Genomic DNA, 115,343 nt, shown 5'->3' with positions numbered 1-115,343 from the left:
GATGCCCGGGTACCGGTCCAGGAACCGGCGGAACTCCTCCTCGGGCGAGCAGTCCGGTACCGGGTGCATCCGCGGGTCGAACTGCACGCCGACGCTGCACAGGTCGTTGGTGGACCGGGGGTGGTTGTCGAACGGGATCACCCACATCCAACCACCCTCGAAGATGTGGTGCAGCGTCCCCTCGTGCCACCGGGTGGGGTTGCCGTACGTGCCGCGCGGCGCGAAGTCGTCGTACGGCCGCACGCCCACCATGTGCGTGAACAGCGACCGCGAGTGGTGTTCCAGCCGGGTCGGCTCCTCCCGCAGGTCGAACTGTTCGGCCAGCGCCGAGCGGAACCCGCTGGCGTCCACCAGGTAGCGGGCCCGCACCGGCGCGCCGGGACCGACATCGAGCGTCACCCCGTCCTCGTCGACCTGCACACCCGCGATGCGCGTCTGCTGCCGGATCACCGCGCCGTACTTCGCCGCGACGGTGAGCATGAAGTTGTCGATGTCCTGGCGGAAGAAGTGGTTCTCGGTGTTCAGGATCTTCGGGATCTGGAACATGTTGGACTCTTCGGGCCGCTGCTTCTCGCCCGGACGCTGGTAGACGAAGCCGAAGTTCCGCTTCACCCCGCCGGTGGTGTTGATGTGCGCGTAGACCGACTCGAAGGTGCTCAGGTACTTGATCTCCGGCACGCCGTACCGCTCGCTGATCAACCGCATCGCCATCGACGTGTACGGGATCGTCGACTCGCCGACGGCGAAGCGCGGGTGCGTGCCGGCGTCGATCACCAGCGTGTGGGCGCCGTTGGCGGCCAGGCACGCCGCCAGGGTGGAGCCCGCCAGCCCGGAGCCGATCACCACCACGTCGAACATCCCGTTGTGCGCGGCCGCACCTTCCATCTTGGACTCCCTATCCATCGGATTCACTTCGGCGTCGGGACGCGGAGCCGCTTGCCGACCACGGGCCAGCGCGCGATGAGGTGCTTGAGTTCCTCGCCGACGGCGAACTCGCCGGGCGAGAAGCGCTTCTTCATGAAGAGCGTCAGACCCTCGTAGGTGAGGTCGCCGACGGCCTTGGGCGCCTTCTTGCGGGCCCAGCGCAGGGTCTTGCCGATCTCGAAGAAGTTGGCGTCGGTCCACTGGTTGTCCGGGTCGGCCAGTCCCCACGCGGGCGGCACGAAGTCCGCCTCGCGCAGCAGCCGCAGCAGCTCGGCGGCCGTCTCCCCGGACTCCGCCCGCCCCTCCTGCACGGCCCGGGTCATGTCGTTGACCTGCTGCAACAGACCCATGACCGCGCCGTACGGCGAGTCCTGCGGGATGACCCGCCCGCGCCACCACGGCCGCTCCAGCGGGGCCAGCACGGCCGGGTCGCGGGTGTCCAGGAAGCGGGCGTACGCCCGGTTCACCTCGAAGGTGGCGATGAACTGCCCGAGCGACCAGATGCGGAACCAGGCGTCCCAGAGTCGCCAGTCACCGAACGACGTGTACGCGTTGGCGACCAGGTCGTCGTTGAAGTCCAGCAGACCCTGCTCGAACTCCTGCATGTACTCGAACCGCTCGACCGAGAAGTCATTGTCCTCGATCGCGGAGAGCAGGCGGTGCACCAGCGCGTGCATCGTCTCCAGCGAGTTCGACAGCCCTCGGGAGAAGAGCGGGTCCAGGAAGCCGGCGGCGTGCGAGGTGAGGCACCAGCGGTAGCCGACCGTCTGCCGCGACGAGTACTGCAGCCGGCCGGTGCGGGTCCAGTCCCGCACCGACCGGGCCTGGGCGAACTGCGGCTCGATGTCCGGGTACTGCGCGATGAAGCGGCGGAACTCCTCCTCGGGCGAGCAGTCCGGCACCGGGTGGATCCGCGGGTCGAGTTGCAGGCCGACGCTGCACAGGTCGTTGGTGCCCCGCAGGTGGTTGTCGAACGGGATCACCCACATCCAGCCGCCCCGGAACAGGTGGTGCAGCGTGCCGTCGTGCCACGGGCTCGGGTGCCCGTAGCGGGACTTGGGAGCCAGCTCGTCGTACGGCCGGATGCCGACCATGTGGGTGAACAGGGACCGCGACTGGTGGCGGAACCGGGTCGGCTCCTCGCGCAGGCCGAACTGCTCGGCCAGCACCGACCGGAAGCCGCTGGCGTCGACCACGAACTTGGCCCGGAAGTGGCCGCCCGTGTGGTTGAGCGTGGCACCGTCGTCGTCGATCTCCACACCGGTGATCCGCACCTGCTGGCGGACCGTGGTGCCGTACTTGGCGGCGACCGTCAGCATCCAGTTGTCGATGTCCTGGCGGTAGAAGTGGCTCTCGGTGTGGGTGACCTTGGGGATCGGGAACATGTGGGTCTCGCGCGGGTCCTGGCGCTCCCCCGGCCGGTGGTAGACGAACCCGAAGTTGCGCTTGACCCCCGAGGTCGTGTTGATCTTGGATTGGACGCCCTCGAAGGTGGACAGCCACTTGATCTCGGGGACCCCGTACCGCTCGCTGACCAGCCGCATCATCATCGACGTCGCCGGGATGGTCGACTCGCCGATGGCGAACCGCGGATGGGTCGTGCCGTCGACGATCAGCACCTTCGCACCGTTGCGGGCCAGGCAGGCGGCCAGCATCGTGCCGGACAGGCCGGACCCGATGATCGCGACGTCGTACTCCGGCGCGCTGCGCGGATGATCAGTCATGTCGTTCAAGCTCCTTCATCGGCAGCTGTGGGAGCGGGCAGGTAACCGGTCCGCACCATCCAGCGCAGGTAGGTGTCGAGTAGGTCGTCATCCAACGGCGGGCACCGGAGGTCGGTGCCCCGCAGTTGTTCCTCGGTGTTGTCGACGGCGTAGTGGACGGCCTCCTCACCGCCGACCACGAACTCCTGGACCACCGGCATGACCGGGTGCAGCTCGTTCGTGCCGACGGCATAGGTCGCCTTGAGCGCCTGCCACCACTCCTCGACGGGTACGACCTCGACCGCGAAGCCGTGCCGACGCAGCGCGCGCACCACGTCCGCGAAGAGTGCCTTGTACGGGCTCACCAGGTGGTACGTGCCACCCAGGGCCGGGCCGTACCGGGAGATGTGCACCAGCGCGTTCGCCACGTAGTCGACGGGCGTCATCTCCACCTTGATGTCGATGTCCGGCGCCAACCCGAGCTGCACGCAGCCCTTCATCACCCGGGTGGTGAAGTGGGTGGTCAGGCTCGCGCCGGTGCGGGAGTCGCCCAGCACCCGGCCCGGCCGGTAGATGTCGGCCGGCACGCCGCGCGCGCGAGCCAGCTCGACCAGCCGCTCCGACGCCCACTTGGTCTGCACGTAGCCGGTCACCAGCCGACCGGCCGTGCTGATGTCGTCGTCCTCGCCGACCACGTCCCGGCCGGGCGCCGGCAGGCCCCAGATGCCGTACGTCGAGACGTGGTGGACCGCGGTCGGCCGACCCCGCGCGGCCAACCGCAGCACCTCCTCGGTGCCCGTGACGTTGTCCGGCCGCAGTTGCCGGTAGTTGTAGCCGAAGTGCACCCGGGCGCCGCAGTGGTAGATGCCGTCCAGCAGGTCGGCGAGTTCGTCGTACCGGTCGGCGGTCAGGCCCAGCCCGGGTCGGGCCAGGTCGCCGGGGAGCACCGTGATCCGGTCGACGGCGTTGGCCGGCAGCGGAAGATAACGCTCCATGTTGTCCAGCAGCCGCCGCAGGCCGGTCTCCTCGTCGGCGCACCGCACCAGGCACCACACCCGGGCGCTGGTCGACTCGAGCAGGGTGTGCAGCAGGTACCCACCGACGAAGCCGGTCGCGCCGGTCAGCAGGACGTGTCGGGGGTCGCGGACCCGGGCCGGCGGGTCGCCGACCACCTCGATGTCCGGCGCGAGGGTCACGTCGCCCGCGATCCACGCCGGGTCACCGGCCTGGTCAACCGCCGGGTCGTCACCGCCCTGGTCGCCGCCGGGCGGGGCGGCGTCGGCGGCGGACGCGTCGACGGACCGGTCGGCCAGCAGCCCGGCGAACAGGTCGGCCCACTGTGCCGGGGTGGCGAGGGTGAGCAGGTCACCGGCGCGCACGGTGAGGCCGAGATCGCGTCGGCAGCGTCGGACGGCGTCCATCACCATGAGCGAGTCCATGCCGCTGGCCAGCACGTCGCTCTCCTCGTCGAGGGCACCCGACGTGGCGCCCAGGACGTCCGTGGCCAACTCGACCGCGTACGCGCCGAGCGTCGCCCGCACCCGACGCGGGTCGGGCTCGGCGCGCAGCCCGGCCACCAGCGGCGCCTCCGCGACGTCCTCGGTGGTCGGTTCGTCGGCGGTGATGCCGCGCAGCATCGGCCGTTCCGCGTGGACCTGCATGACCGGCTTGAACACCGACCAGTCCACCGCGCACACCACCCGCTGCGCGGCGTCGCCGGCCGCGAGCGCCATGAGCAACCGGATGCTCTGCTCGGCCGGCAGCGGCCGCAGTCCGGTGGCCTTCAGGAACGCCAGCACCTCGTCGCCGAAGAGCGCGGAGGGCAGGTCCCACGGGCCCCACGCGACGGACAGGGCCGGCAGGCCGGCGGCGTCCCGGTGCCCGGCCAGCGCGTCGAGGAACGCGTTACCGGCCGCGTAGCTGGCCAGGTGCTGTGAGCCCCAGGTCGCGGCGATCGACGAGAAGCCGATGAGGAAGTCCAGCTCCACGTCCCGGGTGAGCTGGTGCAGCAGCCAGCCGCCGATCACCTTGGGCCGCCACACCCGCCGGTACGCCGCGTCGGTGGCCGTGCGGGCGAACTCGGGCTCGGACACGCCGGCCGCGTGCACGACGCCGCGCAGCGGCCGGGGGTCCCGTCCCAACGCGTCGAAGACGGCGGTCATCGCCGCCTCGTCGACCACGTCGGCGGCGACCACGTCGACGGTGGTCCCCAACCGTTCCAGCCGTCGCACGGCGGAGATCCGACGCGCCTCCTCCCCGGTCGCGTCGGCCCAACCGTCCCGCTCCGGCAGCGGGGTGCGGGCCACCAGCACCAGGCGGCCGGCGCCGGCGCGGGCCAGCCATTCCGCGACGGTCAGGCCGATCCCGCCGAACGCCCCGGTGATCAGGTACGTTGCCTCGCCGTGGACCGGCGGCCGGCGGCGCAGCGCCTCGGTCGGCAGTGGAGCGGGCGTCAGGCGCAGCGCGTACCGGCGGTCGGCGCGTACGGCCTGCTGGTCGTCGTAGCCGTCCTCTCCGTCGGCGCGACCGACGCCGGACGGGTTGTCGGGGATCAGCCCGCCCGTGGTCAGCGCGGCCAGCAGCAGCCGGTCCTCGCCGGGTCGGCGCTCCGGGTCCAGGTCGATCGCGCCGCCCCACCGGTCCGGGTGCTCCAGCGCCAGCACCCGGCCCAGGCCCCACAGGGTGCCGGCGACCGGGGCGACCGCGTCCGGGGCGGCGGTGGACTCCGTCGGCACCCGCAGGGCGGCGCGGGTGACGAGGGTGAGCCGGGCGTCGGCGCACTCCGGGTCGTCGAGCATCGCGGCCAGGAGGGCAAGGGTCGTCAGGTCCGCGCGCCCGGCGTACTCCTCCAGGTTGGCGGCGGCACAGTCCTTCGACGCGGGCGCGTCGAGCCCGGTCAGCACCACCGCGACGGCGGGCCGGCCCGGGCCGGCGGACCAGGTGCTGACCAGTTCCCGAACCGCGTCCGGGTCGGGCCGGCACTCCGCTCCCCGGCCCACCACCGGCGGCGCCGCCACCTTCACCGCGGCGTCGTGCTCGCGCAGCAGCGCGGCCAGCCCGGTCACCAGCGCGGCATCCGGACCCGTCGGGTCGGCCACCAGCAGGTAGCTCCGTCCGGCCAGGTCGGCCGGCGGCTGCGGGGACGGCCCGGACAGGGGCACCCAGGTCTGCTCGTAGAGCAGGTCGGCCGGGTCGTCCCAGTGCGCCGGCGCGGGCACCGACGCGACGGTCACGTCCCGCGCGTAGCCGATCGGGACACCGTCGACGTCGAGCAGGTCGACGGCGCCGGTCAACGCGTCGTCGACCGCGCGCACGGACCCGGCTCGGACCCGCACCGCCCGCACGCCGGCCGGCGCCGGGGCACCACCCGACGTCACGGACACACCGCCGAGCGCACCGCAACCGGCCACCGTCGGTTCGGCCACCGGTTCGGCCCCGCCCGCCACGGTCACCGCGACCCGTGCCGCGTCGAGCACCTCGTGCCAGCCCGCGCCGTCCGGCACCGGAATCTCCGGTGCGGTCCCGGCGTCGGCGTCCTCGTCGGGGTACGGGCGGTCGGCCGGCCACCGGCGACGCAGCACCCCACTGGCGTGCCGGATCCACGGTGCGGCCAGCGCCTCGCGGGCCGCCGTGACCCCGAGCAGTTCCCAGGCGGCCGAGCCGTCGTCCCGCGCGGTGACGGTGAGCCGCAGGTGACCCCGGTCGCCGGTGGGCACCGACGCGTGCAGGCTCAACTCCTCGGCGCACCGCCACCCGCCGCCCAGGCTGTCCGTGGCGGCCCGGATCGCCACGTCCAGCATCGCGCCGAGATCCGGCGACTCGCCGGGCAGCGCCTGGGACGTCACCTCGTACGCCGGCACCGGTCCGGGCAGGCGGCGGCCGATGCCCGGGATGTCGCCGCCCACGACGGCAGCCCCGGCCTCCTCGGCGGCGGCCGGTGCGGACACCGGCGCGGCCACCGGCCCGACCTCGCGGAACCAGTAGTGCGCGCCGCGCCACGGCGTCGTCGGCAGCGGCACCGCGCGCACGTCCTCGCCCTGGTGGAAGGCCCGCCAGTCCGGACGGGAACCCCGCAGGCTCACGGCGCCGACCGCGTCGAGCACCGCACGCAGGTCCTCGCCACCCCGTCGCAGCGTGGGCACGAACGCGCAGTCCGGCTCGCCGGCCAGGGAACGGGCGGCCAGGGCGGTCAGCACCGGCGCGGGCCCCAGCTCCACGAACGTGCGTACACCCGCGTCGTGCAGCGCGCGCACCCCGTCGCGGAAGCGGACCGCGCCGGCCGCGTGCCGCAGCCAGTAGTCCGGGCCGATGTCGTCGGGGCCGACCAGCCGACCGGTGACGTTGGAGGCCAGCGGAATGCGCGGCGGGCGGAACGACAGCCCGGCCAGCACCGTCCGGAACGGCTCCAGCACGGGTTGGATCAGCGGCGAGTGGAACGCGTGCGACACGGCCAGCCGCCGGGTGCGGACACCGTCGGTCGCCAGCCGTTCCAGGACGGTGGCCAGGTGCGCGGCGTTACCGGAGAGCGTGACGTCCTCGGGCCCGTTGACCGCGGCAACGGCGACCGTTCCCGCGTACCCGTCGATCGCCGCGACGGCGACGTCCTCCGTGCAGCCCGCGGCGGCCATCGCGCCGCCCGCCGGCAGCTCGGCCATCAGCCGCGCCCGCGCGGCCACCAGGGTGGCGGCGGCGGGCAGGTCCAGCACCCCGGCGACGACGGCGGCGACCAGCTCACCGACGCTGTGGCCGGCCACCGCGGCCGGTCGCAGGCCCCAGGAGAGCCACATCTGGGCGAGGGCGTACTCGACCGCGAACAGCGCCGGCTGCGTGTACCGGGTGTCGTCGAGCGGCGTCGGGCCGTCGGCCCAGAGCACGTCCGCCAACGGGCGGGGCAGCTCGCGGTCGAAGAGCGCCGCCACCTCCTCGAACGCCGCGCGGAAGGCGGTGTTGCCGAGCAGCCCGCGGGCCATGCCCGGGTACTGGGCGCCCTGGCCGGTGAAGAGCCAGGCGACCTTGCGATCGCGGCGGCGGGGCAGCGCGGCCACCGTCAGCCCGCGTGGGTGGCGGCCCTGGGCGTACGCCGACAGGACGTCCGCCAGTTCGTCGGTGTCGGCGGCGGTGACGGCGAGGCCGTGTGCCTGGACCGCGCGACCGACGTGCGTGGTGTAGCAGGCGTCGGCGAGGGACACGGTGTGCGGGCCGCGCAGCCACCGCGCGTGCCGGTCGGCCGTCTCGCGCAGCGCCTCCTCGGTACGCGCGGAGGCCAGGAACAGCCCGTACGGCGGCTGCGAACCGGCGCGGACGGTACCCGCCGGGGGCGCCGCCAGCACGACGTGCGCGTTCGTCCCGCTCGCGCCGAAGCTGCTCACCCCGCCGGTGCGCGGGTGACCCCGATCCGGCCACGGCGTGCACGCCACGGGCACCCGGACGTGCAGACCGGACCAGTCCAGGTTCGGGTTCGGCTCGTTCAGGTGCAGGTGCGGTGGGATCTCGCCGTGCGACATCGCCAGCACGACCTTGAACAGGCCGGCGATGCCGGCGGCCGGTTCCAGGTGCCCGATGTTCGTCTTGACCGAGCCCACCAGCAGCGGGTCGTCGGGGCGGCGGTGCCGGCCGATGACCGCCTCCAGCGAGCGCAGCTCGATGGGGTCGCCCAGCGAGGTGCCCGTGCCGTGCGCCTCGACGTAGTCCACGCCGTCCGGCCCGACGCCGGCCTGGGCCAGAGCCGCGCCGACCACGTCCTGCTGGGCGAGGGGGTTCGGCACGGTGAGGCCGCTGGAGCGACCGTCGTGGTTGACCGCCGAGCCGCGGACCACGGCGACGATCGGATCGTTGTCGGCCAGCGCCGCGGACAGCCGCTTGAGCACCACGACACCGGCGCCCTCCCCACGGGCGTACCCGTCGGCCGACGCGTCGAAGGTCTTGCACCGCCCGTCGGCGGACAGCCCGCGGAACTTGCTCATCATCACGAAGCCGTACGGCGACAGCAGCAGGTTCACCCCGCCCGCCAACGCCAGGTCGCACTCCCGCAGCCGCAGCGCCTGGCACGCCTCGTGCAGGGCGACCAGCGACGACGAGCAGGAGGTGTCCACGACCTTGCTCGGCCCCCGCAGTCCGAGCAGGTACGAGATGCGACCGGCCAGGAAGCTGGGCTCGCCGGTGAGCTGGTAGAAGTCGACGTCGTCGATGTCGCCGACGGCCTGCCGGGAGCGTACGTAGTCGGTCGTGCTCAGCCCGAAGTAGACGCCGGTGCGCGAGCCGTCGAGCCGGTCGGGCGCGTAGCCGGCGCGCTCCAACCCCTCCCAGCAGATCTCCAACGCGATGCGGTGCTGCGGGTCCATGCCCAGCGCCTCGCGCGGGGAGATCCCGAACGCCTCCGGCTCGAACCGGTCGACCTGGTCGAGGAAGGCGCCCCGGATGGTGTACGCCTTGCCCGGCGCCTCCGGGTCCGGGTCGTGGTACGCCCGGGCGTCGGCGCGGTCCGCCGGGAACTCCGAGGTCGTGTCCACCCCGTTGCGCAGCAGGGTCCAGAACTCCTCCGGCGAGTGCGCGCCGCCGGGGAAGCGGCAGGCCATCCCGACGATGGCGATCGGTTCGTCCAGCCAGCCGGCACGGCTGTCGGCGAGGCGGCGGCGCAGGTCCTCGATGGTGCGCAGCGCGTCGGCCATGAGCCGGCGGCTGTCCGGGGTACGCGAGGCGGTCGTCGACATCTCAGCCTCCTTCCGCGAGCGCGGCCGACAGCCGCGCGATCAGCTCGTCCTCAGACATCGCCGCCAGGTCGTCGCCGGCTCCGTCGAGCACGTCGGTCGCCGGGGCCGGTGCGGTGGTCGCCGGGCTGGTCGCCGCGCCCGACGGGGCCGGCGCGACGGGCGGGTCGAGCAGCGTCAGCAGGTGGTCGGTGAGCGCCGCCGCGTTGGGAAACTCGAACGTGAGCGTCGCCGGCAGGTCCACTCCCAGCGCGCGTTCGAGCCAGCCGCGCAGGCTCAGGGACATCACCGAATCCATGCCGAGGTCGAAGAAACCCTGGTGGGGCAGCACGTCCACCCCGGACGCCTCGCCCAGCACCTCGGCCACCGCGTCGAGCACCGCCTCCAGCAGGCGCTCGGCCCGCTGCTCGGTCGGCAGCGCCAACACGACGGCGGCCAGCGGCGCGACCGCCGGCCCCGCCTCCCCCGGTCGGCCGTCGCCCGGCACCGACTCGACGCCCACCTCGGCCAGGAACGCGCGGTCGGCCCGCTCCCGGCACACCCGCACGTACCGGGGCGCGTCCACGTCCGCCACCGTGACCCGGGTCAGGCCCGCCCGCAGCGCCACCTCGAACGCCTCGCCGACCTCCGCACCGGCCAGTGGACGCAGGCCGCTGTCGACCATCACCATCCGGTCCCGGCGGGACAGCTCGGCCGGATCGTCGACGGGCATGAACCGGACCACCTGCACGGGCAGACCGGCCCGCTCCCGGGCCGTGCTCACCGCGTCGACCGCGCCCTCGGCGGCGGCCCGCGCGGCCATCCCGGCGGCCCCCCAGACCGCGGCGGCCGCGCCGGTGACGCAGAACAGCGGCGGCGCGAGGCCACGGGTCGCCAGGTCCAGCCGGTGTACGACCTCAGCCCAGCCCATGGCCGACGACACCGCTGCCTCGTCGAGGGTGTCGAGCGGGGCGGCCGGCGCGGGCATCCCGACGATCAGCACGCCGCCGAGCGGGGCGCCCAACGCGGCCGGCGTCAGGTCGGCCGCGAGATCCGCCACCGTGCGGTCGGTCGCCGTGCGGCCTGTCGCCATGCGGTCGGTCGCCGTATGGCCTGTCGCCGTATGGCCTGTCGCCGATCGTCCGGTCGCCCGGCGGCCTGCCGAGGTGAGGTCGATGCGTCGCACCTGCACGCCGGCGGCGGCCAGCTCGGCGAGCCGGTCGTCCCCGGAGGATGCGGTATCCGACGACGTAGGGTCCGACGGCGTAGCGCCCGAGGACGGTGAGCCGAGCTGCGCGGCGTCCAGGGGTGTGGCGTCCAGCGGTGTGCTCTGGCCGACGATCAGCCGGCGCAGGCCACGGCGGACGAGCACGTCGACGAACGGCCGGCTGGCCGGGTGCAGCGCGTCGGTCACCAGGTACCAGGCGTCCGGGTCACAGTCGATCTCGGGCAACGCGGTCGGCAGCGGGTCCGCCGCCGACAGCCGGGCGGCGTACCAGACTCCGTCGCGCAGGCACAGTTCGTCCTCGGCCGGCCCGGTTCCGGATGCGCGCGTCGCCGTGAGCGCTCCGGCCAGGGCGGCGGCGTCGCCGGCGGTCCAACCAGTGTCCCCCTGGGCCGACCCGTCGCTCGCGTGGCCCGGCCCGCCTGCCTGGTTCGGCCCGTCGCTCGCGTGGCCCGGCCCGTCGCCCGTGTGGCGCGGGGTGGTGCCGAGCAGGTGCGGGTCGACGTCGACCAGACCGCCCCATCCGGGTGCCGCCTCCATGGCGAGCACCCGCCCGGCGGCCCACACCGCCGCCTGGGCCGGGTCGACCTCGCCCGCACCGGTCGGCTGGTACGCCCCGGCGGTGACGACGCGCAACCGCCCGGGCGGCACGTCGAGACCGGCGCGCAGCTGACGGGCCGCCCGCAGCACACGTGCCACCAGGACGTCGCCCGACACGCTGCCGGGTGCTGCCGCCGCGACCAGCACGATCCCGTGGTCCGATGGGACATCGGCCCACGGCGGCAGGTCGCTCCCGCGCGGGCCGTCGGTCGGCGTACCGCCGCGGTCGTCGTCGCGGTCGGAGCCGGCGGTCGGCGGCCGGCAGGTCACCTCGACGCCCGCGAGCCGCAGCCCGTCGAGTACCCGCTGACCCGCCTCGGCGGACGCGTCGGAGAGCGGGACGACGAGCCACCGCCCGGCCGCCTCCGGGGCGGGCGGCACGACCCGACGCCAGCGGACGCTGAACGTGCGCGCCGCACAGCGGTCCCGCACGTCGTCGGGCAGGGCGACACCGACGGGTCCACCGGCCGTCGCCTCGGGTCGGACACTCGCGCCGTCCTCGGTCGCGGAGGCACCGCGCATGGCACCGTCGGTCGAGGAGGCCACGTTCCCGGCGGCGGCGCCAGCCGAGGAAGCCACGTTCGCGGCGGCGCCATAGGACGAAGCCACGTTCGCGGCGGCTCCGGTCGGGGCGGTGCCGCGCGGGTCAGCGGGGCCGGCCGGACCGGCCGGTGCCGCGCCTGCGGAGGCCGACCGCTCGGCGACGGACGTCGACCCGGCCGCCGGATCCGGTGTGTCCGGCCAGTGCCGGCGGCGCTGCCACGGGTAGCGGGGCAGCACCGCCCGGTACGGACGACGGCCGAACAGCCGCTCCCAGTCGATGTCGACGCCGACCACATGGAGCTGGGCGATGACGTCCAGGAATCCTTCGGGCCGGCTCAGATCCGCCCCGACCGCCAGCAGGTTCGGCTCCCGTCCGGTGGCGACGGCCGCCGCGTCCGGCCCGGCGTCGACAGCGAGCAGCACCCGCTCCCCCGCCGCCGCGAGCGGCGCGGCCAGCGCGTCCCAGCCGGACGCCGCCGACCGCACGGGCACCGGATGTGGACCGGACACCGGCCCGCCCACCGAGGCCAGCCACAGCACGGGTGCCGTCGACGGTTCGGCGGGCGTCGCCGTGGTGACCGTCGTGCCGGCGAGCGCCGCACGGATCGCCTGCGCCGGGTCGAGCACACCCGCCGCGCACGCCGCCGCCAGCTCGCCGACGCCCCTTCCGACGACCGCGTCCGGACGTAGCCCGTGGGCCTCCCAGACGGCGGTGAGCCCGAGCTGGACCGCCAGTACGGCGGCGGGCCCGCCCCGCTCCGCGTCGCCGGCGGCCAGCGCCGTCCGCACCGCGCCGCCGTCGTCGAGCGCGTCCACCGTGTCCCGGAAGGCGGGCTCGTCGCGATCGAGGGCCCGCCAGTCGACCGGCACGCCGTCCCCGTACAGCAGGACCAGGCGCTCGGCCCCGGCGGACGCCGCGCCCTGGTGCACGCCGCCGCCACCGCCGGACAGCCCCGCGGCGAGGTCGACGATCCCGCGACCGACCACCGCCAACCGGTGCTCCAGGTGGGTACGGCGGGCCGCCGCCGCGTGGCAGATGTCGCCGATCTCCGCGCCGGCCCGCGTGGACAGTGCGTGGGCGAAGCTCTGCCGGGCGGCGGCCAGAGCGGCGTCCCCGGCGGCCGACAGGACCAGGAGGTGAGCCCGGCCGGACCTGATCGCGCCGGCCCGGGAGGACGGTGCGACGTCCGACGTCAGATGCCCGTTCTGCGCCGCCGGGGCGGCTGGCCCGCTGAGCACCACGTGGGCGTTGGTCCCGGTGAACCCGAACGCGCTCACCCCGGCGACCGGGGGTCGCCCACCGGTGGCCGGCCATGCCGTCGTCGACGTGGTGACCCGGAGCGGCAGCCGCGCCCAGTCCACCTGCGGTGTGGGGTGGGTGACGTGCAGGTGCGCGGGAAGCTCGCCGTGGCGCAGCGCCAGCGCGGTCTTGATCAGCCCGGCGATGCCGGCGGCCGCCTCCAGGTGGCCGAGGTTGGTCTTGACGGACCCGACCAGCAGCGGCCGGTCCGGCTGCCGCCCGTCGCCGAGTGCCCGGGCGATGGCTCGCAGCTCCACGGCGTCACCGAGCACCGTGCCGGTGCCGTGTGCCTCCAGGTAGTCCACGTCCGACGCGGCGACGCCACCGGCGGCGAGCGCCGTACGGATCAGCTCCTCCTGTGCCTCGCCGCCGGGCACGGTCAGGCCGCCGCTCGCGCCGTTGTGGTTGACCGCGCTGCCCCGGATCACCGCGTACACCCGGTCGCCGTCCCGCTCGGCCTGCGCGAGCGTCTTGAGCACCACCACGCCGGCGCCCTCGCCGCGCCCGTAGCCGTCGGCGCTGGCGTCGAAGGTCTTGCACCGACCGTCGGGCGACAGCGCGCCCGCCGCCGACATGGCCAGGTGCACGGTGGGTCGGACCATCACGTTCACCCCACCGGCGAGCGCGACGTCGGCCTCCCCCGCGCGCAGGCTCTGCACGGCCAAATGCACCGCGACGAGCGAGGACGAGCAGGCCGTGTCGATCGCCAGGCTGGGGCCGCGAACGTCCAGGAAGTACGACAGTCGACCGGCCGTTCCGCTGAAGGAGTTGCCGGTGCCGTAGTAGAGATCGACGTCCCGGGCGCGCCGGGTGAGCAGTTGCTGGTAGTCGGTGGTGTTCATGCCGACGAAGACGCCGACGCGGGCGGATCGCCGGTGCTCCAGCGTGACGCCGGCATCCTCGAGCGCCTCCCAGGCCACCTCCAGGAAAAGGCGCTGCTGCGGGTCCATGGCCCGGGCCTCACGGGCCGAGATCCGGAAGAACGCGTTGTCGAACAGGTCGACCCGGTCCAGGAAGCCGCCACGGCGGGTGACCACCGTGCCGGGTGCGCCGGGCCCCACGCCGAGCAGCGCCTCGGCGTCCCACCGGTCCGCCGGCACGTCGCCGGTGGCGTCGACTCCGTCGGACAGCAGCCGCCAGAACTGCTCGGGGCCGTCGGCGCGCGGCAGCCGGCAACCGATGCCCACGATGGCGATCGGCTCGGCCGGCCCGGGTGCCACCGACGCGACGGACCCGGTCGCCCCCGACGCGAGCGGCGGTGACTCGACCGGACGCGGCGGCTCGACCGGACGCGCCGGCGCGATCGCCGGTTCCGGCTCGGCGGCGGGTGGCCACCCGGCGGGGATGGCCTCGGCGACGAGGTGGTCGGTGAGGGCGTCGATGGTGGGGTGTTCGATGCCGACGGCAGCGCCGAGGACGGTACCCAGCTCGCGTTCGAGCCGACTGACGAGCGCGACCAGGGCGAGCGAGTCCATCCCCAGCTCGAAGAAGCCGCGCCCGCGCGCCAGACGGCGGCCGGGCTCGTACCCGAGAGCCTCGGCGGCGGCGTCGTTGACCAGGGCGGCGATCCGGTCCCGCTCCACCGGAGTGCGGGCGCGGGTGCCGGATCCGTTGGTGGCGTCACGGCCACCGATGCCGCCCCCGCCACCGCCGACACCCACGCCCGCGGCATCCGGCTCGCTGGCGGTCGGGCCGTTGTCCGCCGTGACAGTCGTGCCGTTGGCCGCCGTACCTCCGGCGCTGCCGGTGCCGGCGCCGTTGGCGGCCGCGCCGCTGCCGCGTCCCGCGCCGACCGCCTCGCCACCCCCGCCGCCGTCGCCGTTGGACGCGGCGATCGTCGGCACACCGGCCCCGGTGAGGGTCTGCACGACGGTGCCGTCCGGCGCGATGAGGCGTACCTCGGCGCGTAGCTCGCCCAGCGCCAACCCGGCGTCGACAGCCGGCGCGGTGCCGGCGGAGCCCATCCGCACCGCCTCCGGCGACGGCGCGGCATCGGGCTCGGGGGTCGGCAGCCAGTACCGCTCGCCGGTCAGCCGGACCGGCGGCAGTGGCAGGTACCGCCGAGCGTCGCCGTGCACCGCCGCCCAGTCCACCGCGACACCGGCGGTGTACGCCTCGGCGAGAGCCCGGGTCAGGGTCTCCACCGGCGGCTGGCCACGCACCAGGCTGCCGATCGCCGTGCCACGACGGGAGCGGGCCACGAGTGCGGCCGACAGCGGCCCGGTCAGCACCGGGTGCGGGCCCAGCTCCAGGAAGACGGCCGGCCGCCGGGACAGCAGCCGGTCGACCGCCGGCCAGAAGAGCACCGGCTCGCGCACGTTACGGCCCCAGTAGGCCGGCCCGAACTCCGCGACGCCGGCGGGGTCGACGCTGGACAGCATCGGCACGCGCGGCTCGGCCGGCGTCAGCCCGTCGAGCCGGCGCGCCAACTCGTCGCCGTACGCCGCGACCGCCGGACTGTGGAACGCGTAGTCGCCGGCCAGCGGCACGCACCGCACCCCGGCGGCGCTCAGGTCGGCCAGCAGCCGGTCCACGGCCGCCGCCGGGCCGGCGACCACGACCGAGCGCGGCCCGTTGACCGCGGCGATCGCGACCTCGGCGTACCGCTCGACGGCGGCGGTCACCTCGTCGGCGGAGAGCGCGAGGGCGGCCATCCGACCGCTGCCGGACGCCGGCTGGAGCAGTTCTCCGCGCAGCACGATGACCCGCAGCGCGTCTTCCAGCGGCAGCGCGCCGGCCGCGCAGGCTGCGGCAACCTCGCCCATGCTGTGGCCGACGACCGTGTCCGGCGGGACACCCCATCGAGCCCAGAGCCGGGAGAGCCCGATCTGGATCGCGAAGATCGCCGGTTGGGCGAACCGGGTGTCGGACAACCGGCTGCCGGTACGGCGACCCAACTCCTCCAGCAGCGACCACCCGGCGATCCGCCGCGTCAACGCATCGCACTCGTCGAGGGTGGCGCGCATGGTCGGGTCGGCGCGGTAGAGGTCGAGGCCCATGCCCGGGTACTGCGAGCCCTGGCCGGAGAAGACCTGCACCACGTACGCCGGACCGTCGTGCAGCAGCTCGCCGCTGACCGTACGGGCGGACCGCTCGCCGTGCTGATGACCGGTCAACGCGGCGCGCAGGTCGGCGGCGTTCGCGCCGGTCACCGCGAGCCGGTGCGTGTGGTGACTGCGCCGGGCGGCGGCGCTGAACAGCAGGTCACCGAACTGGTCGGGCTCCGCCGTCGCGGGGTCGTCGAGCAGGTGCGCGTGCCGCGTGACCTGGTCCGCCAGGGCCGGCTCGGAGGGGCCGGACAGCACCAGCACCGGCCAGGCGACGGGTGCCGACGGCAGCGCGGCGCGCTGCTCACCGGGGGCGGCGAGCACGACGTGGACGTTGCTGCCGGACAGACCGAACGCGCTGACGCCGGTGAGGCGGTGGGGATCGGGGCGCAGCGCCGTACGGGTGGTAGGGACCACCAGGCCGGAGCCGGACCAGCCGAACCGCGGCGTCGGCTGGGCCAGCTTGATCTGCGGCGGCACCACCCCGGCGCGCGCGACCAGCAGGGCCTTGAGCAGGCCGAGGATGCCGGCGGCGGAGTCGAGGTGGCCGAAGTTGGCCTTGTGCGAGCCGACGAGCAGTGGGCGCTCCGGGGCACGCTCGGGCCCGAAGACGGCGGCCAGCGCGCTGAGCTCGATCGGGTCGCCCAGCGGGGTGCCGGTGCTGTGCGCCTCGACGTACTCGATGTCCGCGGCCGACACGTCGGCGTCGCGGAGCGCGTCGCGCAGCAGCTGCTCCTGGGCGACTGCGTTGGGCGCGGTCAGGCCGGCGCTGCGGCCGTCGTGGTTCGTCGCGCTTCCCTTGATCACGCCCCAGATCCGGTCGCCGTCGGCGACGGCGTCCGCGTACCTCTTGAGGACGACCACGGCGCCGCCCTCGCCGCGCACCACGCCGTCGGCGTCCGCGTCGAACGGACGGCAGAGCCCCTGCGGTGACAGCGCCTGGATGCGTCGCATGTAGAGGGTCAGCTCCGGGCCGACCATCAGGTTGACCCCGCCGGCCAGCGCGGTGTCGCAGTCCCCCGCCGCCAGCGCACGCGCGGCGAGGTGTACCGCCAGCAGCGACGACGCGCAGGCGGCGGTCAGCGTCATGCACGGCCCGTTCAGGCCGAAGGTGTACGCCACCCGACCCGAGCCGAAACTGAACTCCTTGCCGCTGGCGTAGTGCGACCCGACGTGGTCGACACCGAGGGTGCGGGCGTGCAGCACGGCGTAGTCCATCGCCAGGATGCCGAAGTAGACCCCGGTGTTGCTCCCGGCCCAGGCCGGCAGCGGCACGCCGCTGTGCTCCATGGCACGCCAGGCGAGGGTCAGCAGGAGGCGCTGTTGCGGGTCCATCTCGCGCGCCTCGTGCGGTGAGACGCCGAAGAACTCGGCGTCGAACAGGTCGATGTCGGGCAGGAACCCGCCCACCCCGACCGTCTCGAGCGAGGCGGCGCCGGGCCGCCCGGGCGGAACGCGGCCGGTGACGTCACGACCCTCGTCCAGGACGCGCCACAGCGAGTCGAGGTCGTCCACACCGCCGGGGAACCGGCAACCGACGCCTACCACCGCGATGTCGGTGGCACCTGCCCTGGAGGGCGAGCGACGGTCGCGGCGCATCCCCACGGCACCCCCCACGTGCATCCGTCCGGTGAACTGCAGCAGCCATTCCCCGCCTGATGATTTCCCTGTACGTTGAAGTACATCGGACGAGAAGCGAGATGTCAATGCTGATAGATCACGTCCTGGTTGCCGAAGAAGCCCGGGAGAACGGCCGTTCAGGCCCACCCTCGGTGACGGTATTCGGCTTTCCGGCCGCCGGTGGCTCGGCGTCGCATTTCACCAGGTGGAGGCGGTGGCTTCCGGCCGGGGTGGCCGTGCAGCCGGTGGAGCTGCCCGGGCACGGCGCACGCCGGCAGGAGCCGGCGATCGACGACTGGCCCCGGCTGGTGGCCGCCGGGTGCGACGCGGTGCGCGACCGCCTGTCGGGTCCGTACGCCCTGGCCGGGCACAGCTTCGGCGCGCTGCTGGCGTACGAGGTGGCGGCGACGCTGGCGCGCACCGGCCCGGCCCCCGAGCTGGTGATCGCCGCCGGCCGCAACGGACCCACCACCGGCCTCGCCCACCGTCCCCTGCACGCGTTGGACGACGACCGGCTGATCGAGTCGCTGGGGCGTCTCGGCGGTACCCCGGCCGAAGTCCTCGCCGAACCGGCGTTGATGCGGCTCGCCCTGCCGGTGCTGCGGACCGACCTGCGGCTGGCGGAGACCTACGCCCGCCCACCCCGGGCGGCGTTGGGGTGTCCGATCCTCGCCGTGGTGGGCCGCCACGATCGGATGGCCGACGCGGCGGGCGCGCTGGCCTGGCAGCAGGAGACGGTCGAGCGCTTCGACCTGACCGTCGTCGACGGCGGGCACTTCATCCTCGACCATCCGCAGGTCATCGACGCGGTGACGGCGCGAATGACCGAGCTGCTTCGGCGGGTGGGTCGACCCGGGGCCGGTACCACCAACGGTTGACCCGCCCGGCCACCACCACCGCCAGCACCGCGAGAGCCGTCCCGGCCAGCAGGTCGACGGCGTAGTGCTTGCGCAGGTACAGCGTGGACAGCAGCAACCCCAGGCCGATCGGCAGGTACCACCAGAACAGCCGACGGGCGTCGCGCCACAGGTAGACCATCAGCACCACCGTCATGGCGGTGTGCAGGCTGGGAAAGAGATCCCGTGCCGGGCCCTGGACGGCGGTGATGGCGTCCAGCGCGCCGCCGATCGATCCCTCGTGGCCGGGCAGCGGGTCGGCGTAGACGTCGGTCTGGTAGATGTGCGGACCCACCCCCGGCACCAGCACGTAGCCGGAGTAGCCGACGACCGCGGTGATCGAGATCGCGAGCGCGAAGTCGTGGTACTCGCGCACATGGCCCCGCAGGTACGAGAAGATGGCGTACGCCCCCTGGGACAGGCCGTAGCTCAGGTAGCAGATCGCCATGAACAACGTCAGCGCGGGTGAGCCGAGGGTGTCGTTGAGCCAACGGCTGACGTCGCCGCCGAAGACGGCCCGGTCGAACTCGATCAACGCGGGATCGACGAGTGGGAAGTCGAGTTCGGGGGTGATGGTCCGCAGGCTCGAATAGATCACCAGGCAGGACAGGAACGGCACCGCCGTCCTGGCCACCCCGCCGACGATCCTGGCCACCCGCGCCGGGCCGCCGGTCGGCGCCGCGTCGAGCCCCGGGGCGCCCGACGCCGCGGTACGCCTGCGCCGCGCCAGCGCGAACCCGGCGACCAACGCGCCGACCAGCACGGCCGACACGGCGATCAGCGCCCAGGAGAGCGCGCCGGTGACCAGGGCGAGCCCGGCGACGAGCGTGAGGGCCACCGCGAAGAGGCACTCCTCCGGCCACAGCAGCGGGGCACGCCGGCTGTCGCCCCGGTCCCGTGTGACTGCCACGGGCCGGGGCGTGCCGACCGTCATTCCGTCTCGCCCGACGAGGGTGCGGACCGCCAGAGGACCGGGCAGAACTGCGGGTCGCTGTAGTCGGGCAGACCCGCCTCGTTCCGCCGTACCAGGGAATCGTGGTTGTAGACGACGAGGTCGCCGTCCGAGCGGTGGAACCGCCGGTACCGGTTGTCACCGTCCTGCAGGTGCAGCGAGATGGCCCGCCGGGGGCGCGGACTGCGGTTGGCGCCACTGCCGTGGTACGTGCGGCAGTGGTGGAAGCTCATGTGCCCCTTGGGGATGTGCATGGGGATCTTGTTGACCTGAGCGCCGTTGTACTCGGCATTGCTGACGAGCAGTTCCTCCAGCTCGGAACGGTCCCGCTCGGCGAAGTGCCGGGTGGTCTTGTCGTCGCCGCCGACCTCCTTCCAGGTGTGGCTGCCGTCGACCATGGTGATCGTGCCCATCTCCTCGGTGCACTCGTGCATCGGGATGAAGGCGGTCAGCATCCGCTCGGAGGTGCAGCTCTGCCAGTAGTGCCGGTCGAAGTGCCACGGCACGATGTTGGTCGGCTCGCCGGGGCTCGGTGGCTTGAGGATCAGGGTGCTCTGGAACACCCGGATCTCGGCCGCCTCCGCGAGCCGCGCCGCGACCGCGCCGATGATCGGCTTACGCAGGATGGCGGCGATCTCGTCGCTCTCGTAGTGCACGTAGTCGTTGTGCCGCTGCACCTCGCCGTGTTCCGGCTCCCAGTAGGCCAGCTTCGCCGGCCGCCGGGGCAACCGCCGGTCGCGGTGCCCCGCGTAGAACCGCTCGCTGGCCTCGACGAGCGTGTCCACCTCGTCGTCGGTGAGCAGCTTCTTGCTGAGGTACCAGCCCCGCTCGGCGTACGACCGGACGTCCTCGTCGGTGGGCAGCGCGGCCCGTTCCTCGTCGGTCAGCGTGAATTCCGTCGTTGTCATCGCGCCCCTCTCATCGTTGATCCGTTGTGGTGACCGCCGCCGGGTCCGCCTCCCGCACCCGCGCCGTGCTGGGCGGGCCGAACATCAGGCTGACGTTGTGCCCGCCGAACGCGAAGGAGTTGGACAGGACCGCGCGGGGCCGGACCGGGCGGGCCTGACCCCGCACGTGGTCGAGGTCGCAGGCCGGGTCCGGATCGTCCAGGTTGTGGGTCGGCGGCAGCATCCCGTAGGTGACCGCCAGGGCGGTCGCCGCCGCCTCGACGGCCCCGGCGCTGCCCAGCAGGTGCCCGGTCACGCCCTTGGTGGAGCTGACCGCCGGGGCGTGCCCACCGAACGCGGTGTGGACGGCACGGCTCTCGGCCACGTCGCCCCGCTTGGTGCTCGTACCGTGGGCGTTGATGTAGTCGACGTCGGTGGGCGCGACGCCGGCGTCGGCGACCGCCCGGCGCATGCTCTGCGCGGCGCCGGCGCCGTCCGCCCGCGGCGACGTGGGGTGGAAGGCGTCGGTGGTGGCGCCCCACCCGATGATGTCGGCGTAGCCGGCGGCCCCCCGGGCGTCCGCGTGCTCGGCCCGCTCGACGACCATGATCCCGGCGCCCTCGCCGAGCACGAACCCGTTGCGTCGCCGGTCGAACGGGCGGCTCGCCTGCGTCGGGTCGGACCAGCCGGTGGCGAGCGCCCGCGCGTTGGCGAAGCCGGCGGTGCCGGTCGGCCCGAGCGGCGACTCGGCCCCGCCGCACACGACCACGTCCGCGTCACCGGCCCGGATGAGCCGCAGCGCCTCCGCCACCGCGTGGGCGCTGGCCGCGCAGGCGGTCGCGATGCACGAGCTGTAGCCCTGGATGCCGTACCTGATGGCGATGCGGGCGGCCGCCATGTTGGGCAGAAAACCCGGATAGAGGTACGCGCTCACGGCGGTGCGGCCCCGCGCCTCACGGGCCTTGGCCTGCGCCTCGTACGTGGTGAGGCCACCCGCGCCGCTGGAGACGACCACGGCGACCCGCAGCGGGTCGACGTCACGGCCGACCTCCAGGCCGGCGTCGCGCATCGCGTCGTCGGCGGCGGCCAGCCCCATGACCAGGAACCGGTCGGCAGCCAGCACCTCGTTGGCCGGCAACACGGTGGTGGGGTCGATGTCCGGGGCGATCCCGACCACCTCCGTGGCGGCGGCCGCGCCGTGCCCCTCGGGCGGGCGCACCAGCCCGGAGCGCCCGGTGCAGATCGCCGCGAAGAAGTCCGACACGCCCCGCCCGACGGGCGTCACCAGCCCCATGCCGGTGATGGTGGCCGAGGGTCGGGTCGATCCGGTCATGTCAACCGCCTTGTCCGCCGCCGGTCGGCGGCCTGGTCGTCTCGTGGTCGGGCATGAGCAACAGGGCCGTCGCGCCGGAGGGCTGGGCCGGGTCGGTGTCGTGCTCGACGACGATCACCAGCGCCTCCGCCGCGTCCCCGTCGGCGAACAGGCCCTCGGCCACCGCCCGGCCCTCACCGACGGGGTCGCCGGCCGGGCTGAGACACACGACCGGTCCGGTCAGGGCCCACTCGGTGGCGACGTGGCCGAGGACCGAGTTCGGTACGGACTGGAAGAAGTACATCGGCGACACCCGCCGGCCGTCGTCCACCTCCCCGGCGATGGCCGCCGCGGTGGCCTGGTCGGCGTACGCGCTGACCAGCACGACGGCGGTCGGCCCGGCCGGCCCCGTACCGGTGCGCCGACGCAGACAGCGACCGGCGACGGCCACCACGAGCGGGGGGAACGGCGAGGCGACGAACCCGCGGACCGCGGGCGGCCGGCCGGCGTCACCCGGTTCGGGCCAGGCCGCGCGGGCCAGCTCACGGACCGCGCCGCCGGCGGTGTCGAGGTCTGTCACGCCGCCCCCAGCACCAGCGCGGTGTTCGCTCCGCCGAAGGCGAAATTGCAGCTCAGGGCCCACCGACCCCGCATCGGGCCGGGCTCGCGCACCACCGGTACCGGGCACTGCGGGTCCGCCTCGACGAAGCCGGCGTTCACCGGCAGCCGACCGGCGTCGAGGGCCAGCGCGGTGACCGCGAACTCCAGCAGGCCGGACGCCTCCAGGGCGTGCCCGTGCACGGACTTGGTCGAGCTCACCGGCACCGATCCCGCCGCCGCGCCGAGGCCGGCGCGCAACGCGCTGCTCTCGGCCGCGTCGGCGCGGGTGGTGCCGGTGCCGTTGGCGTTGACGTACGCCAACTCCTCCGGCGGCACACCGGCCCGGGCCAGCCCGGCCCGGATGGCCGACGCCATCCCGGCGCCACCCGGATCGGGCTGGCAGACGTGGTAGGCGTCGCCGGCCCGGGCCCAGCCGGCCAGCCGGGACCGCACCCGAGCGCCCCGCCCCTGGGCGCCGGCCGCCGACTCCAGCACCACGGCGACGACCGCGTCGCCCAGCAGCATGCCGCGCCGGCCGTTGCTGAACGGGCGTACGGCACCGTCGTCGGCCAGCGCTCGGCCGGCGTCGAAGAGGGCCTGGTGGTCGGCGTCGACCAGGAAGCCCCCGGCGACCACGGCACGGTCGCACCGACCCCGGGCGATCATCGAGGCCGCCTCGGCCAGCGCGGTGCTGCCCGCCACGCAGGCCGACGTGTAGACCCGCGCGACACCCGAGAGCCCGGTTCGCCGGGCCACGGTGGCGGCCAGCTCGGCCGGTCCGTTGCCCGACCCTCCGGCGCGGACCACGCTGGTGCCCGTGCCGGTGGCGAAGAAGAGCGGACACTCGGCGCGGAGGCCCGCCAACCCGGCGTCGTCGCAGGCGTCCGCGACGACGGCGACCACCTCGGCGGTCAGGTCACCGGTGCCGGCGAGGGTCGCCGCCGCGCGTACCCGGCTGCGGCCCGGGTCGAAGCGACGGACCTCGCCGAACGCGGGCTTCCCGGCGAGCACCGCCGTCAGCAGCGGCGCGGGGCCACGGCCGTGGGCCGTCAGGAGACCCAGTCCGGTGACCACGACAGTCGAGTGGGTCACTCCGACTCCGCAGCCGTCAGGGTGAGGCGACCGAGGATCTCCGCCGCACCGGTCACCGTGGACATGGCCGCCAGTTCGTCGTCGTCGAGGTCGAGGTCGAGGCCGTAACGCCGCTCTATCTCGTAGACCAGCCGGGCGAGCTCCAGCGAGTCGATGCGCTCGCGCGAGGCGTCGACCGTCCGGTAGCCCACATCGGCGAGGATCGACAGGATCTCGTCGCGGCGATCGCTGTCGCCCACCGTCACTCCGCCGCGGCGGCCGGTGCGACGGGGGCGCTCCGCGCCGGCTCCGCCCGCCCGGCCACCTCGGCGGCGAACCGGTCGAGCGTGTAGTCGGCCAGCTTCTCCAACTCCTCGTCGGTGAACTTGACGCCGAAGGTGTCCTCGACCCGGACGGCGAGTTCGGCGACGGCCAGCGACTCCAGGTCGAGGCCGGCGGGGCCGAGCACCGTGTTGCCGGTGACGTCGTCGACGTCGTAGTTCATCTGGGCCAGCGCATCGACGATGGACTGGCGAACCTCATCTGACATTGCTTGACTCCTCCCATGGAATGGGTCGTGGTGCGGATTGCGACGATCACCGGCGACCCCAGGGGCCGGGCGTCGGAGCATCTGGTCAGCACCGCTGCTGACCTGCTCGGCGTGCCGGCCGCCGAGGTTGGCGTGGCACGGGACCAGACCGGCCGGCCGAGGCTCACCGGCGCGGCGCGCGGGTTGCACGCGAGCATCAGCCACGGACGCGCCGTGGTGGCGGTGGCCGTCTCCGCGGTGACACCGGTCGGCGTGGACGTCGAGCGCGAACGCGCCCTGCCCGGCGCGGCGCTGGCCCGGCGCTGGATGGCGCCGGCCGACGCCGACTGGCTGACCGAGCAGCCGGAGTCGCTGCACACCAGCGCGTTCCTCTGGCTGTGGACCCAGAAGGAGGCCATCGGCAAGGCGCGCGGCACGGGCCTGCGCGGCGGCGGCCTCCGGCAACCGCTGCTGCTGCCGACCGTCTGGCCGGACCCGCCCGGGTCGCTGCCGATGCGCCCGGTGCCCGGCAGCCGGACCGAGGTGGCCTGCGGCGCCCTCCCCGGCGGCCTGGTGCTGGCCGTCGCCGGGCAGGACCGACCGCGCCAGGGCGCCACCGACGGCATCCGGCTGCTCGTCGACCCACCGCCGACGACCGCGCCGTGACGGTCGGTCGGTGGCCGCGCCACACCCGTCCCGTCTCGGGGCGTCATCACGGCGTCGGCTCGGCCGACGCGCTGCGCAACACCGCCACGTCGCGGACCAGCTTGCCGCTGGACGTACGCGGCAGCCGTTCCAGGATCTGCCAGCGCAGCGGCCGCTTGTACGCGGCCAGGACGTCCTCCAACGCGGCGTCCAACTCCGCCCCGGTCAACGGCTTGTCGACGGCCGTGTACGCCTCGATGGCCCCGCCGTCGAACGTCACCACCGCCTCGGTGACGCCGGGCAGGTCGAGGATGGCCTGTTCGACCTCGGTGAGGTCGACCTTGAGGCCCCCGATGGACACCTGCGAGTCGAGGCGACCGCGGATGGTGACCAGCCCGGTGACCGGGTCGATGGTGGCCGCGTCCCGGGTGCGCAGCCAGCCGTCGGACCAACGGCTCTCGTCGACGAGCCCCACGTACGGGGTGACGGGCCGGCGGACCTGGAGCTCACCGTCGACGACCCGCACCTCGATCCCGGGCGCCGGGCGCACCCCGGGCCGGTGCACGCCGAACAGGTCGGTGGCGATGACGCCGACCTCGGTCATCCCGTACATGTTGCCCAGCACGGTGTCGTAGCACTCCGCGAAGCGCTCCGGAACGCCGGGCCGGACCAGCTCGCCCGCCGTGGTCATCCGCACGAACTGCGGCAACGGCCCGGCGGGGCGGCCGGCCATCAGCATCTCGAGGTGCACGGGCACGCCGATCACCGTGGTCGGCGTGGCCTCTCCGGCGATGACGCCCAACACGCCGCCCACCGTCATCCGCTCCGGCAGGGTGAGCGTGACCCGGGCATGCAGGGCGTAGAGCAGGCCGCCGACCAGACCCAGCACGTGCGCCATCGACGCGAGCAGCACGAGCCGCTCGCCGGGCCGGGGCACCCCGTCGGTGAGCGTGTACCGCTCGATCTCGGCGACGAGGTCGTCGACGGTGCGGCCGATGACTTTCGACGGGCCGGTGGACCCGGAGCTGAGCTGGATGAGCGCGTGCGGTGTCGACGCCGGACGCCCGGCCGGACGCGCGACGACCGTCTCGTCGACGATGACGAAGCCGCGCAGCGGCGGGAGCGCGGTGTCCACGGGTTGGACGAGGAACTGCGCGCCGACGCGTTCGAGCGCCCGCTCGACCTCGCCGCGCGACAGCCGGTGGTCGAGCAGCGTCACCTGGGCGCCGATCCGCCAGGCGGCGAGCAGGTTGGCCACGTACGCCAGCGACGAGGGCAGTCGGAGCGCGATCGCTCCGCCCGGGCGCAGCCCGGCGTCGGTGAGCCGGGCCTGCCGGGAGGCCACCTCGGCGCGCAGCTGCGCCCGGGTGATCGGCGCACCGAGGACGAGGCAGGTCTCGTTGCCCGGGCCCGCCAGCAGGACGTCGTCGACCCAGCCGGTGCCGTGCGCGGGCAGATCGTGCCGCACCGCCGCCAGCGACGAATCTATAGTGGACACAGGGCCTCCACGCTGCTCGAACGGCGGGCCGGCTCGACTCGACGGGTATGTACGTGCCGAACGGAGGAGTTTCCTCATCTGATGACATCCTGGTTCGATGAATTATATCGGCGCGGTCCCCACCGTCAAGCGCCCGTCGGACGGTGGCCGCGTAGGTGACGCCCGAGGTGTCGCCACCCCGGGCCACGGCCGTGCTCGTCACGCTCGCCCTGGCGGCGTTCGCGTTCGTCACGACCGAACTGCTGCCGGTCGGCCTGTTGACACACATCGCGTCGGATCTTGACCGGTCCCACTCGCGGGTGGGCATGCTGGTCAGCGGGTACGCCGTCGTCGTCGTGCTGGCGTCCGTGCCGCTGGCCCGGCTGACCCGGCGGATCCCCCGTCGTCACCTGCTCGGCGTCACGATGCTCCTGTTCGCCGCCGCGAACGGCACCGCCGCGCTCGCGCAGTCGTACGCCGTGCTGGCCGGGGCCCGTCTCGGGACCGCTGTCGCGCAGGCGTTGTTCTGGTCCATCGCCACGGCGACCGTGATCGGGCCCTTCCCCGTCGCGGTACGGGGCCGGGTGGTGGCGCTGTTCGCGACCGGGGCGACGCTCGCGCCGGTGCTCGGCGTACCCCTGGGCACCTGGCTCGGCCAGCAGGCCGGCTGGCGTACCGCGTTCGCGGTGCTGGCGGGGGTCGGCCTGGTGATCGCCGGCGCGGTGGTCGCCCTCCTGCCCAGCTATCCCCCGGCGGCCGGCGGCGGCGCGCGAGGCACCGCGCCCGACGGACGGCGCTTCGCCGTGTTGCTGGTCGCCACCGCGCTCAGCATCGGCGGTTTCCTGACCGTGCAGACCTACATCGCGCCGTTCCTGCTCGACGTCAGCGGCTTCGCCGACGCGGCCCTCACGCCGCTGCTGTTCACCGCCGGCGTCGCGGGGGTGCTCGGCACCCTGCTCGCGGCCCGGACCCTGGACACCCGGCCGATCGCCTCGCTGTTGACGGCGCTGGGCGTCGGTACGGCCGCACTGTTCGGCCTGTACGCACTCGGTGTGTTCCCGCTCGGCGCGGTCGCCTCGCTCGCCGGGCTCGGCCTCGCCTACGCGGCGTTCGCCTCCGCCGTGCAGAACCGGATGCTGCACCTGGCGCCCGGCAGCACCGACATCGCGTCGGCCGCCGTCAGCACCGCCTTCAACGTCGGCATCGCCGGCGGCTCGCTGCTCGGCGGCGCTCTGCTGCCCGCGTCGGGGGCACGCGCGCTCGCACTTGTCGGTGGACTGCTGACGCTGGCCGCTCTCGTGCTGCTCAGCCGGGACGCGAGCCGGGGGCGCGTGGGCTGAGGGCCGGCGCGGTCCGACCGACTCCAGACGTTGTCAACTGGCGGTCGTCAGCATGTCCGCGGAAAGGCAATTCCGCCCCGAGGACAAGGCTCCATGACCACAGAACACGACACCCGGCTCCAACCGGCTGACCAGGGCATCCACGACGCGCCGGCACGGTCGGGTCCCCGACCGGGGCTGACCCTCCTCGCGCTGGCGCTGGGCACCTTCGCCATCGGCACCGGCGAGTTCGGCAGCAACGGCATCCTGCAACTCTTCGCCGCCGACCTGGGCGCCTCCATCCCGGTCGCGACGTACGCGATCAGCGCCTACGCCTTCGGCGTCATGATCGGCTCACCGGCGATCACCCTGCTCGCGGCGCGCGCGAACCGCCGTACCCTCCTGCTGGGTCTGATCGCGTTGTTCCTGGTCGGCAACGTCCTGTCGGGCCTGGCCCCGAACATCGCGACCCTCGTCGTCTTCCGTTTCATCACGGGAAGCGTGCAGGGGGCCTTCTTCGGCGCGGGGGCGGTCGTCGCCGCGTACGTCTACGGTCCCGGCAGGGGCGGCCGGGCCTTCGCCACCGTGATGGGCGGCCTGACGGTGGCCACCATCGTCGGGTCGCCGCTCGGCACCCTCGTCGGCCAGCAGGTCGGCTGGCGGGCGACCTACTGGACCGTGGTCGGCCTGGGTCTGCTGGCCGGCGCGGCGCTGCTGGCCTGGCTGCCACGCACCGACGACCTGCACGGCAGTTCGGTGGCGCACGAACTCGCCGCCCTCCGACGACGGGAGGTCTGGCTCATGGTCGCGGTCGCGGCGCTCGGCATCTCCAGCATCTTCGCCGTCTACACCTTCGTCGGGCCGTTCGTCACCGACGCGGCGCGCGAGAGTACGGCGCTCATCCCGGTCGCCCTGGCCGTCTTCGGCCTCGGCATGGCGGTCGGCAACTACTTCGGTGGTCGGGCCGCCGACCATGACGGCGGTCGACCGCTGATCTTCGGCTTCGGCTACGTGCTGGTGCTGCTCGTGGCCATCGGATTCCTCGGCCGGGAGATCCTGATCCTCCTGCCGGCGCTGTTCGGCGTCGGCGCGACCATGATGTTCGCCATCCCCGCGATCCAGGTACGGCTGACCCAGTTCGCACCCGACGCGCCGACCCTGATGGGCGCGCTGAACCTGGCCGCGCTGAACCTCGCCAACTCGCTCGGCGCGATCGGCGGCGCCGTCGCCCTCGGCATCGGCTGGGGAACCCTCTCCACGGTCTGGGCGGGGTTCGTCCTCACCAGCGCCGGCCTGCTCCTCTACCTCACCACGGTGGGTCGACCCGGGCGAGCCGTCCCGACCATGAACAGGACCCGCGGTGAGTGACACGACCCGGCGAAAATCAGAGCCGATCCATTCCTCGTCAACACCGGGCACCTACCGTTCGACTGTGCGCACCGGAGACGCCGACGGCCCTGTCCTCGACGCTGAACAGTTCGACCGCCTCGCCGGCTACGGCACCGAGGAGGAGGTCCGTCCGGGGCAACACCTGTACGCCGCCGGCGACAGCTCGTACGACTTCTTCCTGCTGCGGACGGCGACCGCCGAGGCGGTCCGGAACGCGACGGCGCTGGAGCCGGAACGGCTGATCTACCGGCGCGGGCCGGGCGAGTTCCTCGGCGAACTGAGCCTGCTGACCGGGCAGCAGGTGTTCCTCACGGTCCGTGTCGTGACGGCCGGGACGGTCGTCCGGATCACCGCTCCCGAGCTGCGCCGCGTGCTCGCCGACCAGGTCGACATCGCCGACGTGCTGATCGAGACCTTCCAGGCCCGGCGTGAACTCATGCGGGGCGAGGCCGGCAACGCCCTGGAGATCGTCGGTCGACCGCAGGTGGCCGAGTCGCTGGAGCTGCGGACGTACGTGAACCAGATGCTCCTCCCGCATGCCTGGCTCGACGCGGCATCGCTGCCCGGGCGGGCGCTCATGCGGGCAGAGGGTGTCGGCGAGGACGACCTGCCGGTCGCGGTCACCAGCAACCACGTCCTGCGTCGCGCCACTCCCGGCACGGTCGCCCAGGCGCTCGGCCTGACCTACGTCGCCACGGCGCGCGATGCCGACCTGGTCGTGGTCGGCGCCGGGCCGGCCGGGCTGGCCGCGGCGGTGTACGGCGCCTCCGAGGGTCTCGTCACGGTGCTGCTGGACGGCACCGGCCTCGGCGGCCAGGCGGCCAAGAGCGCACGCATCGAGAACTATCTCGGCTTCCCCGAGGGGGTCAGCGGTGAGCAGCTGGCCCGGCTGGCGATGCTCCAGGCGCTGAAGTTCGGCGTCCAGATCTACGCGCCGTGCGCGGTGGTCGGCCTCGACGTCTCCGACGAGAAACGTCCGGTCGTGGAGTTGGCGGACGGCACCCGGATCGGAACGTCCGCGGTCATCGCCGCCACCGGCGCGCGCTACCGACGCCTCGACATCGAGCGGTGGGCGGAGTTCGAGCGGAGCGGCTGCGTCCGGTACGCGGCCACCGAGCTGGACGTACGCGGCTACGAGTCGCAGCCGGTCGCCGTGTTGGGCGGCGCGAACTCGGCCGGGCAGGCGGCGCTCTCGCTGGCGGGGCGCGGCTGCGCCGTCCACCTGGTGGTCCGCGCGGCCGATCTCGGGGCGAAGATGTCGGCGTACCTGACCGACCGGATCAAGGCCAGTCCCCGGATCACCGTCCACACCGGTAGCACCCTGCGGGAGCTGCACGGCGAGGACACGCTGACGGCGATCGTGGTGGCGAAGGAGGGTGCTCCCACCCGGCTGGACTGCCGGGGGTTGTTCTGCTTCATCGGCGCCGAACCGGAGTCCGGTTGGATGACGGGCATCGCGACGGACGACAGCGGTTTCGTGCTGACCGACAGCCGGCTGCCGTCCGGCACGCACGAGGCCCCACTGCCGTTCCAGACCAGTGCCGCCCGCGTCTTCGCGGTGGGCGACATCCGCTCCGGTTCCACCAAGCGGGTGGCGACCGCCGTCGGCGAGGGTGCCGGCGCGGTCTCCGCGGTCCACACCGTGCGCGCCCGCTGAGTTCGCGGCGCGGCCACCCTGACAGCTCCGTCCGGTGGGCGGTGACGCCCACCGGACGGAGAGCACTGCTGCTACCCGCCGCTGCGGCCCACCAGCGAGATCAACTGATCCGCCGCCGGTCCGGAGGACGCCGGGTTCTGGCCCGTGACGAGCAGCCCGTCACTCACCACGTACGGCTCGAAGTTGCCCGCCTTGGAGAAGTCGGCGCCCTTCGCGACCAACTCGTCCTCGACGAGGAAGGGCACGACCTTCGTCAGGCCCATGTACTCCTCCTCGCTGTCGGTGAAGCCGGTGACCCGCTTGCCGGCCACCAGCGGCTCTCCGTCGGGCGTGACACAGTGCCGCAACACCCCCGGTGCGTGGCACACCAGCGCGATCGGCTTGCCCGCCGCGACCACCTGCTCGATCAGCCGGGCCGAGGTGTCGTCCTCGGCGAGGTCCCACAGGGGTCCGTGACCGCCCGGGTAGAAGACGGTGTCGTAGTCCGCGACGGAGACCGAGTCGAGCCGTACGGTGGCCCCGAGCTGGCGTTCGGCCTCGGCGTCCGCCGTGAACCGGCGGGTCTGCTCGGTCTGGAAGTCCGGCTCGTCGCTCTTCGGGTCCAGGGGCGGCCGTCCGCCCTGGGGCGAGGCGAGCGTCACCTCCCATCCCGCGTCCCGGAACCGGTAGTAGGGCGTGGCCAGCTCCTCCAGCCAGAACCCGGTCTTGCGGCCGGTGTCACCGAGCTGGTCGTGCGAGGTCAACACCATCAGGACCTTTGTCATGTTCCACTCCTTGAATCAGCAGGCCGGCACCGCCGTCCGTCGCGTCGGCGGTCATACCCACGCTCGGGCGACTCAGACGCCGAAGGCGACGACCTCGAGCTGGATGTTGTCGATGTCCCGGAAGACGACGGTCGAGTAGCGGAACGGTTCCGTCGCCGTCTGGATGCCGGAGTGCGCGATGCCCAGGCTGTCCAGCCAGGCGGACCACGCCTCAAGCCCTTCGCGCGTCTCGACGTTGAGGGAGAAGTGGTCGAGGCCGGTACGGACCTCGTTGAACTCCTCGCCCTGGTTGCCCTCGTTGTGGTGCAGACCGATGGAGAAGCCGGTGCGCTGGTCGATGACCAGCTCGGCGTACCCGGTCCACTCACGCCCGTAGTGCGGGAGCCTGCCGTCCGCGAGCGTGGCCTGGAAGACCTTCTGATACCAGGCCACGCTGGCCTCGAGGTTCCGGACGGTGAAAGCGACGTGGTGCACGCCGCTGAACGACGGTGCGGTGACGTCGGCCATGACAACTCCTTCGTGCCGGTGATGACCCATGCACCTGGAGTTGTAGGCAACGCCAGTTGAGGAGCACTGGACAGGAGATGCATTGACAATCAGCGATTGACTGGGCGTCCGGGGTGGCTCTATAACCGATGTCCACCGCCCGCGCGCTGCGGGCTCAGCACGCACGGCCCGCGGCGACCCGCCCCTCGGAGACGGCATGACACGTCAGGTCCCCGCCCGCCCCGCCCTGCCCCTACTGCTCGTCCTCACCCTCGTCGTCGGCGTGTTCGCCGCACCGGCCCGACCGGTGCGGGCCGCGCCGGCCAAGACGCCGCCGCTGACCACCCCGTGGACCAGCCAGGCGCTGGCCGGGACGCCCCTGCCGGAGTACCCGCGACCACAGATGACCCGTCCGGACTGGCTCACCCTGAACGGGGAATGGCAGCTGCGTCAGTCCGCCACCGACGACGCCCCACAGTTCAACACCGACCTGCCCGAACGGGTCAATGTGCCGTTTCCCGTGGAGAGCGCCCTCTCCGGCGTCCAGCGGGCCGCCAACGACAACCGCAACTACCTGTTCTACCGACGCACCGTCACCGTCCCGCCGAACTGGTCGGGCCGGCGGACCCTGCTGCACTTCGGCGCCGTGGACTGGCAGAGCACGGTCTGGGTCAACGGCGTGCGGGTCGGCACGCACACCGGCGGCTACGACGCCTTCACCTTCGACGTGACCCCGCAGCTCAACGGCGGTGTCAACGAGATCGTGGTGAAGGTGTGGGACCCGACCGACACCCGGCAGAACGGCAGCCTGCCGCCGATCGGCAAGCAGACCAAGCAGCCCGGTGGGATCTTCTACACGCCCAGCTCGGGCATCTGGCAGACGGTGTGGCTGGAGCCGGTGCCAGCGGCGTCGATCAGCAGCGTGGACGTCTACCCGAACCTGGGCACCAACACCCTGCGGGTCCGGATCTTCACCCGCGGCGACGTCAGCGGGCACAGCGTGCTCGCCGAGGCGTTGAACGGAAGTACCGTCGTCGGCTCCGCCACCGGCGGCTTCACCGACTTCAGCGTCCCGGTGCCCAACGCCCGCCGCTGGTCACCCGACGATCCGTTCCTCTACAACCTGCGAATTCGCCTCCGCAACGCCAGCGGCGCGACAGTCGACCAGACCGCCCACTACTTCGGCATGCGGGAGATCACCACCGGCGTGGTCAACGGGGTGCTCCGACCGAAGCTCAACGGCCAGTTCGTCTTCCAGGTGGGCACCCTCGACCAGGGCTTCTGGCCGGACGGCCTGTACACCGCACCGACCGACGCGGCCCTCGCCTTCGACCTGCAGAAGCACAAGGACCTGGGCTTCAACATGGTGCGCAAGCACATCAAGGTCGAACCGCAGCGCTGGTTCTACCACGCCGACCGGCTCGGCCTGCTGGTCTGGCAGGACATCCCGTCGCTCACCGCGCAGAACATCGACCCCACCGACGCGCAACAGGCGCAGTTCGAGACCGAGGCACGCGAGATCGTCGACGAGCACCGCAGCTCCCCCGCGGTCGTCGCCTACACGCCCTACAACGAGGGCTGGGGTGAGCGCGCCCTGGCCGACACCCGCCGCGTGGCGCTGAACATCAAGAATCAGGACCCCACCCGGCTGGTCAACCCGCACAGCGGCTACAACTGCTGCCAGTCCCTCGGCAACCCCGGCAACGGCGACATCGACGACTGGCACGTCTACCTCGGTCCGGACTCACCCTCGCCGTCGAGCAGTCGGATCGCGGTACTCGGCGAGTTCGGCGGCCTCGGCCTGCGCGCACCCGGCCACGAGTACAGCCCGAACGGGCAGTTCTTCGCCTACGAGTGGCAGCCCACCTCGGATGCGCTCACCGACCGGTACGTGGGGCTGGCGCAGGGCGCGCAGAACCTGATGCTCGGCGCGGGTCTCAGCGCCTCGATCTACACGGAGATCGCCGACCAGGAGGGAGAGCTGAACGGTTTCCTCACCTACGACCGGCAGGTCGTCAAGATGGACCAGGCCCGCGTCCGCGCGGCCAACTCCGCCCTCGTCACCGCGTCCAGGACGATCGGCAGCGCCGCGCCCGTCGCCCTGCCGGTCAACACCCGGCGCTCGTTGCAGGTGACCACCCCCGGCTACACCAACCGGTACCTGCGCCACCAGAACAGTCTGGCGTACACCGAGGTGGTGGACGCGGGCAGTTCGGCGCTGCTCAAGAACGACGCGACGTACACCGTCCGACCCGGCCTGGCCGACGGCGCCTGCTACTCCTTCGAGTCGGTCAACTATCCGGGCCAGTACCTGCGGCACCAGAACTCCCGGGTCCGCAACTCGCCGAACGACGGGTCGGCGCTGCTGCGGGCCGACGCCACCTGGTGTGCCCGGGTGGGGCTGACCGGAAGCGGCGTGTCGCTGGAGTCGTACAACTTCCGTGGAAAGTATCTCCGGCACCACAACTCGGAGGTCTGGCTCAGCAACGGCGCGGGCGGAGACGCGTACAACACGCCCACCCTCTGGGCGGCCGACAGCACCTGGAACATCGCCGCCCCCTGGGCCCCCTGACCGTACGTAGGTGCTCCGACCATCGGTGCGGGCCGGCCAGGAGTCGTCGGCCCGCACCGACTCACGTGTCGGCCTGCGCGTACACGTGAACACTCCGGAGCAACAGGAAGAGCCGACGGCCGGACGTTATCCGATCTTGCGTCTGACGCGGCTCACGCCCTGACGTGCTGTCTCGCAACAGTCCTGAAACTACCGGTTGATAAAGCCGGAATTTTCTGCGAGCCTGAGACATCGATCAGTGTGATCGTTAACATGATCATTTCCCGCACCGGAGGCGCCTCACCCGATCCGCCAGGCCCCATCACGAGCCATCCGACCGCGTCCACCACCGCCCCCACCGCCACCCTTCCGCCGCTGGTCAGACGGACCACAGTCGCCCGGACAACGCACGCGACCGTCGGCCCGCCCGAGCGACCCCAGCATCGCGACCGCGGCCAGCACCAGCGGGTCATCCATCCGAAGAGCGACCGAGTTCTCCCACCCACCACCGGAGGATCAGCATGGTTTCCCGGCCCCGTCCCACCGGGCGTATCCGACTACGAGCGTTCACTCTTTCCGGAACTGCCGCGATAATTGCAGCCCTGGTCGTATCGATGCTGCCCAACCTGGCGCAGGCCGCCGAGACGACTCTCGGCGCGGCAGCGGCCCAGTCCGGCCGGTACTTCGGTGCCGCCGTGGCCGCCAACAAGCTCGGCGACAGCGCGTACACGACGATCCTGAACCGCGAGTTCAACGCGATCACGCCCGAGAACGAGATGAAGATCGACGCGACCGAGCCGCAGCAGAACAACTTCACGTTCGGCAACGCGGACCGGATCGTCAATCACGCCCTCTCCCGGGGTTGGAAGGTGCGCGGTCACACCCTGGCCTGGTACTCGCAGCAGCCCGGCTGGATGCAGAGCATGGAGGGCAGCGCGCTGCGCAGCGCCATGCTGAACCACATCAACCGGGTGGCCGGCTACTACAAGGGCAAGATCTACTCCTGGGACGTGGTGAACGAGGCGTTCGAGGACGGTAACAGCGGCGCCCGTCGCAACTCGAACCTCCAGCGCACCGGCAACGACTGGATCGAGGCCGCGTTCCGCGCCGCCGACTCGGCCGACCCGGACGCGAAGCTCTGCTACAACGACTACAACACCGACAACTGGACCTGGGCCAAGACCCAGGCCGTGTACAACATGGTGCGCGACTTCAAGTCCCGTGGGGTGCCGATCGACTGCGTGGGCTTCCAGTCGCACTTCAACGCCAACTCGCCGTACAACAGCAACTACCGCACGACGCTGTCCAGCTTCGCCGCCCTCGGGGTGGACGTGCAGATCACCGAACTGGACATCGAGGGCTCGGGCACGACGCAGGCCAACACCTACCGCAGCGTGGTCAACGACTGCCTCGCCGTGGCGCGCTGCAACGGCCTCACCGTGTGGGGCGTACGGGACTGCGACTCGTGGCGCTCCGGCGGCACGCCGCTGCTCTTCGACTGCAACGGCAACAAGAAGGCCGCGTACACGGCCACCCTGGAGGCGCTGAACAGCGCGGGCCCCGGCACCAGCCCCACGCCCACCACTCCGGGTCCGACCCCTACCGTCTCGCCCACGCCCACCGCCCCACCCGGCTCGGCCGGCGCGATCGTCGGCGCGCAGTCCGGCCGGTGCGTCGACGTACCCAACGCCTCGACCACCAACGGCACCCGGGTACAGCTCTACGACTGCAACCGGCAGGCCAACCAGTCCTGGACCTACACCTCAGGCAAGCAACTCCAGGTGTACGGCAACATGTGCCTCGACGCGGCCGGCAGCGGCAACGGCGCGGCCGTGCAGATCTACAGCTGCCACAGCCAGACCAACCAGCAGTGGAACATCAACGCCAACGGCACCATCAGCGGAGTCCAGTCCGGACGCTGCCTGGACGTCTGGAGCACCGCCAACGGCGCCCAGATCCAGCTCTACGACTGCCACGGACAGACCAACCAGCAGTTCCGGCTCTCGTCCAGCTGACGATTCGGACCCTCCGGGGCGGGTGGGCTCAGCACCTGACGAGCCCGCCCGCCCCTCGTCTTTCCACCACCACCCCCAGGAGGTACCGACAGTGCGAGGACCCGCAGACCACCCACCGCCCCCGGCGGACAACCCGGTCGACCGCAGGTCGTCCGGCATCCGGGGACGACTGCTCACGGTTGCCGCCGCCGGGATGGCCGCCGCGGTCGGGCTGCTCACCATCACCCTGGCGACCGGGTCGGCGTCAGCGGCCGACAACCCGTACCAGCGCGGCCCGGACCCCACCCGGACCAGCGTCACCGCCGTGAACGGACCGTTCGCCAACACGTCGGTCGCCGTCCCGACCGGGTACGGCTTCAACGGCGGCCGGATCTACTACCCGACCGACACCAGCCAGGGCACCTTCGGGGCCATCGCGATCTCACCGGGTTACACGGCGTTGTTCTCCGCCGAACTGGCCTGGATGGGACCGTGGCTGGCCTCGCACGGCTTCGTCGTGATCGGCATCGAGACCAACAGCCGCAACGACTTCGACACGGCGCGCGGCACCCAACTCCTCGCCGCGCTGGACTACCTGACCCAGCAGAGCCCGGTACGTGACCGTGTCGACCCGAACCGGTTGGCCGTCGCCGGCCACTCGATGGGCGGCGGTGGGGCGCTGAGCGCCGCTATGCGGCGTCCGTCGCTGAAGGCGGTCGTCGGTATCGCGCCGTACTCGCCGTCGTCGAACCTGGCCAACGACCGGGTACCCACCATGATCTTCGCCGGCCAGGCGGACACGGTGGTCACCCCGTCCTACGCCACCGGTCTCTACAACAGCATCCCGAGCACCACCGAGAGCGTCTACCTGGAGGTCGCCGGCGCGGATCACGGCTTCATGGTCGGACGGTCGAACCCGGTGATGGTCCGGACCATGTTGCCGTTCGTCAAGATGTTCATCGACAACGACGCCCGGTACAGCCAGTTCCTCTGCCCGCTGCTGGACAACAGCGGTGTGGTGACCTACCGCAGCACCTGCCCGCTGCTGCCGTCGACGCCGACCAGTCCGACGCCGACCACCACCCCGACGAGCAGCCCGACCCCGACGCCCACCAGCACGCCCAGCACGCCACCCGGCTCGGCCAGCCAGATCATCGGCGCGCAGTCGGGCCGCTGCGTCGACGTACCGAACGCGTCGCGCACCAACGGCACGCGGGTCACCCTCTACGACTGCAACCGGCAGGTCAACCAGTCCTGGACGTACACCTCGGGCAAGCAACTCCAGGTGTACGGCAACATGTGCCTCGACGCGGCCGGGTCCGGCAACGGGGCGGCCGTGCAGATCTACAGCTGTCACGGCCAGACCAACCAGCAGTGGAACATCAACGCCAACGGCACCATCAGCGGAGTCCAGTCCGGACGCTGCCTGGACGTCTGGAGCACCGCCAACGGCGCCCAGATCCAGCTCTACGACTGCCACGGACAGACCAACCAGCAGTTCCGGCTCGCCGCGCTCTAGCGACCGCACCGGGCGGGCTCGGCGTCACGCCGGGCCCGCCCCGCCGTGCGGCGTCCGCGGCTCACGTACCGGTCGGCGCCGCCGTGCTCGCCCGCACCACGAGCGTGGGTACGACCAACGGCAGGGGACGCGGCACCGTGTCGTCGATGGCCTGGGTGACCGCCGTGATGGCCCGTCGCCCCACCGCGCCGAAGTCCTGCTGGATCGTGGTCAACGGCGGAATCAGGTACGCCGCCTCGGGCACGTCGTCGAACCCGATGACCGAGACGTCCTGCGGCACCCGCCGGCCGCGCTCGTGCAGCGCGCGCAGCACACCGATGGCCATCTGGTCGTTGGCGGCGAAGACCGCGGTGGTGCCGGGCATCTCGCAGATCCGCAGCCCGGCGAGGTAGCCGCTGTGCGCCATCCAGTCACCCTCGACGGGCTCGGGTGGGCGTACGCCGGCCGCCAGCATCGCGGTCCGCCAGCCGTCGCGGCGGGCGCGGGCCTCGGCCCAGTTGAGCGGGCCGGACACGTGCACGATCTCGGTGTGCCCGAGGCCGAGCAGGTGCTCGGTCGCCAGCCGGGCGCCGAGCACCTGGTCGACGCCGACGGTGACGCTCGCCCTGGACAGGTCGCCCTCCACCACCACGAAGGGCACCCCGGAGCGGGTCATCCGCACCACCTCGAGCGCCTCGTCGTTGCCGGCGATCATCACGACGCCCTCCACGCCGACCCGCATGAGGTGTTCGGTGGCGTCGCTGAGCGCCCGTACCGTCACCTCCTCCAGGCTGACCGAGGTGGCGAAGTAGCCGGCGGCGCGGGCCGCGTCCTCGACGCTGCGATGGATACTCGTCGGACCGAACAGCGTCCGGGCCGTGCCGATGATGCCGATCATCCCGGAGCGTCCCCGGACCAGCGCCCGGGCGGCCGTGTTGGGGCGGTAGTCGAGCCGCCGGATGGCCTCGAGGACCCGCTCCCGCGTCTCGCGCCTGATCGCGGGCGCTCCGTTGATGACCCGGGACACCGTCTGGTGTGACACGCCCGCCAGGCGGGCGACGTCCGCCATGACCGCTGGCCGGTGGGCGGTCGCCACCGCTTCATCCGCGTGAACTCGCACTGGCGGACCGTCCGTTCTTCCGTGGGTGGGTTCCTCGTGGGTTCGCGGCCGTCAGTGTGAGTGGCGGGGCACCGCGCTGCCACCGCCACCGACCAGGAAGTCGAGGTCCGCCCCACTGTCGGCCTGCAGGACGTGCTCGCTGTACAGCCGTACCCAACCCCGGTCGGCGACCGGCGGCGGCGGCTTCCAGTCGGACCGCCGCGCGGCGAGTTCCGCCTCGTCGACCAGGAGGTCGAGGCGGCGGGTGGCGACGTCGAGGTGGACCAGGTCGCCGGTACGCACCAGCGCGAGCGGGCCGCCCACGGACGCCTCCGGCGCCACGTGCAGGACACAGGTGCCATAGCCGGTGCCGCTCATCCGGGCGTCCGAGATCCGCACCATGTCCGTGATGCCGTCGGTGAGCAAGCGGCGGGGCATGGGCACGTTGCCCACCTCGGGGAAGCCGGGGTAGCCGCGCGGGCCGGCGTTGCGGACGACGATCACCGTGTCCGGGGTGACGTCGAGGTCCGGGTCGTCGGCGGCGACGACGTACTCCTCGATCCGGTCGAAGACGAGCGCCGGACCGGTGTGCGTGAGCAGGTGGGGGGAGGCGGCAGAGACCTTGAGCACCGCCCCGGACGGGGCGAGCGACCCGCGCAGCACCACGGTGCCCGAGCCGGCGGCCTGGAACGGCTCCGCCATGGTGGCGATGACCTCGGAGTTCCAGCACTGCGCGCCGTCGACGTTCTCCGCCACGCTCCGGCCGCTGACCGTGACGTGGTCGGTGTGCAGCAGCGGCGCGAGTTCCTTCATCACCACCGGGAGGCCGCCCGCGTAGGCGAAGTCCTCCATCAGGTACGCCCCGGACGGCATCAGGTTGACCAGCAGTGGGACGTCGGCGGTGAGGGTGTCGAAGTCGTCGAGTGACAGGGGCACGCCGAGTCGTCCGGCGATGGCGAGCAGGTGCACGACGGCGTTCGTGGAGCCGCCGATCGCGGCGTTGACCCGGATGGCGTTCTCGAACGCCTCCCGGGTGAGCACCGAGGACAACCGCTGGTCCTCACTCACCATGGCGACGATCCGACGTCCGGCGGCCTGCGCGAGCGCGTACCGCCGGGAGTCGACGGCGGGTACGGCGGCGGCCCCCGGCAGCTGCACGCCCAGCGCCTCGGTCACGCAGGCCATGGTGGAGGCGGTCCCCATGGTCATGCAGTGACCCCGGCTGCGGGACATGCCGACCTCCGCCTCGGCGCAGTCGGCGGCGCTCATCCGGCCGGCCCGCATCTCCTCGGTGAACCGCCAGACGACCGTGCCCGAGCCGATGTCCTGGCCCCGGAACTTGCCGTTGAGCATCGGGCCGCCGGTCAGCATCAGCGTCGGCAGGTCGACGCTCGCCGCCCCCATCAGCAGGCCCGGTGTGGTCTTGTCACAGCCGGAGAGCAGGACCACCCCGTCGAGGGGGTTGGCGCGGACGGACTCCTCCAGCTCCATCGCGAGCAGGTTGCGGTAGAGCATGGTGGTGGGACGCATGAGCGGCTCGCCCAGGCTCATCGCCGGGAACTCCAGCGGCAGGCCGCCGCTCTCCCACACGCCGCGCTTGACCGATTCGGCCAGGTCGCGCAGGTGGGCGTTGCAGGGGGTCAGCTCCGACCAGGTGGTGGCGATGCCGATCACCGGGCGACCGTCGAAGACGTCGTCGGCGAATCCCTGGTTGCGCATCCAGGACCGGTGGATGAACCCGTTGCGGCCCTCGGCGCCGAACCACTGCCCGCTGCGCAGCGGTCGATCTGTCGTCGACATCAGCACACCTCTCTGTCATGCCTCTGAGATCGCGCGACGCGACCTAGCGAAGTCCTCCGACGGACAGGCCGCCGCGCCAGTGTCGTTGGAGGCTGAAGAACGCGATGACCAGTGGGATCACCGACACCAGCGAGCCCAGGATGATCAGGCTCCACAGCGACGTGCCGCCCGAGTTGTTCGCCGAGGCGATCCCCTGCCAGAGGCCGAGACCGACGGTCACCGGGAACAGTCGGTTGTCGGAGAGCATGGCCAGGGGCAGGAAGTAGTTGTTCCAGGACGCCACGGCCGACAGGAGCAGCACGGTGACCACCGCGGGACGCATCAGCGGAAGCGCGATCTGCAGGAAGGTCCGCACCTCCCCCGCGCCGTCCACCCGCGCGGCGTCCAGCAGCTCGTCCGGCACCGCGTCGCGGGCGTACACGTGCATCAGGTAGACGCCGAACGGGTTGAGCAGCGACGGCAGGATCACCGCCCAGACCGTGTTCGTCAGGCCGAGCCGGGAGAACATGATGAAGGTCGGGATAACCAGGGCCGTGGCCGGCACCATCAGCGCGCCGAGCACGACGGCGAAGCTGAAGCGCCGCGCGGCGAACCGGTACTTGGCGAACCCGTAGCCGGCCATCACCGCCAGGACCGTGGCGCCGACGCCGCCGGCGATCGCGTACAGCGTGGAGTTGAGGATCCACCGCAGGTAGATGCCGCCGTCGTAGGTGAAGAGCTGCCGGAGGTTGCCGACGTAGTCGACGTGGTCGGTGAACCAGAGCGTGTTGCCGCCCCCGAACAGGCCCGGCGCGTCCTTGGAGCTGTTGACGACGACCCACCAGAACGGCACCAGGAAGTAGATCACCAGGAAGCCGAGGAGGATCTGCAGAGGGAGGTAGCGCTGCGGCCGGCGGACGCCGGCGCGGACGCTGGTGCGGTCGGCCATCTAGAGGAAGCTCCTCCGCTTGCGGGTGAAGAACAGGAAGGCGTACACGCAGATGAAGACGATGCCGCCGAGCGCGAACGAGATCGCCGACCCGTAGTTGAAGTTGGCGAGCGAGAACGCCTGCTGGTACGCGTACATGTTGGGGGTGAAGTCGGACCCGATCGTGCCCGCGGCGAGGTAACGCAGGATCTGCGGCTCGTTGAAGAACTGCAGGGTGCCGATGAGCGAGAAGACCAGGATCAGGATCAGCGCGGGCGCGATCAGCGGGATCTTGATACGCGTCGCGATCTGCCACCGGCCGGCGCCGTCCATCCGTGCGGCCTCGTAGAGCGTCGGGTCGATGCCCTGCAACGCCGCGTACAGGATGATCATGTAGTAGCCGGCCCACTGCCAGGTGACGACGTTGAGCAGGCCGTAGAAGATCAGATCGCTGCCCAGGAAGTCGGGCGCGGTGGCACCGAACAGTCCGAAGATGTCGGTGAGCGGGCCGAAGCCCTTGCTGTAGAGGAACCCCCACATCACCGCACCGATGACGGTGGGGATCGCGTACGGAAGGAAGATCATGAGGCGGGAGAAGCGCGCGAACAGCGTGGTCACCGCGTCCAGGATGAGGGCCATCACGAGCGCCAGGACGATCTGCAGCGGGATGGAGACCAGCGAGAAGCGGATGACGAACCAGGCTCCGGACAGGAAGCTCGGGTCGGTGAACGCCTTCACGTAGTTGTCGAAGAGGACGAAGCTGGTGCCGCCGATCAGCTTCTTCTGAAAGAGACTGAGGTACAGCGCGTACGCCAGCGGCGCGATGAGGAACGCCAGGAAGACGAGCGCGAAGGGCCCGACGAAGAGCCACCCCATCAGGTGCTCGCGCAGGTGCACCTTGCCACGGATCTTGCGCGTCTCGCTCGGCGGACGCGGTGTGCGCTGCTCGGTCAGGACTGTCATCTGTGCTCTCCGGGACGGGGACGCGGGGATCGTGGGTGGGCCGGCCGACAGCGCCGGCACGGCCCACCCAGAGCGGTCACGAAACGGTGAAACCCTGCTCCTTGGCGTACTTCGCGACGTCCTCCTGGAGCTTGTCGGCCGCCTGCGAGCCGGTGATGGACCCCTTGATGACCTCGCTGACCTGCTTCGTCATGGCGTCCAGGTAGTACTGGCCGAAGGGCGCGTAGGACACCCCCTGGTACGCCTCGGCGGCGGGGAGGTAGACCTCCTTGTTCGCCTGCTGGCCGCCGAAGAACGCCACCTTCAGGTCGACGAACGCGGGATCCTTGAGCGCCGTGAGGTTCAGCGGGAAGATGATCTGGTTGGTCCAGCCGTCGGTGAGCGACTCCTTGTCGGCGTACAGCCCGTAGGCGACCTTCGCCGCCAGCTCCGGCTTCTTCGCCTGCTTGGTCACCGAGAAGGCCGACCCACCCCAGTTCACCTGCACCGGGTTGGCCGGATCCCACTGCGGCAGGGGCGCGACCGCGAACTTGCCGGTGTCCTGGCCCTTACCGACGCCCGCGCCGGTGAGGTAGCCCGGCGCCCACGCCGCCGAGATGTACGTCGCGTAGTTGCCGTTGATCACGCCGGAGATGTACTCCGGGGTGAACTGGTCCTGCGTGCCCACCAGGCCCTTCTTGGCCAGGCCGCCCCAGTAGTCCAGCACGTCCTTGGACGCTTGGTCGTTGAGCTTCACGCCGATCGACTTGGGCTGCGCCGGGTCGTAGGTGAAGGGCGACGCGCCCTTCTGGATCTGGAGCGCCATCAGCACCGCAGGAACGTTCGCGCCGAGATCCCCGAAGAGCGGACCGCCGGCGTCCTTCACCTTCTGCGCGGTCTGCTCGTACTCGGCCCAGGTCTTCGGTGGAGTGATCTTGTACTTGTCGAAGATGTCCTTGCGGTAGATCATGCCCATCGGGCCACCGTCGACCGGGACGCCGTAGACGGCGTCGCCCACCGACACGTCCTTCCAGGCGCCCTCGCCGTAGTTGGCCTTCACCGCGTCGTAGCCGTACTGCTTGATGTCCACGAGCGCGCCCTGGATCTGGAAGGTCGGGATCCGGTCCGCCTCAACCATGATCACGTCGGGCGCGCCGGTGCCCGCCGAGATGGCCGTCTGGAACTTGTCGTACTCGTCGCCGCCCTGACCGACGTTGGTCCAGCAGACCTGCACGTCGTCGTGGAGCTTGTTGAAGTTGTCGACGACGAGTTGGGTGTTGGGGTACCAGCCCCACATCGTCACGACCGGCACGTTCTGCTTGGTGATGGTGTTCGTGCAGTTGCTCGCGTCGCTGCCGCCGTCGTCCGAGGAGCAGGCGACCAGGCCGCTCCCGGCCGCGAGCAGGGCCACCGTGGCGAGTATGCGTCTTCTCTTCATTGAGATGGTTCCCTTCGGAGGTGGCGGTGCACAGACATCCATGCGCCGGCGGGCGCCACCGGGGCGGCTGGGACCCCGCTCCCGGTGGCGTCGCCTGGGCAGGCTTCTAGCGTTTGAACAGACGGGGCGCCAGGTCGATGAGGTTCTTCTGCCACACGTCCCAGCCGTGCGGCCCGGGGGTGACCCCGTCGAACTCGTAGCGGATACCGAGGGTGTCCAACGTGGTCAGCGACGCCATGAAGCTCGGGTACACGAAGTCGGTCTGGTCACCGACGTACAGCCGGAGCATCCTGGTGCCGTTGTTGATCGCCGCGACGTCGACGCCGGCGCCGCTGCCGAAGCCGGCCGAGAACGCCGCGACGTAGGCGAACTGTCCCGGGTATGCCTTCAGCACACCGAACGCCTGCCCTCCGCCCATCGACAGTCCGGCGAGGGCCTGCTGGGACGGGTCGCTGGAGACGTGGTAGCGGGACCGGGTCGTCGGCACGATGTTCTCCAGCAGTTCCCGGTTGAAGTTCGACGAGTTGCCGTTGCCCATCACGACCACCATGGGCGTGAGGTCGCCGTCGAGGAACTGGTGGTCGAGGATCTGCTTGGCCCGGCCCATCTCGACCCAGTCCGTGTAGTTCTGCCCACCGCCGTGTTGCAGGTAGAGGACGGGATAGGGCTGCGCCCGCTGCGGGTCGTACCCGGGTGGGGTCCACACCAGCGCGGTGCGGTCCTGGCCGGCCACCGTGCTGGCGTAGGTCATGGTCTCGACCGTGCCGCCCTGCCCGGCGGGCACGTCCGTCAGCAGTCGGGCCGCAGGGCCCGGGATGAGGAAGGTGCTCCACATCGGCTCCGTGGTCACCCTCGTCGGGTTCGAGACGTCCTTGAACGGCACCCGGTCGACAATCAGCCGGTAGTAGTAGAACCAGGGCTTCAGCGGCCCCACGGTGGCCCGCCACCGGTCGCCGTCGCGCGTCAGCGGCACGCGCAGCCAACTGCCGCCCGGCGCGATGTTGGCCCACACCGTGACGTGCTGGGCGTCCGCGAAGTCCGTGGTGGTCTCGAAGGTGACGAACCCGTCCTCGGTGACGAAGGGCGTCGGGGTGGTGCCGGCCGGCGGCGGCGTGAACTCGCCCGTGAACCGCCCGTGGCCCGGGCTCGGTCCGTGGTCCGACACGTGCCCGAACAGTCGTGGCACGAAGTCGACCAGGTTCTCCTGCCAGGTGGTCCAGTTCCCGCCGCCGTCCGCGTTGACCCCGTCGAACTCGAACCGGACACCGGCCCGGTCCAACGCCTTGGTCAGCCGGTAGGTGGTGTTGTAGGCCGGGTCCGTGACGTTCCCCGTGTAGAGCCGCAGCAGCTTGAGGTGGTGCAGCGCCGCGGCGTCCCTGCGGTCGATCGTCGGCGCCGAGGTGCCGGAGAACCAGCCGACGTAGCCGAACTGGCCGGGCTTGGCGAGCGCCGCCCGGACCGCCCGCGCCGCGTCGTCGGCGACGCCGGCGATGGCCTGGTGCGCCGGATCGCGAAGGACCCGGTAGTGGTCGGCGACCGCCTTGCGGAGGTCGTTCAGCTCACGGTCGTCCGCGCTGTCGGCGATGACCACGACCATCGGCTGCATCGCGCCGGCCGCCGAGAGGTTGTCGAGGATCTGCTTCGTGCGACCGAGGTCGAGCCAGTCGCTGGCGGCCACGCCGTCACCCGACTCCAAAAAGAGCGTGGGGTAGCCCTTCGGCTTCTTGGCCGCGTACCCGGGTGGCGTCCAGACCAGGGCCGAGCGCTGCTCGGCGCGGACCCGGTAGGTCAGGGTCCCGACCGTACCGCCCGTGCCGGCGGGCGCGTCGGCCAGCCAGCGCGCCGACTCCCCGGCGACCAGGAAGGTGCTCAGCAGCGGGTCGGACGCCACGCTCGTGCTGTTCGTCGGATCCTTGATGGTCTTGGTGTCGTCGGCGGTCACCTGGTAGCGGTACAGCCCCGGCGTCAGCGCGCCGAGCACACCGGACCACACGTCACCACGGCGGGTCAGCCCGAACTCCGCCCAGCTGGCGGACGGGCCGAAGTTGCCCTCGACGACGACCTGCGAGACGGTGCCCAGGTGCTCCTGGACGTACGCGGCCGGTACGGTGAACGAGGCGTAACGGTCCGGGGAGACGTCCAGCCACGGCGTGTCCGCCGCCGCTGCCGGTTGCGGCGCGAGCAGGGACGCCGCCATGGCGATGACTCCGGCGCCCAACACCGCCGAGAGCCGGCGTACGCTGAGGCGGCGTAAGCGCCCGTGATACTGTTCGCTTGTCACGCTCCACTCCTTTCCTGTGCCGGTAGCGGATGCGACCCGCTGACCGGCTCAACCCATCGGTGGATCTCGCCGTGCGGTAGCGCTCACCTCCTTCGGTCGGTCGCCGGTGGCGCGGTCGATTCGCGGACCACGAGGCTGGTCGGCAGGACTATCTGGTGCGGCTCGTCCCACTCGCCGGTCACCAGTGACTTGAGCATCCGCGCGGCTTCGTACCCGAGCTGGTACATCGACTGGTCCACAGTGGTCAGACCGGGCTCGGTCGAGGCGGCCTCCGGGATGTTGTCGAAGCCGACGACGGACAGGTCGGCCGGGACGCGCAGGCCCAACTCCCGGGCGACCTCCAGCACCTTGAGGGCCATCCCGTCGCTCGCCGCGAAGACCGCCGACGGCCGGTCCGCCCGCTGCAACAGGGCACGGGCCAACGGCACCGCCGACTCGGGATTGAAGTCCCCCCGGCCGATCAACGTCGGGTCCACGGGCACGCCGGCGGCGGTGAGCGCCGCCCGGTAGCCCTCCTCCCGGGACCAGGCCGAGGCGAGGCTGTCGCGCCCGGCGATGAAGCCGATGCGGCGATGGCCCAGGTCGAGCAGGTGCTCGACCGCGGTGGTGGCGCCGGTGAGGTTGTCGGCCGTGACCGAGGGCTCGGTCGCGCCGCGTACCGGGTCGATGGCCACGACCGGCGTCCGGCTGCGCATCTCGCCCCAGGGCGTGACCACGATGCACCCGTCGGTGAGGGTGCCGGACAGGCGGGTCAGGTGCCGCTGCTCCCAGCCCTCCGAGTAGGACCCGTAGAGGTCGCTGTTGGCGTAGATGATGAGGTCGAAGCCGGAGCGGCTGAGCGCCTGCATGACTCCCTTGAGCACCTCCGCCGTGTACGACTGGAAGCTGTGCGCCACCAGGCCGAGGACGTTGGTGCGGCTGCGTCGCAGGCTCGAGGCCACCAGGCTCGACTCGTAGCCGAGCTGTTCGATGGCGGTACGGACCTGGGCGATGGTGCGGGCACTGACGCCGTAGTGGCCGTTGACGACGCGGGAGACGGTGGCGGTGGAGACACCGGCGGCCCGGGCGACATCACTCATTGTCGCCGGCGCATTGGCTTCGATCATGCCACTCTCTCTGGACTGCAATCGTTATCGGTTACGTTTCCAGGATGTTGCCAACGTAACCGACCCCGATTGCGAACACAAGACCTTTTCATCCCGACGCGAGGGTCCCCGAAAGGTCCACCCGGGATCGTGCACGGCGGACTTCCCGAACCGCAAGCCGCGCCATTTCGCGCACGGGTTCCACCCGTTGACAACGGGGCGCCACTCTCCGTCAGGCGCCATTCCGAAACGGGGTGTTCCCTCCGGGGAGCATGATCGGTAACGTTTACATCGATCGCGAACGTAATCCATGATCATGGCGATGTCCAGAGCTCGCACCGACCCACCACCCCCGGGTCCCCGGCGCCGCGAACACCGATCTCGACGTCGGAGGCCCCGTCCGAGAGGAGCACGCCCTGAACACCCACCTCGACGTAGCGCCGGACCCACTCCCCCGCCGCGCCGCTTCGGCCGTCCGGCCACGTCAGAGCCAGCGGGGAGGGCGGTCGTGAACACCGCACGCCTGCTCCTGGATCCGCGTCGACGGGTCGCACCGGTGCCGCGCCGGCTCTTCGGCTCGTTCGTCGAGCACCTCGGCCGCTGTGTCTACGGCGGGATCTACCAGCCCGACCACCCGAGCGCCGACCCGGACGGTTTCCGGCGCGACGTCCTCGCGCTCGTCCGTGAGCTGGGCGTCACCACGGTCCGCTACCCGGGCGGCAACTTCGTCTCCTCCTACCGCTGGGAGGACGGCGTGGGCCCGGTCGAGCGACGACCGGCCCGACTCGACCTCGCCTGGCACAGCCTGGAGACCAACGCCTTCGGGCTGGACGAGTTCATGCGCTGGGTCGGCAAGGCCGGCGTCGACCCGATCATGGCGGTCAACCTCGGCACCCGGGGCACGGCCGAGGCCGTCGACCTGCTGGAGTACGCCAACCACCGCGCCGGGAGCCACCTCGCCGACCAGCGCCGCGCCAACGGCGCCGCCGACCCGTACGGGATCAGGCTGTGGTGCCTGGGCAACGAGATGGACGGCCCGTGGCAGGTGGGCCAGCGCAGCGCCACCGAGTACGGGAGGCTCGCGGCGCAGACCGCGAAGGCGATGCGCCGCTTCGATCCCGACCTCGAACTGGTCGCCTGCGGTTCGTCCCACCTCGGCATGCCGACCTTCGGCAGCTGGGAGCGGGACGTGCTGACCGAGGCGTACGACGACGTCGACCTGATCTCGCTGCACGCCTACTACCAGCCGGTCGACGACGACCTGCCCAGCTTCCTCGCCTCGGCCGAGGACATGGACAGGTACATCGACGCCGTCACCGCCATCGCCGACTCGGTCGGCGCGATCCGCCGGTCGACCAAGAAGATCATGATCGCGTTCGACGAGTGGAACGTGTGGTACCAGTCGGCGGCGCCGTCCACGCCGCCCAGTGGCGAGGACTGGCCGGTCGCGCCGCCACTGCTGGAGGACCACTACAGCGTGGCCGACGCCGTCGTCGTCGGTGGCCTGCTCATCAGCCTGCTGCGGCACAGCGACCGGGTGACCGCGGCGTGCCAGGCCCAGTTGGTCAACGTCATCGCGCCGATCATGACCGAGCCGGACGGGTCGGCCTGGCGGCAGACCATCTTCCACCCGTTCGCCCGCACGGCCCGGCACGCCCGGGGCGTCGTGCTGGACGTGCTGCGCGACGGCAGCACCACGAGCACCGACCGCTACGGCGTCGTCGCCGCGGTCGACGCGGTCTCCACCTGGGACGACAGCACCGGGGAGATGACCGTGTTCCTCGTCAACCGGTCCGTCGACACCCCGGCCGAGGTGACCGTCGACCTCGCCGGCGCCCGGGTGGGCGAGGTCATCGAGTGCGTCACCGTGGGCGGCGACGACCTCGATGCCAAGAACACCGCCGACGGCCCGGACCACGCCGAGCCACGCCCCACCGAGCCGGTCCGGGCCGGCGACGCCGGCGTCCGGCTGACCCTTGCGCCCGCGTCGTGGACCATGCTGCGGCTGCACGCCACCGACGTCACCCCGTGAACCACCCCGGGCCGCGCACCCCCGGTTTCACCGAGGGGTGCGCGGCCCGGGACTTCCCCACCACAGGGAGTACGGAGAATCGCGTCGACGGTCCGACCAGGACCGGAACAATTGCGTCCGGAAACAACGCCGTACGGGACTGCGGAATTGATGGCCGGATGCTCTGTCGGATCAATTTCGCTAACGAATTCACGCGTGCACCACGGGTGACGTCAGAACGAACCCGGGAGACGGTCAGGCGCGATTATTCGGCCGCTGGCGTCAACCTCCCGTCGACCCGGCGCGCAATGGTGGTGTAATCGTCGCGCAACTCCTCGGGAAGCACCCAGGCCGGTGCGTCCTGCCACGCCAGCGGCCGGAGGAACCGGCGGATCGACGTCGCGCCCACCGACGTGTGCACCGCGTTCGTCGACGGCCAGGGTCCGCCGTGGTGCTGGGCCCAGGACACCCGGACGCCGGTGGGATAGCCGTCGAAGACGATCCGGCCCGCCCGGGCGGAGAGCACGTCGACCAGCCGCCGGACGACGTGGGCGTCGTCCGCCGGGCCACGGTGGACCGAACCGGTCAGCGAGGGCGGAACGGTGTCCAGCGCGGCGTCGAGGTCGGCGACGTCGCCGTACCGGACCACGATCATGAGCGGGCCGAAACACTCGTCGGCGATCTCGGCGGTCAGCCCCTTCAGGTCGACCTCCAGGAGTCTCGGCGCGACGGCAAAGCCCGCTCCGGGCTCGACCTGCGGCCGGGCCGAGACCCGGGCGCCGGCCCGTTCGAACTCCGCCGCTCGGATCTCGTACGCGTCCCGGATGCGCTCGTTGAGCAGGACCGCGCCGCCCGCGCCGGCGACCCGCTCGCGCAGGCCGTCGACGAGCTGGTCGCCACCCCGACCGGCCGGGACGAACGCCAGGCCGGGTTTGGTGCAGAGCTGGCCGCCGGAGGCGGTGAAGGAGGTGAACAGGCCCTCGGCGATCCCCTCGGCCCGATCGGTGGCCGCGCCGGGCAGGACGACGATCGGGTTCACGCTGCTCAGCTCGGCGTACAGCGGAATCGGATCGGGTCGTTCGTCGATGGCCGCCTGGATGGCGCGGGCGGCGTTGACCGAACCCGTGAGCGCGGCGGCGCGGATCGCGGGGTGCCGCACCAGCGAACGGCCGGCCTGTTCCCCGTACACGATTCCGATGACGCCCTCGGGCCCGCCGAGGTCGCGGACCGCCGCTCCGATCGCGGCGGCCGACGCGTGCGAGGTCAGCGGGTGGGACGGGTGCGCCTTCAGGACGGTGGGGCAGCCGGCGGCGAGCGCGGCGGCCGTGTCACCGCCCGCGACCGAGAAGGCGAACGGGAAGTTGCTGGCCCCGAAGACGGCGACCGGTCCGAGAGGTACGAGCATCCGCCGCACGTCCGGGCCGGGCCCGAGCGGCGTGTCGGCGGCGTGGTCGATGGCCGCCTCGACGTACGCCCCGTCGCGGAGCACGTCGCCGAACATCCGGAACTGGACCGCGGCCCGGGTGAGTTCCGAGTCCAGCCGCGCGTGGGCGAGCCCGGTCTCCGTCTCGGCGGCCGCGACCAGGTCGGTCCGGCGGTCCTCGAGGGCGGCCGCGATCGCGTCCAGCAACTCCGCCCTGCCGCGTCGGCCCAGGTCGGTCAACCAGCGCGTCGCCCGGGACGCCTGGCCGGCGATCTCGTCCACCCGGGACTCGTCGGTCTCGGTGAGATCCGTCGCGCGACGCCTGCCGTCGCGGGGATCGACCGTGCTGACCACGTTCACAGCAGTCCTCTCCTTGCCAGATTGCCCATCAGGTCACGGACACCGAACTGCCAGGGTTCGCACTCCTGGGCGTGCCGCACCCGGTTGACCAGGGTGCCGAGCGCCGGGCAGCTGATCCGGACCACGTCGTCGACCTTGTGGGTGAAGCCCTCACCGGGGTGACCCCGGTCCTGGATGGGCGCGAACATGGTGCCGAGCATCAGGGCGGCGCCGTCGGGATAGTGGTGGTGCGGGCCGACGAGCTGACGCACCAGGTCCTCCGGGTCACGCGACATCTGCGTCATCTCCGAGACCGCCTCCAGCCGGAAGCCGTCCACCCCGTGGACCTCCAGGCGGACCTCGAGTTCGCGCACCCGTTCCATGCCGAACCGGTCGTCGAAGAGCCGGATCAGGGGGCCGAGGGCGCAGGAGGCGTTGTTGTCCTTCGCCAGCGGAAGCAGCAGCGCCGAGCGGCCCTCGATGTCGCGCAGGTTCACGTCGTTGCCGAGGGTGGCGCCGACGATCCGGCCGCTGGACTGGACGATGAGCGTGATCTCGGGTTCCGGGTTGTTCCAGGTCGACGCGGCGAGCACGCCGACGTCGACGGCGGTGCCGACGGCGGAGAGGACCTGCCCCTTGGTGAAGATCTCGGCGTCCGGACCGATCCCCACCTCGAGGTACTGGCTCCACATGCCCTCGGCGACCAGCAGGCTCTTGAGCCGGTCCGCCTCGACCGAGCCCGGTTCCAGGTGGTGCAGGTCGACACCGATGTCGGCGAACATCCGTTGCCGGATGTCCGCCGCGAGCGCCAGGTCGCCGCGGGCCCGCTCCTCGATGACCCGCTCGATCATCGAGACGGGGAAGGTCACGCCGGCGGCCTTGAGCGCCTGGAGGTCGACCGGGGCCAGCAGCCAGGGCCGGCCATTGTCGCGGGTGGCGACCGCCGTGTTGGCCAGGATCTCCGCGAAGTCCCCGACCCGTGCCCCGTCGAGCCCGGCCACGGTGGCGGCGGGGTCGGGCAGCTCGCAGATGTCCCGGACGGTCGGGAACCGGTGGCTCAGGTCGATGACCTCGCCGTCGCGGACGGCCACGGGGGTGGGACCACCGACGGACGGGTCCCAGATCCGGCCGATCAGGACACTGTCCGCGTCGTCCGGCAACGCCTCGGCGGCGGTTCCGGCCCAGTCCTCGCGTCGGGGTCCGCCGTCGGTGGTCAGCATCGGCCGCTCGTCGGTGGTCTCAGGACGCGAGGGCATGTCGGTCGCCGTCGTTCGTCGCCCCGGCGAAGCCGATACGAGCGCACCGCTTACCCATCGTCGCTCCACCGTTACGAGTCGGAGTCACGTTCATAAATTGCAACGATCGTAGCGACATGTGCAACGTTGTCAAGTGGCGGTTGCGTATCGCGTCATCTACATTGCACATGATGCAACGACACCGGCGATGCCGCGCCGTACGAGGGGAGACAGAGCCTTGGCGCAATCGATCCGCCGCGCGATCGACCTCATCCGTCGGTCGGCCGAACGACCGCTGTCCCTGACCGAGGCCGCAGACGTGCTCGGCGTCCACAAGTCCACGGCGCTTCGGATACTGCACACCCTGGAGTCGGCGCGCTTCGTCCGCCGTACCGGCGCGGGCACCTACGTGCTCGGCAGCGGGCTGATCGAGCTGGCGGACCTCGCGCTCGGCTCGATGGACCTGCGCCAGCCGGCCGCCGCGCACCTGCGTACGCTGCAACGCGAGACCGGCCACACCGTGCACCTGGCCCAGCTGACCGGTGACGAGATCATCTACATCGACAAGGTGGACAGTCCGGCGTTCGACGCCGTCAAGCTCCCCTCCCGGGTCGGGCGCGCCGTGTCGATCTACGCGAGCGCCGTGGGCAAGACCATCCTGGCGTACCTGCCCCGCCAGGACCGCGAGCGGCTGCTCTCCCACGTCGTGTTCGAGCGGTTCACCGACACCACCTTCGCCGACCGCGACGCGCTCGACGCCGAACTCGCCGACATCCAGGAACGCGGCTGGGCCGTGGACAACGGTGAGCACGACACCTACGTGATGTGCGTGGCCGCCCCGATCAGGGATTCCCGGGGGCAGGTCATCGCCGCCGTCTCGATCACGGCGATCGAGGTCATCGCCAACCTCGACGAGCTGAAGGGCAACCTGCCGCTGCTCCTGGAGACCGCCAACCAGATCTCGTACGAGATCGGCTACCCGCGGCCCTTCGTCGACCCGGACGGCGACGGCCGGTCCGCGCCCTGACCTCGGGTGCGCCGCGCGGTGTCGCCCTCGCGGAGGCGGTCCAACTCGGCGAGGTACATCGCCTGCATGCGGTCGTAGTGCCGGACCAGCATCGTGACCTCCTCGGCGCTGTAGCCCTCGACGAGCCGCTCGGCCCGCTCGGCGAACCGCTCGTACGGTCGCGTCAGCTCGGCCGCCCGCTCCGGACGCAGGGTGACGATCACCCGCCGTCGGTCCGCCGGATCGCGCTCGGCGGTCACGTAGCCCGCCTGCTGGAGCCGGCGCAGCATGCTGGTGACCGCCCCGGTGGTGAGGTTGGTCCGCTCGGCGACCTGCCCCGCCGTGGCGGAACCGACGTCCGCCAGGTGGTCCAGGCACTCCAGGTCGCTCACGGTCAGCCCCAGCCGCTCGGCGATGGCGTACCGGAACACCATGGACAGCCGGGACATCTCCCGTCCGGCGCGCATGAGGTCGGCGATCGCGGACGCACGGGCCGGCACCTGGGACATGCCCGCAATCATGCCTCCGGCACGGTCACCCGGTGCAGCCGAGGTAACACCCGGGTCAGCACCCAGTGTGGTGCGGCCGCGCCCCCGGTGAGACGGCGCATCAGCCGGCCGGCGGTGTCGACGGCGCGGAAGGCGTAGGGGACCATCTCGTCCTGGTAGGCGGCGATCGCCTCCTCCACCGCCCGGCCGGTCGCCCGGGCCTCGAGCAGCCGGCGGCCGAGCAGTGCGGCGTCGCGGAGCGCGGTGTTGCCGCCGTGGGCGCCGAACGGCGGCATGACGTGCACGGCATCGCCCATCATCGTGGCCCGGGGCACCGCCCAGCGCCGGGGACGCCGGCCGGTGGCGAAGAGGTTGAGCACCGTGGCGTCCAACTCGGCGGTGGCGACCAGCCGTCGGATGAGCGGGTGGAAGTCGGTGCTCAGCCCGGCGGCCAGTCGCCAGAGCGCGAGCAGGTCGCCACGGACGCCGATGGGCACCTCCCCCTGCCCCAGCAGCAGTCCCCACATCACGTAGTCGTCGCCGGTGGGCGCGTAGCTGCCCGGCGCCAGCCGGGCGAACGCCTCCCGTGGCCGCTCACCGAAACGCATCGGGGTGAAGAAGAACGCGCGGCCGGGTCGATCGGCGATGGCCAGCACGCCGCTGCTGCGCAGCGCGTCCGGGATCATGCTCTCGCCGTTGCGGTGCAGCGGTGACCGGCCGTAGATGCCCGCCAGCGGCGCGGTCGCGGGGGCCGCGTCCGGCATGAGCTGCGCCCGTAGCGCCGAGCCGACGCCGTCCGCGCCCACGACGACGGTCGCCGAGACGGACCCGCCATCGGAGAACCGCAGTCGCAGCCCGGCCGGACCGCCACTGTCCACCGCGACCGCCTGCTTGCCGTAGTGGATCCGCCCGTCCAGCCCGGTCTGCAGGATCGAGCGCAGCGTCAGCCGGTCGACCTGGCGGGTGGCGTACGGCTCGTCCTTGAAGGTGATGGTGAACGCGTCCCGCAGTCGGCTGTCGGTGAAGCGCAGGTGTCCGCCGGGCTCGTCGCCGGTGGTCAGCGCCAGGTTGTACAGCGGGCGGGGCAGGCTCTCGCGCAACGCCGCCAGGCCGTGGCGGTCGAGGATGATCCGGTAGCCCTGTCGCCGCACGAAGGGGCCGGGGTCCCGCTCGTAGACGTGCGCGTCGATGCCGGCTCGGGTGAGGTACTGGGCGAGGCAGAGGCCGGAGAGGCCGGCGCCGGCGATAGCCACCGAGAAGTTCGTCGATATGCCCATGCGGATTATCTTAATGACTAAGATGATTTCCGCAAGATGGCCCGCGTCCCGCCCGACGGCGGTCTTGTGCCCGGGCACCGAAAAACGAGATCATCACGCATGCTCGACCCCTCGAACGAGGACGACGGGACCGCACCAACCGTCTCCACCCCGCGCTTTGTGGGGCGTGACCGGGAGCTGACGGCACTACGGGGCGCCCTGGCCCAGCCACCGGCGATCGTGCTGGTGGAGGGCGAGGCGGGGATCGGCAAGAGCCGGCTGCTGCGCGAGTGGCTCAGCACGCCGGCCCAGCGCACCGCCCTGGTGTCGGTGTGCCCACCGCTGCGCGAGTCGCTGACGTTGGGGCCCATCGTCGACGCGTTCCACGGAATCGACGGTCCGGTGTCGCAGCTGCGGCTCACCGCGCTCGCCGGCGCGTTGCGGCCGCTGTTCCCCGAGTGGTCGGCGAACCTGCCGCCCGCGCTGCCACCCCTGGACGACGCGAAGGCGGCCCGGCACCGCCTGTTCCGCGCCCTGGACGAGCTGCTGCGGGCGCTGCGGGTCGACGTCCTCGTCCTCGAGGACGCGCACTGGGCCGACGAGGTGACCCTGGAGTTCCTGCTGTTCGTCATCTCCCGACAGCAGTCGGACGGACCGAGCCTGGTCATCTCCTATCGACCCGAGGAGGTCGGCGACGGGTCGCTGTTGCTGCGGCTGACGTCCCGACTGCCCGCCGGCGTGACCCAACTGCGGATCGCCCTCGCGCCCATGCGACCCGACGACACGGCGGCGCTGGTCTCCTCGATGCTGGACGGCAACCCGATCTCGCAGGAGTTCACGACGTTCATGCACGAACGGACCGGCGGCGTCCCGCTGGCACTGGAGGAGTCGGTCCGTCTCATGTGCGATCGGGCCGACCTCGTCTTCCGCGACGGCCAGTGGGTCCGGCTGAAGCTGCGCGAACTACAGGTGCCGCCCACGGTGCGCGACTCCACCCGGGAACGGGTGAGCCGCCTGTCGTCCACGGCGCAGCAGGCGTTGCGCGCCGCGGCGACGTTGGCGGACCGGTCCTCGGTGGCGACGATCGCGCTGACCGCCGGCCTGTCACCGGGCGAGTGCCGGACCGCCATCGCCGAGGCGGCCAGTGCCGGCGTCCTGGACGGAGACGACCGTGGCAGGTGGCGGTTCCGGCACGTCCTGGCCGCCACCGCGGTCTACGAGTCGATCCCACTGACCGACCGCAGGCACGTCCACCTGCTGGCCGGTCGCGCCCTGGAGCAGGTACACCCACCGCCCGTGGCACGCCTCGCCCACCACTTCCGCGAGGCCGGCGAGATCCCTTCCTGGGCGCGGTACGCCGAACAGGGCGCCGAGTTGGCCATCGCCTCGGGCGACCACACCAAGGCGGTCGACCTGCTGGTCGACCTGCTGTCGTGGGCCGTGCTGCCACCAGCGGACCGGGCGCGGGTCGCCCGCATCGCCGGGGTCGCCGCGCTGGGCCGCCGGGAACAGGTCGACCAGGTCTACCACCGGGTGGTCCGGACGCTGCGCTCGGTGCTGGAGAGCCCGGGCCTCTCCGCCCGGCAGCAGGCCGAGATCCGCAATCCCCTGGGTCGGCTCCTGATCACCGGAGGTGAGGCGCAGGCCGCCCTCGGCGAGCTGGAGCAGGCGGTGGCCAACCTCGACCATGACCCGGTCGAGGCGGCCCGGGCGATGACCTACCTCGGTTGGGCCTACGCCGGACCGTGGCCCGCCGCCACCCACCGCCGATGGCTGGACCGCGCCGCCGACCTCACCGCCCAGATCGACTCCCCCGCCGAGCGGCTGAACCTGGCCGGCAACCGCGCGGCGGCGTTGCTCATGCTGGGCGAGCAGGAGGCCTGGGACGTCGTCGCCGACCTGCCCCTGGGTGGCACGACCCCGGCCGAGCGTCTCGACGTGGCCCGCATCCACGCGAACGTCGGCACCGGCGCGCTGATCTGGGGCCGGTACGCCGACGCGGCGGAACACCTCGACGTGGCCATGCGCCTCGCCGAGGCCGAGCAGGCGTCCCGGTTGCAGCACAACGTCCGACTCGAACAGGCCAACCTGGCGTGGCTCACCGGTCGGTGGGACGGCCTGGCCCAGGCGAGCGCGGCCCTCGCCGACGCCGACCGGGACCGGCCGGCGCACTACCTGGGCAGCATCCGCCTCGCGGCCCGGCTGGCGGCGGCCGCCGGACGGCGGCGGGCCGCCGAGGAGCAGTTCCGACTGGTCCTCGAGGAGTCGGCCCGGCTCGGCGCGGCCGACGACACGATGGAGGCCGCCGCGGCGCTGGCCAGACTGTGGCTGGCGGACGGCAACAGCGGCCGGGCGCTGCGGATCACCAACGAGCCGATGGACACCGTGCGGCGCAAGGGCATCTGGATCTGGGCGACGGACCTTGTTCCCGCCCGGGTCGAGGCGCACCTCGCCGCCGATGACCTGGCGGCCGCGACCCGTCTGACCGACCAGTTCGCCAGAGGACTGCGTGGCCGTACGGCGCCTGCGCCACGCGCCGCGCTCACCGTGTGTCGTGCCCTGCTGCTCGCCGCGACCGGGGACCACGCCCGCGCGGCCACGGCGTACGCCCGGGCGGCGGGCGCCTGGAGCGCCCTGCCGCGCCCGTACGACGCGATGCGCGCACGCGAACGGCAGGCCGAGGCGATCATCGCGCAGGGCCGCACCGACCAGGGCCGCGAACTGCTGGCGGCACAGTACGAGCAGCTGTTCCGGCTCGGCGCCCGCGGCGACGCGGACCGGGTCGCACAACGGCTCCGCGAGCACGGCGCCGAGGTGCCCCGCCTGTGGCGCGGCGGCCGACGTGGGTACGGGGACCAGCTCTCCCCTCGCGAACTCGACGTGGTCCAACTGGTCGTCGCGGGCAAGACGAACCGGGAGATCAGCCGGATCCTGGCCAAGTCTCCGGCCACGGTGGACCAGCAGCTCCGCGCCGCGATGCGCAAGCTGAAGGTGAGCAGCCGGACCGCGCTCGCGGTCAAGGCGGTGGAGGCCGGCGTGTTCGCCGAGGACGAATCCCTCGACAACGCCTCGTGAATTTTGACGTATCCACCGGATAGCTAACGTCACCCGGCTGGGCCGAGCATGACTCCATGATCCATAGCCGGTGGGCAATGCATGCCTGAGCGATCCGTCGTGCCCGACGACTCCGCCGTCGAGCACCAGCCGCCGTCCGAGCGGCTCGGCGAATCGCGCGTCACCGCGCGCGACGCCTCCGACGTACCCGACGCCGACGCCGCCGTCGACCACGCGAGCCACGACCCCTACCAACCCCTGTAGGCGAAGGACCCCCATGAGACTCACAGCCCTCGCGGCAACACTTGCCGCAGCGGTCGGCCTGAGCGCGCTCCAGCCCATACCGGCGTCCGCCGCCGAGCCGGATCCCGGCACGGCGGCCAAGATCGCACCGACCCTGAAGGACCGCTTCCGCACCCAGCCGGCCGCCGACTTCTGGATCACCTTCGACAGCAAGGCCGACCTCGCGCCGGCGGAGAAGATCGCCGACTGGACCGCCCGTGGCCAGTTCGTCTACGACGCCCTGACCGCGGCGTCGAAGAAGTCCCTGGCCGCCGTCTCCACCGACCTCGACCGCGCCAAGGTGACGTACACCCCCTACCCGATCGCCAACGCCGTACTCGTCAAGGGCGGCACCGAGAAGCTCGCCCTCGACGTGGCCGCGCGGGTGCAGGTCGCCGAGATCCACGCGACGCCCCAGGTCGCCCTGGTCCAGCCGGTGGAGAAGAAGCTCCCCGCCGACCAGACCGCCCGACCCGCCGCCCCGAAGGCCGGCGCGGCCGACACCGTCACCTGGGGTCTCGAGGCCATCCACGCCCCGCAGGCGTGGGCCATGGGCGCGACCGGCGCGGGCATCACCGTGTCCAACCTCGACTCGGGCGTCCAGTTCGACCACCCCGCCCTGGCCCGCCAGTACCGGGGCGCGAAGCCGGACGGCACCGTCGACCACAACTACAACTGGATGGCCACCCGGGGCTCGTGCGCGAGCGCACCGTGCGACGACAACGGACACGGCACGCACACCATGGGCACCATGGTCGGCGTCGACGGCGCCGACCACGTCGGCGTCGCCCCGGACGCGCAGTGGATCGCCACGAACGGCTGCTGCGACAGCACCGGCGTCGAGTCGCTGCTGCGCTCCGGCTGGTGGCTGCTCGCCCCGACCGACCTCCAGGGGAACAACCCCGACCCGTCCAAGCGCCCGCACGTGGTCAACAACTCGTGGGGCCAGACCGTCGAGCACGACTTCGACGACTTCTTCCAGGCCATCGACGAGGCCTGGACCGCCGCGGGCATGTTCAGCACCTGGTCGTCGGGGAACACCTCGCCGTACGCGGCCTGTGACACGGTCTCCTCGCCGGGTTCCGCGGCGAGCGCCTACTCGGTGGGCGCGTACGCCGAGGACGGCACGCTCGCGCTGTTCTCCCGCAAGGGCGAGGGTGAGGGCGGCCGGATCAAGCCCGAAATCTCCGCGCCGGGTGTCAGCGTGCGCTCGTCCTACCCGAACAACAGCTACGTCGAGATGGCCGGTACGTCGATGGCGGCACCGCACGTCGCCGGTGCCGTGGCGGCGCTCTGGAGCTACGACCCGACCCTGATCGGGCAGGTCGACGAGACCCGTCGCCTGCTCGCCGAGTCGGCCACCGACGTCGACGACACCGAGTGCGGTGGCACCGCCGAGGTCAACAACAAGTACGGCGAGGGCCGGCTCGACCTGGTCCGCCTGCTGGAACTCGCGCCCCGCAAGGGCGGCACCCTCACCGGTGTCGTCACCGCCAACGGCGCCCCGGTCCCCGCCGCCGACGTGACGATCAGCGGGCCGTTCAGCCGGTCGATCGGCACCGACAAGGACGGCCGGTTCACCACCAACCTGCCGGTGGGCGACTACCAGCTCAGCACCAAGGTGTTCGGCTACCTGACCGCGACCGCCACCGTCACGATCGCCCAGGGCCAGAACAGCTCCGTCACGCTGCCGCTCACCGCCGCCGCGACGCACGACATCAGCGGCCGGGTCGTCGACGACAAGAAGCGGCCCGTGCCGAACGCCGACGTGGCGATCCGGGACACGCCGCTGAAGCCGGTACGCACGGACGCCACCGGCGCGTTCACCATCACCTCCGTCCCCGAGGGCACGTACAAGCTGACCGTGACGCCCAACTCCTGCTTCTCCCCCACGATGCTCCCGCTGACGGTGGGCGCGCACAACGAGTCACCGGAGATCCCGGTCGGGCTCGTCGTCGACAAGGGCGGCTACAGCTGCGCCGTCACCGAGGGCGAGTACCTGCGCGGCACCGAGCCGGTCACGTTCGGCAGCGGTGTGTGGGCGACGGTGCAGCTGCCGTTCCCGATCGCGCTCTACAACGGCAGCCACGACACCCTCGGCGTCGGCCTGCGCGGCATCATCGCTCCGGACGGCAGCACCGGCCCCGGCTACGGCGGCGCGGGCGCCTTCCCGTTCTACCTGGAGAGTCCCGTCGAGTTCGCCCCGGGCGGCGGTGTCTTCACGGCCGCCACGAAGGTCAACGGTGAGGACGCGTTCGTCGTCGAGTACCGCAAGACCAAGCTCTGGGCCTACCCCATCCGCTCGGAGTACACCGCACCGGTCAACTTCTCGGCCACGTTCACCCGCTCCGGCACGATCATCTTCGGGTACGGCGACGGCGTCGGCTCGGACGACCCGGTGACCGCCGGCGCGACCGGCGTCACCGGCATCCAGGGCTGGGCCGGCGTCGACGGCATCCGGTTCTCCGACCACGCCCCGGTGCTGCGCGACGGCCTGATCGTCACCTACGACCTGCCGGACTTCGGGTACCTCGACGCGACCGTCGTGGACCAGAACGACGGGCTGCCGGTGGCCGGCGCCAAGGTCTCCTTCAGCACCAGGGACGGGCTCGTGGAGACGGTCACCACCAACGGGACGGGCATCGTGCACCGCCAGCTCCCGGTCGGTGACTACACCATGACCGTCGAGGCGCCGAACTACCCGACTCAGGCGTACCCCTTCTCGCTCGACAAGCTCTACGCGCGAGCGAAGGTCGACGCCCGGCTGACCACGGGTGTCGCCGGCCTGAAGGCCGACGGCCTCGAGACGCTGCTGGGTACCGACCAGAACGGCGTGGGTTCGCTGACGCTGACCAACACCGGCTCCGCCCCGCTCACGTACACCCTGGGTGAGGCCGCGCGGCACCCCGAGCTCGACGCCGCCGGCGCCACCGCGCGCACCGGCACGGGTGCGGCCAGCACGATCGACCTCGCCGGTTGGAAGGCCGGTGCGAGCGGCGGCATGAAGCCGTCGAACGCCGATGGCGCGACGGCCGCGTCGAGCGCCGCGGAGGCGCAGGCGGCGGCCAAGGTCGGCGCGACCTCCGGCGGCGATGTGATCACTCGGATCCCCATCCCCGGCAAGGTCGGGGAGAAGGTGCCCACCGGCGTCGGCTACGACGGCGACGTCTGGGTCCACGACTACGAGGCGCGGACGAACACCGCCTACACGGTGACCGGGAAGAAGACCGGCAAGGTCTTCGACGCGGCGTGGAACCCCGACTACCGGGCCTTCGACATGGCGCTGGACACCAGGACCGGTGACATGTGCCAGATGGAGGACAGCCCGGCCAGCTTCATCCACTGCTTCAACCGGGACACCGGCAAGGAGACGAGGCAGATCAAGGGTGACTTCGTCACCTCGCAGCTGACCGGTCTCGCCTACAACCCGGCCAAGGACGTCTTCTACGTCGGTGGCCGGCGGAACGGCAAGATCGGGACCGTGGCCGGTACGTCGCACGACAAGCCGGGCGCGCTGCTGTCCTACTGCACCCCGCCGCTGCCCGAGATCATCGGCCTGGCCTACAACCAGGCGTCGGACACCATCTGGTACACCGACCTCACCTCGAACCGGCCCACCCGCCTGCTGCAGGTCGACCCCGACGACTGCTCGCTGGTGAACGCGTGGTGGTTCCCGGGCAAGAAGACGAACCAGGGTGGCGGCCTGGAGACCGACTCGACCGGCGCGCTGTGGGCGGTCGATCAGGTCGCCGACGACGTCGTCCTCGTCGACGTCGAGGACGACCTGCTCACCGACCTGCCGTGGCTGTCGCTCTCCTCGACCGGGGGCACCCTCGCCCCGGGGCAGTCGACGACCGTCCGGGTCTCGATCTCCTCGAAGGGCGTCAAGCCCGGCGTCCAGGGCGCGAACATCGTGGTCCGCTCCGACTCCGGACGTCAGTCCAAGAGCTACGTGCCGGTGACGCTGACCACCACGAAGTACCAGGTCGGCGTCAACGCCGGCGGTGCGACGTTCACCGACGGCACCGGCTACACCTGGTCCGCCGACCAGCCGGCCAACAAGAAGGCCTGGGGGTACGAGGGCAGGACGAAGGTCACCTCCACGATGGCCGGGATCGCCGGCACGACGGACGACCTGCTGTTCCAGTCCCAGCGCAGCACGGCGGAGCGGCAGTTGTTCTACCGCTTCCCGGACGCGCCCAAGGGCACCTACGCGATCGACTTCGGCTTCGCCGAGATCGACAAGGTGGCCAAGGGCAAGCGGGTGTTCGACGTCCTCGTGAACGGCACCCTGACGGACTACGCGTACGACCCGACCGCGGCCGTGGGGCCGAACGCCGCCGACTGGCGCAAGGCCGTGGTGCAGCACGAGGGCGGTCCGCTGACCGTGGAGCTGCGGGGCTCGAAGGGGCTGAAGGCCCCGAGCATCGCCGCGCTGCGGGTGACGCTCGACCCGCGGGCGGACGCGGTGGACCCGGACCCCGAGCCCGAGCAGCCGGACCCGGGTCCGGTACCGGTGGCCCCCGCCGGTCGCTCGTACTCGATGAAGGTGACCGAAGGGCTCTACCGCCAGGGCACCCAGGAGTCCGGGTGGCGGGGCGACGAGCTGTGCGGTCCGCTGTTCTTCGACGCCGACTACCTCCAGCCGTTCTACGACACGGCCTGGGACGGTGTGTGCGTCACGACGAACGGCTCGCTGTCCTTCGACCGCGCCGCCGTGTGGTCCACCAACACGGAGCTGCCGTCGGCGGGCACGCCGGTCGACGCGATCTATCCGTTCTGGGACGACCTCGTCGTCGACGACGAGGCGGGCATCTACCTCGGCACCACCGAGGTGGACGGGGTGCCCGCACAGGTCATCGAGTGGCGCAACGTCACCTTCTACAGCGACCAGACCGCGCGGGTGAGCTTCTCGGTCACCCTGGTCGCCGACGGACGGATCCAGATCGGCTACGGCGACGGCGTCGGCGGCGACAACCCCCTCACCAAGGGCTCGTCGGCGACGGTCGGCGTGGAGAGCTTGAACCGCAACCCCGCGAGCCAGTTCTCCTTCAACCAGCCGGTCCTGAAGGCCGGCCTGGGCCTGGAGTACACCCTCCCGGCCGCGGGCACGATCGAGGGAACGGTCACCGACAAGAACGACAACAAGCCGATCGAAGGAGCGATCGTCACGCTCAAGGGACCGGCCGGTGAGCGGGTCATCACCACCGACATGAAGGGCCGGTGGAAGGCCCAGGCGCTGATCGGCGGGAACACGGTGCAGGTGGAGGCGCCGAACTACGTCACCACCAGCCACAACGTGACCATCGCCAGGAAGGACCAGGCCGAGGTGGTCGACACGGCGCTGACCACGGGCGTCGCCACCGTCTCCGGAGAGGACATCGACTGGCTGCTCGACAAGGGCCAGAAGGCGACGGCCGAGGTGACCGTCACCAACACCGGTTCCGCACCGCTCGAGGTGCGGGTCAGCGAGCAGCAGCGCACCAGCGACGGTGGGCACGAGGCCGCCGACCTGCCGTGGCTGACCCTCACGGGCCCGGCCGCGACCGGCCCGGTCACGCTCGCCGCCGGCACGTCCACCACGGTCACGGTGACGGGCGACAACGCCGGCCTCAAGCCCGGCGTGCTCGTCGGGGACGTGCTCGTGGCGTCCAACGCCGGCAAGGGCGAGAGCCAGCTCACGCCGGTCCGCCTGGCGACGTCCGCCTACCTCAAGGGCGTCGACGCGGGCGGGTCCGGGTACGTCGACGCCTCGGGCTTCTTCTGGGCACCCGACCAGGCACTCGGCTCACGGGCCTGGGGCTACGTCGGCGGCAAGGCACACACCACCAAGGCCGACATCGCCGGTACGACTGACGACGCGCTGTTCCGCACCCAGCGGACCGGCGAGACGTTCAGCTACGTGTTCAAGAACGCCCCCGCCGGGACGTACCGGATCGGCCTCGACTTCGCCGAGCTCGAGAAGGTGAAGGCCGGCAAGCGTGCCTTCGACGTGCTCGCCGACGGCAAGGTCGTGCTCTACGACCACGACGTGCAGGCGAAGGTGGGTGCGCTGACCGTCGACGCGAACACGGTTACGGTCGAGCACACCGGTGGTGACCTGACCATCCAGTTCACCCGGGAGAAGGGCGAGGGCGATCCGATCCTCAACGCGCTGAAGGTGCAGGAGGACCCGCGCCACTGAGATAGCCGCGCACTGGTCAGAGCCTCCCCGGCGACGTCGCGGGGAGGCTCTGACAGTTGTCGGCACGCGCCGCGCCGACCCCTACGCCCTTGACGGGAAGCCGACCTTCTGCTGCTATTTTATCCGTGCAGATAACACCGGAGGTTGATCGGAAGACGCGGATTCTCGAGGCGTTCGTCGAGTTGCTGGCCGAGCACGGCTACGCGGGGGCCACGTTCGCGCGGATCGTCGTGACGGCGCGACTCAGCAGCACACGGCTCATCACGTACCACTACGACACCAAGCAGGAGTTGGTCGCCGCGGCGTTGCGCCACATCGGCGAGCGGGCACAGCAGTACATGGTCCCGGCGATCGAGGCCGAGTCGTCGGCGCGCGGCAAGCTCGCCGCGTACCTGCGCTCGAATCTCCGCTTCCTCGGCGAACGACCGGCGTACGCCCGCGCGGCCGTCGAGATAGTCCGCAACCTGCCCAGGGACGCGGCGGATGCGGATGTTCGCGAGGACGTACCCGTGCTGCTGCTGGCGCAGCTCTTCGTCACCGGCCAGGAGTCCGGGGAACTGCGCCGGTTCGACCCGGTCGTCATGGCGGCGACGGTCCGTGCGGCCGTCGATGCGGCCGTCGAGCGGTTCGCCTGCGGCGAGGGCATGGACCTGGTCGCCTACGCGGAGGAGTTGTGCGGGCTCTTCGACCGCGCGATCGCGGCGTACCCGACCCCGGGAGACCTCGGCGAGGTGCTGTCGTGAGGCCGGTCCGGAACGACGCCCAGCCGACGCCGACTGCCGCCGGGCGTCCGGGACAGGGCGCACGCCGCGCTCTGGCCGGACGAATCGTCGTCGACGTGGTCCTGCCCCTGCTCGTCTACTACGCGCTTCGCGCCCTGGGCGCCGGTGTGCTGGCCGCCACCCTCGCCGCGGGGGCGGTTCCCGCGGCGAACGCCGCCCTGGTCGCCGCCCGCAGCCGCCGGATCGACGTCGCGGGTCTCGTCGTCGTCAGCCTGTTCCTGGCGGGGGGCGCGCTGAGCGTGGTGACCGGGGACGCACGGCTGCTGTACGTCAAGGACGGCTGGCTCACCGGCCTGCTCGGGGCGTGGGTGCTGCTGTCGCTGACCATGAAGCGGCCGTTCATGCTCCACCTCGGCACGGTCATCGCCACGGCAAAGGTCGGTGCTGCCGGCGCCGCCGCGTGGCAGCAGCGCTGGACCGACGATCCCGTCTTCCGGCGCCGACTGCGCCTGGTGAGTGTGGTGGTCGGCGTCGTGCTGATGCTGGACGCGCTGGTCCGCGTCGCGATCGCCATGGTGGTCGACCTCGACGTGGTCGCGACGCTCACCAACGTGCAGTACGTCGTCATGCTCGCCGGCCTCCTGTCCTGGTTCTTCTGGTACACGGCCCGGCACGGGCTGCGCTCGTGAGCCCGAAGACGCGTACGACCGCGTCCTACGTCGAGCTCGCCCCGGCGCCGGGGCTGGTCGACCACGTTCGGACGGTGTGGGTGCAGACGACCGGGACGGTGCCCTACGTGCAGCGGCACCTGCCCACCGGTGGCGCGGAGCTGCACTGGCCGATCGGTGGGCCGCCCCGGCTGCTCGGCCCGTTGACGGGTCCCTGGGTCGAGGTGATCCCGGCAGCGACGACCCTGCTGGGCGTGCGGTTCCACCCCGGGGTGCCCCTACTGATACCCGGTGGCGTCGGGGACCTGCTCGACCAGCGGGTCTCACTCGACCAGCTCGGTCACCGATGGGTGGACCGCCTGGGTGGGGCGATCGCCGGCGCGGCCACGCCGCGGGCAGCGCTGCGTGTCCTGCAGGACTTCCTGCTGCACCGCGTACGGACCGCCGCTCCGGATCCGCTCGTCCGCGCGGCGGTGCGGTTGCTTATGCCCTGGACGTCGCGCGACGTCGGCGCGGTCGCCGACCACCTCGGACTGTCGGCGAGCCAGTTCCGGCGTCGCTGCCGATGGGCGGTGGGAACAGGGCCGAAATCGTTGCAGCGGACGCTGCGGTTCCAGGGTTTCCTCGCGTTGGCGCAGGCGGGCGCGACCGCGACGGGACGCCGTGGGGCCGACGGGATGGCGGGACTCGCGATTGACGTGGGGTACGCGGACCAGGCCCACCTGAGCCGGGAGGTACGCCGCCTCACCGGGTTGACACCGGGCGGGCTGCTCGGTGCCGACGTCGACAGGTGCTCGTGCGGTCACGACCACACCGCGTCGTACGCGCCGTTTCTCGTGGGCCGCCGTCCACGGGTACCCCGGTGAGGGTGCGCGATTCGTTCAAGACCGGCGAGCGGGACGCTCGATAACGTCGCCCCGTGATCGACCGGTATCCACTCCGCCTGCCCGGGGACTTCGACGGTGAGGTGCTCACCCGCGACCAGGCCGGATACGACAGTGCGCGTCGACCGGTCGGCTCTGCCGGCGCGGCACGGCGACCTCTCGTCGTACTGCGGTGCCGGTCCGAGCGTGACGTCGCCGCGGCTCTCGGGTACGCGCGTGACACCGGCATCGCCCTCGCGGTACGCGGCGGAGGACACTGCTTCGCCGGCCGGTCGTCCACCGACGGCATCCTGATCGACGTCTCCGGGTTGCGGGGCGTCGACCTGTCCGACGACGGGACCGTGACGGTCGGCGCCGGGGTACGCCTCGGTCAACTCTACGGCGCGCTGCACTCCCGTGGACGGACGTTACCCGCGGGGTGCGGCGCGACGGTCGGTGTCGCGGGACTCGTCCTCGGGGGCGGCATCGGGCTGCTCGGGCGGCGTCACGGCCTGACGTGCGACCGGCTGGTGGCAGCGACGGTCGTCCTCGCCGACGGCAGTGTGGTCGACTGCGACGAACACCGCGACCCCGAGCTGTTCTGGGCGTTGCGCGGGGCCGGCGGTGGGCAGTTCGGCGTCGTCACCTCCCTGCGCCTCGCCACCGTCACCGAGCCGTTGACCGCCCGGGTCGTCCTCACCTGCCCCGACGGTGATCCGGCCCGGGTCGTCGCATCGTGGCAGGCGTCGGCACCGGACGCGCCGGACGACATCTCGACGGCCCTCGAACTCACCGGCGAACCGGGCCGAGGCGTCCGCGTGGTCGCGTCGGGAATCGCGGTGGACGCCGCCCGCGCCGGCGCGTGGCTACGCGACCTTGCCCGTGACTCGGGTGCCGGCGCCCGGCTGTCCGTGGCCGACCCCGTGCCCTTCACCCTCGCCAAGTGGGCGTCGGCCGATCCCCGTCAGGACGTCGGTGACGGCCGCCTGCGGTCGGAGTACTTCGCACGGCCCATCCCACCCGATGTCGTCACCGACCTGCTCGCGCTGCTGACCTCGGGCGACACCGGGCACCACAGGCGACTCACGTTCACCCCGATGGGCGGCGCCTACAACCGTGTCGGCCCGGCGGACACCGCATTCGTGCACCGACGCGAGCGGTACCTGCTGGAGCACGTCGGCCATCGGGGCGACCCCTGGGTCGACGAGTCGTGGACGCTCGCCCACCCGCACTCGTCACACCGCGTCTACCCCAACTTCCCCGACCCCCTGCTCGACCGGCCGGCGGACGCCTACTGGGGTACCAACCACGCCCGACTGGCCGCCGTCAAACAGTCCTACGACCCACAGCACCTGTTCGGCTTCCCGCAATCCCTCTGAGGTGTCCGACAACCACCGAAAGGCGATCCATGAGCAAGGTCCTCGCAGCACTGTCGGTCTCGGTCGACGGGTACATCACCGGCCGCGACCCGGGCCCCCGACGCGGACTCGGCGACGGTGGCATGCTGTTCGACTGGTACTTCGACGGTGACACTCCGAGCGCGGTGATCGACGGGTTCCGGCTCAGCGCCCCCAGCGCCCGCGTCTTCGACGCGGCCGCGGCACGGGTGGGCGCGAGCCTGGCCGGGCGCAACACCTACGACGACTCCGGCTGGGACACCGGCGGCACCCCGCACCCGAACGCGCCGCTCGTGGTGCTCAGCCACCGGCCGCTGCCCGCCACGCACCCCCGTCAGACTCTGGTGACCAGCGGCATCGCCGAGGCCGTGGAGACGGCCCGCCGCCTGGCCGGCGACAAGGACGTGGCTCTCATGGGCGGCGGGGTGACCACCGCCGCGCTGGCCGCGGGTCTGGTCGACGAACTGATCCTGCACCAGCGGCCGGTGTTGCTGGGCGCCGGCCGGCCGTACTTCCAGACCCTGTCCGCGCCGGTCGAGCTTCGCCTGATCGAGGCCGTCGCCGCACCGGCCGTGACCCACCTGCACTACGAGGTGGTCCGATGATCCTCGTGACCGGCGGCCTCGGCATGATCGGCGCGCAGACCGCCCGCGCCCTGACGGAGCTCGGCCACGCCGTTGTCGCGACCGCGCACCGGCGGACCGAACGCCCGACGTTCCTGCCTGACGACGTCGTCGTTGAACGACTCGACGTCACCGACCCCGCCGCGGTGGCGGCTCTCGGCGACCGGTACCGGATCACCGACATCGTTCACCTGGCCGGCAGCATCCCCGGCGAGGACCGGGTGGCGTACTTCCGTGCCGACACCGCCGGCCTGCTCACCATGCTCGACGCCGCGCGCGCCTGGCGCGTACGGCGTTTCGCCGTCGCCGGCAGCCTCGGCTCCTACCTGGGCCGCGGTGACGTCCCCTGGCACGAAGACCTGGCCCTGCCCACCGCGCCGGCGCCGCACCCGATCATCGCGTTCAAGAAGGCGGTCGAACCACTGACCACGAACGCTTTACAGGGCACGGAAACCGAGGGGGTCGTGCTCCGCATCGGCAGCACCTGGGGACCGCTCATGGACCCGGCGACACCGTTCAACGCGATCCCGCCCTACATCAGCGCCGTGCTGCGTGGCGAACGCCCCGCGGCCGTATACGCCCAGGACGGCGGGGACTTCTGCTACGCGCCGGACGCCGGACGCGCGATCGCCATGCTCATCACCGCCGACACCCTCGCCCACGACGTCTACAACGTCTCGAGCGGACAGCCCTTCACCAATGGGCAGCTCGTCGACGCCGTACGCGCGGCCGTTCCGCACGCGCGGCTCGAGGTGGTCGACGGACGCCGGGCCGGCCCGGGGCGCGATCCCTACCTCGACATCTCCCGGCTCCGCGCCGACACCGGGTTCAACCCAACCTTCAACCTCACCACCGCAGTCGCCGACTACGTCGCCTGGCGGACCCACCACGATCGCTGACCACCACACCCGGGGAGAGACAACCGTGCTGCATCCCGACATCCGCCGCGTGCTCGACGAAGCACCGATCGCCCACCTCGCCACCGTCCTACCGGACGGCTCACCGCACGCGACTCCCGTGTACGTCGGTACGCACGGCGACCACATCGTCATATTCACCGGGCCCGGCAAGCGCAAAGCGCGCAACCTACGCCGCGACCCGCGCCTCGCGTTGTCCGTCGCACCGGCCGACGACCCGTTCACCCCGGTCGCCGTACGTGGCCGCGTCGTCGCCTGGATCGACGGCGACGCCGGCTGGTCGATCATCGACCGTATCGTCGCCAAGTACACCGACGGGACCTACCCGCGCGACCACGAACGCGTGGTCGCCGTCATCGAGCCTGATCACCAGATCATCGGCATCCGCTGACGCCCTACCGGCCGGCCCGTACGGCTGTTCCCGGCAGCCACCGGAACGCCGCGCGGGCCGCTCCTGCGCTCACGGACGGACCGTCGAGCGGCCGGCCATGACATTGACACATTTCCCTGCCTGATCTAGCGTCGGAGCGAATCGATTCGACCTCGGACCGGATGCTCCGGCATCCTCCGACGGCCGATCGCGTGGTGTTCGGGCGAACGTGGTGACCACCGACGATTCGACGGCAGCCCGGTCCCGCACGGCGGCGAGACCAGTGACGGGCAGCCGTGGCCCGAGCCGGCCGTCCTCGTGGGCACCTCACGTCTTCAGGGTTTCTCGGCGGCGAGCCCGGTGGACGGGGTGACCGACGGTGACGGGGCGCGCGTTCGTCGCACACCCCTTCCACCTGAACAAGGAGATCCAGCTGTGCCACTCCGCAGACTGTCCGCCCCCTGGTTGGGGGCAGCACTGGCGGCCATGCTCCTGATCGCCGTCGGCACGTACGTCGTCAGCACCGTCACTCCGGCCGCCGCGGCCACCACCGCCGGCTGCGGCAAAGCACCGGGGCTGACCAGCGGCACCCACACCATCCAGAGCGGCGGGAAGAGCCGCAGCTTCATCCTTCGGCTACCCGACAGCTACAACAACACCTACGCCCACCGGCTGGCCTTCGGCTTCCACTGGTTGGGCGGCACCGCCAGCCAGGTCGCGTCGGGTGGGACCGACGGCGCGCCGTGGGCCTACTACGGCATGCTCTCGCAGGCGAACAACACCACGATCTTCGTGGCCCCGCAGGGCCTCAACAACGGCTGGGGCAACGCCAACGGTGAGGACGTCACCTTCACCGACGACATGGTCCGCGTGATCGAGAACGCCCTCTGCGTCGACACGACACAACTCTTCTCCGTCGGGTTCAGCTACGGCGGCGCGATGAGCTACTCGTTGGCGTGTTCCCGGCCGACGGTGTTCCGCGCCGTCGCGGCCATCGCCGCCCCGGGTGCGATCAGCGGATGCAGCGGCGGCACCCAGCCCGTGGCGTACCTGGGTATCCACGGCATCAACGACAACATCCCGAACGGCCGGGCGTTGCGCGACAGGTTCGTCCGCAACAACGGCTGCGCCGCACAGAACCCGCCCGAGCCCGCGGCGGGCAGCCGGACCCACATCACCACCGCCTACTCCTGCCAGCCCGGCTACCCGGTGCTCTGGGCCGCGTTCGACGGCGGCCACCAGCAGGGCCCGGTCGACGGGTGCGCCGGCTGCGAGAGCGGCGCGCGGAGCTGGGTCAAGCAGGAGGTGTGGAACTTCTTCGCCCAGTTCGGCGGCGGCACCCCGCCCACCACTCCCCCGCCCACCACTCCCCCGCCCACGACCCCGCCACCCGGCCAGCAGAACGTGCTGATCGCGGGCAACCAGTCCGGCCGATGCGTGGACGTGCCCAACTCCAGCACGGCCAACGGCGCCCGCCCGCAGCTGTGGGACTGCCACGGTGGCACCAACCAGCGCTGGACCTTCACCGCCAACCGCACCCTGACCGTCTACGGCAACAAGTGCCTCGACGCCAGCGGCGGGGGCCGCACCAACGGCACCGCTGTGATCATCTGGGACTGCAACGGCCAGGCCAACCAGCAGTGGAGCCTGAACGCCAACGGCACCATCACCGGGGTCCAGTCGGGCCTCTGCCTCGACGCCGTCAGCTCCGGTACGGCCAACGGCACCCAACTGCACCTCTGGTCCTGCCACGGTGGCGCCAACCAGCAGTGGAGCACGCGCAACTAGCCACGACGCCCAACGCGCGCCGCTCGGGGTTCCGTCCCGGGCGGCGCGCGTCCCGCGCCGGCTGCCGACCGGGTACGCGTCGCGGGTGGCCCGGTGAAGAATGCTTCCTGTGGCGAACACCGATGCGCGCAGGCGCTGGCGGGAACACCAGCTCGCACAGCGGCGTGACCCGTTCCGTCCCGATGTCGCCCAGGGGGACGTCGAGGGATTCACGCTGGTGCGTCCGGACGGTTCCGTGACGGCCGAGGTCGTCCACGTCCAGTGGCTGGACAACCACCCGGCGGGTCCCGACACGCATGTCACCGTCTCGTTCGCGGACGGGTCGAACGTGCAGTTCGCGTTCGACACCCCGGTCGTCAAGGTGCGAGCGGTCGATCTGCGGACGTTCAATCGTGACGACCTGCGTCCGGCAGCGCCGTCCGGATGGGGAGCGGACGTCGGCCGCTGGGGCGTCACAGGTGAGGGCGAGCCGCCAGTTCTCGACGTGAGGTGATGTCGAGTTTGCGGAAGATCTTGCGTAGGTGGTAGTCCACCGTGCTCGGGCTGATGAACATCTGTGCCGCCACCTCCCGGTTGGACGCGCCCTCCGAGACCCGGCGCGCGATGTCGCGCTCCTGGCCGGTCAGTCGGCAGCTCTGGGCGAAGCGATCGGTCGTGTCGCGGCGGTTCAGTCTGCTGCGGAGTTCGCGGCGGGATGCGACGTTCAGCCTGTGGAACACTCCACGCAGATGGTGTTTGACGGTGTGTGGGCTGATGACCAGGTGTCGTGCGACCTCGACGTTGGTGGAGCCTGCCGCCACCAGCAGGGCGATCTGTTCCTGTCGAGGGGTCAGCGTCGCACCCGAAAGAATTCGGGCGGGCTCGGCTGGGGCGCGGTGCATCGTGCTCCTCGGGCGAGGGTTCGGGTCTCGACGACCATCCGAACGCACCGCTGTGCGCGACGAGTGCAGACTGAGTGCTCGCGCGCTGACCGCTCACGACGCGCCGCTCATCAGGCTCAGCCGGGCCCGGACGTAAGCGACCATGGTTCGGTATGCCTCGGCCTCCTCGATGCCGGAGAACTCGATGAGTTCCCGGAAGCCGTTGTCGGCGATCAGGCCCTCGAACCGCTGGCAGCCCTGTTCCGCGCGCGCCCGGTCGCCCAGGTCGAATGCGGCCCGCGCGAGGATCGCCGCGATGGCGCAGCGGGGACCGTTCGACTCACTGATGTCTTCCGCCAACCCCCACTCCGAGACCGTCACCGCTCGCTCGAGCTGGCCGAGTCTCCAGGACGATTCCGCGATGAGCTGCGCGTAGCGGATGTTCAGGTGGTCGAGGTGCTGCACCATCGCGATGGCCAGCCCTTCGTCCGCGGCAGGGACGGCATCGTCGAACCGACCGGATCCGAGGCGCGCCCTCGTGAGTGTCAGCAGCGACACGGCGAGCAGTTCCTGACGCTCCGTACGCCGGGCAAGGGCCACGGAGCGTTCGCCGTAGGCGTTGGCGGCGTCGTGGTCGCCACGCGACAGCGAGAGCACGGCGAGGTTTCGCAGGACGTCGGCCTGCCCGGCGAGGTCTCCGGCGCCTTCGAAGATGGACAGGGCTCGACGGAGGTATTCGTCGGCCGGTGGCAGCGGGGCGAAGACCTCACCGACGGTACGAAGAAGTTCGCCCTCCATCAGCGGCTCGTCGAGCGCGCCGGCCATGTCGAGGATCGCGAGCACGGTCCGTGTCCGGCCCGCGGGGATGGAGTTGCTGCCCGGTGCCGAGGCCGCGAGGACCATGGCCGTCGCGTCGCGCTCCAGACCGTGCGCGAGGGCCAGATCGATCGTCGCCCACAGCGCCGCCCGTTCGCGTGCGTACCAGGCGGCAGCCTGCGACACGCTGTCGAACGATTCAGGCGTCACGTCCGGCGGGACACCGGTGACGGTGCCGACCGGCTGCCGGTGGTGGCTCGCGTACGCGGCCCGGGCGGAGTGCAGGTAATGCAGGACGAGACGTCGCTCGTACTCCGGTCGTTCCCGGTCCTCGTCGAGCAGCTCACCCGCGTAGGCCCGCAGCAGGTCGTGCAGGACATACCGCCCGGACTGCGCCTCGTCGAGCAGGTTGGCGGTCACCAGTTCCGTGAGCAGCGCGCGGGCCCTCGTCCGACTGACCCCGACGACGCTCGCCATCGACTCCAGCGAGACCCCCGGACCCGGATGGACGGCGAGAGCACGGAACACCCGCGCCGCCGATGGATCGAGAGCGCGAAACGACCACGAGAACACCGACCGGACATCGTCGGACGAGTCCGCGCTGGACAACGCGTCGAGTCTGGCGGACGGGTCCGAGACGGCGCTCACGACAGCGCGCAGTGGCAGGGCCGGGTTGAGCGCCACGCGGGCGGCGACGATCGCCAGTGCGAGCGGCAGCCCGGCGCAGAGCGTGATGACCTTGTCCAACGAATCCGGGTCCACGGTGGCGCGGCGGGCGCCGAGCCGGTTGATCAGTAGCTGCCGGGACTCGGCCCTGGTCAGCCGGTCGACCTGCAGATAGCGTGCCCCCTCCCGGGTGACGAGGCTCGTCATCCGGTGGCGGCTCGTCACGATGACCAGACAGCCCTGCGAGGCTGGCAGCAGCGGGCGGACCTGATCGGAGTCGCGGGCGTTGTCGAGGAGGATCAGGACGCGACGACCGGCGAGGCGACTGCGGTAACGAGCCGCCTGGGCGTCGACGTTCTCCTGTGGGGACGACACCGCCGGCTCGCCCAGTGACGCGAGCAACGTGGCGAGCGCCTCCTGCGATGACATGACCCGTCCGTCCGGGTCCAGGCCCCGCAGGTTGAGGAACAACTGGCCGTCGGGAAACTCGTTGGCGATCTGGTGGGCCCAGTGCACCGCGAGGGCGGTCTTGCCGATGCCACCCATGCCGCCGAGCACGGTGATCACGATCGTCGCGTCGCTGAACGCGTCGGACAGCAGGGCGTCGAGCACCGCGGCCGTGTCGTTGCGTCGGACGAAGCCCGCGACCGGCGGCGGCAGCTGCGCGGGCCGCGGGGCGTCCGGTGGGCGCAGCTCGTCCTGCGACGTCCAGCCGCTGGCGAGCAGGTCCCGATACGCCTCGCGCAGTTCGGACCCCGGATCCACCCCCAGTTCCTCGGCGAGACGTTGACGGGTCCGCTCGAAGACCTGCACCCCCTCGGCCCGGTGGCCGGTCGCCACGTACGCGCGCATCAGGCACGCCTGCAGGGCCTCGTCCAACGGGGCCGCGGCGGCCACGCTCACCAACGGGGTCAACGCGGCGTCGGCCATGCCGTGGGCCATCGCGGCCTCGCTGGCCGCGAGCGCCACCGCGATGCGCTCCCGTTCGATGGCAACGAACTCCGGCGAACGCAACGCGCCGGTCGGAAGGTCGGTGAACGCCGGGCTGCGGCCGAGCTCCAGTGCGGTCAGGTACGCCCGCACGCCGGCCTCGGCATCCCCGCCGGCGAGCGCCTCGCGGGCCCGCCGGACCAGCTCGCGGTACATGGCCAGATCGGAGGCCTCGGTCGCGAGGATCAGGCGGTAGCCCGTACCGGCCGGTAGGAGGTAGCGACCGGTTTCGCGGACGTCCAGGTCCGGTTCCAGAATCCGCCGGAGGTTACCGACGTGCCGGTGGATCTGGTTGGCGGCGCTGGCCGGAGGTTGGTCGTCCCAGACGCTGTCCACGATGCTGTCGAGACTGACCGCGTCACCGCCGGCCGCGAGGAGCTTGGCGAGGATGATCCGCTGGCGAACCGGGCCGAGATCGACGTCCGAGCCGTCCCGCCGGCAGCCGAGACCGCCGAAGACCTTGAACTCGCAGTGGGACGGCGGCCCGTCCGGGAGCCTGCGGTCGGGCGTGGTCACGATTGACATCCTAGAGATCAAAGGGTGGCGACTTCGCTCTTCGGCCCAAGCCTGCGGCTTGTTCCGGGTCCGCCGCATCGCCCATCTCTCGTTGTCTTTCGGGCGGTCGACGAAGCCCGGGACTACGTGCTTCGGGTGATTCGCGAAACGGTCCCACATCCGTACCTTCGGCAGGGTTCCACCGCGGAACGCAAGCCAAGGAGAGTGCATGCCCCACGTCAGCGTTGGCTCAGACGGAGCCGACCCGATCGACATCTATTACGAGGATCACGGCGCCGGCACCCCGGTCGTTCTCAGCCACGGCTATCCGCTCAGCGGACGGGCCTGGGAGAAGCAGGTCGCCGCACTGCTCGCCGCCGGATACCGCGTCATCACGTACGACCGGCGGGGTTGGGGCAATTCCAGCCAGCCCGCCGGTGGATACGACTACGACACGTTCGCCGGCGATCTGAATGTGCTCCTCACGACACTCGACGTACGCGACGCCATCCTCGTGGGTCATTCGATGGGAACCGGTGACGTCGCCCGGTACCTGGGTCGCTACGGCACCGGGCGCGTCGCGAAGGCCGTGCTGATGTCGCCGATCCCGCCGTTCCTGCTGAAGACGGACGACAATCCCGAAGGCGCGCCGCAGTCGTTGTTCGATGGTTTCATCGAGGCCGCGCGGGCGGACCGCAACGGGTGGCTCAAGCAGTTCCTGCAGAACTTCTACAACCTCGACGTCTACGGCGGATCACTGGTCAGCGACGAGGCTTTCCAGGCCAGTCTGGACGTGGCCGAGGCCGGATCTCCCGTCGCAGCGGTGGCCTGTATCCCGACCTGGCTCACCGACTTCCGCGAGGACCTGGCCACGATCGACGTCCCGGTACTCGTGATCCAGGGCGACCAGGACCGGGTCCTACCCATCGGGGTCACCGGCCAGCGGCTGCCCGCCTTCATCGCCGATGCGCGATTGCTCGTCATCGAGGGCGGACCGCACGCGATTGCGTGGACCCACGGCGATCAGGTCAACGCCGCTCTACTCGATTTTCTTCAGAAGTGAGAGGAACCACCGTGAAACTGTCCATCCGTCGCCGCCTCGTCTACGTGGGCGCGGCCATCGGCGCCCTGGTCGTGACAGGTGCCGGCATCGGCACCGCGCAGGCCGCCACGAACCACGCCGTGCAGTCGCGCTCCACGGTCAAGCCGACGGTCGTGCTCGTGCACGGGGCGTGGGCGGACGGGTCCAGCTGGGACAAGGTGACGGCCAAGCTCCAGCACGACGGCTACCGGGTGGTCACCCCGCCGAACCTGCTGTCGGGCGTGGAGAAGGACGCCAAGAACCTCCGCGCGTACCTGGACAACATCAGCGGACCGATCGTCCTCGTCGGGCACTCGTACGGCGGCATGGTCATCACGAACGCCGCCCTGGGCGACGAGCAGGTCAAGGCCCTGGTGTACGTGGACGCGTACATCCCGGACCAGCACGACAGTGTGTACGGGCTGACCTCGGCCCTGCCGGGCTCGGTCTTCGCGGCCGAGTCGTCCACCGTCTTCGACGTGGTCGCCAACCCCAACGACGAAGACCCACACAACGTCAACCTGTACGTCAAGCCGTCGGTCTACGGCAAGGCGTTCACCGACAAGAGCATCCCCGCCAGGGACGTCGCGGTGCTCGCCGCCCGGCAACGCCCCCTTGCCTACAACGCCCTGACCGAGGAGGCCACCGAGCCGGCCTGGCGCACCATCCCCTCGTGGTCCGTGATCGGCAAGCAGGACGCCGTCATCCCGGCCGCACAGCAGGTCGTGATGTCCAAGCGCGCCAAGGCGCACACCATCGAGATCAACGCCCCGCACCTGTCCATGGTCACCGACGCGGGCGCGGTCACCAATCAGATCGAGGCTGCGGCCAAGGCGACCAACTGACACGACGGGAGGCCGTGGCATCGCTCACCGCGATGCCACGACCTCCTGGTCGAGGTCTCGACACCTGGTCAGGTGGTCGTGCGTGCCGCCTCCAGGATGACCCTGGTGACCTGGTCGGGATGCGAGATCAGGCCCAGGTGACCGGCGTCGATCCGGGTGATGTCGGCCCCCGCCCGCTCCATCATCTCCTCCTGCCGGGCCGGCGGGATGACGCGGTCCTCGGTACCGATGACGGCCCACGCGGGGATCGTCTTCCACGCCGGCTCGGTGGCCGGCTCCGCCAGGGCGTTGGTGGCCAGGGCGGTCTGGGTTACGGCGAGCACCTCCGCCTGGCGGCGGGGCAGACCGTTGGCGAAGCCGTTGATGAACACCTTCCGCAGGACGTACGCGTCGACCGCACCTTCCGGGGCACCGGGGAACGGCACCAGCCTGAAGACGCTCGTGGGGTCGGTCAGGGCCGGCTCGAGGATCGAGCCGGAGCCCGCAGTGAGTTCCTCCACGGTCTCGCCCTTGTCCGGGGCGAAGGCGTCAACGAACACGAGCGCCTTGACGTTGCTGTTGCCGGTCGCGGCGTCGCTCGCCACGAAGCCACCGTACGAGTGGGCCGCGAGCACGATGGGACCCTCGATCGTGGACAGGAAATCCCTGAGGTAGCCACTGTCGATCGACGGCCCCCGGCTGGGCTGCGGCGCGACCTGGACGTCGAAACCACGTGCCTGGAGTCTGCGGATCTCTCCGTTCCAGCTCGAGCCGTCGGCCCAGGCGCCGTGTACCAGGACGATCGTTGGTCGGTCCCCATGTCCCCCGTCGGGGGTTGGTTGTACACCGCCGTCCGCGAACACGCTTGGGGTGCCTGAGCCGAGCACCGTCGCCAGAGTTACGGCGGCGAGCGCCGCGGCGATGACCTTCGGCCGACGTAGCGAGATTCCGAGCATGCCTGTTCTCCCTCGTTGGTCACTGGTTTCCGAACGTGGGCAGATGCGCCGGGCTGCCGGACCAGCCCTCCGATGCCGGAATGGCCTGCATGATCGCCCAACCTCACGGTACTGACAATCGGTCCAAATGTCGGGCTAAACAGGAATAACGCTCAAGTGTGGTGTTCTTGAATAAATACCCTAGAAGGGTGACGTCCCTTCACCCACCCGGGCGAGCTGCGTCGCGTGGTCAGGGACGCAAGGCGGCAAGGATCAGACCCGCGTAGCGACGCCACACGGCCGGATCGCGTTCGTCCAGCAGGATGAGTTGGCGGGCCACGCCGCACAACACGACGCGGACGTCGAGGGCACCGGCGTCCGGCCGCACCGAGCCGGCCGCCTTCGCCGCATCGAGCAGGCGGGCGATCAGGTCGACAAGCTCCGCGGCGGGCAGCAGACGGCCTTCGAAGAACACCGTCGCCAGGCCGCGGTCGCGGGCGAGATGGCCGAGCAGATCCGGCAGGTAGTCGCGCAACGCGCGGTCGGCGTCGGCGTCGGCAAGGGCGGCGAGGGTACGCGCCCGCAGCGAATCGAAGCCCTCCTGCGCGACCGCCAGCACCAGTTCGTCCTTGCTCGGGTAGCTGCGGTAGACCGTCGCCCGCCCGACTCCGGCGCGCGCCGCCACCTCGGGCACGGTGACGTCCAGGCCGCGCTCGGCGAACAGTTCACGGGCCGCCTCGACGACCCGTTCGTGGTTCCGCAGCGCGTCCGCGCGCCGAGGAACGTTCACTGTCGATCCGGCTCGACGTCGAAGCCGGTCTCGTGGACCTGCTGGAACCGACCGTCCTCGGCCAACGTGGCGAAGTGGTACACCTCCCGGTGGACCACCGTGCCGTCGGTCATGGTCATCCTGTAGCGGTGCCGCTCGGCGTAGTGCAGACCGTCGTACAGCTCGTCGAGCACGGTCACCGTGCCCTCGACCACCGTGTCGCGGATGCCGGCGACCATCTCCGCGAACTCGCCGCGATCGCGCGTCCGGCCGTCGGCGGTATGGACCAGGCCGGGGGCGTAGTACTTGTCCACGGCCTCCGGCAGGGCGAGGCGCGGCTCGAAGGCCACGTCGCGGATGGCGTCGCTGATGCGTACCGGTGTCATCGGGCATTCCTTCCAATATCCGGACCTCCTAGTCCGGATAGCGTCGACGGTACCGGACTCGCGAGTCCGGTACCAGGTGACGCCCGTAACACCCGCCGGCCGGTTCCGGGCGACTTCTTACCGAACCATGACGGGCCGGGCCGGCGTCGACCGTGGCGGTACGCCGGCCCGTACCGAGGGGAGACAGCACACCGGCTTCGAGGAGCGTCTGATGAACCGTAGGAGAAACGGGACCGCACTGGTCCAGACCCGGACGGCCCGGCTCGCCATGGCCGCGCTCGTGCTGGCGGCCACCGGTGCGCTCACCGTCACCTTCGTCTCCGGCGGCGGCAAGGGCACCGCGGATGCCGCCACCAGCTTGGAGCAGTTCGTGCCGATCGAGCAGGTGCCACCGAACGTGCGGGATCCGCGGCCGGCCGCCGGCGCGTCGACCGGCCGGTTCACCGTCGACTGCGGCACGAACGGCAACGGCAAGTTCAGCCCGGACAATCCGGTGGCCCAACCCGGCATCCGCAACGGCGCCGAACACGTCCGCGACTTCGTGGGCAATCTCGCCATCACCGCGAACTCCTCCGACGCCGACCTGGACGCCTCCGGCACCACCTGCCGTAACGGCGACAAGTCGTCCTACTTCTGGCCGGTAGTGCGGATCGACCGAACTGTTCGCAGTGGCAGGCAGGTCCAGCAGGCCCTGGCCCAGACCCGGCCGATGGTCGTGTGCCCCTCGGTCGGCAAGCGGCTCCGCGCCGTCCCCACCGGGGCTCGCGCCACCGTCGACCGTCTGCTGGCCGAACTGGACCGGCAGCAGGCCGCCGCGAACCAACGGATGAGCGCCAGCCGGGGCCGCATCGACGCCGCGTTCAACCGAGAGATCCTGGACCCGCTCCGGGCCCGTCGTGCCACGCTGATCAAGGAGATCACCGCCTCGGTCACCGCGGCCGGCGGCGGCCAGCCCGGCCTGGTCTCGCTTGTCGACTGTGACGTCTCCTACGACGACATGCACGCCCGAATGCCCTACCGCGCCCATCGCGCGAGCGTCACGGCGGCCCGGGCCGCGAATCCGCGGATCCAGTGCCCCAGCGTGCGGGACAGGCTGCCCGGCGTGCCCGCTGGGGCGCTCACCGAGGTGAACCGCAACCTCGACGACCTCGACCGGCAGATCTCCGAAGCCAACGAACGCCTTGTCATCAGCGCCGGCCAGGGCGGACCGGCCTTCGTCGACAACGCTATCCTCGGCCCGCTACGGGCCAAGCGGATCGCCGCGCTCGACCGGATCGCCATCGCGATCGGACGGCAGGCTACCCGCCCGCAGGGTCTCGAAGCGCTCGCTCCGTGCCGGGTGGACCAGGCCCCGAAATCCCCGGCGACGCCGAGCAGCACGCCCACTACCGCCGCGCTCCCCGATCCGCAGGGACCCGACTTCGAACTACCGGGGAACACCGGTGGCATTGTCCGCCCGGCGCAGGTGCTGATCGAGTACCGGGGCAACCCCGCCAGCAAGGTGGTGCCGATGCCGAGGTTCCTTCGGGCCCTCACCGGAGACGCCAAGCCCACCAGCCGTGGTCCGGCCAACGCCCGCGCCACCTGGACCTGTTCGGGCTTCACCGACCGGCTCTCCGACAGGTACCCGATCTGCCCCGCCGGCAGCCGGGTGCAGCGCGTGCACGACTTCCCCGGCTGCTGGGACGGCCGGAACGTCGACAGCGACAACCACCGCAACCATGTCGCGTTCGCCGACCGGGCCACCGGCGTCTGCCCGCAGGGCTTCCGGGCAATCCCGCAACTACGGATCACGGTGGCCTACGACATCCCGCGCGACGTGCAGGTCAAGGGCCAGTACGCGCTCGACTCGTTCCCCGAGGAGAACCACAATCCCTTCTCCGACCACAACGACTTCGTCAACGTCAACTCCACCCGGACCATGCAGCGCATCGCGGCGTGCATCAACAGGGGCAAGACCTGCTCCTGAGCTGCCCCCGGCGCGGGTAAGCGACACCACTGCCGGGGTGCGGCGGCACGGCCGCACCCCGGCAGGCATGGGCTTCAGGTCAGCAGCCGAGCCGCTTGGTCGACAGGGCGATGTCATCGATCCAGAGGTCGAACTCACCCGGCGTCGTGCCGCCCTGGTAGAGCTGCCAACCGATCTTCACCGTGTCGACGGTGGGCAGGACGAAGGGGACGTCGTTACCGCCGTGGTCGTTCGTGGCGGCAGTCAATTCGGGATTCGCCACGCCGTCGATCCACACCGTGACGCGGTTGTCCGCCGCGTCCATCTTCCATTCGAAGCACTGCCAGGTGTCCTCCACGACCGGGGCGGACTCCCGCCAGTTGGTCCAGTCACCGGTCGGGCCCCCGTCGGCGCCGATGCCCCAGAACGTCCCGGGGACCGTGGGCGCGTACTGGCCACCGATCGGACGGACGACCTCCGCGCTGCCGCTACCGGTCGCCTCGACCAGCGTGAAGTGCGCCCAGTCCGGGGCGGTGGGGAAGGCGTCGACGCGCAGCCGCATCCGGCCGTAGAAGCGGTTGCCCGGCGCGGCGAAGTTGTCGACGCGCAGGAAGGCGCGCCCGTTGTCGACGGTGTGGACGTGCAGCACCTGGTTGCCACGGCGGGCGCGCTCGACGGTCAGCGTGCCGTGGCGGGTGTCGACACCCCAGTTCAGCGTGCTGGGCCCGCCGACGGGCAGGCGCTCGAAGTCCTCGCAGAAGAGCAGGCCACGGGGGCACGATCGCGGGGAGGTGTCCGAGGCGGCGGCCGGAACGCTGCCAGTCGCTGCGCCGAGGACCAGGGCGGCGCTGATCGCCGCGAGAAAGCTACGCATGGTCATTCTCCATATCGCCGAGTAGCGGTGGGTGACGGCGGTCCGACCACGACGGCGCCCGGGCCCGGAGCCGTTGGCTCCGGGCCCGGTCAGCGCTCGGGACGCGGTGGGACCGGTACGTGTCGCGGTCAGGGACTGGTGCAGGAGAGGTTGCCGGGCGCCGTGCTGCTGCCGTTGGCCAGGAAGCCGAAGGTGGTCGAGGCGTTCGCGCCGAGGGTCCCGTTGTAGTCGGCGTTACGGACACTGACCGTCCCGCTGGTGCCGGTGTTGATGCCGCTCCAGACGTTGGCGATGGTCTGCCCGCTGGCCAGCGTCAGCCGCACGGTCCAGCCGCTGAGGGTCGCGGAGCCGTTGTTGGCCACGGTGACCTCGCCCTGGAAGCCGCCGTTCCAGCTGTTGACCAGGCGGTACGTCGCACTACAGGCACCCGGCGGCGGCGTGGTCGGCGGCGGCGTCGTCGGCGGAGGCGTCGTGGGCGGAGGCGTGGTCGGCGGAGGGGTCGTCGGCGGGGGCGTGGTCGGCGGGGGCGTCGTCGGCGGTGTGCCCGGCACGGTGGTGGAGGCGGCGTTGAGCGCGTTGAGGACGGCGGTGTACGCCGCCTTGGGGTTGCTGTTGCGGTCGAAGAGCAGCGGGTTCTCGCTGCCGCGCCAGGAGTCGCTGTCCCGGATGCCCCACGTCGTGATGCCGACGCAGCGGGGCACGTTCATGCAGGCCTGGGTCAGGCCCTGGTACTGGCTGGTCGAGGCGTTGGTGACGTCCGCCTCGGTCAACGCCACGTCCACATCGAGTGCGGCGAAGCTGGACAGGGTCTGCTGGAAGTTCCCCGGCAGCGAACTGCCGCCGGTGAAGTGGGTCTGCAGGCCCACGCAGTCGACCGGGACGCCACGGGCCTTGAAGTCCCTGATCATGTTGTAGACGCCCTGCGTCTTGGCGTACGTCCAGTTCTCGATGTTGTAGTCGTTGTAGCAGAGCTTCACACTCGGGTCGGCGGCGCGTGCGGTCCGGAACGCCACCTCGATCCAGTCGTTCCCGGTGGACTGCAGGTTCGACGACCGCCGACTGCCGTTCTCGGCGAAGGCCTCGTTCACCACGTCCCAGTACGCGAACTTGCCCTTGTAGTGCGCCATCACCCCGTTGATGTGGCTGATCATCGCGTTCCGCAGGGCACTGCCGCTCAGGCTCCCCCAGAACCTCGGCTGCTGGGCGTGCCAGGCCAGGGTGTGACCACGGAACCGCATGCCGCGCTGGGCGGCCCAGTTGTAGATCGCGTCACCGCGCTGGAAGTTGAACTGGCCGGGGTTGGGCTCGGTCGCGTCGGGCTTCATCTCGTTGACGGCCGTCATCATGTCGAACTCACGGCTCGCGATGGTCAGGAAGCCGGAGTCGTTGAGACGGTCCGACCCCATGGCGGCGCCGAAGTAGCGGCCGCTGCGCTCGGCCGCGGCCTTCAGGGTGGTCCCGGGCGTTCCGGGGAGATCGGCCCGGGCGAAGGTCGCCAGCGCCATCGAGGACACCGTGATCGCCAGGGCACAGGCCCCGCCCAGGAGCAGTCTGGCGGGCCCCCTGGTTCGGCGTCTGGGTCGAGCGGGTACGTCGTTCATCTGTGCTTTCTCCTCGGTGTTCGGTCCGGTCCGTTGCCCGAACCGAGGCACGGAACGACGATCGCCGCACGGCCGACGACCCGGAGCACGCGCTCGCCGCTGGACCAGCACGCCACAGGTGACGTCGAGCCGGCGTCAACCCCGCCGCGCCCGAAATCGGTGGCCACCGCCGGCTGCCCGGCCCGCCCGGTGGATGACGATCACTCCGCGCCCGTACGCCCCTGCGGAGTGACACTGCCCTGCCGCGATGCTATATCGAATCAGTTCGATCTGGGCAGTCGGCGGTCGAGGACGTTGACTCGGACGGCGGACGACCAGCGGGTTTGGCATCGACTTGGATCGATGTAGTGTGGAAACGCTCCCACACCACCCTCCACCCACCTGACCGAGGAGCCGAACATGCAGCGACGGCGACATCGCCCGGCCACCACGCTGGCCGGGCTGCTCATCCTGACCCTGTCCGCCCTTCTGTTGCCACAAGCCTCGGTGGCCGGCAGCGCGGCAGCCGGCACATCCCGCGCCCGGGCGGTGCCCCTCACCGAGCTGACCGTGGTGTCCGAACGGGTGGCGTTCGGTCTGCAGCGTCCCATCGCGATCACCGGCCTGCCGGATGGTCGGATGCTGATCGCGGAGAAGAACGGCACCGTCCGGGCGTACCACCCGGACACCGGCCTGGCGGCCGCGCCGGTGCTCGACCTGACCGCCCGGATCGACACGTCCGACAACGAGCGCGGCCTGCTCGGCATCACGCCCGCGCCGAACTTCGCGCGTACCGGGATGCTGTACGTGGCCTACACCAGCCTGCCGGCCGGCGCGCTGACCCTGGCGCGGGTGCCGCTCGGCGCTCCCGACCGGCTACAGGTGCTGCTCACCCAGGAGCACGCCGAATTCGGCAACCACAACGGCGGACAGGTGGCCTTCGGCCGCGACGGCTACCTCTACTGGTCCACCGGCGACGGCGGCAACGCGAACGACCCGTTCAAGAGCGGTCAGAACCTCGGCACCCTGCTCGGCAAGATCGTGCGGATCGACGTGAACCGTAGCTGCGGCGGCAAGCCCTACTGCGTACCCTTCGACAACCCGTTCGTCCGCACGGCGGGCGCACGGCCGGAGATCTGGGTCTACGGGCTGCGCAACCCGTGGAAGTTCTCCATCGACCCGGTCGACAACTCGCTGTGGATCGGCGACGTCGGCCAGGGCCTGATCGAGGAGATCAACCACATCCGCCCGTCGCAGCGCGGCGCGAACCTCGGCTGGTCCTGCAAGGAGGGCACGCCGGTCTTCGACCAGACGCAGTGCCGGCCCGGCGTACGGCTCACCGACCCGGTCGTCGAGTACGAGCACTACCTGACGGAGAACTGCTCCATCATCGGCGGCCTGGTGTACCGGGGATCCGTCACCCCGGAGGCGCGGGGCACCTACATCGCGAGCGACTACTGCTCCACCCGCGCGTTCGCCGTGCGTCAGACGTCCACGGGTGGCTACGAGTCCGCCGAGATCGGCACCTTCCCCACCCAGCCGACCGCGTTCGGCGCCGACGTGAACGGCGAGCTGTACGTGCTCAGCGACCTCCCGGGCTGGCTGAGCAAGGTACGGTTCGAGCGGGTCCAGCCCACCCCCACCGCCGGGGCGGCGCACCGCTGAGCCTCGGGGCTACCCCGTCGCATCCGTGACACCACCGTGGACGGCCGCGCACCCGCGGCCGTTCACGGTCGGGCGACACATACCGCAGCGCCTACCGTCAGGGGCGGGGCGGGCTGACGTCGATCGCCGCGCGGAGCTCACGTCGGGACGTGATGCCGAGCTTGGTGAAGATCTTGCGCAGGTGCCACTCGACCGTACGCGCGCTGAGGAACAGCGCGGCGCCGATCTCCCGGTTCGTCCGACCGGCCGCCGCCAGTCGCGCGATCTGCGCCTCCTGCGGGGTCAGCTCCTCTGCTACGCCCACGGCGCGCCTGCGGACCGTCTCGCCGGTGGCGGCCAGTTCCCGGCCCGCTCGCTGGGCGAACGCCTCCGCCCCCATCGCCGTGAACGCCTCGTGGGACAACCGCAGCTGGGCTCGGGCGTCGCCACGGCGGTTCGACCGGCGCAGCCACTCCCCGTACAGCAGCCGGGCCCGGGCCAGTTGCAGGCCGAGCTGCGTGGTGGCGAGGCGGTCGATGGCTGTCCGGTAGCGTTCGTCCGCCTCCGCGTCCGCCCCGACGAGCGCGTCCGCGAGGGCCTGCGTGCCGATCGCCCAGTCCGTCGCCGCCGGACCGGTCCGTTCGGCCAGGCGGTCGCGGGCCTGCCTAGCGACGGCGTCCGCCCCCGAGCGCGCCGCAGCCTCGACCAGCTCACCGAGCGCCCACTGCTGAACGGCTAGGTCATCCCGCTCGGTCGCCCACCGCACGGCGACCAGCGCCGCCGGATAGTTGCCGAGTCCGTTGAACAGCACCGCCCTGCTGTAGCCGGCGACACTGAACAACCAGCCCATGCCAGCCGTGCCGGCCTCCTTGGCCAGGGCGTCGATCAGCTCGACGGCCGACTCCTCCCGACCCCGGTACGCCGCCAGGATCACCGCGGTCGCGGGGTGTGGCGACGGCCCTGCCGCGTACGCGAGGGTCTCTGCCTCGCCGAGCAGATCGGACGCGTCGGCGAACCGACCGGCGAAGATCAGCGCGGTGGCCCGGAACGTCAACGCGGTCGGCAGCAGCGACAGCCGCCCGGTCTCCCGCGCGAAGGTCACGGCCCGCTCGGTGAGGGTGTGGAAGGCGACGTCGTCCCACACCTCGTGCAGAACCAGGCCGACCAGCCAGGCCAGGTCCACATCGGCCTGCACGGTGACCGCGTGCAGCGCCCGGGCGAAGAGCGACACGGCCGCCGCCTGCCCGTCGAGGCTCCACGCCGTGAAGGCTGCCAGGAGCAGGCCGGCCGGCTCCGGACCCTCGGGCACCCGCCGGGCGGCCCGGGCGACGAGCCGCAGGTCGTTGCCGCCGAACCGCCCGGCGTTCACGGCCGCACCGACCGCCGAGAGGTACGTCTCGCGGGCCGCAGCCGGATCCAGCGCCTCGAGCCGGCGAGCGGCCTTGAGAATCGGCGGTACCGCTGCTCGGCCGGAGTTGACAGCGAACGCGACCCGGGCCCGCAGCCGCTCCACCTCAGCGCGCTGCGCCGGGTCCAGCTCGCTCAGTTCGGCGGCGGCCAGCAGGCCGGCTACCTGATCGGTGGCGCCGGAGGCGAATCGGGCCTGGGCTGCCGCCAGGATCCGCCGGCCGCGGGCGCTGGAGTCGGCGGTGAGCTCGGCGGCCCGCTCGAGGAAGGCGGCAGCGGCAGCGCGACCGCCACGGGCGAGCGCTCGGCCGGCCGAACGTTCCAGCTCACCGGCGACCTCCTCGTCCGGCCCCACTGCGGCATGCGCCCGGTGCCAGGCGCGTCGGTCCGGGTCCTGCTGCGGGTCGGTGACGTCGGCCAGTGCCCGGTGCACCGCGCGCAGTTCGGCGGGCTCGGCCGAACGTCGGCTCGCCGAGCGAACCAGCGGATGGCGCAGCCGTACCCGGGTGCCCAGCTCGACCAGGCCGGCCGCCTCGACCGGCACCGCTGCGGCGGGACCGACGCCGAGCCGGTCCACGGCGCGCCAGAGCAGCGACACGTCTCCGACCGGCTCCACGGCGGCGGTCAGCAGCAACCGCCGGCTGTCGGGCGGCAGTGCCGCGATTCGGTGCTGAAAACCCATCTCGACCCGGCTGGCCACCGGTGTCGCGCTGTGCCCGCCGAATCCGAACGCCAGTTCCGCCGGTGACAGGCCGCGGGGCAACTCGATCAGCGCAAGGGGGTTGCCTCGGGTCTCGGCGACGATCCGATCCCGCACCTGGGTGTCGACCAGCCCCGGCAGCACCAGGTCCAGCAACGCTCGCGCGTCCGCCTCGGGAAGGCCCTCGACCCACAGTTCCGGCAGGCCGTCGAGGAACTGCTCCTCGGTGGGGCTCCCCACGGCGAAGAGCAACGCGACCGATTCCGCGTCCAGACGGCGGGCGACGAAGGTGAGGATGACCTCGGACATGCGGTCCAGCCACTGCGCGTCGTCCACCACGCAGACCAGGGTCTGCTCGGCCGCCGCCTCGGCCAGCAGGCCGAGCACGGCGAGACCGACGAGCAGCCCTTCCGGCGGCGGGCCCGCCTGGAGGCCGAACGCGGTGGCGAGCGCGTCGCGCTGCGGTCCGGGGAGCCGATCCAGGTGTTCCAGCAGCGGAGCGCACAGGAGCTGGAGCGCCGCGTACGCCAGGTCGGTCTCCGCCTCGACACCCGCGACCCGCACGACGCGGTCGGGCCGGGTCCGCTCGGTCACGTGGTCCAGCAGCGCGGTCTTGCCGACCCCGGCCTCGCCGCGCAGCACCAGCACACGGCTTTGACCGGCTCGGACGTCGTGCATCAGCCGGTCGAGCAGGTCGCGCTCACGTTGTCGGCCGAGCAGATCGAAACCCATGTTGTCACTCGGCACGTTGTCTCCCAGGCGAAATTACTACACCGCGGACGGCCGCCGTGGGCGGGCCGGACAGCACGTCGGTACGGACTACACCGTCAACAGGCCGGTGACGGTGACGACGAGTGCGCGGCTGAGCCGGTCGGGAAAGTCGACGCGGGAGTTGGCGAGCAGCGGATCCCGAACAGCCTCCGCGACGGCGGGCGAGGGATTGGCGAACGGCCAGAGACCCGCGATCAGCAGGATCGACAGGGCCACGAGCTCCCGGGACGCCGGCACGGTCAACGCGGGGATGCGTTGCCTGAGCAGCCCGGCGAGGCGTACCTGCAGGTCCGTGTGGGCGAGTTTGAACGCCCGGACGGCCTCCGCGGAGATGTTGCGTTCGAGTTCCGTGCCGAGCGAGCTCCAGAGTTCGCAGATCAGCGGTCGGTCGGCCACCGAACGGGCCAGGGCGTCCACGACGGCGGCGGGCGACGGTGGGTGACCGGCCGTCGCGTGTGGCAGCTCGGCGGGAAGGTCGTCGAGCCACCTGTCGATGGCCTGGTTGAGCAGGGCGAAGAAGACCGCCTCGCGGGTCTCGAAATAGCGCACGACGTTCGTCTTCGACAACCCGACCCGCCGGGCGAGTTCACGGAGGCTGATGTCGCTCACCGGCATCTCGGCCACGAGTTGCGCCGCGTTCTCGAGGATGGCGCGTCGGCGAGCCTCGCGCTGCTCGGGCCTGCGGGCGCGTTGGAAGCTCGGCGGTTGATCGCTGGTACTCATGGCTCTACCTCTGAACGCTCCCCTGTCACCCGCGTACCTTACGCGGCCCGCCCACCGACCCCCGCGGAGACGACGGTCAGGCGTCGTAGCTGACGGACTCGCTCACCGTGCGCCACCTCGCGTCCGATGCCGCGAGAGCTGTCGCGGCCGCCTGTGCCACCGCCACCGCATCGGCGCCCAGCAGCAGACGCACCGGCGGATCCGGAACCTCGGTGAGGTCCAGGATCACCTGGGAGATTCGCGCGGGGTCCCCGGACTGGTTGCCGTCGGCGGCGCGCAGGCGGGCGACCACAGGTTCGATGACCGGCTTGTAGGGGTCGCTGATCGGCAGCGTCGTCATCGACGATCCGGCCCAGTCGGTACGCATGCCACCCGGCTCGGCCACGGTGACCTTGATCCCGAAGGGTGCCACCTCCTTGGCGAGGACCTCGGAGAATCCACCCACCGCCCACTTGGCCGACTGGTACGCGCTCAGGCCCGGGCCGCCCACCCGCCCGCCGACGGAGGAGATCTGAATGATGTGGCCGCCGCCCTGCTCACGCATGGTCGGCAACGCGGCACGGGTCACGTTGACCACCCCGTGGAAGTTGGCGTCGACCTGCGCGCGGAAATCGTCCTCGGGCATGTCCTCGATCGACGCGACGTCGGCGTAGCCAGCGTTGTTCACCACGACGTCCACGCGTCCGAACGCCTCCACGGCGACGCCGACGGCGGCGCGCGCCGCGCTGGCGTCCGTCACGTCCAGCGCGACCACGCGGACCCGGTCGCCGTAGGCGTCGACGAGGTCGTCGAGCTGCTCGGGCCGCCGGGCGGTGGCCACCAGGCGGTGACCGGCCCGCAGCACGGCTTCGGCGAGTTCCCGGCCCAGTCCGCGGGAACTTCCGGTGATCAACCAGGTCTTGCTCATCTCGTACCCCTCTTGGGTTGTGTGACCGGTATCGGCGGCGGCCGTCGCGGTCGGGTTCTTCCCACGCGCGCCGACCGTCACGACTTTAGAGGCCAGTGGACTCTTATTACGCTAGCACGGTGTCCACCGGCCGGCGGCGAGGTGTTGATCGAGGCCCGGATCGACCAGGGGGTCGAGGCGAGAAACCAGGGTGTGACACGGGCTCACCCGAGCCTGCGGTCGGCGAGCCTGGAGGGACGTCAGCCGGAAGATCCAGGAGAGCGCGCCATGTCGGTCATTCACTTCGTCGAGAACACCACCGCGACGCCGGAGCAGGTTCTTGCCGCCCTCACCGACTTCGGGCCGGGCCGGTCGGAGGTGTTCGGCAACAGCGCCGACGAATATCTGGCCGTGCACGGCCAGGGTCCCGACTGGGCTGACGTCACGGAAGGCTCGGGCGGCATCTGGGAGCGGCTGCGCTACGACTGGTCGAACCCCCGCCGCGTCACCATGACGACGACCGATTCCAACATCTGGGGCGGCCGGTCGGGCCACACCTACACGCTGACGCCGCAGCCGGACGGGACGACCGTCCTGGACGTCGTCGTGATCCGCGAGGGCAGGAACGTCAAGGGCCGTTTGACCGGCATCCTGCTGGGCTCGGTGGGTAAAGGCGTGCTGCGCAAGGCGTTGCAGAACACGCTCAGGGTCGTCGAAGCCCGCAGCACCGCCATCGGTGGTTGAGCAGGCGGTCGGCGTCGGGCTACGGACACCCCCGGAGCCACCGGATGCCGGGCCAGGGGGTGAACCAGTGCCGCACCCTGGGGTCAGGCCGACGAGGGCCGGTGAGAGTGGTGGGCATGAAGCGACGCTTGATGCTCCTGACGGCCGCGGCAGTTCCGCTCGCGGCCTCCCTCCTGCCCGTGGCCGTCAACGCCGCCACGCGCGACGGCGGCCCCACCGCCGCCACCACCTGCGCCGCCGTTCCCGTCTCCGCGCCGTCCGGCACCCGGGTGGTGTCGGTCAAGGCGGCCTTCAGAGCCGGAGGCGACTTCACGTTCCCCTCCACCCCGGGGCTTCCGCAGAATCCGCCGATCACGGCAGTGCCCGACTGGTGTGACATCAGCGTCGTCGTGACCCATCCGGGCGCGAACGACACTGTCACCATCAAGATCTCGCTCCCGCAGGATGCGAAGAACTGGAACGGACGCTTCCAGGCCACCGGCGGCAGCGGTTACTCCGCCGGCGACCTCAGCGATCTGAGCGTCCCACTGATCAGCGCGGTGAAGGGCGGATATGTCGGCGCGGCCACCGACGCCGGCGTCAAGACCGGCCTGGACGCCAGTTGGGGTCTCACCGCCGACGGAAAGACCAACACCGGGCTGCTCACCAACTTCGCCTCCCGCTCGGTGCACGACATGGCGGTCATCGGCAAGGACGTGGCCAACAGGTTCTACCGGCGGGCGGTGACGTACTCGTACTTCACCGGCTGCTCGACGGGCGGCCGCCAGGGTTACGCGGAGGCGCAGAACCACCCGACGGACTTCCAGGGCATCCTGGCGAACGCGCCGGCGATCGAGTGGAACCGGTTCGAGATCGCCACGCTGTGGTCGCAGGCGGTCTACAACGAGGAGAAGGTCGCACCCTCGCAGTGCGAACTGAACGCCTTCAACACCGCGGCGGTCGCGGCCTGCGACACCCTCGACGGCGTCCGGGACGGCGTCATCGACAACCCGCAGGACTGCAGGTGGGACGCGCGTCGCCTGGTCGGCACGAAGGTCGAGTGTGACGGTGCGGAGATCACCATCACCAGGGCGGTGGCCGACGCGGTCAACAAGATCTGGGCCGGGCCGGTCGCGCCGTCCGGCAAGAAGCTCTGGTACGGCCAGAACAAGGGCTCCACGTTCGCCTTCATCGCCAACCCGGGCGCACCCTTCCAGGTGCCCGACCAGTGGGCCAGGTACTTCGTGACGAAGGACCCGTCGTTCGACAGCACCAAGCTGACCTACCGGACCTTCACGCAGCTCTTCACCTCGGCAACGAGGCAGTACGACGACGTCATCGCCGACAACGACCCGAACCTGTCGGCGTTCGCCAGGGCCGGCGGCAAGCTGCTCACCTGGCACGGCCAGTCCGACCAGCTGATCCCGACCGAAGGGACGGTCGACTACCGCAGGCATGTCAACGCCGTCTTCGGCGGCAACAAGCGGGTCGACGACTTCTACCGCCTCTTCCTGCTGCCCGGCGTGGACCACTGCGGCACGCCGCTGTTCAGCACCGGGCCGCTGGTGAACCCGGGCGCCGACCTCGATGCCCTGGTCAACTGGGTGGAGAAGGGGCAGGCCCCGGCGACGCTCCCCACCACGTCGGTGGACGGCAAGACCACCAGGAACATCCACCACTACCCGCGATGACGTACCGCCGCCGCGTCGCGGCCTGAGCTGAACCGCACGACCGGCGGCCCCGGACCGACGTCCGGGGCCGCCACCGTCACCGACCCGGGGCGACTCGGCCGAGGCCGGGCCGCCACACGGCCGATCAGGCGCGGGTGCGCTGCCGCAGCCGGGTCGCGACGACCGCGCCGACTGCCAGGAGAACCGCGACGACCAGGGACGGCAGGGCGTCGGGTCGGCGCAGCAGCTCCCCGGCGGACACGCTGTTGCCCAGTTGGTGCAGGGTGCCCAGCAGGAGGGTGGGGACGACGGCGATCAGCAGTCGCTGGTCGGCCGTCGCCACCCACAGGAAGGCGGCCGCCCCGACGATCACCATGGTGGCGGCAACCAGCCGCGCGCCCATGTCGACCACGCGGAGGCCCTCCGCGGAGATCAGATGCAGGACGAGTAGGCCGGCCGTGACCAGAACGGCGTTGGCCCGAGGCACCGGCTGGACGTCCGCCGGACGCCGTAGGCTCACCAGGATCAGGGGCGTGGCGACAACCGGTGCCCACCACTGCGGCAAACCGTTGAAGACCAGGTACGGGGAGATCACGGTCGGCACCACCGCCGCGGCCACCACCAGGACGGCGGCGGCGCGGGTGCGGCCCGCGACGAGCGCCACCAACACCGCGCCCACCATGACCTCGTTGACGACCTGGTTGCGCAGGACGGTCAGGGGGTCGGAAAATCCGCCGAACTGGAACGCGTCGACGAGGTCGTCCAGACCGATGAGCGCACCCAGCGCGAGCACCGCCATGGCACCCAGGTGAATGCCCTGCCAGAGCAGTACAGCCGTGGGCCGGAGCGCGGTGCTGCCACCGTGCACCCGCAGGCCACCCCGGATCAGCGCGGTCGACTGTCGAACGTCGGGCCAGCGCCGGGTGGTGGACTCGTCACCGATCAACGTGTCGATCAGTTCGTCGGCACGTTCGCGACGGTACGCGGCCGGATAGGCCCGCAGCAGCAGGCGGTAGCGCCTTTCGAGTACATCGGAACTCATGCTGGTCTGATCCTCGCGGTAGAAGGTTGACGGGTGCTTGCCTGCGACCCGCCGCGGCGCGGCAGGCGGTCCATGACCACCCGGGCGGCCCGGGCGAGCCGGTCGGCCTCCTCGGCGAGTACGCGGTAGCCCTCGTCGGTGAGCCGGTAGTAGCGACGGGCGCGTCCGTTGACGATCTCCTCTCCGTCGGCGGTGACGAGGCCCTCGCCGAGCAGCCGGTCGATGACCGAGTAGAGCGAGCCGGCAGCGAGTGTCACCCGCTCATCGGACAGCTCGGTCACCCGCTTGATCACGGCATAGCCGTGCAGCGGGCCACCGAGTAGGGCGGCAAGAACGAAGTACGACGGTTCCCGTAGCGCGGGACGCGAAGTCGATCCCATGCCCACGAATATACAAGCAACTTGAGTATGAATCCAAGATGATTATTGTTGGAGCTCCGCACCGCGCGTCGGCTGTTGCGACCGCTCCTCTACTGCTTTACTAGGCATCTAGTAAAGCAGCAAAGGAGCACCGTGTTCGTCTTCCGGCTCGACACCCATTCCGGTGTGCCGCCGTACCTGCAACTCGTCCAGCAGGTCCGTCAGGCGGTGCTGCTGGGCTTCCTCCAACCCGGTGACCGCCTGCCGCTCATCCGCGAGGTGGTCGAGGACCTGGCGATCAATCCGAACACCGTCGCCAAGGCGTACCGGCAGATGGAGCAGGAGCACCTGGTCACCGGCCGACCCGGCCAGGGCACGTTCGTCACCGCGCAGCAGTCGGCCGCGATGTCGGCGTCCACGTACACGTCGCTGCGCCGCGGCCTGGCGACCTGGCTGCGCCGCGCCTACGCGGCCGGCCTCGACGAACAGGCGGTCGACGCGCTCTTCACCTCCGTGCACCAGCAGACCAGGAACGAGGACGTGGCGTGACGGCGACGGAGTTCGCGCTACGCACCGACGGCGTGGGCAAGCGGTACCGCAAGGGCTGGGCGCTGCGCGACTGCACCCTGGCCCTGCCGACCGGCGGCGTGATCGCCCTGGTCGGGCCGAACGGCGCGGGCAAGACCACGCTGTTGCGCATGGTCGTCGGGTTGCTGGCGCCGAGCACCGGCACGGTGGAGGTCCTCGGCCACGACGTCACCGCCAGCACCCCGCAGACGCTGTCCCGGGTCGGGTTCCTGGCCCAGGACCACCCGCTGTACAAGCGCTTCACCGTCGCCGAGATGCTGCGCTTCGGCCGGGCCTGCAACCTGCGGTTCGACCAGGGGCTGGCCGAGCGCCGGTTGGCGAGGCTGGGCATCCCGCTCGACCGCCGGGCCGGTTCGCTCTCCGGCGGGCAGCAGGCCCAGGTCGCGCTGGCGCTTGCCCTGGCGAAGCGGCCCGACCTGCTCGTCCTCGACGAGCCGGTGGCCAGCCTCGACCCGCTGGCCCGGCACGAGTTCCTCCAGGTGCTGATGGGCGCGGTGGCCGAGGGCGGGGTGACCGTGCTGTTCTCCTCCCACGTCGTGCACGAGCTGGAACGCGTCTGCGACCACCTGGTCGTGCTCAACCAGGGCCGGGTCACGCTCACCGGCGACATCGACACCCTCCTCGCCGAGCACCGGCTGCTCGTCGGCCCGCGCACGGCCACCGACCTCGACCGGTCCGGCGCCGTCGTGGAAGCCGTCCACAGCGACCGGCACACGACCCTGCTGGTACGCGACGGCGGGCTCCCGACCGCGCCCGGGTGGCAGGCCCGACCGGTCGCGCTGGAGGACCTGGTGCTGGCGTACCTGCGCCGGCCGTCCGAGCCGAGCGCCGCGGTCACGTCGGGGGTGGCCGCATGACGTGGTTGCTCTGGCGTCAGCACCGGACCGAGGTCTGCGTCCTGGGGGTGCTCGTCGGTCTGTTCGGCATCGCCCTGCTCGTACTCGGGGCGCAGGCCCACGACCTGTTCCCCGGCGGTCCGGCCCGGTGCGCGGGAGCGGCCGGCGTCGACGAGACCTGCGCGGCCTCCTTCCGCCGGCTCGACGAGGAGTACGGGTACGTCGAGAACCTCCTGGCGGCCTTCTACCTGGTCCCCGTCGTCATCGGCGCGTTCCTCGGCGCGCCGCTGCTCGCCCGCGAACTGGAGGACGGCACCTGGCAGCTCGCCTGGACGCAGGCCGTGCCGCGGCTGCGCTGGCTGGCCGCCAAGCTCGCGGCGCTCGCCGCCGTCACCGTCACGCTCACCGGGATGTTCACCGCCGTGCTCACCTGGTTCCGTCAACCGTTCGACGCGTGGGAGGGGCGGTTTCAGTACGACGCCTTCGACCTGGAGGGACTCGTCCCGGTGGCGTACGCCCTGTTCGCGTTCGGCGTCGCCACCGCCGCCGGGGCGATCCTGCGGCGCAGCCTGCCCGCGTTCGGTGTCGCGTTCGGGGCGTTCCTCGCCGCCCGGATGTCGGTGGCGCTGCTGGCCCGTCCCGCGTACGCCACGCCGCTCACCACCATGGGACCGGTTCCCGCGGGCGGCCCGACGGAGCAGGTACGGCACCGGCTCGTGCCCGGCGTCGCCGACTGGGTGATCGAACGCGGCTACGCGGACGCCACCGGGCACAGGCTGAGCAGCGTCGAGTACTACGAACTGGAGGATGCCGCCGACCGGGCCGGCACCAACCTCAACCAGTTCCTGCACGAGCGGGGCGTCCAGCAGTTCGGGGTCTACCACCCGGCCGACCGGTTCTGGACGTTCCAGCTCGTCGAGGCGTCCCTGTTCGTCGCTGCCGCGGTGGTCCTGATCGGTGTGGTGGTGTGGCGGGTCCGCCGCCGTGTGGTCTAGGGCCTGTTCCACGAGGACGGGTCGAGCCGAGGCCCTGGGTCGGCCGCTGCCTGCTGGTCGGGCTCATACTTGCCGTGTGACCCGGCGAAGCGATGCCCTTCCCGTGCTCGTCATCGACGGTGCGTCGTTCGCCGACTTCGCCGGCTTCGTCCGCGAATTCTCGCGGTTGCTCCATCACGGCGCGTGGAACGGGAACCTCGATGCCCTCAACGACATCCTCCGTGGCGGCTTCGGCACCCCGGAGACCGGATGGGTGCTCGCGTGGGTCCACTCCGACTCGTCCCGAGTCGCGCTCGGTCACGACGCCACCCTCCGGTGGCTGGAGCAGATCCGCCGCACCTGTCACCCGTCGCACCGCGCGAGCGTCGAGGCCCGGATCCGCGACGCGGAGGGTGGCCAGGGCCGGACACTGTTCGACATGATCGTGGAGATCATCCGCGACCACGGTCCGGGCGGCTGCGAGTCCGAGGACGGCATCATCCTCGAACTGCGCTGAGACCGGTTACCCCGCCGACCGCGTGCGATGACCAGGCAGCGGGCGGGGGCCGGTCACCCGACGCGAATGTGGTCCACACGCTGGGCGACGGCTATGGTTCGGGTATGCACGAGCGACGTGGCCCTCGGCGCGTCGGCGAGCGGACGCCGCGGCCGACGATGCTGCTGCTGGCCGTGCTCGTGCTGGTGCTCTCGGCCACCCGGTCGATCGGGCTGTGCATCGTGTTCCGTACCGCACGGCGGGCGACCCCCGGTTGTGTGCCCGCGTGGTCGGCGGATCGCGCCCCGCCGCGCCGCGCGCTGGGCCTCGCCTGATCCGCTCGCACCGCCGTCGAACTCGCTACGCGGATGCGCCACCCTGCCCGCTGGAGCCCTCATGATTGTCGAACTGACCCCGCTGCCCGGCATCGGGGTACGCCGCATGTTCACCACCGCCGACGGTCGGCGGGTGGGCGTGGTCACGCACCACCCGGGCGGTCGGCGGGACCTCGTCTACGAGTCCCCCGACGACCCCGATGCCACCTGCTCGCTGACCCTGACCCGCTCCGAGGCGGTGACCCTCGCCGGACTCCTGGGCATCCTCGACGTCCTGGACATCGTCACCGTGACCGAGCCCGCTCCGGCCTGACGGTCGGTGGCTGCCGTGCCCACCACGGCACGGCAGCCACACCGCCGGTCAGCCGTTCTGCTTCGCCTGGCAGGACACGCAGAACTGCGCGTGCGGAAGGATCTCGAGCCGCTCGGCCGGGATGTCCTTGCGGCACCCCGCGCAGGCCCCGTAGGTCCCGGCGCTGATCCGGCTCAGCGCACCGGTGATCTGCTCGATGTTGCGGCGGGTGGCCACCAGCAGTGCGGCCCGGTGGTGGGCCTCACTCGGGTCGCCGGTGTCCGCGTTGAGCTCGGTCAGTTCCCGCAGCCGAGCCGTCTGCGTGGCGAAGTCTTCCGCCAGCGAGGCTCGCAGATCAGCCAACCAACCCTGGTCGACGGTTCGATGATCGACGCTCATGGTGCTACCTCTACTTTCGAAGGGAAAAAGAAAAAGGGCCGAAGCTGGATAGCTTCGCCCTGACGGTCGTTTCGTACTGCAACGATTCCGCAGGTGGGCCTCGGCCGGTTCGCGTCGGGTTCAACAGCCGCGAGATGGGCGCGATGTGCGCCACGCGGACAACCGGCACCCGCATACCGACCATCCGGCACGCCGCCGCCACGTGGGCAGCCCCGATTGCCGCCACACCGGTGACGGCAGGAGAGCGGAACGTCACCGGGGACATGTCTCCACCATAGGCGGCAACCGCAGCGATGCCAACGCCGGACGAAACTCGCGCTGAGGCTCGGCGTGGAGGACGGATCACTCCTCCGGCGCGAGCAGCCGGTCGTCGGTCGTGTCGCGGACGATGATCGCCTCCACCGGGCACGAGTTGGCCGCGTCGAGGACGACCTCGGCCGGCGCGACGACGTCGGCCAACGGCGCGGAGAGGCCGTCGACCAGGCGGAAATGCTCGGGCGCGGTGCCGGCGCAGATGCTCGTGCCGATGCAACGACCCGAGTCCACCCCGATCCGCCAGGCGGCGCTCACCACGCCACCGGCATGCTGAGCAGACCCCGTACCAACATGCCGCGCTTCCACTTCAGCTCTGTCTCGGGTACGGCGAGCCGCAGTCCGGGCAGGCGGGTCACGAGGGTGGCGACGGCCACCTGCAACTCCATCCGGGCCAGTTGCGCGCCGACGCAGTGGTGCACGCCGTGCCCGAAGCCCAGGTGAGGTTTCTGCTCCCGCGCGAAGTCCAGCCGGTCCGGGTCGGCGAAGACCGTACCGTCCCGATTCGCCGACGACAGTGAGCCGAGGACCGGTTCACCGGCTCGGACCAGCACCCCGCCGACCTCGACGTCCTCCTTGGCGTACCGGGCGAAGGACGAACCGACGCCGAGCGGCACGTACCGCAGCAGTTCCTCGACCGCGGCCGGCACCAGCGACGGATCGGTCCGCAGCCGGGCGAGCTGGTCCGGATTGTGCAGCAGGACGTAGACGAAGTTGGGGATCTGAGTCACCGTCGTCTCGTGCCCGGCCGCGAGCAGCCCTGCGGCCAACTCCACCAGCTCGGTCTCGCTGAGCCGGTCCTGGTTCTCGTCGCGGGCCCGCACCAACGCGCCGAGCAGGTCGTCGATCTCCGGCTCGCGGCGGCGCTCGGCGACCAGACCGCCGATGTAGCCCCAGAGGTTGTTCAGGTACTCCTGGATCGTCTCCTGCGGCAGTGAGGTGGTCGAGACGATGGCCTCGGACCAGAGGTGGAACCGGTCGCGGTCGGCGTACGGAACCCCGAGCAGCTCACAGATCACCTGAATCGGCAGCGGTGTGGCGACGTGCTCCACCAAATCGGCCGGAGGACCGAGCCGGAGCATGTCGTCGACCAGCCCGTCGGCGATCTGCTGGGTCCGGGGGCGCAGCGCCTCCACCCGACGTGCCGTGAACGCCTTGGCCACCAGCCGACGCAGCCGGGTGTGATCGGGCGGATCCATGGTCAGCATGCCGCTGTACTGCTGGCGCGGGGTGAGCCTCGGCTCGTCGCGGTGGACGGCCGGCGCGCGGCCGAACCGCACGTCGCCGAGGACCGTACGGACGTCCTCGTACCGGGTGGCGAGCCACGCCTCCTCGCCGTACGGGAGCTGCACCCGGGTCATCGGCTCGTGCTCGCGCAACTCGCCGTAGGTGGGATCCACGACGAGGCGGTCGGGCACACTGAACGGGTACGACCGCGCGGGCGGGACGGTTCGGCTCCCGGTGGTCTGCGCGCTCTCGGTCATCCGAATTCCCTTCGTCGGGACGGCGCGATCCTCAGGCCGGCGTCACATTGGTAGCGACTTCGGATCGCCTACGCCCAGGGCATGGGTCAGCACACCCCTACGCATCGTTACGGTTCGATACCGGATCGTAGCGATAGACGTCGATGATCGCCATGGAGACCGGTCGGCTCGCGCTACCGCTTGAGCCACGGCGCCGCCGGCTCGCAGGGCTCGACGGCCTGCGGTGGTGGTGAATCGGACAGGCCAACGGGTCCGAGGGTGTCGTCGAAGGTTGTCTGCCAGCCGTACTCCAGGAAGTCGGTGATCACCTTGCTGATCTCCCGGCACAGGCGCGGCATGTTGTTCGGTATGCCGACGGCGTACCTCTCCTGCCCGTACCCGAGGGAGATCGGCGGATTCACGCCTACTCTCAGCGCGTATCCGGCAAGGACCGAACGGTCACCCGATACGGCATCGACCTCATTGCTCTTGAATCTGTTGACGCACTCGGCGATGGAATGGGCCTCTACCGGATTCCAGTGAATCTGCTCCAGTTTCGCCAAAGTGGTCGAGCCTTTGATGGCACAAACCTTGCCACGTGGGATTTCCGCGATGTTCTTGGCATCGCTCCGACTGAGAAAGCCCTGGATGTCGACGAAGTAAGGGCCAGCGAAGTCGATCACCTCGGCTCGTGCCGGAGTCGAGGAGAAGTTGGAGATCACGAGTTTGACAGGTTCCTGACGCGGGTCTCCGTCAGAAGCACGCCACTTGCCACGTAGCGCGTTGATCCGGTTGTCCAGGGTGCCCAGGTCTACCCACTTGAGACGGGCGCCCTCGAAGTGCGACTGGATCTCGTTGGCAAGGGCGACATCGAACCCGGTTTCGCCATTCTTGTCGGTGTGCCAACCCTCGTACTGGAACGCGTTGTAACCGATCCGGACCTCGCCCGACATGTAGTCGAACGGGTCGGGCTCCCGCTGGAACCACCAGAACGCGGCACTGAGGACGAGGGCACCCGCGGTGAAGTAGACAGCGACCTTCATCCTCCACGACTTGCCACGTGGCTTGCGGAGGGCGGGGGTCTTGAAGGCGCCCCGGTCGACCAGCACAGTCACCACGATGGCCGCGATGTTGATCGGAACGCTGATGATGGCCGCGGCGTTTGCACCCCACGCTTGCTTCTGAAACAGCAACACACAGATTCCGACCGAGGCCAGGGCGACGGGGAGCAGCCAGAACAACTGCCTGCTGAGCGGATGGCGGGTGGGGACGGTCTCGGTCGAGGTGGTGTCGTTCGTTGTCGCCTGAGTCATAATGATCATCCTCGTGCCACTGGTGCACTGCCCGGTCGGGTGGCCGCGGGATGCGTTGATTGTTCCGCGCGGCAAACCTCATGGCGAATGGGATTCGCGTATGTTCCATGGGAACATGTCAGCCATTGACAATCCGCACGGCGAATGAATTCTTACATGGCCAGAGTTTGGCGAACGAGACCCGCAACGAGTCCGATAGACGACCCGTTCTCCATCGAATGCGTCCCCCCGTCAGCCGCGAGTGCCGGCCGCGAGCCGACCCTCTCAGCCGTTGGGTCCGGATCGGATGACGGCCATTCCGCCGACTCGGGCGGAGATGCCGTCCGCGGTGGCGCCGGCGGTGGCGAAGACCGACGAGGGACGGCCCGCGGTGTGCCCCTGCTCGACCGCGATGCTGCCGGGGCGGCCGGTCGCGAACAGGTACGCGGCGAGGCACCCGGTGCTGTTCGCGTTGACGACGTCCTCGCCAACTCCGATGGCCGGCGCGAACATGCGCGCGGTCGCCGCGGCGCCGGTCGGGGAGAGCGTGTAGACGAAACAGCCGAGATAACCGAGGCGACGGCACTCTGCCGCGAGGCGAGGAAGGTCGGGCCGCATCGAGAGCAGGGTCGGCAGCGCCGTCACCGGTACGAGCAGGCGCGGTGTTCCCGGTGAGGCGACACACGGGGCGTCCTCGGCGGGCATGTCGTCCGGTCTGATGCCCAGAGCGGCGAGGACGCGGTCGAGCCCCGCAGCGGTACCACCTTGAAGGTCCACCGTGCCCTGGTCGAACCAGACCTCGATGCCGTCGTCACGCTGGATCGCGGTCGTGTCGAAGGTGCGGCCACCCGTCCGCTGGCGAGCGCGGAGTTCCCCGGACCGGCGACGGTGCAACAGGACGGCCTGCGCGGCTATGGTGCCGTGGCCGCAGTTGGTGAGCTCGCCGTACGCGGTGAAGAACCGCACCGTCGGCGCGGTGTCCGCCTCGGTGTCGACGAACGCCGCGTGCGAGGTGCCGGCTCGCCGGACGATCTCCTGCCGAGCGCTGTCGTCGAGCGCGCTGTCATCGATCAGGACGGCGGTAGGGCTGCCCCCTGCTCCACGGCGCGTGCACGCATCGACGATCGTCACCTCACGACCGCCGCCTCCGGTCATGTCGAGGCTCCCGTCCCGGTGGCCGACAGGACACCTGCCCGGTGCCTCAGTCGGGGTGCAGGAAGCACGACAGCAGTCGCCCGAACTCACGCGGGTGCTCGATCGCCGGTACGTGGCCGCATCGGCCGAACACGTGCAGACGGACGTCGGCCAGGTGTTCGAGCAGGGGTCGGGCGGCCGTGTCGAGAGGGGTGAGCCGATCCTGGGCGCCGTGCACCAGCAGCACGGGCGCGCGGATCCCCGCCAGCGTCTGCGCGGAGAGGGTGAGGTCGTCGACCCACCGCGACCGGGGCGGCGGGAACAACGACGCGTACGCGGCCGCCCCGTCGCGCATCGCCGCCGCTCGGGCCTCGACGGCCGCGTCGGTGACGAGAGCCTGGTCGAGAAAAAGCCGGCTCAGCATGTCCCGGGCCCCGAGCGGGTCGGCGGGAGCGGCCCAGACCGCGTCGAGATCGGTCGACAGCGGCGCTTCGGGAGCGCCCATTGTGGAGACCGCCACGACCCGGGTGACCCGCTCGGGACGCGCGGCGGCCAACGCCAGCGCCACCGCGCCGCCCATGGAGTGACCCACCACGGCGTAGCGCTCGACACCGAGGGCATCCATCAGGCCCGCGGCCTGCTCCGTCCACAGCCGGAGCCCGCCCCGGGAGCCCGCCGGAACGGGGGTACCACCGAAGCCCGCCTGGTCCGGAGCCACCACGCGCCAGGACGCGCCCAGCGCCTGCGCGGTCGATGCCCAGGCGCCGGACCCGGTCGTGCCGGGTCCGGAGCCGTGCAGCATCAGCACCGCCGGCCCGGCGCCGCTCTCCAGAAGGTGGACGGGTGACCCGTCGACCGGGACGGTTCGGAGTGCGGTCACCGGGGCAGGCCAGGCGCGTTCATGCCGATGCGGAGCTGACGGACTTCGAGAAGACCTCCATCATCGCCCGGCCGAACTGCGGCATGTCCGGCCAGCCGCGGCAGGAGACGAGGTTGCCGTCCACGACGTCGGGAGCGTCGATGACCGTCGCGCCCGCGTTCTCCATGTCACCGGTGATGGGCGGGAAGCACGCCGTCTTGCGGCCCTTGAGCAGCCCGTACACCGCCGGCACCTGCGCGCCGTGGCACACCAGCGCGATGGGAAGGTTGCGGGCGAAGAAGTGCTCGGTGATCCGCCGGACGTCGGCGTCGACGCGGATCCACTCGGGAGCGCGCCCGCCGGGGATGATCAGGGCGTCGTAGCGCTCGACGTCGACCTCGGCCCAGGGCACGTCGACGGGCAGCTTGCGACCGTTCTTCTCCACGTAGGCGTCGGAGTTGGGGTCGAACTCGTGGATGACCAGTTGCACGTCGCGCAGCGTCCGTGACGAGACGTCGACGTCCCAGCCGCCCTCCTGCACGCGGTAGTAGGGATACATGGTGTCGAGTTCCTCGGCGGCGTCGCCGGTCAGGAGCAGCGCTCTGGGCACCTGCTTCTCCTCGCATCTGGGGGCGGGTGGTGGAGATCCAATCCGATCCGATCCGTTGGCGATAGCATTCCTCGGCCCAGCCCGCCCGTCAAGCCTCTACCGCCGTCGGGTCCGCGTCCGTGACCTCGTCGAACAATCGTCGGAAACGCTCGCCGGACCGCAGGATGTGCCGGCGCATCGCGTAGGCGGCGGCGTCGGGGTCCCGCGCGGCGATCGCGGCCACGACGGCCTCGTGCTCGGCCATGGCCAGGTGCGTGACCTGGGCGTCGTGGTGCAGCCGGAAGAGGTGCACGTGGCTGTGCAGGCGAGCCAACGCCTCCCGGATCACCTGGTTCTCCGCGCTCAGGGCGACCAGGTCGTGGAACGCGGCGTCGCGGAGCCCGAAGGCGCCGTACGCCGCCGGACCGGCGCCCCCCTCCAGCTCCGCCATCTCCTCGAGCATCCGACGCAGACCGGCCACCTGTTCCACAGTGGCGCGCTCGGCGGACCGGCGCGCCGCCGCGGGCTCGAGAAGCAGGCGGACCTCGAGCATGTCCTCGAACCGGTGCCGGGTGATCTGGGGCGGGATGCGGTAGCCGGCATGGGGCACCCGTACGACCAGCCCTTCGGCCTCCATCCGGTTCAGGGCGTCTCGGATCGGCGTCTGGGAGACGCCCAACTCTCGCGCCAGGACATCGATCGTGACGCGGGAGCCGGGCTCGATCCGTAGCGACATCAGCTGTCCGAGCAGCGTGTCGTACACCTCGTCGGCGAGCCGGCCGCCCGATCTTCCGGCCGTCGTTCCGCCCGGCGCGGCCCTGCGGCCCCGCGCGATCATCGCTGCGTCGTCCATGGTGACGTGAGGTCCCTTCTTGCGCCTTTGCGACCTGTTGACATCAGTCACAGCGCTGCGGCATGCTGACGCCCCCACCAGATCGTATAGGAAAAGTGGCGGATGATCTTCATTCTCCACCTCCTGGCGCACCCGTGACGCCGGCCCCCGCGACGGCGCGGCAGCACCTCTGAACAACCCAGCAACGGCTCGGCGAAGCACATAGCGAGGTCCTAGAAGTTCCCACCCAGAAAGCAGGCATAACATGCGCGATCAGAAGCGAATAGGAAGAATGCCCGCTACCGGTCGGAAGGTGCGGCTGGCGACTGCGGCGATGCTGCTGGTGGCCTCGACCCTGGCGGCGTGCGGCGACAGCAAGGACGACGACGCGAAGGCGAGCGCACCGAAGGCGCCGGCCGCCGTCCCGGAGCTCAGCAAGGATCCGCTGACCCTCAGCTTCATCTGGTTCGACTGGCCGCCCGCCCAGGCACTGGAAGCCTTCGCGAACGCGGAGTACAAGAAGGAACGGCCGAACGCGACCATCAAGGTCAACACCGTGCCGAACGCGAACTGGCACGACGCGATGTTCACCCAGTTCGCCGCGCGTAAGACCGACTTCGACATCGCGATCCTGGACTCGCAGCACATCGGCGAGGCCGTGACGAACGGCAACATCCTCGACCTCACCGACTTCGTCAAGAACAACATCGAGGTCTCTGCGTACGACCCGTACCTCCTGGCGGCCTACGGCCAGTTCCCGCAGGCGGAGACCGGCAAGCGCGACGAGAACGCCAGCCTGTACGGGCTGCCGCTGCTCGGCGACACCTGGACAATGATCTACCGCAAGGACCTGATCGGCGACAAGCCCCCGCAGACCTGGGACGAGATGATCTCGGTCGCGACGAAGTGCCAGGCGGACAACCCCGGCGTCAGCGGGCTCGCTTTCCACCAGGCCAACGGCTCCGACGCCGCCGCCGTCACCTACAACACGGTGAACGGCGTCTACGGCGGGAACCTCTGGGACTCGAAGACGCGCAAGATCCAGGGTGTGCTGAACGACGCGGCGGGCCAGGAGGCGATGGACGTCCTGGTCAACAAGATGAAGCCGCTGACCGCCAAGGGCTCCGGCAACTGGTTCATCGACGAGGTCAACGCGGCGGTCGCCCAGGGCAAGGCGTGCATCGCGTTCAACTGGATCGCGGCGAGCGGCGGCCTGCTCGACCCCAAGCAGTCGACGCTCGGCACCACGCGCGAGCAGATCCTCGACAAGCTGGGCTTCGCCACCCTGCCGACCCAGAAGACGGACCTGGTCCCGCTCGGCGGCATGGGCATGCACGTGTCGGCCTACTCCGGCGCGGCGAACCAGGCGGAAGCCCTCAACTTCATGAAGTGGTTCGAGCGGGCTGACATCCAGAAGAAGTGGGCCGCCGCCGGTGGCGTGCCATCGCGGACGGACGCGATCCAGTCACCCGAATTCCTCAACGCCGGGCCGTTCAACAAGGTGTACGCCGACTCGGTGCCGCGGATGCGGGACATGTGGAACGTGCCCGAGTACGCGCGCCTCGTGGACATCGAGAACACCAACGTGAACGCGGCCCTCAACGGCGCGAAGAAGCCGAAGGACGCGCTCGACGACATCGCCAAGGAGCAGCAGAGCGTGCTCGACTCGAGTAACCGCAAGGGCGGCGGCGGACTGTGAGCAACGCCCCTTCGACGACCGACCAGCCCGGGCAGGTGGCGTCCGTGACGCCACCCGCACCGGGCCGGTCCCGCCGGCTGAGCGACCGTGGGCTCGCCGTGGCCTTCATCTCCCCCGCGCTGCTGCTGTTGCTCGCCATGTCGGTGTTCCCGTTGCTGTGGGCGCTGTACCTGTCCTTCACCGACTACTCGGCCACCCGTGGGGGCCCCGCCAACTTCGTCGGGTTCGGCAACTACACCGCCATCCTGACGTCGGCGCAGGTCCACACGCGGGCCGTGACGACGGTGATCTACGTGATCGGCGCGGTCGCCCTGCAGACCGTGCTCGGTTTCGGCATCGCCTACCTGATCTCCCGGCGCACGCGTGGGCGGGGAGCGCTGACCACCCTGTTCCTGGTCCCGATGATGCTGTCGCCGGTCGTCGTCGGGCTGTTCTGGCGCTTCATGCTCGACGCCCAGTTCGGCGTGGTCAACAGCATGCTCGGCTCGGTCGGCCTCGGGCAGGTGGAGTGGCTCACCCGGCAGCGTACGGCCCTGATCTCCCTGATCGTGGTCGACACCTGGCAGTGGACGCCGTTCATCATGCTCATCGCGCTCGCCGGCCTCAGCGCGGTGCCCAAGTACCTCTACGAGGCCGCCTCGATCGACCGGGCGTCCGAGTGGTTCAAGTTCCGCACCATCACTCTTCCACTGGTGTGGCCCCTGCTGCTCATCGCCGTGATGTTCCGGGCCATCGAGGCGTTCCGGCTGTTCGACCTCGTCTACATCCTCACCAACGGGGGCCCGGGCGTCTCCACCGAGACGTTGTCGTTCCACATCTACAAGGTCGCGTTCCTGGGCTTCAACACCGGGACGGCGTCGGCGTACGGAATCCTCATGGTCCTCGTGGTCATCGTCCTCACGCAGCTCTACCTGCGTTACCTGAACAAGCTCAAGGAGGACTGATGGCCGTCTCCGTCGACGAGGCCGTGTCCACCGGTCCGGCCGGGGATCACCCACCTCCCGCGCGTCGCTCCAGCGGTCGGGGCCGCTCCGCGGTGGAGGTCGTGCTGCTGACCGTGCTGGCCGCCGTGATGCTCTTCCCGGTGCTCTGGATGATCGAGACGTCCTTCAAGGAGAACCGGGACGTCTACGCCATCCCGGCGAAGTTCTTCGACTTCGCCGTCACCCTCCAGCATTACAAGGACGTGTTCGTCGCTCAGGGCGACGGCCGCACGCCCGTGTCCGTCAGCTTCCTCAACTCCTTCGTGGTCGCCGGCGCCTCCACGGTGCTGGCCACCGTGCTGGGCGTCCCGGCGGCCTGGGCCTACTCGCGCTTCGCCGTGAAGGCCAAGAAGGACCAACTGTTCTTCATCCTCTCCACCAGGTTCATGCCGCCGGTGGTGGTCGTGATCCCGATCTTCCTCATGTACCGCCAGGTCGGGCTCATCGACAACAAGATCGGCCTGATCCTCATCTACGCCGCGTTCAACGTGCCGTTCACGATCTGGATGATGAAGGGCTTCGTCGACGAGGTGCCGTCGGAGTACGAGGACGCCGCCATGCTCGACGGCTACACCCGGCTCCAGGCGTTCTGGCGGTACACGCTCCCCCAGCTCGTGCCCGGCATCGCCGCGACGGCGGTCTTCGCCCTCATCTTCTCGTGGAACGAGTTCGTGTTCGCCATCTTCCTCACCTCCAGCGACAGCGTCCGGACGGCCCCACCCGCCATCGCCGGCCTGATCGGCGGCACCACGACGGACTGGGGTCTCGTCGCAGCCGCCTCGGTGGTCTTCGCCCTGCCGGTGCTCGTCTTCGCCTACCTGGTGCGCAAGCACCTCATCGCCGGTGTGACGCTCGGGGCGGTGCGACGCTGATGGCCAGCATCGAGGTGAGCGCGCTGCACAAGCGCTACCCGGACGGCACGGTCGCCGTCGACCGGGTGGACCTGTCCATCGGCCACGGCGAGCTGTTCGTGATGCTCGGCCCGTCGGGCTGCGGCAAGACGACCACGCTACGGGCCATCGCCGGCCTGGAGCGGCAGACGTCCGGCGACATCCGTATCGGCGACACGCTGGTCAACGACCTGCCACCCGCCGAACGCGACATCGCCATGGTGTTCCAGTTCTACGCGCTCTACCCGCACCTGCGCACCCGCGACAACCTGGCGTTCCCGCTGCGGGCCGAGGGACTGCCCAAGCAGGAGGTGCACGCGCGGGTCGAGGAGGCCGCCCGGCTGATGCGGCTCGGTCCACTGTTGGACCGGCGACCGCGCCAGCTGTCCGGCGGCGAGCAACAGCGCGTCGCGCTCGCCCGCGCCCTGGTCCGCCGACCGCGCGCCTTCCTGATGGACGAACCGCTCACCAACCTGGACGCGGAACTGCGGGCGGACATGCGCACGGAGATCAAGCACCTCCAGGGAGAGCTGGGCGCGACCATGGTCTACGTCACCCACGACCAGGTCGAGGCGATGTCACTCGGCCACCGGATCGCCATCCTCAACAAGGGACGCGTCGAGCAGATCGGTACGCCGCTGGAGGTCTACGACCGCCCGGCGAGCCTCTTCTGCGCCGCGTTCATCGGCTCCCCGCCGATGAACCTGATCGACGTGGAGGTGGCCGACGGTGAGCTGCACGGTCAGGGCGGACTGGTCCTCACGCCACCGCCCGGCCTGTCCCGCGACCGTCGCCTTGTCGCCGGCGTCCGGCCGGAGGCGCTGGAGGTCACCGCTCCGGGCGCGGACGGCACGATTCCGGCCCGGGTGGTCTCCGCGGAATGGCTGGGCGACGAAATCATCTACGTGGTCGACCACGGCGGTCAGCGCGACGTACGGGTCCGGATGCCACCGACCGTGCATTTCGCCGCCGACGCGAAGGTCGGGCTGCGGCACACCGGCGGAACCCCGGCGGTCTACGACGTGAGCACGGAAGAGCTGGTGGCCTGATGGGAACCGTGGCAGCGCACGGGCTGCGCAAGTCCTTCGGCAAGGTCCAGGCCCTGGACGGGGTGACGCTGGACGTGCCGGACGGCTCGTTCTTCGTCGTGCTCGGGCCCTCCGGGGCGGGCAAGACGACGACCCTGCGAGCGATCGCCGGCCTGGACAAGCTTGACGGCGGGTCGGTGCACCTGGACGGGCGAGACGCGACCGGTGACCCGCCGGCCGCACGCGACCTGGCCATGGTCTTCCAGAACTACGCCCTCTATCCGCGACACACGGCGTACGAGAACATCGCCTCACCGCTGCGGGCCCGCCGCTGTTCGCCGAGCGAGATCTCCACCGCCGTCGAGAAGATGTCGAACCTGCTGCACATCGAACGGCTGTTGCAGCGTCGTCCCGCGCAGTTGTCCGGCGGCGAGATGCAGCGCGTCGCCCTCGCCCGGGCGCTGGTCCGCAGCCCTCGGGCGTTCCTCATGGACGAGCCACTGACCAACCTCGACCTCAAACTACGCGTGGAGATGCGCACCGAGCTCACCCGCATCCACCGGAGCCTCGGCGCGACCTTCATCTACGTGACCAACGACCAGGTCGAGGCGCTGTCCATGGCCGACCAGGTCGCGGTCCTCAAGGAGGGCAAGGTGCAGCAGGTCGGCACGCCGACCGAGGTGTACGAGCGCCCCGCCAACCAGTGGGTGGCCGGGTTCGTCGGGAGCCCGCCGATCAGCCTGCTCGCCTGCCGCGCCGAGGGGGACCGTCTGGTCGGTACGGACGGCTGGACGCTGCCACGGCCCCACTGGACCACGGCCGAGGAGGGGCGGCCGCTGCTGCTGGGCGTACGGGCCGAGGACCTCTCCGTCGAGCAGCGCGGGCCCGCGTCGTTGGCGGGAGAGCTCTACGGGCTTGAGCCGCTCGGGGACCGCACGGTGGTCGACGTACGGGTGGGGACCGAGATCCTCAAGGTCAAGGCCCGGCCCACCATCACCGGCACCCCGGGCGAGCGGCTGTCGGTGACGGTCGACCTGGACCGGGCGCACCTGTTCGATGCGGACACCGGGCTGTCGCTCTCCGAGGCGGGGCGGTAACCGCGCCGGCTCCGGACAGCACCACGAAGATCACAGGAGGCGACGCAATGAGTGACCCGATGACCGTCCTGGCCCCCGAGCACCGCCGGCTCCGGATCGGCGACGCGTGGCGCGACGCCGCGAGCGGACGCACCTTCGCCGTCGAGGACCCGGCCACCGGCACGACAATCGCCGAGGTGGCGGACGCCGGCGTCGTCGACGGGCTCGCCGCTCTGGACGCGGCGAGCACGGCGATGGCGGGGTGGGCGGCGACCCCGCCCCGCAAACGGTCAGAGTTGTTGACCGCGACGTACCGGGCGTTGATCGAGCGGTCCGAGGACATCGCCCGGCTGATCACGCTGGAGATGGGCAAGCCGCTCGCCGAGGCTCGGGCGGAGGTCGGCTACGGCGCCGAGTTCTTCCGGTGGTTCGCCGAGGAGGCGGTACGCGTCGAGGGGCGCTACAGCACCGCCCCCGCCGGTGGATACCGCGTCCTCACCGTGCCGAAGCCGGTCGGGCCGTGCGTCTTCGTGACGCCCTGGAACTTCCCGCTGGCCATGGGCGCCCGCAAGATCGCTCCCGCGCTGGCCGCGGGCTGTACGACGGTCACCAAGCCGGCGGGCCAGACGCCCCTCACCATGCTGCTCCTGGCCCGCATCATGGAGGAGGTCGGCGTTCCCCCGGGCGTCGTCAACGTGGTGACCACCAAGCGTTCCGGCGAGGTGGTCTCCGCGTTGCTGGCCGACGGTCGGACCCGCAAGCTGTCGTTCACCGGCTCGACCGAGGTCGGGCGGGTGCTGCTCCGGCAGGCCGCCGACAACGTACTGCGTACCTCGATGGAACTGGGCGGCAACGCGGCCCTGATCGTGTGTGCGGACGCCGACCTGGACGTCGCCGTCGACGGCGCGATGGTGGCCAAGATGCGCAACATCGGTGAGTCCTGCATCGCCGCCAACCGGATCTACGTCGAGGAGCCGGTACGCGAGGAGTTCACGGCGCGCTTCGCCGAGCGGATGGGCGCGCTCTCGGTGGGTCACGGTCTCGACGACGGTGTGGACGTCGGTGCGCTGATCGACGAGGCCTCGGTCACCACGATCGACGACCTCGTCGCCGACGCGGTCGACCGGGGCGCCCGGGTGCTGGTGGGTGGTAAGCGCCCGGACGGGCCGGGCCACTTCTACCCACCCACCGTCCTCGTCGACGTGCCGGACGAGGCACGGATGCTGAAGACCGAGATCTTCGGCCCGGTGGCGCCGATCATCTCCTTCACGTCCGACGACGAGGTGCTGGCGAAGGCCAACGACACCGAGCACGGGCTGGTCGGATACGTCTTCACCCGCGACCTGGCGCGGGCGCTCCGGTTCGCCGAAGGGCTGGAGACGGGGATGATCGGCATCAACCGTGGGCTGATCTCGGATCCGTCAGCTCCGTTCGGGGGCGTGAAGCAGTCCGGGATCGGCAAGGAGGGGTCGCACGAGGGCATCCTCGAATACCTCGACCTCACCTACGCGGCGATCGACCTGCCGTGACCGGTCTGCTGCTCCGGCCGCCCGGCGCGCGCACCCGCGCCACCCGGGCGGCCCGCCCTGCCGACGCGCCCAGGTCCCGCAGGTGACCTGGGCTTTCGTCCCGCACATCGCCGCCGACGTTCCGAGAGAGGCACCGACATGCTTGAGACCGTCCGCGGACCACGCCAACTGATAGTGGGCGAAGGGGTCGCGCAGAACATCCCCCGGGTGGTGGCCGAGAGTGGCTCGCGGGTCCTCGTCGTGACCGACCGGGTTCTCCTGGGCCAGCCGGGCGTGGCCGAGATCGTGGCCGCCGTCCGGGAGAAGGTCGAGGCCGTCGAGGTGTTCTCCGACGCGACGTCGGACGTGCCACTGACCGATGTCGACCTGGCCGTCTCGGCCGCCGCCGAGGTGGACGCCGACGTCATCCTCGCCATCGGGGGTGGCACGGTGATCGACCTCGCCAAGATCGTCGGCGTCATCCGGCGCCACGGTGGGACGCCCCGCGACTTCTACGGTGAGTCGAAGGTGCCCGGGCCGACGCTTCCCCTCGTCGCGGTCCCGACGACGTCCGGCACCGGCTCCGAACTCACCCCCGTCTCGGTGTTGACCGACCCGGACCGGGCGCTGAAGGTGGGCGTCTCCAGCGTCCACATCGTGCCCGACTTCGCCATCGTCGACCCCGAGCTCACCTACACCTGCCCGGCGACGGTCACCGCCCACTCCGGCATCGACGCGTTCTGTCACGCGGTGGAGAGCTACACCGCACGACCCCGGCCCCACGGACCGCGTGACCCGGTGGAGCAGGTCTTCCTCGGCCGCAACCCGATCACCGACCACTACGCGCTGCTGGCCGCGGAGCGGATCGCCCGTAGCCTGCGCCGGGCGGTCCGGGACGGCGGCGACACGGAGGCCCGCGCGGACATGTCCTACGGGTCCATGCTCGCCGGACTCGCCTTCTCGCACGCGGGCAACGCCGCCCCGCACGCCCTCCAGTACCCCATCGGCGCAGCCACCCACACCCCGCACGGCTTGGGCGTCGGGCTGCTGCTGCCGTACGCGCTGGACGCGGCCAAAGACGCCATCGGAGAGCGGCTGGCCAACCTCGCCAGGGTGTGCGGGCTCGACGTGACCGACGCCTCGGATGCCGAGGCCGCGGACGCCTTCCTCGCCTGGCTCGACGGGCTGCTCGCCGACATCGGCATCCCACCGACCCTGGCGGACATCGGCGTGGCCCGCGCCGATCTCCCGCGTTTCGCGGAGATGGCCGGCGGTGTCACTCGGTTGATCCAGAACCATCCGGGCCCGACGGACACCGCCAGTCTGACCGCGATCCTCGAAGCGGCCTGGACCGGGGACCGGAAGGTGTCGGTCACGCGGCACTGAATGCCGCCCGCCGTTCAACGTCGCTGGTCGTCCCCCGTACGCTCCGCCGGCCTCGGGCCGGGGAGGGCGACGGGCTGGTGGTCCGGGTGCCCCTGTAGTCGGGTGCGTACCACCAGATCGTGCAGGGCCGCCACGGCCGCCGGTTCGGCCTGCTCGGGCAACGTCGAGGCGTCCCGGGCCGCCTCCAGCTCAGCGCGCAACCGCGGCACGTCGGTGGCGAGCCGGGCCGCCGCGCCGGCGGGCAGCGGCCCGTGCTCGGCCTCCCGCTTGGCCGCGATCAGATCCGGTACGTACGGCAACTCGGTGCCGAGCACGCCGAGATCTGTCTCCACCCGGCCGGTGCGCATGAGGTGGATCCCGGTGAGCAGCACCCGCAACGTGTACAGCGCGGGCTTGAGCTGCCCGGTCTTGGCGGACAACCGCTCCTGGCCGGCCGCGAACCCGAGATAGTGGTGCGCGTGGTGCCGGGTGACCAGGCGCGGGGCCAGCGCGACGAGTTCGGCGTGCACCGTCGTCGTCACCACCACCAACGGCGACAACACCTGCTCCAGGACGTACCCGTTGCGGCTGTTCAGCAGAGTGGCGAACTTCAGCAGGTCGTGACTGACCACGTCCAACTCGACGCCCTCGCGCACGCCCATGTGCTGCAAGGTCTGCGGACCGGTACGCAACCCGACCACCTCCTCGGCCGGGAGCAGGTGCACGGCCCGCAGGTCCAGGTCGGAGTCGACGGACGCGAATCCGTACAGATGCGCGCCGCTGACGGTGGCGAACAGCACCGGACGGGGTAGCGCACGCGCCACCTCGCCGGCCCACGAGGGCACGTCGACGGTCATGACAGGTTCCTCTCCCGTACGGCCTCAAGGAGCCGATCCACCTCGGCCCGGTCAGCCTGATCGGGCAGCACGGTAGCGGCAGCCGCGTCGGCCAGGTCGTCCAGGAGCTGCGCCGCCCAGGCGTTGACCTCCTCCCAGGGCACCTCGCCGCGCCGCACCGCGAGCAACCGTCCACGCAGGTGGCGAACGTCGACCAGCACCTCCCCGGTACGCAGCACGTGCGCTCCGGCGATCAGCAACCGGATCATGTGCATGGCCTGTTTGTGATTCGTCTCGCCGGTGCGCTCGCGGCGGGCCGCCACCCGGTTGAGCTGGTCCCGGGCGTAGTTGCCGTAGGTCTCGGCCACCCGTGTCGACAGGAACGCCCGCCGAGCCGCCACCAACCACTCACCGTCGACCGTGATCGACTCCACAAGCGGTGACCACAGCACCTCCAGGACCGTCGGGTTGCCCTGCAGGGCCAGCGCGCAGAAGCGCTCGAACTCCCAGGAGAACTGCTCCGGCGCCGGACCGTCGAGGTGCGTCGGCGGCTTGTCCAGGTGCCAGAAGGCCCGCGTCGGCGCCACGTAGACACCCCGCCGGTCGTGGTCGGAGGCGCTGTCATGCAGCCCGTACGCCCGCGACCCGACCACGACCGCGAGCACCGTGTGCCGCTCCACAAGCTCGATCACGCCCGGCACGCTACCCAACCACCGCCGCGCACGCGCCGCACTTTCCGGCGGGCCGCGCCGCAGCCCTCGGGTACGCCCGCGAAGCCGCGGATGAGCCGGCTGCCTGCCCGGACCGGGCGGATGCGAGGCTGGACGCGTGACGCACCGATCGACCCCCGGATGAGCCTGGCGTCGGCGTTCGTACCGATCTGGATCCTCACCGTGGTCGGCTACGTGGCCTGCCGCCGGGGCCTGCTGGGCGAGGCGGTGGCAGCGGTGCTCGGCCGGTTCGTGTTCCATCTGGCGATGCCGGCCGCCCTGTTCCTGGCGCTGTCCCGAATGCCGCTGTCCGGGTTCGCCGGCCGCGCGCTGCTCGCCTTCGGGGTGAGCACCGCCGCGGTCATCGGGTTCGGTTGGGTCGGCGCGAGCCGGCTGTTCGGTCGCCGGCCCGACGAACGGCCGATCTGGGGCATGGCCGCCGGGTACGTGAACTCGGCGAACCTCGGCATCCCGATCGCCACGCAGGTGCTCGGCGACGTGTCGTTCCTGGCGGCGGTGGTGCTGCTACAGGTGCTGGTGGTGACGCCGGTGATCCTGATCGCCCTGGACCGGCACACCGACCCGGCGGGGCGGGTACGGATCCGCCGCATCGCCTCCCTGCCGGTACGCAACCCGGTGATCCTGGCGTCGCTGCTCGGTGTGGCGTGCTCGGCGGCCAGCCTCCGGCTGCCGTCGACGGTCGAGGTGTCGCTCACCCTGCTGGCGGGTGCCGCGGTGCCGGCCGCCCTGGTCGCGCTCGGTGCGTCGCTGCACCGCACGACGCCGTCGCGGGCAGAGCCGACCGGGCCGGCCGAACTGGTCGTGATCACCGTGCTGAAGCTCGT

89 protein-coding genes (2 of these 89 running past the window's edge) are annotated in these 115,343 nt (G+C 71.3%); 42 read left to right on the top strand and 47 right to left on the bottom strand.

Features of this window, described 5'->3' with window-relative positions; genetic code table 11:
- The 4 genes in view from AC3EN4_RS07565 to AC3EN4_RS07550 are tightly spaced (at most 23 nt apart) and all read right to left on the bottom strand, a layout consistent with a single transcriptional unit that may run on beyond the window.
- On the bottom strand, positions 1 to 885 hold the 5' portion of the coding sequence (locus AC3EN4_RS07565) for an NAD(P)/FAD-dependent oxidoreductase (protein WP_435205203.1). Its footprint begins 876 nt before the window's first position; 885 of the gene's 1,761 nt are visible here — the first part of the coding sequence; its start codon is at positions 883 to 885; its stop codon lies off the left edge, out of view.
- 23 nt (positions 886 to 908) lie between these two features.
- Complete coding sequence (locus tag AC3EN4_RS07560) at positions 909 to 2,648, bottom strand: NAD(P)/FAD-dependent oxidoreductase (RefSeq protein WP_422735494.1); 1,740 nt, start codon at positions 2,646 to 2,648, stop codon at positions 909 to 911.
- A 5-nt stretch (positions 2,649 to 2,653) separates the two neighbouring features.
- Positions 2,654 to 9,337 (bottom strand): thioester reductase domain-containing protein, encoded by a 6,684-nt coding sequence (locus AC3EN4_RS07555; protein WP_435205202.1) that lies wholly within the window; start codon positions 9,335 to 9,337, stop codon positions 2,654 to 2,656.
- 1 nt (position 9,338) lies between these two features.
- Positions 9,339 to 17,627, bottom strand: coding sequence for a type I polyketide synthase (locus AC3EN4_RS07550; protein WP_435205201.1), 8,289 nt, complete (start codon positions 17,625 to 17,627; stop codon positions 9,339 to 9,341).
- A 173-nt stretch (positions 17,628 to 17,800) separates the two neighbouring features.
- Here AC3EN4_RS07550 and AC3EN4_RS07545 point away from each other — a divergent pair, with 173 nt between their 5' ends.
- Entirely contained in the window at positions 17,801 to 18,526 is a 726-nt protein-coding gene (locus tag AC3EN4_RS07545; RefSeq protein ID WP_435205200.1) for a thioesterase II family protein, read from the top strand.
- Here the strand turns inward: AC3EN4_RS07545 and AC3EN4_RS07540 are convergent.
- Genes AC3EN4_RS07540 through AC3EN4_RS07510 form a run of 7 tightly spaced genes read right to left on the bottom strand, consistent with a single transcriptional unit; the run spans position 18,447 to position 23,916 of the window.
- Positions 18,447 to 19,454, bottom strand: a complete 1,008-nt coding sequence (locus AC3EN4_RS07540) for a phosphatase PAP2 family protein (RefSeq protein ID WP_435205199.1) — start codon at positions 19,452 to 19,454, stop codon at positions 18,447 to 18,449. The two genes, AC3EN4_RS07545 and AC3EN4_RS07540, sit on opposite strands and share 80 nt — an antisense overlap.
- A gap of 20 nt (positions 19,455 to 19,474) precedes the next feature.
- Positions 19,475 to 20,404, bottom strand: coding sequence for a phytanoyl-CoA dioxygenase family protein (locus AC3EN4_RS07535; RefSeq protein ID WP_422735501.1), 930 nt, complete (start codon positions 20,402 to 20,404; stop codon positions 19,475 to 19,477).
- A gap of 10 nt (positions 20,405 to 20,414) precedes the next feature.
- On the bottom strand, positions 20,415 to 21,716 hold the full coding sequence (locus AC3EN4_RS07530) for a beta-ketoacyl-[acyl-carrier-protein] synthase family protein (protein ID WP_435205198.1): 1,302 nt from the start codon (positions 21,714 to 21,716) through the stop codon (positions 20,415 to 20,417).
- 1 nt (position 21,717) lies between these two features.
- Positions 21,718 to 22,275: a beta-ketoacyl synthase chain length factor gene (locus AC3EN4_RS07525; protein WP_435205197.1), complete on the bottom strand. Its 558-nt coding sequence runs from the start codon at positions 22,273 to 22,275 to the stop codon at positions 21,718 to 21,720.
- Complete coding sequence (locus AC3EN4_RS07520; protein ID WP_435205196.1) at positions 22,272 to 23,387, bottom strand: beta-ketoacyl synthase N-terminal-like domain-containing protein; 1,116 nt, start codon at positions 23,385 to 23,387, stop codon at positions 22,272 to 22,274. Before AC3EN4_RS07520 ends, AC3EN4_RS07525 begins: the two co-directional genes overlap by 4 nt.
- Positions 23,384 to 23,626, bottom strand: a complete 243-nt coding sequence (locus tag AC3EN4_RS07515; RefSeq protein WP_421471758.1) for a hypothetical protein — start codon at positions 23,624 to 23,626, stop codon at positions 23,384 to 23,386. Before AC3EN4_RS07515 ends, AC3EN4_RS07520 begins: the two co-directional genes overlap by 4 nt.
- A gap of 2 nt (positions 23,627 to 23,628) precedes the next feature.
- The gene (locus tag AC3EN4_RS07510) at positions 23,629 to 23,916 is read right to left on the bottom strand and encodes an acyl carrier protein (protein WP_435205195.1); all 288 of its coding nucleotides are present in this window, start codon (positions 23,914 to 23,916) and stop codon (positions 23,629 to 23,631) included.
- Positions 23,917 to 23,931: 15 nt separating this feature from the next.
- Here AC3EN4_RS07510 and AC3EN4_RS07505 point away from each other — a divergent pair, with 15 nt between their 5' ends.
- Entirely contained in the window at positions 23,932 to 24,561 is a 630-nt protein-coding gene (locus AC3EN4_RS07505) for a 4'-phosphopantetheinyl transferase family protein (RefSeq protein WP_435205194.1), read from the top strand.
- Positions 24,562 to 24,607: 46 nt separating this feature from the next.
- Here the strand turns inward: AC3EN4_RS07505 and AC3EN4_RS07500 are convergent, their stop codons facing one another.
- Positions 24,608 to 26,029: a class I adenylate-forming enzyme family protein gene (locus AC3EN4_RS07500; protein WP_435205277.1), complete on the bottom strand. Its 1,422-nt coding sequence runs from the start codon at positions 26,027 to 26,029 to the stop codon at positions 24,608 to 24,610.
- A 164-nt stretch (positions 26,030 to 26,193) separates the two neighbouring features.
- Between AC3EN4_RS07500 and AC3EN4_RS07495 the strand changes: the two genes are divergently transcribed.
- The 3 genes from AC3EN4_RS07495 (at position 26,194) to AC3EN4_RS07485 (ending at position 30,382) form a co-directional block, all read left to right on the top strand.
- Entirely contained in the window at positions 26,194 to 27,357 is a 1,164-nt protein-coding gene (locus AC3EN4_RS07495) for an MFS transporter (RefSeq protein ID WP_435205193.1), read from the top strand.
- Between the two features lie 93 nt (positions 27,358 to 27,450).
- Positions 27,451 to 28,704 (top strand): MFS transporter, encoded by a 1,254-nt coding sequence (locus AC3EN4_RS07490; RefSeq protein ID WP_435205192.1) that lies wholly within the window; start codon positions 27,451 to 27,453, stop codon positions 28,702 to 28,704.
- A 64-nt stretch (positions 28,705 to 28,768) separates the two neighbouring features.
- On the top strand, positions 28,769 to 30,382 hold the full coding sequence (locus AC3EN4_RS07485; protein WP_435205191.1) for an FAD-dependent oxidoreductase: 1,614 nt from the start codon (positions 28,769 to 28,771) through the stop codon (positions 30,380 to 30,382).
- Between the two features lie 71 nt (positions 30,383 to 30,453).
- Here AC3EN4_RS07485 and AC3EN4_RS07480 read toward each other — a convergent pair whose 3' ends face one another.
- Positions 30,454 to 31,146: a type 1 glutamine amidotransferase domain-containing protein gene (locus tag AC3EN4_RS07480; RefSeq protein ID WP_435205190.1), complete on the bottom strand. Its 693-nt coding sequence runs from the start codon at positions 31,144 to 31,146 to the stop codon at positions 30,454 to 30,456.
- Positions 31,147 to 31,218: 72 nt separating this feature from the next.
- Positions 31,219 to 31,653 carry a VOC family protein gene (locus AC3EN4_RS07475; RefSeq protein ID WP_435205189.1) on the bottom strand — a complete coding sequence of 145 codons (435 nt, stop codon included), beginning with the start codon at positions 31,651 to 31,653 and terminating at the stop codon, positions 31,219 to 31,221.
- Between the two features lie 196 nt (positions 31,654 to 31,849).
- On the opposite strand from AC3EN4_RS07475, the gene AC3EN4_RS07470 reads away from it, so the two are divergent.
- The 3 genes from AC3EN4_RS07470 to AC3EN4_RS07460 all read left to right on the top strand — a co-directional run bounded on the left by AC3EN4_RS07470 (position 31,850) and on the right by AC3EN4_RS07460 (position 37,696).
- Positions 31,850 to 34,204 (top strand): AbfB domain-containing protein, encoded by a 2,355-nt coding sequence (locus tag AC3EN4_RS07470; protein ID WP_435205188.1) that lies wholly within the window; start codon positions 31,850 to 31,852, stop codon positions 34,202 to 34,204.
- A gap of 500 nt (positions 34,205 to 34,704) precedes the next feature.
- Positions 34,705 to 36,198 (top strand): endo-1,4-beta-xylanase, encoded by a 1,494-nt coding sequence (locus tag AC3EN4_RS07465; RefSeq protein WP_435205187.1) that lies wholly within the window; start codon positions 34,705 to 34,707, stop codon positions 36,196 to 36,198.
- 91 nt (positions 36,199 to 36,289) lie between these two features.
- Positions 36,290 to 37,696 carry a poly(ethylene terephthalate) hydrolase family protein gene (locus tag AC3EN4_RS07460; RefSeq protein WP_435205186.1) on the top strand — a complete coding sequence of 469 codons (1,407 nt, stop codon included), beginning with the start codon at positions 36,290 to 36,292 and terminating at the stop codon, positions 37,694 to 37,696.
- 61 nt (positions 37,697 to 37,757) lie between these two features.
- Here the strand turns inward: AC3EN4_RS07460 and AC3EN4_RS07455 are convergent, their stop codons facing one another.
- The 7 genes from AC3EN4_RS07455 to AC3EN4_RS07425 form a co-directional block, all read right to left on the bottom strand.
- Positions 37,758 to 38,744 (bottom strand): LacI family DNA-binding transcriptional regulator, encoded by a 987-nt coding sequence (locus tag AC3EN4_RS07455; RefSeq protein WP_435205185.1) that lies wholly within the window; start codon positions 38,742 to 38,744, stop codon positions 37,758 to 37,760.
- Between the two features lie 102 nt (positions 38,745 to 38,846).
- The gene (locus tag AC3EN4_RS07450; RefSeq protein ID WP_435205184.1) at positions 38,847 to 40,574 is read right to left on the bottom strand and encodes an IlvD/Edd family dehydratase; all 1,728 of its coding nucleotides are present in this window, start codon (positions 40,572 to 40,574) and stop codon (positions 38,847 to 38,849) included.
- Positions 40,575 to 40,617: 43 nt separating this feature from the next.
- Positions 40,618 to 41,502 (bottom strand): carbohydrate ABC transporter permease, encoded by an 885-nt coding sequence (locus AC3EN4_RS07445; protein ID WP_422735517.1) that lies wholly within the window; start codon positions 41,500 to 41,502, stop codon positions 40,618 to 40,620.
- Positions 41,503 to 42,444: a carbohydrate ABC transporter permease gene (locus AC3EN4_RS07440; RefSeq protein ID WP_435205183.1), complete on the bottom strand. Its 942-nt coding sequence runs from the start codon at positions 42,442 to 42,444 to the stop codon at positions 41,503 to 41,505.
- Between the two features lie 76 nt (positions 42,445 to 42,520).
- Positions 42,521 to 43,861: an ABC transporter substrate-binding protein gene (locus tag AC3EN4_RS07435; protein ID WP_435205182.1), complete on the bottom strand. Its 1,341-nt coding sequence runs from the start codon at positions 43,859 to 43,861 to the stop codon at positions 42,521 to 42,523.
- 106 nt (positions 43,862 to 43,967) lie between these two features.
- A complete protein-coding gene (locus AC3EN4_RS07430) occupies positions 43,968 to 46,142 on the bottom strand; it encodes an alpha/beta hydrolase (protein ID WP_435205180.1) in 2,175 nt (724 codons plus the stop codon).
- An 83-nt stretch (positions 46,143 to 46,225) separates the two neighbouring features.
- Entirely contained in the window at positions 46,226 to 47,248 is a 1,023-nt protein-coding gene (locus AC3EN4_RS07425) for a LacI family DNA-binding transcriptional regulator (protein ID WP_435205179.1), read from the bottom strand.
- Positions 47,249 to 47,735: 487 nt separating this feature from the next.
- On the opposite strand from AC3EN4_RS07425, the gene arfA reads away from it, so the two are divergent.
- The gene (gene arfA / locus AC3EN4_RS07420; protein WP_435205178.1) at positions 47,736 to 49,259 is read left to right on the top strand and encodes an arabinosylfuranosidase ArfA; all 1,524 of its coding nucleotides are present in this window, start codon (positions 47,736 to 47,738) and stop codon (positions 49,257 to 49,259) included.
- Positions 49,260 to 49,503: 244 nt separating this feature from the next.
- On the opposite strand, the gene AC3EN4_RS07415 is transcribed toward arfA, so the two are convergent.
- Positions 49,504 to 51,021, bottom strand: coding sequence for an aldehyde dehydrogenase family protein (locus AC3EN4_RS07415; RefSeq protein WP_435205177.1), 1,518 nt, complete (start codon positions 51,019 to 51,021; stop codon positions 49,504 to 49,506).
- Positions 51,018 to 52,256, bottom strand: a complete 1,239-nt coding sequence (locus tag AC3EN4_RS07410) for a fumarylacetoacetate hydrolase family protein (protein WP_435205175.1) — start codon at positions 52,254 to 52,256, stop codon at positions 51,018 to 51,020. Before AC3EN4_RS07410 ends, AC3EN4_RS07415 begins: the two co-directional genes overlap by 4 nt.
- Positions 52,257 to 52,473: 217 nt before the next feature.
- On the opposite strand from AC3EN4_RS07410, the gene AC3EN4_RS07405 reads away from it, so the two are divergent.
- Entirely contained in the window at positions 52,474 to 53,262 is a 789-nt protein-coding gene (locus tag AC3EN4_RS07405) for an IclR family transcriptional regulator (protein WP_435205174.1), read from the top strand.
- Here the strand turns inward: AC3EN4_RS07405 and AC3EN4_RS07400 are convergent.
- Positions 53,211 to 53,750 (bottom strand): MarR family winged helix-turn-helix transcriptional regulator, encoded by a 540-nt coding sequence (locus AC3EN4_RS07400; protein WP_435205172.1) that lies wholly within the window; start codon positions 53,748 to 53,750, stop codon positions 53,211 to 53,213. The two genes, AC3EN4_RS07405 and AC3EN4_RS07400, sit on opposite strands and share 52 nt — an antisense overlap.
- 8 nt (positions 53,751 to 53,758) lie before the next feature.
- On the bottom strand, positions 53,759 to 55,006 hold the full coding sequence (locus tag AC3EN4_RS07395) for an FAD-dependent oxidoreductase (protein ID WP_435205171.1): 1,248 nt from the start codon (positions 55,004 to 55,006) through the stop codon (positions 53,759 to 53,761).
- A gap of 99 nt (positions 55,007 to 55,105) precedes the next feature.
- On the opposite strand from AC3EN4_RS07395, the gene AC3EN4_RS07390 reads away from it, so the two are divergent.
- The 12 genes from AC3EN4_RS07390 (at position 55,106) to AC3EN4_RS07335 (ending at position 72,346) form a co-directional block, all read left to right on the top strand.
- Positions 55,106 to 58,060, top strand: a complete 2,955-nt coding sequence (locus tag AC3EN4_RS07390; protein ID WP_435205170.1) for an ATP-binding protein — start codon at positions 55,106 to 55,108, stop codon at positions 58,058 to 58,060.
- 81 nt (positions 58,061 to 58,141) lie between these two features.
- Complete coding sequence (locus tag AC3EN4_RS07385; protein WP_422735532.1) at positions 58,142 to 58,303, top strand: hypothetical protein; 162 nt, start codon at positions 58,142 to 58,144, stop codon at positions 58,301 to 58,303.
- Between the two features lie 13 nt (positions 58,304 to 58,316).
- Positions 58,317 to 64,505 (top strand): S8 family serine peptidase, encoded by a 6,189-nt coding sequence (locus AC3EN4_RS07380; protein ID WP_435205169.1) that lies wholly within the window; start codon positions 58,317 to 58,319, stop codon positions 64,503 to 64,505.
- Positions 64,506 to 64,630: 125 nt separating this feature from the next.
- Complete coding sequence (locus AC3EN4_RS07375) at positions 64,631 to 65,248, top strand: TetR/AcrR family transcriptional regulator (RefSeq protein ID WP_435205168.1); 618 nt, start codon at positions 64,631 to 64,633, stop codon at positions 65,246 to 65,248.
- Complete coding sequence (locus AC3EN4_RS07370) at positions 65,245 to 65,916, top strand: VC0807 family protein (protein WP_435205167.1); 672 nt, start codon at positions 65,245 to 65,247, stop codon at positions 65,914 to 65,916. Before AC3EN4_RS07375 ends, AC3EN4_RS07370 begins: the two co-directional genes overlap by 4 nt.
- Complete coding sequence (locus tag AC3EN4_RS07365) at positions 65,913 to 66,761, top strand: helix-turn-helix domain-containing protein (RefSeq protein ID WP_435205166.1); 849 nt, start codon at positions 65,913 to 65,915, stop codon at positions 66,759 to 66,761. The genes AC3EN4_RS07370 and AC3EN4_RS07365 overlap by 4 nt, the downstream gene beginning before the upstream one ends.
- Positions 66,762 to 66,814: 53 nt before the next feature.
- A complete protein-coding gene (locus AC3EN4_RS07360; protein WP_435205164.1) occupies positions 66,815 to 68,137 on the top strand; it encodes an FAD-binding oxidoreductase in 1,323 nt (440 codons plus the stop codon).
- Positions 68,138 to 68,166: 29 nt separating this feature from the next.
- Entirely contained in the window at positions 68,167 to 68,760 is a 594-nt protein-coding gene (locus tag AC3EN4_RS07355) for a dihydrofolate reductase family protein (RefSeq protein WP_435205163.1), read from the top strand.
- The gene (locus AC3EN4_RS07350; protein WP_435205162.1) at positions 68,757 to 69,677 is read left to right on the top strand and encodes an NAD-dependent epimerase/dehydratase family protein; all 921 of its coding nucleotides are present in this window, start codon (positions 68,757 to 68,759) and stop codon (positions 69,675 to 69,677) included. Before AC3EN4_RS07355 ends, AC3EN4_RS07350 begins: the two co-directional genes overlap by 4 nt.
- Before the next feature lie 25 nt (positions 69,678 to 69,702).
- The gene (locus AC3EN4_RS07345) at positions 69,703 to 70,086 is read left to right on the top strand and encodes a PPOX class F420-dependent oxidoreductase (RefSeq protein WP_435205161.1); all 384 of its coding nucleotides are present in this window, start codon (positions 69,703 to 69,705) and stop codon (positions 70,084 to 70,086) included.
- A gap of 465 nt (positions 70,087 to 70,551) precedes the next feature.
- Positions 70,552 to 71,853: a ricin-type beta-trefoil lectin domain protein gene (locus AC3EN4_RS07340; protein WP_435205276.1), complete on the top strand. Its 1,302-nt coding sequence runs from the start codon at positions 70,552 to 70,554 to the stop codon at positions 71,851 to 71,853.
- Between the two features lie 109 nt (positions 71,854 to 71,962).
- Positions 71,963 to 72,346, top strand: coding sequence for a hypothetical protein (locus AC3EN4_RS07335; protein WP_435205160.1), 384 nt, complete (start codon positions 71,963 to 71,965; stop codon positions 72,344 to 72,346).
- Here AC3EN4_RS07335 and AC3EN4_RS07330 read toward each other — a convergent pair.
- On the bottom strand, positions 72,306 to 72,734 hold the full coding sequence (locus tag AC3EN4_RS07330) for a response regulator transcription factor (RefSeq protein WP_435205159.1): 429 nt from the start codon (positions 72,732 to 72,734) through the stop codon (positions 72,306 to 72,308). The genes AC3EN4_RS07335 and AC3EN4_RS07330 overlap by 41 nt on opposite strands.
- A 93-nt stretch (positions 72,735 to 72,827) precedes the next feature.
- Positions 72,828 to 75,701: an AfsR/SARP family transcriptional regulator gene (locus AC3EN4_RS07325; RefSeq protein WP_435205158.1), complete on the bottom strand. Its 2,874-nt coding sequence runs from the start codon at positions 75,699 to 75,701 to the stop codon at positions 72,828 to 72,830.
- Between the two features lie 208 nt (positions 75,702 to 75,909).
- On the opposite strand from AC3EN4_RS07325, the gene AC3EN4_RS07320 reads away from it, so the two are divergent.
- Complete coding sequence (locus AC3EN4_RS07320; RefSeq protein ID WP_435205157.1) at positions 75,910 to 76,743, top strand: alpha/beta fold hydrolase; 834 nt, start codon at positions 75,910 to 75,912, stop codon at positions 76,741 to 76,743.
- Between the two features lie 11 nt (positions 76,744 to 76,754).
- Positions 76,755 to 77,606, top strand: coding sequence for an alpha/beta fold hydrolase (locus AC3EN4_RS07315; protein WP_435205156.1), 852 nt, complete (start codon positions 76,755 to 76,757; stop codon positions 77,604 to 77,606).
- Positions 77,607 to 77,674: 68 nt separating this feature from the next.
- On the opposite strand, the gene AC3EN4_RS07310 is transcribed toward AC3EN4_RS07315, so the two are convergent.
- The 3 genes from AC3EN4_RS07310 to AC3EN4_RS07300 form a co-directional block, all read right to left on the bottom strand.
- Positions 77,675 to 78,541 carry an alpha/beta fold hydrolase gene (locus AC3EN4_RS07310; protein ID WP_435205155.1) on the bottom strand — a complete coding sequence of 289 codons (867 nt, stop codon included), beginning with the start codon at positions 78,539 to 78,541 and terminating at the stop codon, positions 77,675 to 77,677.
- 229 nt (positions 78,542 to 78,770) lie between these two features.
- Positions 78,771 to 79,310, bottom strand: coding sequence for a TetR/AcrR family transcriptional regulator (locus tag AC3EN4_RS07305; protein WP_435205154.1), 540 nt, complete (start codon positions 79,308 to 79,310; stop codon positions 78,771 to 78,773).
- Positions 79,307 to 79,675: a hypothetical protein gene (locus tag AC3EN4_RS07300; protein ID WP_435205153.1), complete on the bottom strand. Its 369-nt coding sequence runs from the start codon at positions 79,673 to 79,675 to the stop codon at positions 79,307 to 79,309. Before AC3EN4_RS07300 ends, AC3EN4_RS07305 begins: the two co-directional genes overlap by 4 nt.
- Positions 79,676 to 79,886: 211 nt before the next feature.
- On the opposite strand from AC3EN4_RS07300, the gene AC3EN4_RS07295 reads away from it, so the two are divergent.
- On the top strand, positions 79,887 to 81,644 hold the full coding sequence (locus tag AC3EN4_RS07295) for a DUF1996 domain-containing protein (RefSeq protein WP_435205152.1): 1,758 nt from the start codon (positions 79,887 to 79,889) through the stop codon (positions 81,642 to 81,644).
- Between the two features lie 79 nt (positions 81,645 to 81,723).
- Here the strand turns inward: AC3EN4_RS07295 and AC3EN4_RS07290 are convergent, their stop codons facing one another.
- Together AC3EN4_RS07290 and AC3EN4_RS07285 are read right to left on the bottom strand one after the other, a co-directional pair.
- A complete protein-coding gene (locus tag AC3EN4_RS07290) occupies positions 81,724 to 82,497 on the bottom strand; it encodes a hypothetical protein (protein WP_435205151.1) in 774 nt (257 codons plus the stop codon).
- Positions 82,498 to 82,625: 128 nt separating this feature from the next.
- Positions 82,626 to 84,098, bottom strand: a complete 1,473-nt coding sequence (locus AC3EN4_RS07285; protein ID WP_435205149.1) for an endo-1,4-beta-xylanase — start codon at positions 84,096 to 84,098, stop codon at positions 82,626 to 82,628.
- A 399-nt stretch (positions 84,099 to 84,497) separates the two neighbouring features.
- Between AC3EN4_RS07285 and AC3EN4_RS07280 the strand changes: the two genes are divergently transcribed.
- Entirely contained in the window at positions 84,498 to 85,742 is a 1,245-nt protein-coding gene (locus AC3EN4_RS07280) for a PQQ-dependent sugar dehydrogenase (RefSeq protein WP_422735565.1), read from the top strand.
- Between the two features lie 97 nt (positions 85,743 to 85,839).
- Here the strand turns inward: AC3EN4_RS07280 and AC3EN4_RS07275 are convergent, their stop codons facing one another.
- The 3 genes from AC3EN4_RS07275 to AC3EN4_RS07265 form a co-directional block, all read right to left on the bottom strand.
- Positions 85,840 to 88,575 (bottom strand): ATP-binding protein, encoded by a 2,736-nt coding sequence (locus tag AC3EN4_RS07275; protein ID WP_435205148.1) that lies wholly within the window; start codon positions 88,573 to 88,575, stop codon positions 85,840 to 85,842.
- Positions 88,576 to 88,647: 72 nt separating this feature from the next.
- A complete protein-coding gene (locus tag AC3EN4_RS07270; protein ID WP_435205147.1) occupies positions 88,648 to 89,322 on the bottom strand; it encodes a TetR/AcrR family transcriptional regulator in 675 nt (224 codons plus the stop codon).
- Between the two features lie 76 nt (positions 89,323 to 89,398).
- Positions 89,399 to 90,229 (bottom strand): oxidoreductase, encoded by an 831-nt coding sequence (locus tag AC3EN4_RS07265; protein ID WP_435205146.1) that lies wholly within the window; start codon positions 90,227 to 90,229, stop codon positions 89,399 to 89,401.
- Between the two features lie 267 nt (positions 90,230 to 90,496).
- On the opposite strand from AC3EN4_RS07265, the gene AC3EN4_RS07260 reads away from it, so the two are divergent.
- Together AC3EN4_RS07260 and AC3EN4_RS07255 are read left to right on the top strand one after the other, a co-directional pair.
- The gene (locus AC3EN4_RS07260; RefSeq protein ID WP_422735572.1) at positions 90,497 to 90,952 is read left to right on the top strand and encodes an SRPBCC family protein; all 456 of its coding nucleotides are present in this window, start codon (positions 90,497 to 90,499) and stop codon (positions 90,950 to 90,952) included.
- 116 nt (positions 90,953 to 91,068) lie between these two features.
- A complete protein-coding gene (locus AC3EN4_RS07255; RefSeq protein WP_435205145.1) occupies positions 91,069 to 92,622 on the top strand; it encodes a tannase/feruloyl esterase family alpha/beta hydrolase in 1,554 nt (517 codons plus the stop codon).
- A gap of 124 nt (positions 92,623 to 92,746) precedes the next feature.
- On the opposite strand, the gene AC3EN4_RS07250 is transcribed toward AC3EN4_RS07255, so the two are convergent.
- Together AC3EN4_RS07250 and AC3EN4_RS07245 are read right to left on the bottom strand one after the other, a co-directional pair.
- Positions 92,747 to 93,643: a hypothetical protein gene (locus AC3EN4_RS07250; protein WP_435205144.1), complete on the bottom strand. Its 897-nt coding sequence runs from the start codon at positions 93,641 to 93,643 to the stop codon at positions 92,747 to 92,749.
- On the bottom strand, positions 93,640 to 94,023 hold the full coding sequence (locus AC3EN4_RS07245; RefSeq protein ID WP_435205143.1) for a PadR family transcriptional regulator: 384 nt from the start codon (positions 94,021 to 94,023) through the stop codon (positions 93,640 to 93,642). Before AC3EN4_RS07245 ends, AC3EN4_RS07250 begins: the two co-directional genes overlap by 4 nt.
- 132 nt (positions 94,024 to 94,155) lie before the next feature.
- Here AC3EN4_RS07245 and AC3EN4_RS07240 point away from each other — a divergent pair, with 132 nt between their 5' ends.
- The 6 genes from AC3EN4_RS07240 (at position 94,156) to AC3EN4_RS07215 (ending at position 97,544) form a co-directional block, all read left to right on the top strand.
- Positions 94,156 to 94,551, top strand: coding sequence for a GntR family transcriptional regulator (locus AC3EN4_RS07240; protein WP_422735588.1), 396 nt, complete (start codon positions 94,156 to 94,158; stop codon positions 94,549 to 94,551).
- A complete protein-coding gene (locus AC3EN4_RS07235) occupies positions 94,548 to 95,447 on the top strand; it encodes an ABC transporter ATP-binding protein (protein ID WP_435205141.1) in 900 nt (299 codons plus the stop codon). The genes AC3EN4_RS07240 and AC3EN4_RS07235 overlap by 4 nt, the downstream gene beginning before the upstream one ends.
- Positions 95,444 to 96,421: an ABC transporter permease subunit gene (locus tag AC3EN4_RS07230; protein ID WP_435205140.1), complete on the top strand. Its 978-nt coding sequence runs from the start codon at positions 95,444 to 95,446 to the stop codon at positions 96,419 to 96,421. Before AC3EN4_RS07235 ends, AC3EN4_RS07230 begins: the two co-directional genes overlap by 4 nt.
- Positions 96,422 to 96,497: 76 nt before the next feature.
- Positions 96,498 to 96,917 carry a barstar family protein gene (locus AC3EN4_RS07225; RefSeq protein WP_435205138.1) on the top strand — a complete coding sequence of 140 codons (420 nt, stop codon included), beginning with the start codon at positions 96,498 to 96,500 and terminating at the stop codon, positions 96,915 to 96,917.
- Between the two features lie 104 nt (positions 96,918 to 97,021).
- Positions 97,022 to 97,231, top strand: a complete 210-nt coding sequence (locus AC3EN4_RS07220) for a hypothetical protein (RefSeq protein ID WP_435205137.1) — start codon at positions 97,022 to 97,024, stop codon at positions 97,229 to 97,231.
- Between the two features lie 61 nt (positions 97,232 to 97,292).
- Positions 97,293 to 97,544: a cation:proton antiporter regulatory subunit gene (locus tag AC3EN4_RS07215; protein WP_422735595.1), complete on the top strand. Its 252-nt coding sequence runs from the start codon at positions 97,293 to 97,295 to the stop codon at positions 97,542 to 97,544.
- 48 nt (positions 97,545 to 97,592) lie between these two features.
- On the opposite strand, the gene AC3EN4_RS07210 is transcribed toward AC3EN4_RS07215, so the two are convergent.
- The 8 genes from AC3EN4_RS07210 to AC3EN4_RS07175 all read right to left on the bottom strand — a co-directional run bounded on the left by AC3EN4_RS07210 (position 97,593) and on the right by AC3EN4_RS07175 (position 104,424).
- A complete protein-coding gene (locus AC3EN4_RS07210; protein ID WP_422735597.1) occupies positions 97,593 to 97,922 on the bottom strand; it encodes a TraR/DksA family transcriptional regulator in 330 nt (109 codons plus the stop codon).
- Positions 97,923 to 98,264: 342 nt separating this feature from the next.
- Positions 98,265 to 98,492: a ferredoxin gene (locus tag AC3EN4_RS07205; protein ID WP_422735599.1), complete on the bottom strand. Its 228-nt coding sequence runs from the start codon at positions 98,490 to 98,492 to the stop codon at positions 98,265 to 98,267.
- Positions 98,489 to 99,718 carry a cytochrome P450 gene (locus AC3EN4_RS07200; RefSeq protein WP_435205136.1) on the bottom strand — a complete coding sequence of 410 codons (1,230 nt, stop codon included), beginning with the start codon at positions 99,716 to 99,718 and terminating at the stop codon, positions 98,489 to 98,491. Before AC3EN4_RS07200 ends, AC3EN4_RS07205 begins: the two co-directional genes overlap by 4 nt.
- Before the next feature lie 173 nt (positions 99,719 to 99,891).
- The gene (locus AC3EN4_RS07195; RefSeq protein ID WP_435205135.1) at positions 99,892 to 101,010 is read right to left on the bottom strand and encodes a transporter substrate-binding domain-containing protein; all 1,119 of its coding nucleotides are present in this window, start codon (positions 101,008 to 101,010) and stop codon (positions 99,892 to 99,894) included.
- Positions 101,011 to 101,274: 264 nt separating this feature from the next.
- Positions 101,275 to 102,144 carry a PhzF family phenazine biosynthesis protein gene (locus tag AC3EN4_RS07190; RefSeq protein ID WP_435205134.1) on the bottom strand — a complete coding sequence of 290 codons (870 nt, stop codon included), beginning with the start codon at positions 102,142 to 102,144 and terminating at the stop codon, positions 101,275 to 101,277.
- A gap of 46 nt (positions 102,145 to 102,190) precedes the next feature.
- Complete coding sequence (locus AC3EN4_RS07185; RefSeq protein ID WP_435205133.1) at positions 102,191 to 103,003, bottom strand: alpha/beta fold hydrolase; 813 nt, start codon at positions 103,001 to 103,003, stop codon at positions 102,191 to 102,193.
- A gap of 19 nt (positions 103,004 to 103,022) precedes the next feature.
- On the bottom strand, positions 103,023 to 103,592 hold the full coding sequence (locus tag AC3EN4_RS07180; protein WP_355047859.1) for a DJ-1/PfpI family protein: 570 nt from the start codon (positions 103,590 to 103,592) through the stop codon (positions 103,023 to 103,025).
- Between the two features lie 88 nt (positions 103,593 to 103,680).
- Positions 103,681 to 104,424, bottom strand: coding sequence for a GntR family transcriptional regulator (locus AC3EN4_RS07175; protein ID WP_435205132.1), 744 nt, complete (start codon positions 104,422 to 104,424; stop codon positions 103,681 to 103,683).
- Between the two features lie 292 nt (positions 104,425 to 104,716).
- Between AC3EN4_RS07175 and AC3EN4_RS07170 the strand changes: the two genes are divergently transcribed.
- The 7 genes from AC3EN4_RS07170 to AC3EN4_RS07140 all read left to right on the top strand — a co-directional run bounded on the left by AC3EN4_RS07170 (position 104,717) and on the right by AC3EN4_RS07140 (position 112,973).
- On the top strand, positions 104,717 to 106,102 hold the full coding sequence (locus AC3EN4_RS07170; protein ID WP_435205131.1) for an ABC transporter substrate-binding protein: 1,386 nt from the start codon (positions 104,717 to 104,719) through the stop codon (positions 106,100 to 106,102).
- A 44-nt stretch (positions 106,103 to 106,146) separates the two neighbouring features.
- Positions 106,147 to 107,046, top strand: a complete 900-nt coding sequence (locus tag AC3EN4_RS07165; protein ID WP_422735608.1) for a carbohydrate ABC transporter permease — start codon at positions 106,147 to 106,149, stop codon at positions 107,044 to 107,046.
- Positions 107,046 to 107,957 carry a carbohydrate ABC transporter permease gene (locus AC3EN4_RS07160; protein WP_422735609.1) on the top strand — a complete coding sequence of 304 codons (912 nt, stop codon included), beginning with the start codon at positions 107,046 to 107,048 and terminating at the stop codon, positions 107,955 to 107,957. Before AC3EN4_RS07165 ends, AC3EN4_RS07160 begins: the two co-directional genes overlap by 1 nt.
- The gene (locus AC3EN4_RS07155; RefSeq protein WP_435205130.1) at positions 107,957 to 109,024 is read left to right on the top strand and encodes an ABC transporter ATP-binding protein; all 1,068 of its coding nucleotides are present in this window, start codon (positions 107,957 to 107,959) and stop codon (positions 109,022 to 109,024) included. The genes AC3EN4_RS07160 and AC3EN4_RS07155 overlap by 1 nt, the downstream gene beginning before the upstream one ends.
- Positions 109,024 to 110,100, top strand: coding sequence for an ABC transporter ATP-binding protein (locus AC3EN4_RS07150; protein WP_435205129.1), 1,077 nt, complete (start codon positions 109,024 to 109,026; stop codon positions 110,098 to 110,100). Before AC3EN4_RS07155 ends, AC3EN4_RS07150 begins: the two co-directional genes overlap by 1 nt.
- A 47-nt stretch (positions 110,101 to 110,147) precedes the next feature.
- Entirely contained in the window at positions 110,148 to 111,608 is a 1,461-nt protein-coding gene (locus AC3EN4_RS07145) for an NAD-dependent succinate-semialdehyde dehydrogenase (RefSeq protein ID WP_422735612.1), read from the top strand.
- Between the two features lie 138 nt (positions 111,609 to 111,746).
- Positions 111,747 to 112,973, top strand: coding sequence for an iron-containing alcohol dehydrogenase (locus tag AC3EN4_RS07140; RefSeq protein WP_435205128.1), 1,227 nt, complete (start codon positions 111,747 to 111,749; stop codon positions 112,971 to 112,973).
- 14 nt (positions 112,974 to 112,987) lie between these two features.
- Here AC3EN4_RS07140 and AC3EN4_RS07135 read toward each other — a convergent pair whose 3' ends face one another.
- Positions 112,988 to 113,809, bottom strand: coding sequence for a nucleotidyltransferase domain-containing protein (locus AC3EN4_RS07135; RefSeq protein ID WP_435205127.1), 822 nt, complete (start codon positions 113,807 to 113,809; stop codon positions 112,988 to 112,990).
- The gene (locus tag AC3EN4_RS07130; RefSeq protein WP_435205126.1) at positions 113,806 to 114,480 is read right to left on the bottom strand and encodes a nucleotidyltransferase domain-containing protein; all 675 of its coding nucleotides are present in this window, start codon (positions 114,478 to 114,480) and stop codon (positions 113,806 to 113,808) included. Before AC3EN4_RS07130 ends, AC3EN4_RS07135 begins: the two co-directional genes overlap by 4 nt.
- Before the next feature lie 90 nt (positions 114,481 to 114,570).
- On the opposite strand from AC3EN4_RS07130, the gene AC3EN4_RS07125 reads away from it, so the two are divergent.
- Positions 114,571 to 115,343, top strand: partial view of an AEC family transporter gene (locus AC3EN4_RS07125; RefSeq protein WP_435205125.1) — the 5' portion only. Its footprint extends 220 nt past the window's final position; the window shows 773 of its 993 coding nt (coding positions 1-773); its start codon is at positions 114,571 to 114,573; its stop codon lies beyond the right edge, outside the window.

The organism is Micromonospora sp. bgisy143, assembly GCF_057708145.1.
Note: the sequence above shows the minus strand (reverse complement) of the source record. Positions and strands in the feature narration are given on the sequence as shown.

What these genes read in the sequence shown, in the direction of transcription:
- AC3EN4_RS07535 (WP_422735501.1), bottom strand. Translation starts at nt 20,404, where the DNA reads ATGACAACGACGGAATTCACGCTGACCGACGAGGAACGGGCCGCGCTG.
- AC3EN4_RS07440 (WP_435205183.1), bottom strand. Translation starts at nt 42,444, where the DNA reads ATGACAGTCCTGACCGAGCAGCGCACACCGCGTCCGCCGAGCGAGACG.
- AC3EN4_RS07435 (WP_435205182.1), bottom strand. Translation starts at nt 43,861, where the DNA reads ATGAAGAGAAGACGCATACTCGCCACGGTGGCCCTGCTCGCGGCCGGG.
- AC3EN4_RS07380 (WP_435205169.1), top strand. Translation starts at nt 58,317, where the DNA reads ATGAGACTCACAGCCCTCGCGGCAACACTTGCCGCAGCGGTCGGCCTG.
- AC3EN4_RS07210 (WP_422735597.1), bottom strand. Translation starts at nt 97,922, where the DNA reads ATGAGCGTCGATCATCGAACCGTCGACCAGGGTTGGTTGGCTGATCTG.
- AC3EN4_RS07530 (WP_435205198.1), bottom strand. Translation starts at nt 21,716, where the DNA reads ATGACCGGATCGACCCGACCCTCGGCCACCATCACCGGCATGGGGCTG.
- AC3EN4_RS07555 (WP_435205202.1), bottom strand. Translation starts at nt 9,337, where the DNA reads ATGTCGACGACCGCCTCGCGTACCCCGGACAGCCGCCGGCTCATGGCC.
- AC3EN4_RS07155 (WP_435205130.1), top strand. Translation starts at nt 107,957, where the DNA reads ATGGCCAGCATCGAGGTGAGCGCGCTGCACAAGCGCTACCCGGACGGC.
- AC3EN4_RS07480 (WP_435205190.1), bottom strand. Translation starts at nt 31,146, where the DNA reads ATGACAAAGGTCCTGATGGTGTTGACCTCGCACGACCAGCTCGGTGAC.
- AC3EN4_RS07135 (WP_435205127.1), bottom strand. Translation starts at nt 113,809, where the DNA reads ATGACCGTCGACGTGCCCTCGTGGGCCGGCGAGGTGGCGCGTGCGCTA.
- AC3EN4_RS07355 (WP_435205163.1), top strand. Translation starts at nt 68,167, where the DNA reads ATGAGCAAGGTCCTCGCAGCACTGTCGGTCTCGGTCGACGGGTACATC.
- AC3EN4_RS07295 (WP_435205152.1), top strand. Translation starts at nt 79,887, where the DNA reads ATGAACCGTAGGAGAAACGGGACCGCACTGGTCCAGACCCGGACGGCC.
- AC3EN4_RS07505 (WP_435205194.1), top strand. Translation starts at nt 23,932, where the DNA reads ATGGAATGGGTCGTGGTGCGGATTGCGACGATCACCGGCGACCCCAGG.
- AC3EN4_RS07300 (WP_435205153.1), bottom strand. Translation starts at nt 79,675, where the DNA reads ATGACACCGGTACGCATCAGCGACGCCATCCGCGACGTGGCCTTCGAG.
- AC3EN4_RS07245 (WP_435205143.1), bottom strand. Translation starts at nt 94,023, where the DNA reads ATGGGATCGACTTCGCGTCCCGCGCTACGGGAACCGTCGTACTTCGTT.
- AC3EN4_RS07350 (WP_435205162.1), top strand. Translation starts at nt 68,757, where the DNA reads ATGATCCTCGTGACCGGCGGCCTCGGCATGATCGGCGCGCAGACCGCC.
- AC3EN4_RS07230 (WP_435205140.1), top strand. Translation starts at nt 95,444, where the DNA reads ATGACGTGGTTGCTCTGGCGTCAGCACCGGACCGAGGTCTGCGTCCTG.
- AC3EN4_RS07200 (WP_435205136.1), bottom strand. Translation starts at nt 99,718, where the DNA reads ATGACCGAGAGCGCGCAGACCACCGGGAGCCGAACCGTCCCGCCCGCG.
- AC3EN4_RS07195 (WP_435205135.1), bottom strand. Translation starts at nt 101,010, where the DNA reads ATGACTCAGGCGACAACGAACGACACCACCTCGACCGAGACCGTCCCC.
- AC3EN4_RS07390 (WP_435205170.1), top strand. Translation starts at nt 55,106, where the DNA reads ATGCTCGACCCCTCGAACGAGGACGACGGGACCGCACCAACCGTCTCC.
- AC3EN4_RS07285 (WP_435205149.1), bottom strand. Translation starts at nt 84,098, where the DNA reads ATGAACGACGTACCCGCTCGACCCAGACGCCGAACCAGGGGGCCCGCC.
- AC3EN4_RS07400 (WP_435205172.1), bottom strand. Translation starts at nt 53,750, where the DNA reads ATGTCCCAGGTGCCGGCCCGTGCGTCCGCGATCGCCGACCTCATGCGC.
- AC3EN4_RS07465 (WP_435205187.1), top strand. Translation starts at nt 34,705, where the DNA reads ATGGTTTCCCGGCCCCGTCCCACCGGGCGTATCCGACTACGAGCGTTC.
- AC3EN4_RS07410 (WP_435205175.1), bottom strand. Translation starts at nt 52,256, where the DNA reads ATGCCCTCGCGTCCTGAGACCACCGACGAGCGGCCGATGCTGACCACC.
- AC3EN4_RS07160 (WP_422735609.1), top strand. Translation starts at nt 107,046, where the DNA reads ATGGCCGTCTCCGTCGACGAGGCCGTGTCCACCGGTCCGGCCGGGGAT.
- AC3EN4_RS07250 (WP_435205144.1), bottom strand. Translation starts at nt 93,643, where the DNA reads ATGAGTTCCGATGTACTCGAAAGGCGCTACCGCCTGCTGCTGCGGGCC.
- AC3EN4_RS07475 (WP_435205189.1), bottom strand. Translation starts at nt 31,653, where the DNA reads ATGGCCGACGTCACCGCACCGTCGTTCAGCGGCGTGCACCACGTCGCT.
- AC3EN4_RS07175 (WP_435205132.1), bottom strand. Translation starts at nt 104,424, where the DNA reads ATGGACGACGCAGCGATGATCGCGCGGGGCCGCAGGGCCGCGCCGGGC.
- AC3EN4_RS07490 (WP_435205192.1), top strand. Translation starts at nt 27,451, where the DNA reads ATGACCACAGAACACGACACCCGGCTCCAACCGGCTGACCAGGGCATC.
- AC3EN4_RS07215 (WP_422735595.1), top strand. Translation starts at nt 97,293, where the DNA reads ATGATTGTCGAACTGACCCCGCTGCCCGGCATCGGGGTACGCCGCATG.
- AC3EN4_RS07510 (WP_435205195.1), bottom strand. Translation starts at nt 23,916, where the DNA reads ATGTCAGATGAGGTTCGCCAGTCCATCGTCGATGCGCTGGCCCAGATG.
- AC3EN4_RS07395 (WP_435205171.1), bottom strand. Translation starts at nt 55,006, where the DNA reads ATGGGCATATCGACGAACTTCTCGGTGGCTATCGCCGGCGCCGGCCTC.
- AC3EN4_RS07260 (WP_422735572.1), top strand. Translation starts at nt 90,497, where the DNA reads ATGTCGGTCATTCACTTCGTCGAGAACACCACCGCGACGCCGGAGCAG.
- AC3EN4_RS07340 (WP_435205276.1), top strand. Translation starts at nt 70,552, where the DNA reads ATGCTCCTGATCGCCGTCGGCACGTACGTCGTCAGCACCGTCACTCCG.
- AC3EN4_RS07280 (WP_422735565.1), top strand. Translation starts at nt 84,498, where the DNA reads ATGCAGCGACGGCGACATCGCCCGGCCACCACGCTGGCCGGGCTGCTC.
- AC3EN4_RS07265 (WP_435205146.1), bottom strand. Translation starts at nt 90,229, where the DNA reads ATGAGCAAGACCTGGTTGATCACCGGAAGTTCCCGCGGACTGGGCCGG.
- AC3EN4_RS07455 (WP_435205185.1), bottom strand. Translation starts at nt 38,744, where the DNA reads ATGGCGGACGTCGCCCGCCTGGCGGGCGTGTCACACCAGACGGTGTCC.
- AC3EN4_RS07190 (WP_435205134.1), bottom strand. Translation starts at nt 102,144, where the DNA reads ATGACCGGAGGCGGCGGTCGTGAGGTGACGATCGTCGATGCGTGCACG.
- AC3EN4_RS07310 (WP_435205155.1), bottom strand. Translation starts at nt 78,541, where the DNA reads ATGCTCGGAATCTCGCTACGTCGGCCGAAGGTCATCGCCGCGGCGCTC.
- AC3EN4_RS07550 (WP_435205201.1), bottom strand. Translation starts at nt 17,627, where the DNA reads ATGCGCCGCGACCGTCGCTCGCCCTCCAGGGCAGGTGCCACCGACATC.
- AC3EN4_RS07290 (WP_435205151.1), bottom strand. Translation starts at nt 82,497, where the DNA reads ATGCGTAGCTTTCTCGCGGCGATCAGCGCCGCCCTGGTCCTCGGCGCA.
- AC3EN4_RS07145 (WP_422735612.1), top strand. Translation starts at nt 110,148, where the DNA reads ATGAGTGACCCGATGACCGTCCTGGCCCCCGAGCACCGCCGGCTCCGG.
- AC3EN4_RS07330 (WP_435205159.1), bottom strand. Translation starts at nt 72,734, where the DNA reads ATGCACCGCGCCCCAGCCGAGCCCGCCCGAATTCTTTCGGGTGCGACG.
- AC3EN4_RS07150 (WP_435205129.1), top strand. Translation starts at nt 109,024, where the DNA reads ATGGGAACCGTGGCAGCGCACGGGCTGCGCAAGTCCTTCGGCAAGGTC.
- AC3EN4_RS07220 (WP_435205137.1), top strand. Translation starts at nt 97,022, where the DNA reads ATGCACGAGCGACGTGGCCCTCGGCGCGTCGGCGAGCGGACGCCGCGG.
- AC3EN4_RS07470 (WP_435205188.1), top strand. Translation starts at nt 31,850, where the DNA reads ATGACACGTCAGGTCCCCGCCCGCCCCGCCCTGCCCCTACTGCTCGTC.
- AC3EN4_RS07425 (WP_435205179.1), bottom strand. Translation starts at nt 47,248, where the DNA reads ATGATCGAAGCCAATGCGCCGGCGACAATGAGTGATGTCGCCCGGGCC.
- AC3EN4_RS07270 (WP_435205147.1), bottom strand. Translation starts at nt 89,322, where the DNA reads ATGAGTACCAGCGATCAACCGCCGAGCTTCCAACGCGCCCGCAGGCCC.
- AC3EN4_RS07320 (WP_435205157.1), top strand. Translation starts at nt 75,910, where the DNA reads ATGCCCCACGTCAGCGTTGGCTCAGACGGAGCCGACCCGATCGACATC.
- AC3EN4_RS07450 (WP_435205184.1), bottom strand. Translation starts at nt 40,574, where the DNA reads ATGTCGACGACAGATCGACCGCTGCGCAGCGGGCAGTGGTTCGGCGCC.
- AC3EN4_RS07385 (WP_422735532.1), top strand. Translation starts at nt 58,142, where the DNA reads ATGCCTGAGCGATCCGTCGTGCCCGACGACTCCGCCGTCGAGCACCAG.
- AC3EN4_RS07255 (WP_435205145.1), top strand. Translation starts at nt 91,069, where the DNA reads ATGAAGCGACGCTTGATGCTCCTGACGGCCGCGGCAGTTCCGCTCGCG.
- AC3EN4_RS07140 (WP_435205128.1), top strand. Translation starts at nt 111,747, where the DNA reads ATGCTTGAGACCGTCCGCGGACCACGCCAACTGATAGTGGGCGAAGGG.
- AC3EN4_RS07560 (WP_422735494.1), bottom strand. Translation starts at nt 2,648, where the DNA reads ATGACTGATCATCCGCGCAGCGCGCCGGAGTACGACGTCGCGATCATC.
- AC3EN4_RS07445 (WP_422735517.1), bottom strand. Translation starts at nt 41,502, where the DNA reads ATGGCCGACCGCACCAGCGTCCGCGCCGGCGTCCGCCGGCCGCAGCGC.